Consider the following 115,343-nt stretch of genomic DNA (forward strand, 5'->3'; position numbering starts at 1 on the left):
AACTAAGTCCGTAGTTCTGGTCGTACGGTCCATTCAGCGGAAACAGAAAAAGTACTACCCCGTGAACCCCGAGCTGCGTACTATCAGGATTCCGTTCCGCACGCACTGACAGACAAACTGCAATTTATTATATTGTAGGAATCGTACATCACTGCAATCATAGAATAAACTGAAAATTACTACTTTTATAAAACATATTGCATTATCTACAAAACACGCTATAATAATAGATAAAGAAATCGTTTTCTATTAGTTCATGCGAAAAAACGATTTCCGGGAACTTCCTATTTTTTTTGGAAAGACTAGAAAACGTTTACATGAACAGAGGAGGAATTTTCTATGAGTGATTATCCAGTGATTACGATCAGCCGCCAGTATGGTGCTGGTGGCCGTGAGCTGGCCGGTATCCTGGCAGAAAAGCTTGGGCTCAAGCTTTATGATCGGCAGATCGTCCATATCGCAGCGGCCAAGCTCGGTATCGACGACCTCAGCGAGGAAGAGCTCTTGGAGATGGAGAACAATGTCAAGCCGTTGTCCATGAGCTTTATCCCGTTCCATTCCTTTGGCACGCATATGGGGGAAAGCAGTCAGGGAATGTTCTTGTCGGAGTCGGCGGCTATCCGCAAGATAGCCAAAGACGGTCCGTGTATTTTCTTGGGCCGCAGCGCTGATTATGTCCTGCGTAAAAATGATAACGTTTTCTCTATTTTCGTCTGTGCCGATGACGAGTATCGGGAGGAACGTGGCAAGACGGTCTATGGCGGCAAATCGCTCAAGGAACTTGACCGCGAGGATGCCAAGCGTGCGCGTTACTACAACTATTATACGGGGCGTACCTGGGGAGAAGGTCAGAACTATGATGTAGTTGTCAATACGAGCCATGATTCATTGGATGCTATTGCGGATGGCCTGATCACGTATATGTGTGCGGCCAAGGGGATCCAGCAATAATCAATCATCATAACGGATTTGTTTTTTGTCAGAAAAACTATCAATGGGGGGCATTTCCTTATGTCAGAGAAAAAAAGCAGTATGTGGCCACGCATTGCTTATGCCTGCGGAACCTTTGGCCATGATGTGTTCTATGCCATGCTGGGCACGTACTTCATGATTTTCGTCACGAGCAACCTGTTCCGTTCGGAGGATGCGACGCGCGATGCCTATATGATCGGTATTGTCACGACGATAATCCTCGTGCTGCGCATCGCGGAGCTCTTTATCGATCCGTTCATCGGCAACATCATCGATAAGACCAAGACGCGCTGGGGAAGATTCAAGCCATGGGTTCTCGTCGGTGCATTTGTCGCCGCTATCACGCTGGCATTGCTGTTTACGGACATGGGCGGTCTGGCTGTCACGAATCCGACGCTCTATCTTATCGTTTTCGCTATCGTCTATTTCATCATGGATGTATTCTACTCGGCCAAGGATGTCGCTATCTGGTCGATGATCCCGGCCCTGTCCTTTGACTCGCATGAGCGTGAGATCACGGCGACGATTGCCCGTATCGGTTCGGTATTCGGCGGTCAGCTCATCACGGTCATCGTCATGCCGGTTGTCCTTTATTTCTCGCTGAACCAGAATGGCGGCGCCGGCGATCCGACGGGTTGGTTGGCCTTTGCCTGCATCGGCGGCGGCATCGCAACTCTCGGTGCCATCATCCTGGGCCTGGGTACGAAGGAGCAGGAGTCGGCGCTGCGTGAGAACAAGACGGATACGTCGGCTAAGGATGTATTCAAAGTCCTGACTCAGAACGACCAGCTGCTGTGGATGGCAGTTGCTTATCTTGTCTTTGGCCTTGGCCAGAATATCGTCAACAACTTCAACCTGTACTACTTTATCTATGTTATCGGCGATGCAACGAAATTCTCGATTCTCGGTATCATCAATGTCGTCATCGGCCTGCTGGCTGTGGCGCTGTTCCCGGTGCTGACGACGATGTTCAGCCGCCGTAAGCTGTTCCTGTCCTCGATTGCCATCATGGTGGCAGCTCTGGCTATCTATTTCATGGCAGGTACGAATGTCACCATGGCCCTCATCGGCGCTGGCCTGTTTGCCCTGCCGCAGCCGCTGATCTTCCTGGTCGTCCTCATGACGATTACGGACTCGGTTGAGTATGGCCAGCTCAAGCTCGGCCATCGTGATGAGGCAGTCTGCCTCTGCGTGCGTCCGCTCATCGATAAACTTGCCGGCGCTGTCACCAGCGGCATCATCGGCATGACGGCCATCTGGGTCGGCATGACGGGCAATGCCACGGCTGCGGATATCTCGGCGCCGAATCTGCTCAAGTTCCAGCTCATCATGTTTGCGGCACCAGTCGTGCTGCTGATCCTGGCTACCTTCATCTATCGCGCTAAGGTCACGCTGACCGAAAGCGAGCATGCGCGTATCGTCGAGGAGCTCGAGGAGCGCTGGGAAGAGATTCATGTTTAAGTTTCCCCTGAGAAATCCCCAAGATTCTCATACCCTATAACCTAAGTTAAGGAAGAACCCCGAAAAGGTGTTTGCTTTTTCGGGGTTCTTTCTATATAATGAAGGCACGAAGAGAAATGAGAGGAGGATGGCTTGTGGAACGGTTGGTCATGCATGTGGATATGGATGCGTTCTTTGCGTCGGTGGAACAGAACGATCATACTGAGTATCGCGGCAAACCGCTGATTGTCGGCGGCCTTGCGGGCCGTGGCGTGGTGTCGACCTGCTCCTATGAGGCCCGTCGGTTCGGCGTCCATTCGGCGATGCCGATGGTGCGCGCCCAGCAGCTCTGCCCGCAGGGCATCTTCCTTACGGGCAATTACCAGCGCTATGCGGAGGTATCAGCGGCCATCTTTGCGATATTTGCCCGCTACTCGCCAGTCATCGAGCCGCTGTCGATCGATGAGGCTTTCCTCGACCTCACCGGCATGGAGCGCATCATGGGGACGCCGCTAAGCTATGCGAAAAAGCTCAAGGCGGAAATCAAGGCGAAGACAGGCATCGTGGCTTCGGTGGGCATCGCACCGAACAAGTTCCTGGCTAAATTGGCTTCAGACCTCGATAAGCCTGATGGCCTTGTCATCATCACCAAGGAGACCATCAGGCAGGTTCTCGACCCCTTGCCGGTGGGGCGCATCTGGGGCGTGGGCCGCAAAATGAATGCGCAGCTGGAGCAGCTGGGTATCCGCACGATCGGGGATCTCTATGGCACCGATTACGACAAGCTGTATCATCACTTCGGTGAGCATACGGCGCGTCATCTCTATGAACTGGCCCGCGGGCGGGACAATCGCAGTGTAGCGCCCCGTGAGCGGGCCAAGTCCATCGGTAAAGAGGTGACCTTCACCGAGGATCTCCAATGCGCAGAAGATGCGGAGCGCGTGCTGCTGGACCTTTCCTGCAAGGTGGGCTGGCGCCTGCGCAAGGCTGGCGAGAAAGCGCGGACAATTCAGCTCAAGCTGCGGCTCTCACAGGGATTCAAGACATATACGCGCAGCCGCACATTGCCTGAGGCAACCTGCTATGATGAGGAAATCTATCATACGGCCTGCAGCCTTTTCCGCGAGTTGCGGATCTTCCGCGGCATCCGCCTGCTCGGTGTCAGCGCCGGAGGCTTTGACGATGGTGCTGAGCTCAATCTGTTCCACGACGAGGCCAAGAAGGAGAATCTCTATGCGGCCATCGACAAGATCCGGGCGAAGTTTGGCGAAGGGGGCATTACGAAGGCCCAGCTGCTGCGGAAGGATAAACAAAAATAATTACTATAAATATGTTCTATAAGAGAGTGACAAAAATCATAAGCATTTTGGCAGTTTTTCGTGTATAATAATAGTAAGTGAAAAAATATCGACTCCGAGCGAAAATATCTAAGGCATGAGCAGATACGCTATGATATTTAGCCGGGGCCCCGGGGGAAACGCCGGGACCTTCCTGATTTGAAAAGGAGTTCTAGGCTGCATGACAGGTGGAGACTATCCTTTTCGTAGGGATAGTCTTTTTTGTTTCGGGATTTCTGGTGGATATGATAGGAGAGTAAGCCATATGAAGGAAATGAAAACCGTAGATGCTGTGGGACAGATCCTCTGCCATGATATCACGCAGATCATCAAAGGTGTGACGAAAGATGCTGTATTCCGCAAGGGGCATGTGATTACGGAGGAAGATATCCCGGTGCTGTTGTCCGTGGGCAAGGATCATATCTATGTCTGGGAAAACGATGACACCGTCCTGCATGAGAATGATGCGGCCGAAATCCTGCGGCAGCTCTGCCAGAATGAGTACATGACGGCCTCGGAGCCCAAAGAGGGCAAGATTGAGCTCACGGCAACTGTTGACGGCGTCTTCCAGGTTGACGAGTCAAGGTTTGACGATGTCAACGAGCTTGACGATGTGACGATAGCCACGCTGCCCCAGAACATGCCGGTAAAGGCGGGCCAGAAACTGGCGGGCATGCGCGTGATCCCGCTGGTCATCAAGAAGGACAAGATGGAGCAGGTCAAGAAAGTGGCTGGCGATAAGCCGCTCCTACGACTGCGCCCCTATCAGAAGGACATCAAGGTCGGCGTGGTGACGACGGGCACCGAGGTCTTCCTGGGCCGCATCGAGGACACCTTTACGCCGGTCATTGCGGGCAAGCTCAAACCCTTTGGCCTGAAGATCGACGAGCACCGCATCACCGATGATGTGACGGAGCATACCCGGGATGCTATCCGTGAGCTCGTGGATCTTGGCATGGATATGATCATCTGCACGGGGGGCATGAGCGTCGATCCCGATGACCGCACGCCAGCGGCCATCCGCGATGCTGGTGCCGATATCATCACCTACGGTGCACCGGTACTGCCGGGCGCTATGTTTCTGCTGAGTTATTTGGAGTATGAAGGCAGAACCATTCCCGTTATGGGGTTGCCGGGCTGCGTCATGTATGCGGCCCGTACGGTGTTTGACCTCATATTGCCGCGAGTCATGACTGGCGAGCGCTTGACCCGCCGTGAGATTCGTCATTTTGGTATTGGTGGTCTCTGCATGAACTGCAAGACCTGTCATTTCCCGGTTTGCGGGTTCCAACACTAAGGAGGGAGTACGATGCAGGATATTTCTCTGGAAAAAGCCATAGATATGCTGTTGGCCCAGGTTGACAGGGTCCGTGAGGCTGAGGAGGTTCCCTTGATGGAGGCCTTGGGCCGCCAGCTGGCCGAGGATTACATCGCACCTTTCGACAATCCACCCTTTGACCGGTCACCACTTGACGGCTATACCTTTGCGGCCCAGGCGACGGCTGGGGCGGATAAAGATCATCCGGCCCGCCTGACCATCATCGGCGAGGAATGCGCCGGCCAGTATTTTGACCAGTCAGTGCCTGTTGGCTCTGCGGTGCGCATCATGACGGGCGGGGCGATTCCCGCTGGCTGCGACTGTGTCGTGCGGCAGGAAGAGGTCACGGTCACTGGCGATACGCTCTGCGTGCCGTATGAACTTCATCATCATGAGAACTACTGCTTTGCTGGCGAGGATATCCGCAAGGGAACATTGCTGGCCAAGGCGGGGACGCGGCTTACGGCAGCGCATCTCGGAGCGTTTGCCAGCATGGGCTTGGCGGCGGTCAAGGTCATCCGCAAGGTGCGCGTAGCCATTGCGAGCACGGGGGACGAGCTCCTGCAGCCAGGAGACCCCTTGGCACCGGGCAAGATCTATAACAGCAACCTCTACAGCCTCAGCGGCAGATTGCGCGAGCTGGGCTTTGAACCCGAGGTGCTCGGCATCCTGCCTGACGATGTCGATGCGGCTGCTGCTGAGATTGCCAAATGGCAGGACAAGGTCGATCTGTTCCTGACGACTGGCGGTGTGTCCGTGGGCAAGAAGGATATCATGCACGGTGTTGTCGATAAGATTGGCAAGCGTCTTTTCTGGCGCGTCTGCATGAAACCAGGCGGCCCGTCGATTGCCTATACCTTTGGCAAGACGCTCGGCATTGCGCTTTCGGGCAATCCCTTTGCGGCCTATGCGACCTTTGAGCTCATCGCGCGGCCTGTGCTCGTGGAACTGAGCGGCGAACAGGATCTTGCCGTGCGACATGGGCAGGCGGTGCTTACCGATGCCTTCCCGAAGGCCAGCAAGGGGCGCCGTTTCATCCGCGCCTATCATGAGAATGGCAAGGTGCGTCTGCCCCAGCAGCATGCCTCGGGCAGCTTGTTCTCGGTGGTGGGCTGCAATGCCTTTGTCGCGATTCCGGCGGGCACCGATCCGCTGCCGGCAGGGACGAAGGTCGATATCATCTTGTTGTGAGTACAGGCGGTGTTTTCGAGTATGATCGATCAGTATCAACGCAAAATCGAATATGTGCGCATCTCGCTGACGGATCGCTGCAACCTGCGCTGCCGCTACTGCATGCCTGAGGCTGGCATCGAAAAGCTGCACCATGAGGATATCCTGACTTTTGCTGAGATCCTGCGCGTGGTGCAGGCCTTGGCAGCGCTTGGCGTGCGCAAGGTGCGGCTGACAGGCGGCGAGCCGCTGGTGCGCCGGGGGATTGTTGACCTTGTGAGGGCTATCCGCAGCGTGCCAGGCATTGAGCAGGTGGTGCTGACGACCAATGGCGTCCTGCTCGACGAGCTGGCCGGGCCGCTGGTGGCGGCGGGACTAAGCGGTGTCAATATCAGCCTTGATACGCTGCGCCCGGATGTCTTTGCCGAGATCACGCGGCGGCCGCTCTTTGAGCGGGTAGAAAAAGGCATCGAAAGCTTGCAGGCCCTGGGCCTTACGGATATCAAGTTCAACTGCGTGCCGATTGCCGGTGTCAATGAAGAAGAGATACCGGCCTTGGTGGGACTGGCACGTGACCGGGCGGTCAAGGTGAGGTTCATCGAGCTCATGCCCATTGGCTGTGCCTATGAGGTCGGCTATAAGGGCGTAGCGATGGACAGGGTACGCGCTCTTATCGAGCGCGCCTACGGGCCGCTGAAGGCCGCAGGCATAAAGGCAGGAGCCGTCAATGGCCCAGCCGTATACTATCGGCTTTCGGGCTTTAAGGGCGAGGTTGGTTTCATCGATGCGATGGAGCATAAATTCTGTGCCTCGTGCAACCGCGTGCGTTTGACGGCGGAAGGATTCTTGAAACTCTGCCTCAATGCGAAGACGGGGATCGATATCCGCAAGCTATTGCGTGATGGCATCAGTGACGACAATCTGCGTCTGGCCGTTTATCATGCGATCTATCATAAACCCGAGGAGCATTTTTTCCTCGCTAAAGATAATGACGCCCGCGACAGCCGGGCTATGGTTCAAGTAGGAGGCTAATCAATGGGAAAGATTCAGGCGCTTTGCGTCAGTGAGAAGAAGGGAACGTTGAAGGTACCAGTAGACACTGTCGTATTTGAGACAGAATGGGGCGTCGCTGGCGATGCTCATGCGGGCAAGTGGCATCGCCAGGTCAGTTTCCTGGGACTCAAGGAAATCGAGGATTTCCGCAAGCTTGGCGTTGATGTGAAGTTTGGCTCCTTTGGTGAAAATGTCGTGGCGGAAGGGTTCCGGTTCAAGGAACTGCCTGTCGGCACGCGGCTGCGCGCTGGCGAGGCTTGGTTTGAGATTACGCAGATCGGTAAGGAATGCCATAAGGGCTGTGCCATCCGCGAGCAGGTCGGTGATTGCATCATGCCCCGGGAGGGTGTCTTTGCCCGCGTCCTGCATGGCGGCCGCGTGACTGTCGGCGATGAGCTGGTGCTGGTGCCAGCTGGTGAAAAGCTGCCCCTGGATGCGGCCATCATCACGGCCAGCGACAAGGGCAGCCGCGGCGAGCGCGTCGATAAGAGCGGTCCGAAGGTCAAGGAAATGCTGGAGGCAGCTGGCTATACGGTGGCCGAAATGACTATCCTGCCCGATGAGCAGACGGCCCTGGAAGATAAGATGAAGGAGTATGCTGCCCGCGGCATCGGCCTTATCGTCACGACTGGCGGCACGGGCTTTTCGCCTCGGGATATCACGCCAGAGGCGACGCTTTCAGTCTGTGAGCGGCTGGCACCGGGAATCCCCGAGGCCATGCGGGCACTGTCGATGAAGGTCACGGCGCGGGCCATGCTGAGCCGCGCCCAGGCGGGTATCTGCCGCCGCAGCCTCATTGTCAATCTGCCGGGCAGCGCCAAAGCTGTGGAGGAGTGTTTGGGTTTCGTCCTGCCGCAGCTGCAGCATGGCATCGAGATCCTGCGCGGCGATGCAGGCGAGTGCGGACGGAAATGATATGGATATTTCAGCGATAAGCCTTCTGGTCATTGCGGGCGGTCAAAGCTCGCGGATGGGGCAGGACAAGCGCTGGCTGGAACTTGACGGGACAGCGATGCTCGAGCGCCTGCTGCGCAAAGCCCAGCGCCAGTCCTTTAGGCAGAGGTTCCTATGTGTGGAGCGCGAGACGCCGGAGCTTTTGGCTCTGGCCGGGCAGTATGATTTTATGCTGTTGGCCGATGAGCAGGCAGGCGTTGGCCCGATGGAGGGGCTGCGCTGCGGCCTTGCGGCGATGCGGACGGCCTATGGCATGGCCGTTTCCTGCGATATGCCGTTTTTTTCGTTTTCGGCGATGCAGCCTTTGTTGGATATATTGACGGACACGGCGGATTGGCAGGCGGTACTGGCTGAAGCCGGGGGACGGCGGCAGCCGCTGGCAGCCCTCTATCATCGCGACATGGCTGTGCGCTTTGCTGACTCGCTGGCTGCTGGCGAGCGCAAGCTCGGCAAGGTTATCGCTGGGGCATCTCATCAGCTGGTGCCTGTACCGCGCGTCAACTGCTTTTTCAATGCCAATACGCCTGCGGATATGAGGCTGGCCCGCGGGCGGCTGGCCAACAGCCGGCGGGAAATCCCGCTGGTCACAGTGGCAGCACCCGTGTCGAATACTGGCAAGACGACCTTTATCGAGCGGCTGATTCCGCGTCTTGGCGTTCAAGGGATACGCGTGGGTGTGGTCAAGGGCGACTGCCATGGCTACGATGTCGATGTGGAGGGCAAGGATAGCTGGCGGTTTACCCAGGCTGGTGCCGATGCAGTGGCCGTGGTGTCGCCGGATGGCTACTTCATCCAGCGCCGGACGGCCAAGCGGGCCTCGCTGCTTTCGGTGGCGGCCAAGATGGAGAGCGTAGATCTCGTGTTGATCGAAAGCCGCAGCCATGGCACAGTGCCCAAGCTGTCTCTCTGGCGCGGATTGGGAGAGCCGCTGATCGATGCAGACACTGTGGCCTTGTTTGCTGGGGAAATCCCGCAAGCAGTAAAGGATGAGCAGGTATATTGCTATGGCATCGACGATATTGCCAGGGCGGAGCAGCTGGTCAGATTCCTTATGGGGAAAGACTTCTAAGCGACTTGTCAGACTTTTTGCTGTTGCCTTATCGACGCTGGGACAAATGACACAAAAATCAATAATGATAAGATTATCTTTATTTATAACCGGCCTTTGGCCGGTTTTTTTGTCGTTTGCCAATGGACAAAAACTTTGTTACCATGGCTATGGCGATGACGGATTTCGTCTTGTTGTGATAAAAGTCGTCGCCAGAAACAAGACGAAAGGATAAACTGATGCCGGAAGTTTGATTAGGAGGCGTTTGCTATGCAGCCAAGAGATACAGAGCTTATCGATTTCCCTGTGACGCGTTACGATGCGCAGCAGGGGCAGATCGTCGAGGACCACAAGTATACGTCCATCGAGCGCTATCTGGACATCTATCTCAACGGTGTCTTGCTTACGACCTCCTTTTGCTCGCCAGGGGATCTGGAGGATCTGGTGACGGGCATGCTGGCGCAGCTGGGATATATCCGTAACGTCAGCGACATCGAGGGGCTCAGCATTGATGAGAAGGCCTTTACGGTCCATGTGGAGACCACGGCGGCTGCCCAGCAGTGGGCGGCTCATGCCGCCGAGGATCCGCGTTACTATTCGGCCCGTGAGATCCTGGACTGCGCTCCTGAGCGCATCTTTGCCCGGCCTCGGGCGGTGCAGTTCGTGGCCCAGGATATCCTGGCTTGCGCGGACAAATTGCTGTCGGAGCTGGCGGCTACCCACGAGAAGACCAATGGCGTGCACAGCGGCATCCTCTACGACCAGCGGCAGCGCCGTATCCTGGTATTCCGCGAGGATATCGGCCGTCACAACGTCTTTGACAAGCTCTATGGCTGGTCGCTGCGGCAGGGGATTGACCTTACGGATAAGATCATCATTTTCAGCGGCCGCTGTTCCTCGGAGATGATGCTGAAGCTTGGCCGTATGGGCATTGGCGCCGTGGCTGCTAAGTCGGTGCCGACCACGCTGTCGCTGCGGCTGGCAAAGAAATTGGGGATTACCTTGGTGGCGCGGATGCGTCCCGGGAGCTTCTGTATCTACACGAATCCTGAGCGGATTATCGTCGCGGATGCCCCACGGGTAGAAAAAGAGGCATAAAACGCTATATTATTTTTGCATAGAATCATAAATGTAACATATTGATTCTTTATAGTCTTATGCTATATTGAATAGTTTTTATTTATGTAACATTGTTGATTTTATAGATACAAGAAATGGTTTTAGGAGACTAAAGGAGGAAGTTTTGATGAATTTGAGCAGGCGTGACTTCTTGAAAGCCACAGGTCTCAGCGGCATCGGCCTTGCCATGGCCAGCCTGGGACTCGACATGCCGAAGGTCAAGGCTGCCGCAAAAGAATTCAAGCTCAAGGGGGCACGGGAGTTTACCTCGATCTGCCACTTCTGCGCTTGTGGTTGTGGCGTCATCGGCTACGTGAAGGACGATAAACTCATCCAGCTCGAAGGTGCTGTTGACAGCCCGATCAACCGTGGTGCTCTTTGCAGCAAGGGATTGGGCTATGGCCATATCCCAAACTCAAAGGAGCGTCCGCAAAAGCCGCTGTACCGTGCACCGGGCAGCGACCACTGGGAGGAAATCAGCTGGGAAGAGGCTATCGACAAGGCTGCTCATGCCATGAAGAATGCCCGTGAGAAAGGCTGGAAACAGACCGAAGAAATCGATGGCAAGACCTATGAGGTTCGCCGTACCGATGGTCTGGCCTTTATCGGCGGTTCCCAGATCAACAACGAGGAATGCTATCAGAATATCAAGATGGCCCGGGCCCTCGGCGTTGTCTATATCGACAACCAGACCCGCGTCTGTCACGCCAATACGCCGCCGGCTCTGGGCGCTGCCTTTGGCCGCGGAGCCATGACGAATCCCTGGGCGGATATCAAGAACACGCACCTCATCTGGATTGAGGGCTCGAACCTGGCCGAGTGTCACCCGATGGGCCTCAAGAATGTCATGGCTGCCCGTGAGAAGAACGGCTCGAAAATCGTCCATGTGGATACGCGCTTTACGCGTACGTCGAAGATTGCTGACGATTTCTTCCAGGTACGTCCGGGCACGGATATCGTCTTCATGGGCTATATCATCCATGAGATGCTGGAATCTGGCAAATTCAACAAGGAGTACGTCCTGCAGAACACCAACGGTGCCTGCCTGCTCCGCGATGACTTCAAATTTGACGATGGTCTGTTCTCAGGCTATGATCCGGAGAAAAAGGCCTATACCAATACGGAGACCTGGGGCTATGCCCTCGGTGCCGATGGCAAACCCCAGAAGGCTAATGACCTCTTTGCCCCCAATACGGTTATGTCGCGGCTCAAGGAATTCTACAGCCGCTACACCCTCGAGATGGTGGAAAACATCACGGGCATGAAGGCTGAGGATGCCAAGCGCGCCGCTTCCATCTGGATTGAAAACGACAAACCGGCCATCATCATGTATGCTCTCGGCATGACCCAGCATACGGTGGGCGTACAGAATATCCGCTGCTTTACGATCATGCAGCTCTTGAAAGGCAATGTCGGCATCCCCGGCGCAGGCATCATCGCGATGCGCGGGCAGCCAAACGTTCAGGCATCCACGGACTTTGGCATCGAGTTCAATATGCAGCCGGGCTATCTCGTCCATCCGACGCATAAGACGCCGGACCTCAAGTCCTGGACCGAGGCTTATGGTACGTTCCGCCGCAAATGGTATGTCAATATGACGAAGGCCTGGTTCGGCGAGCATGCTACGCCGGAGAATGGCTATGGCTTCGATTATGGTGCTATCCGCAACGGCAATCATCCGGATTCCATCTATGCTATCTTTGAGGATGCCTGGAAGGGCACGATGCATGCGCTTTATCTCTGCGGCCAGAACCCGCAGATGACGAATGCGAACCTCACGATGGTCCATGATGGCCTTTGCAAGATGGATTCGCTTATCGTGCAGGATATTTTCGTTAACGAGACGGCGGAGTTCTGGAACCGCCCGGGCGACAACCCGAGCGAGATCCAGACGGAAGTCATCTTCCTGCCGGCTTGCTCCTATCTTGAGCGCGAGGGCACGATCACGAACTCCATGCGCCTGATTCAGTGGCGTATGCAGGGACCGAAACCGGTGGGCGAATCCAAGCCGGATTACCTGATCAACGACATGCTTTGGAAACGCATCCGCGAACTCTACAAAGATTCCACGGAGAAAAAGGACGAGCCGATCCAATACATGTCTTGGAATTATTCCCAGGAAAACTACATCGAAGACGTCATGAAGGAAATCAGTGGCTACAACGTGGCCACGGGTGAGCTCGTCAACGGTATCGGCGAACTCAAGGACAACGGCGAGACGGCTTCGGGCATGTGGATCTATGCCGGCTATATCAGCCGTGAGGGCAACCGCACGAAACGCCGTGGCCAGGAAGATCCAGGCGATATCGGCATCTTCCCGCAGTTCGGCTGGGTATGGCCGGATAACATCCATATCCTCTACAACCGTGCCTCCTGCAACCCGGACGGCACGCCGAAGGATAAAGAGCATCCGCTGGTTTGGTGGGATGCAGCCGCTGGCAAGTGGACGGGCTACGATGTACCGGACGTTGGCAACCGCACGGCTGGCCCGGATACGCCGGACGGCCAGAAGCCGTTCCGCATGAACGGCGAAGGCATCGGCCGCCTCTTTGCTGCCACCTATAAGGACAAGAACCCCGATGGCATGACCCGCGATGCCTCCTCGACGCCAGTCGATGGCCCACTGCCGGAATTCTACGAGCCGGTCGAAAGCCCGACCCACAATGCACTGCATACGAATGAATTGGCCCAGTTCAATCCCTGTGTCAAATATCCGCGCGTTCCGGAAAAACAGCCGCTGGGCACGAAGGATAAATTCCCGTATGTGCTGACGAGTTCGGGTATTGCGGAGCACTGGTGCTCCGGTACGGTTACGCGCAACATCCCGTGGCTAAATGAGCTGGTCAAGGAACCGTTTGTCGAGATCAGCGAGCAGCTGGCCAAGAAACTCAGCATCAAAGAGGGCGACAAGGTAAAAGTAAGCTCGGCCCGTGGTGCTGTCGTGGTCAAAGCCATGGTCACGAAACGCGCGCAGCCGCTTACCGTCAACGGTGAAGAGACGCATATGGTCTGGATGCCGTACAGCTGGGGCTTCAAGGGCCTGGCAAAGGGACCTAGCACCAACTACCTGACCATCGATGCCCTCGACCCGAATACACAGGAGCAGGAATTCAAGGCCTGCCTGGTCAACATCGTGAAAGCATAATCTGTATGATATTAGGAGACTTTTATGAAAACCGCCAAGAAATCACCCATGGATGAATATCTGAAGAAACACCCTTTCCTCGCGGAAACGGCTAACTTGCAGCTTGCTATGGAGAAAATCCTTACAGGTGCAGTCTCGCCGGTTTCCTTTCCTGAAAAGGATGACATTGCAAATCTCGTCAAGGACGGCATGCCGCTTTTGCAGCAGCCGCAGCTCCAGCGTACCATGGTCAAGGTGGCCGCAGTGTCGCTGGGGGATTGTCTTGAGGCCCTCAAGGACATCGAGGCGCCGGAAATGATGAAAGCCGCCCTCAATGCTTGGCAGAGCTGGACGGCGGAAGCTGAACTCACGGAAATCCAGCAGTTCTTCGACTATCTGCTGCGGCAGGAAGATGCGGAGATCCAGAGCTTTGCTGCAGACAATAAGCTCAATGAAGCGCTGGTTCGCACGCTGGGATGGCAGCTGGTCGAAGTCTTGGTTCCCGCCGAGCTCAAAGACCCAGTTTTCTGGCAGGGAATCGGCTGGAAACGTAATTACTGCCCGGTCTGCGGGCGCCAGCCGGTTCTCGCGCAGCTGCGCAAGGAGCAGGAGGGCCGCGCCCGTGTGCTGGCCTGTGACGGCTGCCATACGGTCTGGCCTTATGCGCGCATCGGCTGTGTCTACTGCGGCAACGACGATCTCAAGGAAATGCATATCCTTGAGCCCGAGGGCGAGGCTGCTATGCGCCTCGATGTCTGTGACAAATGCCATGCTTACCTCAAGACATATAATGAGGAAGGCGAGGAAGAAGTTTATTTGCGGGATTGGGCGACAATCCATCTCGATTTTCTCGGTGAGGAGAAGAGTCTCCAGAAAAAAGGAAGCGTAATGCTCGCTAATGCGTAAAACTGTGTATTTGCGAGTATGAAAGGAGAACTATAATGGCACAAGAAATCGCTATGCTGCATGATGTGGCACGCTGCAGCGCCTGCCGTGCCTGCATGGTCGCCTGCAAGCAGTGGCACGACCTGCCGGCCGATATGTCAACGCCCTTTGAAGGACAGTATCAGTCCCATAAAGAGCTGACCCCGACGACCTGGAATCTCATCCAGATGAACGAGCGCGTGGATGCTGCGGGCAAATTCCACTGGGACTTCTTCAAGCGCCAGTGCATGCACTGCGCTGACCCGGCCTGCGCCAAGGGCTGTCCCGAGGAAGCCATCGACAAGCTGCCCAATGGTGCTGTCGTCATCGATGAAGAAAAATGCGTGGGTTGCGGCTACTGCACCCATAACTGCCCCTTTGATGTACCGAAGGTCAACAAGGAGACCAACAAGTCCACGAAGTGTGACCTCTGCTTTGACCGCATCGCGGAAGGCATGGAGCCAGCCTGCTCGAAGACCTGCACGGCTGACGCTATCCGCTTTGGTACGAAAGAAGAAATGCTCCAGCGCGCGGAAAAGCGGGTGGAAATCCTCAGACAGGAAGGCTATCCGGAGGCCAATGTCTACAACCCGCAGGGCGTAGGCGGCATCCATATGCTCTATGTACTGCCAGAGAAGCCGGCGGTCTATGGCCTGCCGGAAAATCCGCAGACGCCGGATTCCATCAACCTCTGGAAGGATGTCGTGCGTCCGCTCGGCAAGCTGGCCGGAGCTGGTGCCATCGTTGGCGTGCTGGGTATGGCAGCGCTGAAAGGCATGACCAGCAAAAAGGAGGGGAAATAAGATGCTCGTAAACAAGAAATACATCAAGCGTCATAAGATGGGCTTTGTCTATTTCCATTGGATCAATGCCATCAGCTTCTTCCTGTTATTCCTGACGGCGCTGCCGCTCTATACGGATACCTTCCGGTTCTTGTATGACATGTTCGGTGCCGCGACGCTGCAATACGCACATCGCGTTTTTGCCGTCATTTTCATTGCTAATCCGATTATCGGTCTGGTAACGGCTCATGATGGCATCCGCCGTCTGGTCAAGGAAGTCCTGAGCTTTGGCCGCGATGATATCGTCTTCAACCAGAAGTTCCCGGCTGAGCTCATCGGCAAGGAACCCGAGGGCATCCCGCCTCAGAGCTTCTACAACGGCGGCGAGAAGATGAACATCCTGCTGCAGGCTGTCATCTGGGGACTGCTTGTCATTTCAGGCGCCGTGCTCTGGTTTGGCGAAGGGCTTGTGAGTCCTGCCATCCGTACCTGGATGATTCCTCTGCACAGTATTTGCGCAGGCTTCGGTTTTGCTGCTGCTATCGGTCATATTTATCTGGCGCTGGGCGTCAATCCCGATTCGATGCAGGGCATGTGCGATGGTATGGTTAAGGCCAGCTATGCGGCCAAGCATCATGGCAAATGGATCGATGAACTCGTGGCTGAGGGCAAAGTCACGCGTGAAGAAATCAAGCAAGCTGTGAAAAATTAAAAAACACAAGGAAACAGAAAATTCTCACACAGGCGTGATAAAAGTCACACCTGTGTGAGAATTTTTTTGTTATACTGTTGGCAGGTATAACTAACGAGAGACAGGGAAAGGGAGCGTGAAGGAATTGAATCAGCAAGAGACAATTGCATATTTGATTCAACGGCTTTTGGCACGGGTATTTGCCATTGTCGTTGGTGTAGTAGTTATCGTAGGGATTAGTTTGTACCTGTTTACAAGTTATGTTGCGGTGGTGAATGATGCCGGTGTCGTGCGCGGCGGTTCCCAGCGCATTGTCAAGCAGGTGCTGGCCGGCGCTGATGCCAGCCAGACGACACAGAAGATCGAGGGGTTGCTCAAGGATCTGGGCAGCCGGGTGCATCTGGGCAGCTTCCCTGGCAAGCGCGATGCGGCGGAAACCTATTGGCAAAACGAGGTGAAGCCGGCGATTGCCGAGTATGAGCAGACGAAGAACCCGGCCCATCTGCTCGAGGTCAGTGAAACGTATTTTGGCAAAACCAATGAGATGGTCGAGGCTGCACAGACCTTGGTCGACGTGATGGCGGTACTGCTGTATGTACTGCTTGCGGGCTTCATTGCTGCGGTAGGTCTGGTACTGCGCCGTGTCTATTATACGTTCCAGGAGCGCGTCGTGAATCCGCTGGCGGCGCTGGAAGACAGTGTCAATAAGCTGGCCAATGGCCATATGACACAGAAATTCAGCTATCCGCGCCAGGATGAGATCGGTGCTCTGTATGAGCTTTTGAACAAGATGCGCACGGCCATCCTCGGCTATGTGCAGGACATCGAGAAGAACCTCAATACGATGGCCGCTGGTGATCTCGTGACGACCACCGATATGAAGTATATTGGTGACTATGAGCCGATCCAGCGCAATATCAACCATATCCGCCAGACACTTTGTGCGGAAATGGAAAGCATGGGCGATATGGCTGAGCAGGTAGCGGTAAGCTCTGGTGAAGTATCGAAGGTTTCCCAGAGCTTGGCTGAGGGCGCAATGTCGCAGAATGAAAGCGTGCAGAATCTGCAGGACAAGATTCATGCAACGATGGCGGAAAACGCCAAGGTGGAATCTTTTGTTGAGCAGGCGCGTGAGTCAAGCCGGCTGACAAATGAGAGCATAGAGATGAGCCGTAAGCAGATGGATAACGTAGTGGCTGCGATGCATGACATCAGCGCCGCTTCGGAGGAAATCCGCTCGATCCTGGGCACGCTTGACGAAATCACCGGACAGACGGCACTGCTGTCGCTCAATGCTTCGATTGAGGCCGCTCGTGCTGGCGAGGCTGGCCGTGGCTTCGCTGTGGTCGCAGAGGAGGTACGCAAGCTGGCTGAGCAGTCGGCGCTCAGCACGCAGAATATCCAGGATCTTATCAACAAGGCTTTGGCCGCTATCGACAGCGGTACGAAAGTCGTAGGTACAGCGGCCGATTCGCTGTCGGGAATCACCGAAAATACTGAGGCTGTCGATAAGGTCATCGAGCAGCTGCGTCAGCAGAGCTTAGAACAGCAGAATATGATGGAGCAGGTGAACAACCTCTCCCGCGATATCCTCGGCGTTGTCACGGACAACTCGGCGGTTTCTGAGGAGTGTGCGGCATCGAGCAATGAATTGTCGACCTTCTCGGATTCGCTCAAGGACAGTGTTGGCAAATTCCGCACAAAATAAGCGATTTATGTAGAAATATGTAAAAAAATCCCCTGCGAAAGCAGGGGATTTCGTTTTGATAGCGAATATTATAAGTTACCAATAGAAGTACCATGAAGTGATTCAAATCGTTGATTTTTCCAAGAACTGCTCAAGGAAGACAGTCAAAGTATTACGAAGAAAGGAGGAAGAACGATGATTTGCAGAAAATGTGGCAAGGTATTGGATGAGGGCGTAAGATTATGTCCCTTCTGTGCAGAACCGGCTGATGATAAGGAAGAACAGCCGGCAAGCGAAAAAGTGAAGCTCAAAGAGCTGGCAGCGGTGCCTGCGGATAAGGCACGTCTGCTTCAGGAGCTGAAGCGGCTGCGTGAGTATTTCCTGCAGAACCGCGGCAAGTATGGTGTCATGGAAGATCTCTGGCTCATGCAGATGAAATGGCAGGCGCCATCACTTATGCATTGGATGCTGGGCGGCTGCCTGGCTACCGTGGTGGTGTATATGATGCTCTATGGTGCAGGTCTTATGCCGCAGGTCGGCTGGTCGTTGTTCTTCATCCTCTGGGGAATCATTACCTGTGGCGGCTATATCCGTTCCGGGCGTGACTACGAGGCGCGCCGGCTGAAGTTCCGCCAGGATTTGCAGGTGGTGGAAAATGATGTACGCCAGTATTATAACAAGGCTGACTCCTGCTTCCTGCCGCTTGATTACTCTGATCCGCGGGTAATCGGCGAATTGATTGACGGCATCAAGGCCGGATCCATCCAATCGTTTCAAGATTATCGGATAAGCTGAAAAAGCTGTAGATGAAATGCGTGGGCATTTTATCTACAGCTTTTTTTTGCCTGATTTTACTAGGGGATATGTTGTTTGGGGAAGATATGCACACTTTCACATATTATATATTTTTATCACATAAGTGAAAATACGAGCGGAAAAATAAGGAAAAACGATGTTTTTTACGAGAAAATGATAAAAAACTATTGAAGTATACGAGGAAATAAACTAATATCATACCTGTAAACAGCTTGTAAAGTTGATAACAAATCACAAATGTGAAGGTTATCGATAGATAGCGCGCGTTATGATTTTGCTGTGGAAAGGAGAATTTGACTATGGGCTGGATGATTTTACTAGCGGCAGGAATGTGGGTGTTACAGTTGCTGCTGGGACTATGGCAGTTTGGTCGTTTCAACAAACATTTGAAGGAGCTGAGGTGTTATGGCCGGGTAGCCTGTGGCAAGGCCAAGGGTGGCTTTCGGGCCGGAGCGGTGGCGCTTATCTGCATCAATGAACAGGCAGAAATCGTGCATGCTGAAACGATGGCTGGCCGCACAGTGTTTGCTGGTTTCAAGGAATTGCCAGCCCTGAGAGGTAAAGTTCTTCCTGCAATAACTGAAGAGGATTGTGAGGGGTTAGGAAAGCAGGTGACAGCGGCGGTGCTGAACGCCCGTCAGGATTACGAGAATTATCAAGAGTTGCAGCAGGAGCAGCATGCAGAAGAAACGGCAGCTCTGGCTGAATGACCGCAGCTTTCAATACAGAGAATGAAGAGGAAAGAAGGTAAAAAATGGACACATTGATTTTTTTCGCACAAGGCTTTATCGGTATGTTCAATAAAGGTGGAGAGGTGCTCACCGGTTGGGTGACTGGAATTATCCCGACGCTTATCTGCTTATTGGTGGCGATGAACTCCATCGTTCTGTTGGTAGGGAATGAGCGCATTGAAAAGTTTGCCCATCTCTGTGCCGGCAATATTTTTAGCCGTTATATCTTACTCCCAGTCGTGGGAACGTTCTTCTTCTGCAACCCGATGACTTTGTCACTGGGGAAATTCATGCCGGAGTATTACAAGCCTTCTTATTATGCAGCTGGTTCAGCTTCCTGTCATACGCTGAACGGTTTGTTTCCTCATGTAAATCCCGGCGAGCTTTTCGTGTTCCTGGGGATTGCCAATGGTGTATCGGCGCTGGGATTGCCGACGGTAGATTTGGCTCTGCGTTACTTTCTTATCGGTATCGTGATTAACTTTCTGCGCGGCTGGGTAACCGACTTTACTACGGCGTATGTACAGAAACAGCAGGGGGTAAAACTTTCGAAGCAGGTTGTCGCAATCAAGTCTTGATGATATAGGGGGAAAATGAAATGGCAGAATATAAAACCGTAGTTGTTTCGGCTGGTTCCGGCGGCTTTGGCGGTCCGCTTACCCTTGTGCCGACAGAAACGAAAAATAAGATTGTCAACATTACTGGTGGCGTGATTTCGCCTGTATCCATCCGTTTGGGGGAAATGACGGGCTGTGAAGTTGTGGATGGCTTTAAAACGCGGGTACCTGAAGAAGAAACGCTGGCTGTGGTTATTGATTGTGGTGGCACGCTGCGTTGTGGAATCTATCCGCAGAAGCGTATTTTCACCATCAATTTGAATCCTACCGGACCGTCCGGCCCTTTGGCACAGCATATCAAACCGGATATTTACGTATCGGCAGTCAAGGTGGACAATATCGCATTCGGCGATGGTGAAGCTGCACCGGCATCCCTTGCAGAACCGATGAAGAAACCCAAGTATGATACCAGCAAAAAGATATCCCAGCAACAGGCAGAAGGCAGTTTGATGGCCAAAATCGGTCAGTTTATGGGCGGTATCGTATCCATATTCTATCAGGCTGGCCGTGATTCCATTAATACGATGATCAAGACCATTCTGCCGTTCATGGCTTTTGTATCCATGCTGATCGGTGTTATCCTGACCACGGGCATCGGCGATGTGATTGCCAATCTTTTGGCCCCATTGGCCAGTTCGCCAGTAGGCTTGGTTATCCTGTCGCTTATCTGTTCGTTCCCATTCCTCTCGCCATTCCTTGGTCCGGGCGCTGTTATTGCTCAGGTTATCGGCGTGCTCATCGGTGTGGAAATCGGCAACGGTCAAATTCCGCCGGCATTGGCATTACCTGCTCTTTTTGCCATTAACGCCCAGTGCGCCTGCGACTTCATTCCTGTAGGTTTGGGGCTGGCTGAAGCAGAGGCGGAAACGGTAGAGGTTGGCGTACCTTCCGTACTGTATTCGCGTTTCATCACGGGGCCGATTGCCGTAATCCTGGCCTGGATGGCTAGTTTTGGTCTGTATGAAGGTTAATAGGATTTGTTATCAAAGACTTATTTAAAGTAAGAAAAATTCAGGGGGTCTTACAATGAAGAAGTATTATAGCACTACGGTGCAGGAACTAGGCGTAAATGTTCATTCCTTTAAAGATGCCAAAATGCTGATTATGTTCAATGAGAACGCACCAGAGGAACTGCGTGAATATTGCATTCTCCATCGAGGCAATAAACTGGAGGACAAGGTACAGCCCGGCGATATATTCAAGCTGGGCAGTGCTGAGTACAAGATCGTCTACGCCGGCAGCGAAGTGCAGAAGAATCTTCGCGATTTGGGCCATATCACCCTGCGCTTCAATGCCAATGAAGAAGGGGAAGGCCTGGAAGGCAGTCTCTATCTGGAGGATAAACCCATCGTAGATGTGGTGCCTGGCGATGAAATTTCTATTGTAAGACCGTAAAGGATTGTAATTTAGGAGATGTTTCGTATGGCTTCATGGCTTAATTTAGAAGGTAAAACAGCAGTAGTGACGGGAGGTGCTTCCGGTATTGGCAAGGCGGTGGCACAAGCCTTCCTGGATAATGGTGCCAATGTAGTGGTCTGTGATATGAATCCGCAGGCGCCGGAATTTGATCTCCATGCGGGCAGCGGTGAAATGCTCTATGTGGTCACTAACGTCACCAATCCGGAAAATATTTCGGATATGATTCAGCAGGCTAAGAAAAAATTCGGCAAACTGGATGTGCTGGTCAATAATGCTGGCATCAACATTCCCTGCCTGCTGGTTGATCCTAAGGACCCTCATGGCAAACATGAGCTCAATGACAATGTCTATGATAAGGTCACCGGGGTCAATATCAAGGGCGTATACTTGATGGCGCAGGCTTTGGGACACGAGTTCGTGGACAACGGTAAGGGGGTGATTATCAACATGTCCTCCGAAAGCGGTCTGGAAGGTTCTGAGGGGCAGAGCATTTATGCTGCCACCAAGAATGCTGTGAATTCCTTCACGCGTTCCTGGGCCAAGGAACTGGGTAAGTACAATGTCCGCGTAGTGGGGATTGCTCCCGGCATTATGGAAGCAACGGGCCTGCGGACGCTCTCTTATGAAGAGGCATTGGCTTACACGCGTGGCATTACGGTAGATGATTTGCGCAAGGGCTACAAGAGCACCAAGACCACACCGCTGGGACGCAGCGGCAAGCTTACGGAAGTAGCCGATACGGTGATGTTCTTGGCTAGCGATCGGGCTAATTACATCCATGGTGTAACATATAACGTCGCTGGTGGTAAGACTCGCGGCTGATAGATCCATAATTCGTGAAACTGGCACATTACCCTCTGTGTGCCAGTTTTCCGCGCATAAAAGCAGGGAGGTCATTTCAATGCAGCCAGTAGAAAGACGTATTCTGGTCAAAGTGGCCAATATGTATTATGTAGAGAACTTGAAACAAAGTGAGATAGCCCAACGCATGGGAATTGATCGTACTACAGTCAGTAAATATCTAAAAAAAGCCTTGAAAGATAAAATTGTCAAGATAACAGTGGAAAGCGATTCCTTTGATGAGCTGGAAGCGGATTTGGAGCGCCGTTTTGGCTTGAAAGAGGCCTGTGTGGTGCCCAAGAGCTACGATATGCAGTTTATCAAGGAACAGATGGCCCGGGCAGGGCTGCGGCTGATTCGCCGCATTTTGAGTGACGGTAAGGTAGTGGGTATGGCTTGGGGAACAAGCATCAGTGAGCTGGCTAAGTATGCAGAACAGGAAAAAAACTCGCCGCTTGATATTGATTTCGTTCCCCTTGATGGAGGACCGGAAGCTATTGACAGCGAGTTTCATGTGAATACGATCTGTTATCAGATGGCTCGGGCTTTCAGTGGACGCAGTCATTATATCTATGCGCCAGCTATTGCCAAGACTGCGGCTATCCGTCAGGCTATTGTACAAGATGTGAACTATGAAAAGATTTCTTCCTATTGGGACAGGTTGGACATCGGTATCGTAGGCATTGGCGCTCCAGTAAAATCATCCAACCTGGTCTGGGCTGGCAGTTTTGGCCGGGAGGCCATCGAGTCGCTGGCCAAGACAGGAGCAGTAGGAGAAATATGTTCGGTGTTTTATGATATCAATGGTCGTGAGGTGACAACGCCTTTTTCTGACAGGATCATTGCGGTAGGACTGGAAAAACTGCGTCAGCTGGAGTACAGCATCGGCTTGGCCGCTTCCCGGGAGAAAGTGCCAGCGATTATGGGCGCTTTGCGCGGCCATCTTATCAACGTATTGGTCACTGATGAGGAAACGGCTAAAATTCTTTTAAACGAGTGAGGTCAGATTCCAGCCATGATGCAAAGGGCCGGCGCCATGGCCGAGATTGAGGCCGGCCGTTAGGGCTCCCGTTAGATAGTCCTTGGCTGCCTGTACGGCTTGGGGCAGGCTGTATCCCTTGGCTAAGTGCGCTGCGATGGCCGCAGACAGGGTGCAGCCAGTGCCATGCGTGTTGGGATTGTCCACGCGCCGGCCGGGCAGCCATAAGGGGCCGTCAGCTGTATAGAGCAGGTCGTCGGCATCGGTTGGGCGATGACCGCCTTTGCATAGTACGTTGCAACCATAAGCCGCCTGGAGTTTCCGGGCGGCTGTTTCCATATCTGCCTTGTTCGTGATCGAAAGTCCAGTCAGCGCTTCGGTTTCCTTAAGGTTCGGGGTTATCAGCGTCGCTAGAGGGAATAATTGTTCCTTTAAGGCGGTAATCGCATCTGCGGACAATAGACGGGCGCCGCTGGTGGCAACCATCACTGGGTCCACCACGATGTTTTTGGCTTGGCGCTGGCGGAGTCGGCCGGCAATCACAGCGATAAGGGGGGCGGAAAAGACCATGCCGGTTTTCACGGCGTCGGGGAAGATATCGCCAAAGATGCTGTCCAGCTGCGCGGACAGAAAATCTGGAGTAGAGGGGGATACACCAGCTACGCCGGTGGTGTTTTGGGCCGTCAGGGCGGTGATGGCGCTCATGCCGTAGACGCCGCAGGCCAGCATGGTTTTCAGATCAGCCTGGATACCAGCGCCGCCGCTGGCATCGCTGCCGGCAATGGTCAAGGCAGTTTTGGTGAGGAGAGCGGAAAGACGCTGGCGGAGCCGGGTGGCTGCTGCTCGTATATCCGGGGCGGCAAAGATGGCGGAGATGACCGCAGCGCCGGTCAGTGATGGCATAGAGGGGCAGGGCCTTACGTAACGCACAGGCTTTGGTGATGTTGTTCTGGCAGAGACTTAGTGACATCGATATTCCTCCTTTGGGGCAACAAAAACAGGGACTATCCATTTCGGATAGTCCCTGTGAATCTTTTTGCATACTTTCCTACGTTGGCATTATCCAACTCAGGTGCGGTCGAAGTGCATAACTTCCTCTCAGCCTGTCTGCAGGCTCCCGTGTATCGTTTTGCCTCTACTTTACGCCGCGCGGGGATTTTTGTCAAGGCAGGCTTAGCCGACGACCCAGCTGACAAAGTAGATGACCAACGGAATCGTCACGCAAGCGATGCCAACGACGTCGATGATGACGCCGGTATGGATCATCTTGGTGATGGGGATATAGCCCGATGCGTAGACGATGGCATTCGGCGGTGTCGATACCGGCAGCATGAAGCCGAGGGATGCGGAAAGGGCAATGCCGACAGAGACCGGAATCGGGCTGAGACCAGCCGATACTGCCGCGGTGATGGCCAGTGGGCCAATCATGTTCGTGGCAGCCGTATGGCTCGTGAGCTCCGAGAGCAGCAGGGCCATGACTGAGAAGATGGCCACCATGCCAATCTGGGACGGTGCGCCGCCCATGGAGCTGACGATGAGGTCGCCGACCCACTGGGACAGACCTGTCTTATACATCATACCGCCCATGGCGAGACCACCGCCGAACAGGATCAGCGTGCCCCATTCGATACCTTCCATGGCTTCCTGCCATTTGAGGGTGAACTGGCGTTTCTCGAAGTTGACCGGCAGGATGAACAGGATAAGAGCACCGGCCATAGCGGCAACGGCCTCTGGGAACAGCTTGTTGTACATCTTGAGCGTAGGATCCGTGCTGCCAAGGGCAATCGAGAGGATGCCCGGCGTTACCCAGAGGGTTACGGCAACGATAAAGCAGAACAGCGTGTTCTTCTGTGCCAGCGTCCAGCCGCCGAGCTCCGCGAGCTTGTTGCGAATGAAGGTATCCGCCCCGTCGATGCGCTCCACATCAGCGGGGAACATACGCGAGAGCACAAAGGCAGCGATGAGGAAGTAGATGACCATCGCGATAAAGCCCCAGGTCATCCATTCGAAGAAGGATACATGGATGTCACACATCTGATCGAGGAAACCGAGCATGATGAGGTTCGGCGGAGTGCCGATTGGCGTCAATACGCCGCCAATCGAGCAGGAGTATGCAGTCATAAGCATAAGTCCTGTGGCATATTTGTATTCATGCAGGTCGATCTCACGGCCATTGGCTGCGAACATTTCCTTGATGGAGGTCAACAGGCCAAGGCAGATCGGGAACATCATGGCTGCGGTAGCCGTGTTGCTGACCCAGCCTGAGCACAGGGCGGCGGCAAGGCCGACGGCCAGGAAGATGCGCTTAGGATTCGAGCCGACCCAGGAACGTGAGAGCAGCCAGTAGGCAAAACGCTTGTCGAGTCCATGGGTCATCATGGCCTTGGCGAGGATGAATCCGCCCATGAACAGGAAAATCATCGGATTCGCAAAGGCGGCAAATGCTGTCCCTACTGGTACGACGCCGGTTACGACGGCCAGTGTCGGGCCAATCAGCGATGTGACCGGGATAGGTACAGGCTCGGTGATCCACCACAGAGCAACGAGTACCATGATGGCCAGCAGTTTGTGGGCCGGTACGGTAAGTCCGGCAATCGGGGTCAGGAAGACCAAGAGTGCGAGGATAGGCCCACCGAACAGGCCGATAGTACGGCGCTTACGGTCAAAGGCCTGTTCTGCGCGTTTGACCGCGAGTGCTTCCTTACTCATCTTGTCCAAAATACATACGCCTCCTTTATGATAAGAAACGATAATTATGATTGCTATAAATTGTTATTACAATTTATTATATTTCTATCATAAATAAAATTCAGTATTTTTTCAATAGCCAAGGCTGGTGAAATTGATTCTTTTTAGGCATAGTAGAAAAATTACGATAATTATTCAGCAATAATGAAAACAATTTAGGCAACAAAAAAGAGGAAGACCGTGAAGTGGGATTGTACTTCACGGTCTTCCTGGGAAGGGATGATAAAAAATTTGAGAAATGGGAAGCAAGAAGGGTGGGATTAAAACCTTCTTGTTTAGGGACGTCAATGAGTTCGTACCCCTGGGGGATTACCAGGTATATCTCTCATCGACAAGTTCATTATAATCGGATATTATGAAAAGAGTATGTAATCTAGGTTACAAAAGGACAAAAAGTAAAAGAAAATCTTTTTCTCACGTTATTTTTAGGATGCGTATGATAGAATAAGGATAGATATTTAACAGAGATGAGGTGATTTCTTTGCGCTATACCAAGCGATGGAAACGAGGCCTGACAGCCATGGTGCTGTCGGGATTCATGATAACTGGCACGGTGCTTGCGCACCTGCCGAAGGCTGAGGCGGCTGATGCCTGGGCCGTGGCAGCCCAGGCACTAGGTGTGCTCGGGGCGTATCAGTCAAGCCTGTCGAGCATCCTGGCGCTCGGCAACAATGCCAAGGCGCAGATAGAGAGCCAGCGGCAGGATATCCAGCAGAATGGTGTCGATCCTAATGACAACGATGTGCAGGTCGTCAATCAGGTCATGCAGCAGCTGGTGTCGAAGGGCGACTATGTATTGAAGGAAAACAGCCTGCCGTTCTGCTGGACGGTCAACAACAGCAAGGATTTCAATGCGGCCTGCTACCCGACGAATTATGTGAGCGTCAACAAAGCGCTCGTGCGTGGCTTGAATCTTGAGCCCGACGAGCTTGCGGCGGTGCTTGCCCATGAGATGACCCATGGCATCGAGCAGCACAGTGCCCATAACTATGCCAAGGCCGTGGCCCAGTACTATGGCATGGCCTTCCTGAATATGGATACGGGGGTAGCGGATTGGAATAAGCTCAATGCGCTGGCCAATTATTCGATTGCCAAGAACGTGACCCTGCCCACCGAGTATGATGCCGATGCAGGCGGTTTCAACATCATGACGAGTGCCGGGTTCAATCCAGGCGGCGGTGCAGCGGCTATGGCGCGCATGGCTCGCTATTTGACCTATGAGACGCAGAATGTCCTCGAATATCAGGACCCCGACCCGAAACTCAAGGAGCAGGAAAACTATAACGACCATCCCGATACGGACAAGCGCGAGCAGAAACTGGCCCAGATGATGACCGACTATGGCTGCGGTCATGTGACAGTCAAGGACCGCAAGGATGTCTATATCGATGGGCAGGAACTCCTGAGTGTCGACTGGGATGGGGACTATGACAATACCCTCGAGAATGCCTACTTTGTCGCAGGCGCGATTGCCAAGGCTTTCCATGATAATGACTCACCGGCAGGGTGGAACTTCCGCACCGATGGCGATGGCAATGTGACCTGCCTTACAGATACGCGCATCAATCAGGCCTTGCATAGATTCCTGAGCACGGAACGCGCCGGTGCGCGGCTGCAGGAGCTGGTCACGGCGGCTTATGCCAGTGAGGCGGCAAGCGGTGCCCGTGCGAAGATGAAGGCTGCGGAGCAGGCAAGGCAGCAGCAGTTGGCGGAGCAGCGTGAGGCAGTACTGGGAGCTAAAGCCAAGGCGGTCAAGAAGATGCGGGAAAACGGTGATACATATAGTGACTATGGGCAGGCCGATAAGGCCCTGTTTCAGATGGAGCGCGTATTTGCTGCGAGAAACCCCGAAAATGAGGCCGAAAACTATGCAATCCGCGGCCGGGCAAAGGCTATATCCGGGGATTTCACAGCGGCGCTGCAGGACTCGGATAAATCTGTGGCTATGGATGGCAAGAACGTCTATAACTATCTGAACCGCGCCGATGTCTATCATATGATGGGCAATACCGAGGCTGCCTTGGCAGACCTGGCGAAGGCCAAAGATGCTGATAAGGGGAATCCCTATGGCTGGCTTATGAGTGCGCAGATTTATGAAGAGCTTGGCCAGCGGGCTGAGGCTTTGGCCAATTATCAGGAATTCTACCGTCTGCGCCCCAAAGCTTTCCGCGTGATTCCGGCAGGATATCTGCAGGATGTCAGTGCCAAGGACTATAAGACACTGCAGAAGGAAAAGGAAGACGCCAGAAAGAAATACGAACAACAATGGAATAAGGAACATAAAGACAAAAAAGCTGCGGACAAGAAATCCGCAGCCACGTCTTAAAGCGTTTCGTTTATCTCTATGACCTCCACGCCGTTGGCGCGGAGGTTTTTTATTTCGTCGCCATTGGCACCTGCGCAGGTGATAAGGGTATCGACCTTGTCGATGGTGCCCGAGAGGAAGTTGTGTTCGCGGCCAATCTTCTGGCGGGCGGCCAAAACATAGCAGCTGCCTTGGCAGCGGCGCATCATCATCTCATTGATAGCGGTCTCTGGCAGGACTGAGGTGGTGATACCGCTGGCGACGCTGATGCCGCCGACGCCGATAAAGGCCTTATCAGCATTGATTTTCGTCAGCGTCTGCAGGGCGAACTCGCCCACCAGCGACTTGCGGCGCTGGTAAATCTCACCGCCGGTCAGGATGATCGTGACCTGTGAGTCGTGGGGATAATAGATGGCATTGCTGTTGTTCGTGACGACGATGACGCGTTTGTCTTTGATATAGTCGAGCATCATAAGGGTGGTGGAGCTTGAATTCATAAAAATCGTATCGCCGTCCTCAATCAGCGAGGCGGCATACTGGGCAATGGCCTGTTTCTGTTCGGCATCGACACGGCTCTTTGGGTCGGCTGTTGGTGTATCTTCTTCCTTCAATGTGCCGGCAATGAGCTCGGCACCGCCATGGAATCGCGTGACGAGGTGCTGCTGCTCGAACATCACGAGGTCGCGGCGGATGGTCGTGGCCGATACGCCCAGCTGAGCAGCTGCTGTATCAACATCAATGGTCTTGTTTTCTTTCAATAAACGGAGCAATGTCTGCTGGCGGCGAAAGACTACGCTTTTACTATTTTTCATATAATGGAATCCTTTCAAAATGGGAGTTTTGTGGAATAGGCAAAACAGACAGTAATACAATCATATCCATATAATTTATGATTACATGAATATTATAACGAAAGGATATGGAAAAATCAAGCATCAAATAATCATATAATGAGCGTAAAATATATTACAAATGTCACATTTTGATTATTTTATGAAAAAGTGCTTGAAATGAGCATAACAATGTGCTAATATAGACGTGTCGATAGGAAATACGGCAAAACAATCATAAAGTTACGCTTAAATGATTATTTTAGGGGGATTAACATGAGTAAGATTTCCGAAATGACCCGCGAAAGCTGGATCATGAGCACCTTCCCGGAATGGGGAACCTGGTTGGTAGAGGATATCGAAAGCTACGAAGTACCGGAAGGCCAGGTCGCCATGTGGTGGCTGGGCTGCACGGGCACCTGGTTCAAGACGCCAGGTGGTGCCAACGTGACCGTGGATTTGTGGTGTGGAAACGGCAAACGTACCCACGGCGATGGCAAGATGAAAGTTGGTCATCAGATGGCTAACATGTGTGGCTGCCGCTCGATGCAGCCGAACCTGCGCAACGTACCCTTCGTCATCGACCCATTCGCGTTCAAGCAGGTCGATGCGGTGCTAGCAACCCATTACCATCAGGACCATATGTCAGCGGAGTGGGCAGCCCATGTACTGCACAGCGGCATGACGACGACGGATGAGAACGGCAAAGAGATTCCGGTTCCCTTCATCGGACCGCAGAAATCCGTGGATACCTGGGTCAAATGGGGCGTGCCGGTGGAGCGTTGCCAGGTCGTCAAACCAGGGGATGTCATCAAGATCAAGGACATCGAGATCGTCTGCCTCGATAGTTTTGATCGCACCTGCATCACGACGACGGACTCGACGGGCCCGGACCGTGAGGAACTCACTGGCAAATGCCCCACCGACATGGACGAGAAAGCAGTCAACTACCTGCTCAAGACACCGGGCGGTAACATCTACCACTCCGGTGACAGCCACTTCTCGATTTACTTTGCGAAACATGGCAAGGATTACGACATCGATGTGGCCTTCGGTTCCTTTGGCGAGAACCCGATCGGCATGCAGGACAAGATGACGTCCATCGATATCCTGCGCATGGCTGAGAACCTCCAGTGCAAGGTGGTCGTACCCATCCACTGGGATGTCTGGACGAACTTCCAGGCTGACTGCAATGAGATTGAACTCTTGTACAATTTCAAGAAGGACCGCAACGAGTACAAGTTCCATCCCTTCTTCTGGCAGGTTGGCGGCCGCTATGTCTATCCGATGGATAAGGATAAGATCTACTACCACCATCGCCGTGGCTTTGAGGATTGCTTCGAGCATCCGCAGAACATTCCATTCCGTTCCTGCCTGTAATCAGAGGGGAGAGCCAAGATGTTTAAAGAATTTGTCGAGACTAAGCACTATTCGTTCCATGAAGGCTTTGCTGACTGGCGGGACGCCGTCCGGGCAGCCTGTGCACCACTGCTGGCTGATGGCACCATCGAAAAGGAATATCCGGAAATCATCATCGAGAAGGTGGAGGAGCTTGGCCCCTACATCGTCATTGCCCCAGATATCTGCATTCCGCATGCAGAGCGCGGCCGCGGCGTCAATGGCACGGCCATGTGCTTCATGAAGACGGAAAAGCCCGTAAGCTTTGATAAGAGCGACCCGGATAAAGATGCCCGCATCTTCGTGGTATTGGCAGCTACCGATGACGAAGTCCATCTGAATAACCTGATGGCGCTGTCCGAGACGCTTTCCGATGAGGATATCGTGGCCAAGGTCTTGGCAGCCAAGACACCGGAAGACCTGTTGCAGATCGAGGCGTAAAGAGAGCTTTTAGTGAGGGGAGTCTGGGGAGGCTCCCTTAGGGGAAAAGAAACGAAAGTGGGGAAAAAGTAAGTTATGGAAATCTTGTTATCCGTTTGGGAGTTTTTCCAAAACAACATCCTGACGAAACCGGCCTTCTTCATCGGTTTTATCGTCTTTGCTGGTTACGCACTTTTAGGTAAGAAATGGTATGAGTGTCTGGCAGGCTTTATCAAAGGTACTGTCGGCTATATGATCTTGAATGTCGCATCTGGCGGACTCGTCGGCAACTTCCGTCCGGTGCTGGCAGGCCTCAAGGACAGATTCGAGCTGTCGGCTGCCGTTATCGACCCGTACTTCGGTCAGGCAGCAGCCCAGGCCTCGGTAGAGAATATCGGCCGTTCCTTCTCCATGATGATGATGGTCCTGCTGATTGCCTTTACCATGAATATCCTCTTGGTACTATTCCGTAAGTATACGAAGATCCGCACCTTGTTCATCACTGGTCATGTCATGGTACAGCAGTCCTCGACGGCATTGTGGCTCGTCCTCTTCTGCTTCCCAGGCCTTATGGACCCGCAGGTTGTCGTGATGCTCGGTATTCTCCTTGGTACTTATTGGGCTGTGGCCTCGAACCTCACCGTTGAGCCAGTGGCAAAGCTCACCGAGGGCGGCGGTTTCGCTACTGGTCATCAGCAGATGTTTGGTATCTTCCTGGTATCCAAGATTGCCAAGAAAATCGGCGATCCGAAAAAATCCCTCGAAACCCTCAAACTGCCGGGCTTCCTTTCCATCTTCAATGAGAACATGGTGGCAACCGGCGTGCTCATGACCATCTTCTTCGGTACAATCATCACGATTCTGGGCCCGGACCTCATGCATCAGATCGATAAGGGCTTTGGCAAGAATCAGAACTTCCTGTTCTATATCCTTGAGAAATCTTTGAACTTCGCTGTTTACCTGACTATCCTGCAGCTTGGTGTCCGTACCTTCGTATCGGAGCTCACGAACTCCTTCCAGGGTATCTCGGAGAAACTCCTGCCGGGTTCTGTTCCGGCCGTCGACTGCGCCGCAACGTATGGCTTTGGTCATCCGAACGCCGTAACGTTTGGCTTCCTGTTTGGTGCTTTTGGCCAGTTCCTGGCCATCATGGGGCTTATCGTTTTCAACAGCCCGATTCTCATCATCTCGGGATTCGTGCCGCTGTTCTTCGATAACGCAACCTTTGCTGTCTTTGCCAACCGTCTCGGCGGTATCCGCGCCGCAGCTATCATTCCCTTCTGCAGTGGTATCATCCAGGTATTAGGTGGTGGTTTTGCCGCTTACCACTTCACGACGGGTAACTTCGGCGGCTGGCATGGCAACTTTGACTGGGATGCTGTCTGGCCATTCATCGGCGTCATCATGGAGAACTTGCAATACGTTGGTGTGGCCGCTGTAGTCATCCTGCTGCTGGCTATCCCGCAGATCCTCTATCAGCGCAACAAGGATACCTACTTCGTCATTGCTGAGGACTTTGATAAATACAAGGAAATCCTCGCCAAGAAACAGGGCGTACCTGTGGATGAAGTCGTCATTGATTGATTGTAGAAATTCGTTTTGTGATTATAAAGGAGTGCTTCAAAATGGCTAAATTGAAAGTTATCGCTGCATGTGGTTCGGGTATGGGTTCTTCTCAGATCATCAAGATGAAACTCGAGAAGGTCTTCAAGAAACTGGGCCTTGATGCAGAAATCTATCATACGAATGTTGGTGATGCCAAATCCCAGGCCAACAACTACGATGTGGTGTTCTGCTCCGAGTCGCTGGTGGGCACCTTCACGGGAACCAAGGCTACGGTCATCGGCCTCAAGAATCTGCTGGCCGAAAAGGAAATGGAAGAGAAAATCCAGGCAAATATCGTCAATGGCTAATAGCTGAGAATCAGCAGGGCTGCTGCAAAGTGCAGCAGCCCTTTTTATGCCTTTTTTGTGACTGGGGGAAGGAAAAATGAGCAAATATCAGTTAGGGCTTTATGAAAAATCCATGCCCGGTGACCTGACCTGGGCGGAAAAATTACAGGCGGCTAAGAACGCTGGCTTTGACTATGTGGAAATGAGTATTGATGAGACCGATGCGAAACTGGCGCGGCTTGATATGACCGATGGGGAAATTGATGAAGTCCGCGCCGCCATGCGGGCAACCGGCGTGCCGTTCCGCTCCATCTGCCTGAGTGGCCATCGCAAATTCCCGCTGGGCTGCCCCGATAGGCAGAAACAGGACCGCAGCCTCGATATCATGCAGAAGGCGGTGGCCCTGGCGGCAAAGCTGGGCATCCGCACGATCCAGCTGGCTGGCTATGATGTCTACTATGAGAAAGGCACGGACAAGACGCGGGCGGATTTCCTGCAGAATCTGCGCAAGGCCGCCGACATGGCGGCGGCCGAAGGCATCCAGATGGGATTTGAGACGATGGAGACGCCGTTCATGGATACGGTGGAAAAAGCCATGAACTATGTGCGGCAGGTCGATTCGCCTTATCTCGGAGTCTATCCAGATTCAGGCAATATCACCAATGCTGCGCTGCTCTACGATGGTGATGTGGCCGCTGACCTGGAGACGGGCCGCGGCCATATCGTGGCCGTACATCTAAAGGAGACCGTACCGGGCAAATATCGCGAGATTCCCTTTGGCACCGGCCATGTGGACTTCCGGAAAATCGTCGATAAATCGTGGCAGCTTGGCGTCAGGAGATTTGTCGGCGAGTTCTGGTACGACCCGCAGACGGACTGGCGCGAAGAATTGCAGAAAGCTAACGATTTTCTGCGTTCGTATTTGGATAAGGCAGAATGAGAAAGAAGGATAATTATGTTCAATGTCAATAAAAAAGTAATCGGAGAGCTGGAGAAATGCTATTCGCTGGCCATGCTACACTATCAAGGCAAGGATCATTTCCTCTGTGCAGCCGAAAAGGTCAACAACTGCTATTTGATCAGTCTGGATGGCAAGATTGAGGAAACGGTCTGGGAAGGCCCCGGCGGCGTCATGACCATGGTACAAGTGCCGGGCACCGATGGCCAGTTCCTCGCCACGCGCAAGTTCTACTCGCCGAACGACTCCAAGGAGGCGTCGATTGTCGTGGTCACGCCGAAAGGCAAGGATGACTGGGAAGTGCGCACGCTCTGTGATTTGCCGTTCGTCCATCGCTTCGACATCCTGCAAGCTGGTGGCAAGAACTACATCCTTGCCTGCGCCCTGAAATCCGACCATGAGTACAAGGAAGACTGGCGCTTCCCGGGCAAGCTCTTTGTGGCGGAGCTGCCCGAGGACTTGTCAGTCTATAATGATGACAACCAACTCCAGCTTACGCCAATCAAGGACAATATGCTCAAGAACCATGGCTATTACCGTCATATGGAAAAAGATGGCTCCACGAGTGGCATCGTATCCTTCGATGGCGGCGTATTGCAGGTATTCCCGCCGCAGACGGCAGGGGGTGAGTGGCGCATCGAGGAGCTTATCACCGATGCGGCCAGTGATGCGGTGCTCATGGACCTCAATGGCGACGGCGAGGAAGAACTCTGTGCGATTGCGCCGTTCCATGGTGATACCGTGAATATCTATGAGAAAAAGAATGGTAAATTCGAGCTGGCCTACACCCATCCGGAGAAACTCGAATTCCTCCATGCGATTTTCGGCGGCGATATTTGCGGCAAGCCGGCCTGGATCATCGGCAACCGCAAGGGCGATCGGCTGCTACTGGCTTTTACCTATGGGAAAGATGGCTATGAGGCTCAGGAGCTTGATCGTGGCCGTGGTGCAGCGAATGTGCTACACTATGTTCATGAAGGCAAGGACATAGTCATCGGCGCGAACCGCGAGACCAATGAAATCGCGCGCTACGAGCTGACGGAATGAACGGGGAGGAAATATAATGCTCGAAGAACTCAAACAGAAAGTCTATGAAGCCAATATGCTGCTGCCAAAGCACCATTTAATTACCTTTACCTGGGGCAATGTCTCAGGCATCGACCGTGAGAAAGGCCTGTTCGTCATCAAGCCGTCAGGCGTGGAGTACGATGTGCTGAAACCTGCGGATATGGTGGTAGTTGACCTTGAAGGCAACAAGGTCGAAGGGGAGCTCAATCCCTCGTCGGATACCGAGACCCATCGCATCTTCTACAAAGAATTCCCCAATATCGGCGGCGTCGTGCATACCCATTCGCGCTGGGCGACGATCTTTGCCCAGGCAGGACAGGGGGTGCGCGCCTATGGCACGACGCAGGGTGACTATTTTTATGGCGAGATTCCGTGCACCCGTGATATGACCGAGGAAGAAATCCAGGGCGAGTACGAATACAATACGGGTGTCGTAGCGGTGGAGCGCTTCAAGAAATACGGCATCAATCCCGACTATGTACCCGCTGTCCTTGTCAAGAACCACGGCCCCTTCTGCTGGGGAACGGACTGCATGAACGCCGTCCACAATGCCGTCGTGCTCGAAGAAGTAGCCATGATGGCCTTCCACACGCAAATGCTCACCGGCGACCGCGACCCCATGCCGCAGGCCCTGCTCGACAAGCACTTCTTGCGTAAGCACGGCCCGAATGCCTACTATGGTCAGAAAAAGAAGTAAAAAAATCCTTCCCGGCGGGGAAGGATTTTTGCTTTGATGAAGATAAATCAGGTATGACATGCTGATTATATGATATACTGGTATAGCCACAGCCCTCATCAAGCTAATTTGGCAAGGGAGGGAGGTCAGCAATTTGTTCATATCTAAAATACTGCTTGAGCTGCTTGTCAGTATTATCGGGAGTATTCTCGGTACATTGATTTTGCAGATGCTGGGGCTGTAAGAAAGCACAGCCATTGTGGCACCAGCGAGGTGTGCCAATCATCACGGTACACGAAAAAGCCCTTGGGGTCATCACTCCCAAGGGCTTTTTCTATGGCCAACATATGTCCATATCTAAATACTACATTCATTGTAGCATCATCATATCTATTCGTCAATATAGCTATTTCGCAACAAATCAATAAGAAGAGTGTTTATCGTTCCATGATGGCCTCAACAGATTTTACACAGGCATTGCGGAAGCCGTTTTCTTCCAGTGCCGTGACGCCGCGGATGGTGGTGCCGGCTGGGGAGCAGACGTTATCCTTGAGTACGCCCGGGTGCTCGCCGGTGGCGAGCTGCAATTTAGCCGAGCCGAGAATCATCTGGGAAATCAGTCGATAGGCATCAGCGCGTTTCATGCCGTATTTTACCGCAGCATCGCCATAGGCCTCGATCATGAGGTCGACGAAGGCCGGGCCGCAGCCTGTGACCGTGCCGCCGATGCCCATAAGCGAGCTCGGCAGCTCCTGGACAAGCCCGACGGCGGCAAAAAGCTGCATGATTTCGGCACGCTCGTCATCGTCTAGCGAATTTGTTTCCTCAAACAATAGCACCCCCTCGCCAACCATGGCGGGGGTATTTGGCATGACGAATTGCAGGCGCGTTGCGGTCTTTAGATGCTGCTGATATTTGGCGTAATCCCAGCCGGCAGCAATCGAAATCAGCGCCTTGCCATCGAGCTTATTGCCGAGATCGGCAAGTACGGATTCGATCTGATACGGCTTGCAGGCCATGACGAGCGTATCAGCTGCGGCAGCAAGGTCAGCCAGCGTCGCGCACGGCGTGAAGCCGATGCGCGTGCTGTTCTTCTGCAGCTTCTCCTGATTCGGTGCAAAGGCAAAGACCTTCGCCTTATCGATAGCCCCTGCTTTGATAAAACCTTCAGCCAGCGCCTGTGCCATATTGCCCATGCCGATAAAACCGAGTTTATTCATCGCGATAACCTCCTATATATAGCTGGTTGTTTTACTGTACGATACAATAGTTACAATTATATCATAAACAAACCGTTTTAGGTAAAGAAAATAGGCATTTCGATGTTCATGCAATCGAAATGCCTATTTTTTGTCTGTGTTTTTCTCGGCCACAGTATCATATGAAGTTTTCGCTACCCCAGCACCGGATTCAAGCTCCACATCCAGTGCCATATGCGCTGCGTAATGTTGCTGCATATGTTTCGATAGCTTATAGAAACTCTGCAGCATCTGCCGGGCAAGCGGTGGCAGTGTCATCTCGCTGGTTTGTTTCGCTTTGTGACCAACCAGGGCATCAAGCGTTATGCCATAGAAATCGGCCAGCTTCGTCAGCGTCTCGATATCCGGTGACCGCTTGCTTGCCTCGTAATTTGCATAAGTAGAACGGCTGACGCCAATCGCATCGGCAACCTGCTGCTGCTTCAAATCGTGCAATTCGCGCCATTCCAGCAAATGTTTATTGATAACCATCACGTCCTTATCAGAAATCTACATATATTATAAGGAAACTTTCCGATAAAACATGATTTTGTGCCGTATTGAATTATGAAATATTGACTTGCTTCACAATGAAACATATAATAGAAGTTGCAATACGAGACATAGTGCGAATATGAAGTAAATAAAATGAAACAAAAGGAGCGACGCAAGTATATGGAAAACGAAGAGAGCATCGACCTGGGCAGACTCATGCAGATCATGCTGGAGCGGAGGAAGGTAGTAGGCGGCATTATTGCCGGCTGCACCATTGTCGCCATGGGAGCAGCGTTGATGATGCCGAAGCAGTACGAATCGACGACCCTTGTGCAGACTAGAAGCGCGGGGAAAGACATCGGTGGAGCTGCAGCGATGGCAGCTGCTATGGGCATCAATATTGGTGTAAGCAGCAGTTCCGCTGCATCGCCGCTTAGTTATATCGAGCTTATGAAATCGCGTCGTGTTATAGAGCCAATTATTGATCAGATGGACTGGCCAAATGAGAAAGCTAAGCCGGAGGCCAGGGGGTTTGCGAAAGGGCATCTCAAAATCGAGAATACCAAGCAGACAAATCTCATCACGGTAACGGCTACAGGCCGCACGCCGGAAGAAGCGCAGATGATCTCGCAGGGAGTGGTGGATAACTTCCTTAAGATGCAGACTGAGAACAGTCAGCAGACGCAGAGTCTGCTCGTAACGTTCCTCAATGAACGAGTTGAGAATGCGAAAAAAGAAGCTGATGCGGCTGATCAGAAACTAGCACAGTTCTCGAAAGAACATAAGATTTACAGCCCGGATGATCAGGCCAAAGCAGCCATCGAGCAGCTGGCTGCGTTTGATAAGGCTATCAGTGAAATGCAAGTACAGAAAAAATCAGCACAGGCACAGAATGAGGTGGCTACGCAGAAGCTTAGGGAACAAAAATCGGGATCGCGTAACTACAACATTAACGATAACCCAACGGTTCAGGAAATTCGAAAGCAGATTGTTGAAAAAGAGGTTGAGCTTGTTGGGTTGCAGCAGAAAATGACGGATAAACATCCGGATGTAGCAGCTGTGCAGAATCAGCTCAAAGACCTTCATAGTTTATTGGCTGAGGAAGTAAACGCGGTAGTAGAATCTAATGCGGCCAGTCTCAATACAGCTCAGATGGAAATGCTGAAAAGTCAGGCGGTAGCGCAGGCAGAAGAAAGTGCTGCCAGTGCCAGTGAAACAGCTATCAAGGCTAAGAAAAGCGAGAAAGAGCAGGAACTTGGGCAACTGCCTGATGACATGATGAACTTTCTACAGCTCAAAAGTGATTCGGAAATCAAGCAGAAAATCTATTTGAGTCTTGTACAGCAGTGTGAGCAGGACAAGATTCAGGAAGCCATGGAATCCATGGACATCCAGATTATCGATGCAGCAAATCTCCCCGATGAAGATAAACCAGCCGCACCGCGCAAGAAACTCATCGCTGCTATCGGCTTTGTAATCGGCTGCCTGATCAGCTTTGGCTATGGTTTAGTCCAGTATAAACGAGAAGAGGCGTAAAAGGAGCGGTTTACTTGCGAACACGCAGATTCCCTAAATCACGTAAGTTAATACTGTTTTTAGGCGATATGATATTGATTTCTGTTGCGTATATCTTGGCGACAAGTATTGTCCTGAACCGTGAAATCATATTTGCCAATATCTATCTGTATTCGGGGATGCTTCCTGTCATTATGGTTATCAGTGGTTTATTGCTGAATATCAATGGCCTCTATTCTATTGCCAGGAAACGATTTGCGGAGATTATCCTCAGCACCGTCGTGGCTACGCTATGTACCTTTATTCTGGTAATGGCATTGAGCTTCTTTTTCTATGAATCTGCGTATTCTCGTGGTGTGATAGCCGTGAGCTCTATCTTGCAGATTGCTTTGCTGACAGTATGGCGTTATATGGGCTGGCGATTAGAGCAAAAACTTCATAGCTGCCGTACGGTGATGCTTATAGGAAGTCCTGGGGAATGTGATCATGTATACAATCGGCTGCGGTTACAGCCGCAGCTCCAGCTGAAACTGAAATATATTTGTACAGATATGGAACAAAGTGATTGGCGTAAAGCGGCCGAAAAGATAGATGTCATCATCCTTTGCCCGGAAATGCGGCATCGCTACAAAGTAGCAGTTATAAATTATTGTCATAAAGCTGGCAAAACAGTGCTGCTGGTTCCCAATACATATGAGATCTTTTGTACAGGTGCGGTGCTGGATAAGATTGATGATATCCCCGTATTCCGCGCTCCGAGCCTTTACCCCAGTTTGGAAGTTCGTACATTGAAACGACTGCTGGATATTGTAGTGGCAGGTATTGGTTTTGCTTGTGCGTTGCCCTTTATGGTTCTCACGGCGATAGCGATAAAAATATTCGATCCAGGGCCAATCCTTTATAGTCAGATCCGAACGGGCAAGAATGGCAAGAAATTCCGAGTATATAAATTTCGCACGATGCGGGTAGATGCCGAAAAGTATACCGGCCCGATGCTGGCGCAGGAAAATGATCCAAGAATTACCAAGCTGGGGAATTTTCTCAGAACGGTAAGACTTGACGAACTGCCCCAGATTTGGAATGTGGTCATTGGTGATATGAGCATAGTAGGGCCTAGGCCGGAACGGCCATTTTTTGTGGAAAAGTTTGTACAGGAAACACCGGAATATGCATATCGACATAATGTAAAACCTGGCATAACTGGTATGGCACAGGTCTATGGTAAATACAACACCACGGCTTTTGACAAATTAGTCTATGACCTCATGTATATCGAAAAATGCGGGATGCTCACAGATTTGGCTATCATTATCCAGACGGTAAAGGTGTTATTTACGAAGAGTGCGACTGAAGGTACAGGTAGCGTGCAAAAGCCATTAGATGTTGATAAGTATGATATTGGTAAAGATGTTTTTGGAGATTTTTAAGTGAAAAAGGTTCTATTCATTGCTACTGTTGTAAAAACTCATATAAATGAATTTCATTTGCCATATATAAATAAATTTAAATCTTTAGGATGGCAAGTGGATGTGGCGGCTCACAATGATTTTACACCTAAGGATGACTTGAACATTCCTGGTTGTGATAAGTATTACGATATTAATTTTACCAGGACTCCATTATCATGGCAAAATATCGTTGCGTATAAACAACTAAAAAAAATTATTGATGTAGAGAAGTATAATCTTATCATTTGCAATACACCAGTAGGCGGTGCGATGGGACGTATGGCCGGGCGAAATGTATCGATAAGCAAAATTGTATATATATGTCATGGATTTCACTTTTTTCAGGGGAATAAATGGTATAGGAATATAGTGTATCGTGGTGTGGAATGGCTTTTGGCGCGATACACGGATTGTTTATTGACGGTCAATCATGAAGATTATGAAGCGGCAAAGCGGTTTCCTTTGAGAATACCCGGTAATGTTCATCGGATAAATAGTATTGGCTGTGATTTGCACAGATTTGATTTGCCGCCTTGCACTAAGCATATTATGCGGAAAAAACTTGGTATATCCATGGATGCTTTTGTGGTTATAACAGTAGCGGAATTGAATCGAAACAAAAATCAGCACACAGCTATAGAGGCTTTCTATAAGGCTGCTATCCCGAACAGTGTTTATATACTGTGTGGTAGCGGTAACAGTGAACAGGAATTAAAAGAGCAGGTACGGGCCCTGGGTATGGAAAATATAGTACTGTTCTTGGGGTATAGACAAGATGTTCCAGAACTTTTAAATATGGCGGATTGTTTTTTGTTCACATCTCGTCGAGAGGGATTGCCTATGGCTACGGTAGAGGCGATGAGCGTTGGATTGCCGGTTCTTGTTTCGGATATTAGAGGACCTAAAGATTGCATGGTCGTCGAAAAATCTGGATATAGATTTCAGCCCTTGGACGCTGATGGTTTTGCTGCTGGTTTGCGCAAGATATATAACATGACAGATACGCAAAAAAATACAATGCGAAAATTCAATATTTCTCATAGCAAGAAGTTTGCTATTGAGGATATTGTTGATAATGTCTTTGATATTTACAGAAGGTCAGGTTTTTAATGTGAATAAAAAGAAACAACCTTTGATTTCAGTAGTTATGGGAACATACAATCCACGAGAACAATATATAAAAGCAGCTGTTAAGTCGGTGTTGGCACAAACATTTACTGATTTTGAATTCATTATTTGTAATGATGGATCTGAGGCTGAGTACAGCAATATATTGTCCGCTGTAGAAAGTATGGATAACCGTATAAGAATGATTCATAATTCCCATAATTTAGGGTTGGCGGCCACTTTGAATCGTTGCTTGGAAGTAGCATGTGGACAATTTATAGCGAGAATGGATGACGATGATATATGCTTACCAAACCGATTCCGCGATCAGCTGGATTTTTTGAATAATAACAAAGAGTATATGTTCGTAGGAAGTTGTATTGACTATATAGATGATAACAGTAACGTATGGGGGCATAGAACAGTGCCTGCATTTCCTCAAAGAGAAGATTTTTTGTATAACAGTCCTTATGTTCACCCAACGATGATGTTCCGTCGCGAAGTATTTGCAAATGGAGATTTTTACAGTACACAAAAAATCGCTTTGCGTACAGAAGACTACGAATTATGGATGAGATTATATGGCCATGGAAAGTATGGTGCCAATATTTCGAAAGTGTTGTTGCAATACCGAGAAGGAGAAATGGGATATGCCAAAAGGAAAAGATTATACAGACTACATGAAATGATGGTAAGAATTATCGGGTTTTATGAAATGGGAGTCATATCCAAAGGGGCTCTATATATTCTTAAGCCTCTATTATTTTGCATTTTGCCAAGTTTTATTATAAGAAAATGGAGAAAACGGAGCTGTTGGACATGAAAATAGCGATTCTGTATATTGCGTTGGGGAAATATGATGTTTTTTGGAAAGATTTTTATTTATCGGCAGAGATGCATTTTATTAAAAGTATAAAAAAAGATTATTACATTTTTACAGATGCACAACATATATATAAAGAAGATGCTGATAATGTTAAAAAGATACCTCAAGAAAACTTGGGATGGCCTGGAAATACTTTGTTTCGATTCAATATTTTTTTAAATATGGAATCTGAATTGGAGAAATATGATTATATTTTCTTTTTTAATGCAAATTATATTTTCGTCAAGGATATAGATGTGGATTTTTTGCCTATAAACAAATTGCTAGTAGTGCAACATCCGGGTTATTATAATAAAAGAGTAAATAAATATCCATATGAAAAAAATCCTAATAGCTTAGCTTATGTGTCTAATAAGGAAAAAAAGACATATGTACAAGGATGTTTGGAAGGAGGTAGTAAGAAAGAATTTATAAATTTGATAAGAGATTTAGCTGGGAATATAAAGAATGATTATAGTAATGGCATTATTGCTAAATGGCATGATGAGTCGCATTTAAATAAATATATATGTAGTCATGAATATAAATTAATGCACCCGGGATATGCTTATCCTGAAGGTTGGGAAATACCATATCCGATGGAGATAATGACAAGAGATAAGAGAAAGATTGCAAGTTATGATGTGTTGCGTGGTACAAATAGTAAAGGTGGAAAAGCTATTTTAAAAAAAATAAAAATAAGATTAATTGATATAATGGAGCACTTTTAAGTGATTATAGTTAGATTTATGGGTGGCTTGGGTAACCAAATGTTTCAATATGCTTTTGGTTTGGCCGTTGAACAAAGAGGTATAGATGTTAAATATGATATTTCATGGATGAAATACCATTCAAAAAAAATGGAAATACAAGATGTTTTTTGCCTAGATTTGTCGGGTAAAATTGCTACTATAGATGAATGTAATGAGCTAGGATATACAAGATATGATGTATATGGAAGATTGCGCCAGATATTTAATGCTAAGAAAAGTTTTATTTATCAAAGAAAAGCGATAGATTCTATTCTATTTGATGAAAGCTTGATGTATAAGGATAATACATATTTTGCAGGATATTTCCAATGTGAACAATATTTTTTATCAATTAAAGAACAAGTAAAAAATGTATTTAAATTTAATGATAGTTACGTGGGTGATGAAGTAAATAATAGAGAATTGATAAAAAAAATTGTAACTTCTGAATCGATTGCTTTACATATCCGCCGCGGAGATTATTTGAATAATAATATTTATGATGCATTGGATGATGATTATTATACAAGAGCTATAAATAAAATGCATAGAATATATTCAAAGCCAATGTTTATTATTTTTTCGAATGATATTCCTTATTGTAAAGATAAGTATGATGATATTAATGCTGAATTCGTAGATTGGAATACAGGTAGATTTAGCTGGGTAGATATGTATCTTATGACACTATGTAAAGGTGTTGTGATACCTAATAGTACATTTAGTTGGTGGGGGGCTTGGTTAAATAATAATGATGTAAAAACAGTTATTGCGCCACGTCAATGGTTTAGAAATATTCGATCTGGAGATATAATTCCTGATTCTTGGATTAGATTGTAGGAGTATTGTATATGCCACCTTTTTCATTATTGTTTACAATAATTGTAATCTTTATTTTTATAAAAAAAGATACGTTACATAAAAAATATATAAATTTAGTTTCCGTGGAAATAATATTGGAAATGACTTATTTTCAGGGATATTATTTGAAATATTTTTGGGGGGAAGATGGTGGAAAAAGTTGTTCGGTTATATGTTCGTATATTCTATTAATTTTTTCAATATATATCTTATTTGTCCAAAGAAAAAAGATGCCGGAAAGACTGTTTTTGGCGGGGGGCACATATTTGATAATTGTTATATTAGGAATAGTTGTTCAATATATGTTTCCTTATGATGGATTGATATTGCCTAAAAATTCGACTTGGGATGAGTATGTAGGAGGAGATGTAGGACTAATCAAGTATTCGTTTAGCATTGAAAATTATATTGTTCCATTATGGGGAACAATTCGTTGGTTGTTTATTGTGTTAGCATTTAAGGTGATTTGTACTAAGGATGATCTAATATATGTGCTTGGAAAAGTTTATTGGTTCAGTTTGGCGATAGTATGTTGGGGAATATTTGAATTTGTGCTAAAAAATATTATCCATTTTGAGAATTTGCCATATGATATGGTGAAATTTTTCTTTGGCGAAGTTGACCAAACTGTGGATTATGTGCTAGAACGTAATGATTTGGTATCGCTCCAAGGGGCAACAAGAGAGCCGTCACATTTTGTCTTATCTTTATTAAATTTGTTTTTTGTTAGATTAGTAATATATCGATACAATAGTTTAAAGAATAATTTAAATATAGGTAGAGAGTTGTTATATTTTATACTAGTGTTTATATTGATGTATTTTTCACAAGGATTTACATCGATATGGTGTATTAGTATTGCACTTATTATGTGGTATTTATCTGGAGTACAACATAATAATACGATTAAATCATATATAAAAGGTGGATTTAAATTACTGTTAATAGTAGCACTTGGATGGTGGTTGGTAAGTATTCTAGTGGAATCTGACAATTATTATGGAATTAGGCTGGGAGCTGCTATAAGTATATTAGATTCATTGATGAATGGAGAGGGGGTTTCTGTGCTGGGGACAACTGGGGGGATGTCAACATTTTCAAGATTAACAAGTGTTTTTGTTTGTTTTCGAATATTTTGGGATAATTGTATTTGGGGATTAGGAATCGGTGCACAAACAGCGCATGCTATTACAGCTACTTTGTTATCTAATATAGGAATTGTTGGTATGATATCATGGATTGTATTGTTAAATACAAACGGTCTTGTAAAGCGTAAATATGATTTAAAAACTTTTTTGTTTTATTTGATAATAGGGGGACTGGTTACTGGTATGGGAAATAGTCCATTATATAGATTGTTTTTTGTGTTTCTTTTGGAGGCAACAAGTTTATATTATGAGGAGATAAAATGAAAGTATTACAGGTGTCTTGTAATGACCTTTCGAATGGTGGCGTTCAAAATGTTTTTATGAATATTATCGCTAATATGCCAGATTGTGATTTCGATTTGGTAGTTTTTGGTGATGGTGATGATTATTATAAAGACGAATTTTTAAAATTTGGTGGACGTATTTTTGCATTCCCAATATATCAAGGGAATAACAAGTATATAGCACAATTAGACAGAATACTTTGGATTTTTAGATTACCGTTATTTATCTTTTGTATAAATCGTAAATATGGCAACTATGATGTTATCCATTGTCATAATTATTTTGAAAGTTTTCTTTGTAATTTTGGGGCTTATTTGTCAGGTATAAATGTAAGAATATCTCATTGTCATAATAGTGCAGATCCTTCGGAAACCAAATGTTATAAATTATATACAAGTGTTTTGAGGATGATATTTAAAAGATATACAAATGTTAAAATTGGCTGCTCGTCAAAAGCAAATGAATATTTATATGGAGATGATAATGATGTATTGGTGATTAATAATTTTATAAAAGTCAATACGTGGTTACAGGAAAAGAGAAAATATAAAACACCTGATGGAAAATATTTATTTGTGCACATAGGAAGGTTTTGTTATCAAAAAAATCAACTATTTATGTTAGAAGTTTTTAAAGAGATTTCTTTGAGAGAACCAGATGCAAGATTAGCTATTATGGGATATGGTAATGATGAAAAAAAATTACGCTCATATGTTGAAGAAAATATGTTGAGTAATTTGGTTACCTTTTATCCACATGATTACAATAAGTATCAATTGTTAGCAGAGAGCAATTATATGATTTTCCCCTCGATTTCGGAAGGCTTTGGTATTGCTTTATTAGAAGCACAGATAATGGATTGTTTATGTTTTGTTTCAGATGCGATTCCAGAAAATACTGACATGGGGTTAGAGGTAAGGATATCATTAGAGAAAACAACAAAACAATGGGCGGAAATTATTTTAAAGTGTATTAAAGATAGATGCTCATATTGTGCTGATGAGAAAAAGATAAACAAATTTGATATGAGAAATATTATGAAAAAATATCGTCTTATATATAAAAATATTAACGAAAGGAGTTAGTATGGGACCGAAAATTAGTATAATTACAGTTTCATTTAATGCGGTAAATACAATTGAACAAACAATTACAAGTGTGCTCAATCAAACATATAATAATTATGAATACATAATAATAGATGGGGAATCTACAGATGGTACAGTTGACATTATAAAAAAATATGAGGACAAAATAACGTGTTGGATTAGTGAACAGGATAATGGTATTTATGATGCGATGAATAAGGGGATTGCACATGCAAATGGTGATTATATTCAGATTATTGGTGCTGATGACTGTTTTTGTAATGATGAATCGTTGACATCTATAGTTTCCCAGTTGAGTAATGATATTGATATATTAAGTGCATGTGAGTATGTGATAGTAGACGGAAATAGACAATTCAAATACAGTAATGCTTTTGCTAAAAATAAAGATAATTATAGAGGCGGTATGGTGCCGCATGCAGCAATGCTCGTAAAAAAATCTATATACAATAAATATAAATTTGATGAGAGTTATAAAATAGTTGCTGATTATAAATTTTTTTTACAGTGCTATTATGATGACGATATAAAAATAAAATTTGTTAGTGACTATATAGTTTTTTTTGATGGTAGTGGTGTATCTTCTGACTCAGTTGCCTGTAGACAGGAGGATGAACGCGTTTATAGAGAATTAAAATTATCTTTTAATAAAAAAACGAAACCTAAAAAATATAAACAGCTTATAAGGTCATTATTTATGAATATTGGTATTTATAAATATATCTATAATCAATATTTAAATTTTTTTGTTTATGAAAAACATAGGTGCGATAATAAGATTTGTCGTTGGTGTAGGAGGTAAAATGTTAGAATTAATAAATAGGAAAATAAAGTTCATTATATTTTTGTTGTTGACAAATTCTTCGACGGCATTTTGTTATCTTATACCTCCGATAAATGATATTTTTTATTCTATTGTACGATTTGTCGGTTACGAAGCTTTGGTATGTTCTTGGTGCATATTTGTGGTTTTGTTTGCTAGCTTTGTGGAAAAAAGATATAAAAAGATAGCACGGATGTTTCTGTATCTGCTGATGTTATGCAGTTTTGTTCTGTTTTTGGTCGATATTGTCCTTTTAGTTAAGTTTAATTCCATATTTGATCAAGCAAAAATAGAAATAGTATTGGGGACAAGTCCTAGCACTGTACGTGAATTTCTAGAGCTGTATTTATTAGATGTTCGGACTTTAATATATTTAATAATATTATGTGGCATAGCGTATAAAGTTATAAAAGTGAAAAGGGCTGATAATATACATGCTGGTTTGTCATATCTGCTGCTTGCTTTGGGAGCTGTTGGGGCAGTAGTGTTCTTTTTTAATGTTTATCGAACTGGATTGTTTGGTTTATTAGAGAAGAATATTTATAGAGGATTACTGATAAATCGTGTTTGCATGGATACATATGCTGCTATTGATTCTTTGGGGGATGAAGAGCGTATAACATTATCTTTTGATAATAGTGAAGAAAAGATAACAGAGAATGATAGTGACGACTTGAATGTGATTTTTGTCTTAGGCGAATCCGTGGACAGAAATAAGATGTCGGCATATGGTTATCATCTGAATAATACTCCATTTTTGTCAAGTTGGGTACATGATAATGAGGCGTATCTATTTAGAGATACAATAGCCCCAGCTAATTATACTACTAAGGCGATGGAATTGATATTTACATTTACAGATAAAAATGATCAAGGTAAATGGTATGATAATGCAAATATAATAGATGTTGCTAAAAAAGCTGGATTTCATACCGCTTGGATATCAAATCAAAGTCCTGTGGGAAAATATGGCAATACCGATAGAATACTGGCTAATCGTTGTGATTATTATGATTTTACAAGTGTTGAAGGTGGTGGGACAGGTTCCTTGACAAGACCGCTTGATGAGGAAGTATTGTCGTTATTAGATAAGGCAAAGTCTAGTGATAGTAATAAGAATTTTTATATTATTCATCTTGAAGGATCACATGAAGTGTTCTCTATGCGCTATCCTGCAGAATTCAATGTTTTTAATGAAAATGACGAAGGAACTGATAATGTAAAGTGGAATAAGTCACGAGCTGAATATGCAAATAGTGTGTTATATACAGATTATGTTCTTAATGAAATCATTAAGCGTTTTAAAAACGACAATGCGGTTGTAATTTATATTTCTGATCATGGCAATGATGTGTATGATGATGGAAGAAATTTTGTTGGGCATAGTGGTGAGAATGAAAGAAGTCCACATATGGTTGAAGTACCAATGTTTATTTGGGGATCGCAAAAGTATTGGTCAACACATCAATCCATGCGCGATTCAATCATTGCGGCTGTGAATAAACCATTTATGACGGATGATATGATATATTTGTTCGAAGATATCATGCAGATAAAATCTTCGTCGTATAAGCCTGAGCACAGTGTCGTAAATTCTCTCTTTGTGCCTAAAAGAAGAATTTACGGTGGTATTGATTATATTAAGAATGATTGATTATGTCGTTTGGTTATCGTAGAGTTTTTTGTAACTATACTTTTGATTTTGTTTACTGTCTATATCTAAGATGAATATGGATAAAGTTTATTAAAACTTAATACATACATGGTTGCAACATTGATTCTTTAAAAGCAAAAGTAAAGGAAAGGTTGTTTTGAGAAAGATAAATGATAGAGCTGGATTTGAAAACTCGGTACAAAGAAGTGTTAATGTAAAGAAGAATGTTCTTTATTCTGTCGTATTGAAGGCAGCTGGTATTGCTTTGTCTTTTTTTACTTTGCCGTTAACATTGCATTATTTAAATGCTGTAGAATACGGCGTTTGGATAACACTCTTTTCTATTATGAATTGGATAAATATGCTGGATGTGGGGATTGGATTAGGTCTGCGAAACAAACTAGCAGAAGCTGTAGCTATGCATGATAATGATTCTGCTAGGATATATATATCGACTGGCTTCTTTTCTATTTTGGGAATAGGTTCATTATTATTACTATTTATAGTCGTTTCGGTTCGGTGTATAGATATGCAAATCGTTTTCAATACATCGGATATTGATCCTAATGAATTGAGTTTGGCGATTTTGTCAACAGGGGTATTTGTTGTTATATCATTTGTGTTAAGTATAATTAATCAGATTTATTATGCGTATCAAAAAGCGGCTATACCAGGACTGATTAGTGTTGTAAATGGTGCACTGCTATTATTGATAATATATATATTAACATTTCAAGAAAAACATTCTTTGGTATGTTTTGTTTATGGGTTTGGATTTTCAATATTGTTGTCCAAAATTATATTTATTATAGCTTTTTTTTACAAGCATATAGATATGATTCCTTCCTTTAGCCACTTGCACTTATGTCGATTAAAAGAAATTACTAACCTTGGATTAAAATTTTTTATTATCCAACTTTGTTGTATTGTAGGGTTCGGCTTTAGTAATATTTTGATAACACAATTGTTAGGACCGGAATATGTACGAACTTATGATGTAATATTTAAAATTTTTAATTTTTCAGTAATGGTACAAAATTTAATTTTAACACCACTCTGGTCGGCATATACAGAAGCATACGCTAAAGGTGATTATAAATGGATTAAACGAGCATTTTTAAAAACTTGTCATATATCAGTACTTATTGTGTTTGTAATGTTATTCGTAGCTTTGTTTTTAGATGATGTATTATATGTTTGGCTTTCGATGAAATTCGTATATGATAAATGGCTGATAATAGGGATGATCGTTTATCATACACTATCATTATTTGCAGGCAATTATTGCATGATATTGAATGGCATTGGCAGATTGAATATACAGATGATAGCTTGGATTATTGCTGCTTTATTAATTATACCTTTAGCTTATGTTTTTACGATTATACTAATGATGAATATTGAAGGGATAATATGGTCATTAAGTATTTCAATGCTAATATTACTGTGCGCATTATCTTATGATGTTACTATGTTGTTTAGGAAATGGTAATTTAATATTTAAATATTTGAGCTTAAGCGTGAGGTATTTTGAGATGAATGTTGATATGGGAATTGTCCTTACAGGGACAATAAAACCTAATTCGAATTTTGTAGCAGTTAAAAGCGTTAGTGAAAGAAGGAAACAATATTTAGAAGCTATAAAATATTATTGCAAGTTTTGCCCTGTATGGTTTTTGGAGAATTCAGAATATGATATAGAAAGCGATAATGATTTTAAAAAAATAGATGGGTTAATCATTGTGAAATGCCCTGTCTCCAAGGCGTATGATAAAGGGAAAGGATATCAAGAGTTTGAAATGTTGGATAAATTCTTTTCGAGGACGGATATTCCGGAAATTATTATTAAGGTAACAGGTCGTTATATTATAGATGATTTTTCTCGAATAGTGCGTGATAGCCTTGAGATGGACGAAGCTTCTGTGTTAATTGATTTACACAAGAAATATAATTATGCAGATACTTATTTATTGACGTTTAAAACTTCATATTATAGAAAAAATCTAATGGGATTGTTCAAAAGAGTAAATGATAGTATTGGCATTTATGTTGAACATATTTATTATGAATACTTTATAAAACATAAAGAGGATTGTCGTTTGTATAAAAACGAATGCGATGTTTGCGGTGTAAGTGGGTCGTCAGGTGAAATATATGAACATAGAGTATGGTGGAAAAAAATTTTAAAATCATGTATACGAATATGCTTGGTTATCAAAGGAACAAAAACATTGCCTTGGTAATATTCGGTTATTGATATCTTTTTGGGGAAATCTATTGTTTTTATTTATATAGCGGAGCTTTTGATGTAGGAGGAAATTTAAAGTTATGAAAAAAGCATTGATTACCGGTGTTACCGGTCAGGATGGTTCTTATTTAGCGGAGTTATTGCTGGAAAAAGATTATGAGGTGCATGGCATAATTCGCCGTTCTTCGGTGGATTATCGTGAACGTATTGCGCATTTAGAAGGAAAGCCGAATTTTCATTTGCATTATGGAGATATGGGCGACTCTATGGGACTGATGGCTGTCATCAGTTCGGTACGTCCTGACGAAATTTATAATTTGGCAGCCCAGAGTCATGTGCAGGTTTCTTTTGATGCTCCGGAATTTACGGCAGATGTGGATGCTACAGGTGTATTACGCATCCTAGAAGCCGTTCGCCTTTGCGGACTCAAGGATACCTGCCGAATTTATCAGGCGTCTACGTCAGAGCTTTATGGCAAGGTTGAGGAGGTTCCGCAGAATGAGAATACGCCGTTCCATCCATATTCTCCGTACGCTGTGGCCAAGCAGTATGGTTTTTGGATTACGAAGGAGTATCGCGAGGCCTATGATATGTTCTGCTGCTCGGGGATTCTGTTCAACCATGAGTCGGAACGCCGCGGCGAAACTTTTGTTACGCGCAAGATTACGCTCGCAGCTGCCCGCATTGCGCAGGGTAAGCAGGAGAAATTGTATCTCGGTAATCTCGACAGTCTGCGTGACTGGGGCTATGCCAAAGATTATGTCGAGTGCATGTGGCTGATTCTGCAGCATGATAAGCCGGAAGATTTTGTTATTGCCACAGGTGTACAGCATTCAGTACGCGAGTTCTGTAAGCTGGCTTTCCATCATGCGGGCATTGAGCTGGAGTTTACTGGCGAAGGTATGGATGAGAAGGGCATTGATAAGGCTACAGGTAAGGTTGTAGTCGAGGTAAGTCCGGATTTCTATCGTCCTACTGATGTAGTAAATCTTTGGGGTGACCCGACAAAGGCAAAGAAAGAACTTGGGTGGAATCCAACGAAGACTACCTTTGAGCAGTTGGTAGAAATCATGGTCAAGCACGACATGGAAAAAGTTGCAGCTGAGCGACTGACGGAACATGTAAATTTAGCGGAATTTTTGGAAAAGGGCATTATAAAATGACGAGTCAATTCTGACTCGTCATGCATAGGGTTATTCATTTGCCCAATCTTCAAGAGTTAATCCTTCTACTCGTTTAAACTCACGTGTGTTATTGGTTACTAATGTCATGTTCAATGCTTTTGCATGTGCGGCTATCTGTGTATCAAGTGGGCCAATAGGTGTACCATTTAATTCCAATGTGGCTCGTACTCTGCCATATTCATATGCAGCAAGTTCGTCGAAGGGCATGATGTTTATGGCAGATAGGAATAAAGTGAGTGCCAAGCGGTTTCTGGCTTTGGCCTGACTTTTTTCCACACCGTGGCAAAGCTCGGCATAGGTAATAGAGGATATGCAGATTTCTGATGGTTTGTGGGCTTGTAATCGAGCTAAAACCTTTTCGGGACGTTTTTTGATAGCGAATATGCAGATGTTAGTGTCAAGCATATACATTATAGTGCATCCCTTTCCTGTGTCTGGGGGATATCGCGACCGTCAGCCATGAAATCATCACTAAACAGATCCAGGCTGGTCAGTAACATATTCCAGCTGTCCTCTTGAGACTTAGGGAAGAGCATCAGTACATCACCGACTTTGTGTGTGAGGACTTCACTCTCGTTGAAGCGGTACTCTTTAGGCAGGCGAACGGCCTGACTTCTTCCATTTTTGAAAATTTTTGCTGTGAGCATAATCATCACCTCTTTTTAAAGAAGTATATATCAAAGTATATATCAAGTCAAATCAATTATATTTATGATTGGAAGTGATTCTTTGCATATAGTGTTATTATCTGGTGGTTCCGGCAAGCGATTGTGGCCACTATCCAATGACATTCGCTCGAAACAGTTTATCCCGTTGTTTCCACAGGTGGATGGTTCATATCTATCTATGGCGCAACGGGTATTTCGGCAGATTCGCAAAGTAGATCGAACAGCTGACATCACTGTGGCTACGTCAAAATCGCAGGTGTCAACATTGAAAAATCAGTTGGGAGATCGTGTGGATATTTCCGTGGAGCCATGCCGTCGGGATACGTTTCCTGCTATTGTACTGGTCAGTGCCTATCTTCATGATGTGAAGGGTGTAGGGACAGATGAGGCGGTAGCCGTTTGCCCTGTTGATCCTTATGTGTCCACGGATTATTATCTTGCCGTTCAGCACTTAACGGAATTAGCGGCTAGAGGAACTGCTGACTTGATGTTGATGGGCATTGAGCCGACTTATCCCAGTGAGAAGTATGGCTATATCATGCCGGCTTCAAAAGATGAAATAAGTAAGGTCGATTCCTTCAAGGAGAAGCCGACGGCAGCTAAGGCTGCTGAGTATATCGAAAAGGGTGCCTTGTGGAATAGTGGTGTTTTTGCTTATCGGCTTGGCTATGTGCTAGAAAAGGCGCATGAGCTGTTGGATTTCAAAGGCTACGAAGACTTATATGAGAACTACGGCAATCTGACGAAAATCAGTTTTGACTATGCTGTGGTGGAGAAGGAGCGGAGCATTAGCGTGCTCCGCTATGCTGGGGAATGGAAAGACCTGGGCACTTGGAATACCTTAACGGAAATCATGCATGAGCCGTTTATTGGCGATGTGACCATGGATGATAGCTGCTTGGATACTCATGTGGTCAATGAAATGGATGTGCCGATCCTCGTGATGGGGGCCAAGAATCTTGTGGTGGCTGCTAGCCCTGAGGGGATATTGGTGGCGGATAAAGAGGCATCGAGTCATATCAAGCCCTATGTGGAAAATCTCACCCAGCAGGTAATGTTCGCGGAGAAATCCTGGGGCAGTTTCCAGATCATTGATGTGGAGGAAGACAGCCTGACCATCAAGGTGACACTGAATGCGGGCCACGGCATGAATTATCATAGCCATGCGCATCGGCAGGAGATATGGAATGTCGTCAGTGGTGAGGGGACGGTCTTGCTGGATGGGCAGGAGCGTGTGGTTAAGGCTGGCGATATCGTAGAGCTGCCAGCGGGGTGCAAGCACAAGGTTACAGCGCAGAGCCGTATGACTATTATGGAAGTCCAGTTGGGCGAGGCTATCTCCAAGGCAGATAAAATCAAGTGGGAATAAAGAGGCGTATCATAATGATGGAAAAAAATGCAAAAATTTATGTAGCTGGTCACAGAGGTATGGTAGGCTCGGCTATTGTCCGGGAGCTTGAGCGGCAGGGGTATACGAATATCATTACCCGTACACATAAGGAACTGGATTTGATCGATCAGGTGGCTGTGAATGTGTTCTTTGCGCAGGAAAAACCGGAGTATGTGTTCCTGGCAGCAGCCAAGGTTGGCGGTATCGTAGCCAATAGCGAGGCGTTAGCTGATTTCATGTATGACAACATGATGCTGGAGATGAACGTGATTCATGCAGCTTGGAAAAATGGCTGCAAGAAATTGGAATTCTTAGGCTCCAGCTGCATTTATCCGCGCATGGCACCACAGCCGATGAAGGAATCGTGCCTGCTGACGTCGGAGCTGGAGAAAACAAATGAGGCCTATGCACTGGCCAAGATTTCCGGGCTTAAATACTGTGAGTTTTTGAATAAGCAGTATGGTACAGACTATATTTCTGTTATGCCGACGAATCTTTATGGGCCCAATGATAACTATCATCCTACCCACAGTCATGTACTACCTGCACTTATTCGGCGCTTTCATGAAGCGAAAGAACAGGGGCTTGCGAAGGTAGCATGTTGGGGAGATGGCTCGCCTTTGCGTGAATTTCTTTATGTAGATGATTTGGCTAATCTCTGCGTGTTCCTGATGAATAATTATAGCGGCAACGAAACCGTTAACGCGGGAACAGGTAAGGAACTTTCCATCAAGGAGTTGACTGAGCTGGTGGCAGAGGTTATCGGATACGAAGGTGAAATTGTTTGGGATACCAGCAAGCCAAACGGCACGCCCCGCAAGCTCCTCGATGTGTCTAAAGCTGAGAAATTAGGTTGGACGTATAAGACAAAGTTAAAAGATGGCATTAAGCTGGCTTATGAAGATTTCTTAAACAATCCCATGCGGGCTGAGCGTTAAGGAGTTGATGGCGTGGAAGTAAAAAAACGCGATGCCTATTTGGATATTGTCAAGGGCATAGCTATCATCGCAGTAGTAGTTGGACACTGCATTCAGTTTGGTAGCGGAGCCGAATTCATGCAAGGCGATTTTTTTTATAATGATGTGTTTCGTTTTATTTATAGTTGGCATATGCCTTTGTTTATGCTGGTAAGTGGTTATCTTTTCAGCTTTAGCGTAAGACGCCATGATTGGCGAGCACTTATAATCAGCCGTTTTAAACAATTGGTCTTGCCTATGCTGTCATGGGCTATATTGATAACAATCGTTTTATGTACACTCGGGGGGGGGCAAAGGTACATTTGCCCATGATTTAACCAGACATTTCTTTAATGATATTTGGTTCTTGTGGGCAATATTCTACAATTCGCTGTTAGTCTTGATGATAAGAAAGCTGTTAGCAGATAATATTTTAGCTTATGTAGGGCTTTATATGCTGACATTCGTAGTTCCGGACAGTTTCAATGCAGCGCTCTATAAGTTTATGTATCCATTTTTTGTGAGCTCATATTTGTATGGAGCTGGCAAACTGTCTAGGGTTAAAAGATTCTTTTCCAGAAATAAATTGCAGGTTTTATTGCTGACCATTATTGTTTATGCGGGGCTTTTTTCTATGTATGGCTATTATGCCTACATATACACATCCGGCTATGCAGTCGTGGGGCTTAGGTCGCATATAGTTACAGAATGGAAGTTTTGGAATGATATTTACAGGATGTTGATTGGCTTTGCTGGGGCTTTAATGTTTTTGCTGTTGTTGCGTCTGATCTATGACAACAGTCGCATGATATTAGACAGGGGATGGTCCTTGCTGCAGAATATTGGTATTGCGTCGTTAGCTATTTATATTATATCTGGCTATATTTACGGATATATACTACCAAAGCTTTGCAGAGATTTTGAGTTGAATTATGCAATGACAATTCTGGAATCAGTTTTAGTTTTGTCGGCTTGCTATGTCGGTTTTGTAATAATTCGCAAACAAAAAATTGCGAATAGATTTTTGTTCGGTGGCAGATAAAAATATATTTGACATAATAAAGGATTTTGATTTATGAGTTATTGCACAGAGGCCTTTGGAGCCTATGATATCCGGGGGATTTACCCCAAAACGATAAATGAAGATATTGCCTATCGCATTGGCAGATTCTTCCCCAGCTTGTTTGGAGCAAAGAAGGTTGTGGTAGGGAATGATATCCGTTTGTCCGGGTCGGCTTTGAAGGAAGCTTTGGTCAGAGGGCTGATAGAATCCGGTTGTGATGTCTTGGATATCGGTCAGTGTGGTACGGAGATGATTTATTTCGCCACGGCGCATCTGAAACTGGACGGCGGTGTCATGATTACTGCCAGTCACAATCCCAAGGAATACAACGGCATGAAGTTTGTGCGACAGGAGGCTCGCCCGATTTCTGGGGATACTGGTCTGCGGGATTTGGAAAAGCTGGTGGCTGATGGTGAGCTGCCAGCTGCGGCAGAAACAGCAGGTAAAGTGGAGATGGTGGATATTGCCGAAGCGTATGTAAAGCATATCCTTTCCTATGTAGATGTATCTCAGTTAAAGCCGCTGAAAGTGGTAGTCAATGCCGGCAATGGTGCGGCAGGGCCAATCCTGGATGTGATGGAGAAATATCTGCCATTTGAATTGGTAAAGGTTCATCATCAGCCGGATGGTAACTTCCCCAATGGCGTACCCAATCCGCTGCTACCCGAAAATCGTGAGACTACAGCCAAAGCTGTGCGAGAGTCTGGCGCTGATGCTGGTGTTGCCTGGGATGGAGACTTTGACCGCTGCTTCCTGTTTGATGAGCAGGGGAACTTTATCGAGGGCTACTATATGGTAGGTTTCCTTGCCACAGCGTTCTTGCAGAAGAATCCTGGGGAGAAAATCATCTATGATCCGCGGCTTACATGGAATACGGAGGAGCTGGTGGAAGAAAACGGTGGCATTCCAGTAATATCCAAGAGTGGTCATGCATTTATCAAGGAAAAGATGCGGGCAGAGAATGCCATCTACGGCGGTGAGATGAGTGCTCATCATTATTTCCGTGACTTTTCCTATTGCGACAGCGGCATGATTCCCTGGCTGCTGGTTCTGGAGCTGCTCTCAAGATCCGGTAAAATGTTGTCTGAGCTGATGAAGGAACGTATGGAACGCTATCCATGCTCTGGAGAAATCAATAGCAAGGTTAAAGACGCATATGAAGTTTTAGCTCGGATTGAGGTGGAGTATGGGAGCAAGGGGCAGATCACGAAGATTGATGGTCTATCTGTAGCCTTTGATGATTGGCGATTTAATTTACGTAAGTCTAATACCGAACCTGTGATTCGCCTCAACGTTGAGTCTAGGCATGATGATAATCTGATGAGGAAAAAGACCAAAGAATTGCTGGAGAAGATTCGTATGTAGAAATAGGGGGCTATGTAATGAAGGTTCTGGTAACAGGGGGCGCAGGTTTTATTGGTTCACATTTAGTGCGCCAGCTCTTGCAATCTGCTCATCAAGTATTTGTGTTGGATAATGTCAGTTCTGGGGCATGGCAACATTTGCCACAAGGAAAAGATACTTGTGTTTGTTGGCAAATGGATATCCGGGATGCATTAGCAAAGGAAAAGATTCAGCAGGAAAAATTTGATGTCATTGTGCATTTAGCTGCTCAGACCATGGTAGATGCTTCGATAAAAGATCCCGTTTATGATGCATCAGAGAATATCATGGGAACGCTCAATGTTTTAGAGGCAGCACGTCAGTGTGGGGCTCGAGTGATTTTTGCTTCGACAGCAGCTGCCTATGGCGATGTGGTAGAGTCTGATTTACCACTACTGGAGACGCATGAACTTTTGCCACAGTCTTTTTATGGACTGACAAAGGTTGGGGTTGAGAAATATTTAGCGCTATATCATGAGCATTATGGCCTGGATTATGTTGTTTTCCGCTTTGCGAATGTATATGGTGAGCGGCAGGGCGATAGCGGCGAAGGTGGCGTTATCAGCATATTTGCTAAGCGCATCGCAGCGGGGCAGGATATTACCATTTATGGTGACGGTACACAGACGCGTGATTTTGTGTATGCAGGTGATATTGCTCGCGGTATCTGCAAGGCGATGACGACGGAAAATGTGAATGCTGTATATAACCTTAGCACGCAGACGGAGACTAGTTTGTTGGAGCTGGTAAAAACATTGAGCGAGGTTTCGGGATGCGAAATCACGACCAAATTCGACTCACCGCGTGAAGGAGATATATACCGATCGATGCTTTCTAATCAGAAGGCAAAGACAGGTTTAGGTTGGGCGCCGCAAGTTTCCTTAAAAGAAGGTTTGCAGCGGACAATTGAATATTTTTGTGGAAATTGACATTCACTGAAGATAAGAGGGAGTTGTGAGGTGATTGAATGTTTATAGTCAAGAAGAACTCTGAGATGATGAATAAGACGTTTCGCTTGCCTGTCGATTTGTTGGAACGGCTCACTGAGGTGGCGAAGGCGCAGGAGGTGTCGGTCAATAATCTTGTGCAACAGTGCTGTGAGTATGCGTTAGGCGAGATGGCAGAGGCTAAAAGACCGGTGAAGAGATAACGAAGGAAGCGGCGTCAAGTGATGAAGTTCAGCAGAGTGAATTAAAGATGAGCCTGACCATCGATATCGTGGTCAGGCTCGTTTTAGCTATTGATAACATTGGGGGAGTTATTGCTTACGTTATTTAGCGCTTACAGTTATTCTGTGATTGGGATGTTGTTTTCTTTGGCGAAGGCGATAATACGTTCTTTAGACCAATCAACGGCATCGATGATTTCGATTAATGGTTTATGTTTTAGGAGCATGCGTTTTACGATGGTCATTTCCATGTTGCGTTCGCCTTCAGCACGCCCTTCGTTTAAGACCTCATTCATGATTTCGCACATTTTGCTCACTCCTTTGTCGTTGGTTTTGTAGAATTTTACTCGTTGCGCTAATTCAGGATAATACATGTCATCTGCATTGGTGCAGTGAAAATCATGCATTAAACGGCCGAGTGCATCGTCGGCTTGATGTGCTGCGTTTACGTAGATGATATCGGCATTGTCATGGAAGGTGGAATTGTTCATTTCCTCGATTTTACGCCGGATGTGGTAGATTGGTTGGTTTCCTTGTAGCACATCATGTTCTGTGATGAATATGACGCAGGTTTTTGGTAGATCCTTCCAATTGGTGCTTTTTTGCACTTCCATGGCATCGAGCAGGCTGCTGTTGTAGCGGGCTCGGAGCGGAACAGCACCAGCATCACTGCGCTGGACTTCAAAGTCATACGCGGTTCCCTGTGAGTCTTTAGCAAAAACGTCGAAACGAACCTCGCGCCCATATAGGTTGGGAACTGTGTTTTGCGTAACCATTTCCATGATTTGCAAATCGTCACGTCCTTGTATAATGCGCAGGAGCAATTCCATTCCTTGTGGGTATCCATCGAAGCAACTGTTGAAAAAGGTATCGTCTAATAACTTGAATCTTTTGATTCGCGCCAGGTTTCTTTGCCGGCGCAGTTCCTCTTGCGTTGCCGTTTGAGCCACCTTCCTTCTTCAATTATAAAAAAATGTAAGATGTGGTGCAAGTGATTTACTTTACAAACAAATGTTTCCGCATATATTATATCACAATAGGAACGTAGATTCTATATAGGATAAAGTATACAATAAGAATGATGGCATTAAATTTGAACAAGATGCCTTAGAACTAATTGAGAAAATAAAATGCCGAGGTAGTATTGCCCCGGCATTTTTATAACGAAAAGATATGGTTATTCTGTAATTGTGATGTTGTTTTCTTTGGCGAAGGCGATGACACGTTCCCTAGACCAATCGACGGCATCAATGATTTCTATTAATGGTTTATGCTTTAGGAGCATGCGTTTTACGATGGTCATTTCCATGTTGCGTTCGCCTTCAGCACGCCCTTCGTTTAAGACCTCATTCATGATTTCGCACATTTTGCTCACTCCTTTGTCGTTGGTTTTGTAGAATTTTACTCGTTGCGCTAATTCAGGATAATACATGTCATCTGCATTGGTGCAGTGAAAATCATGCATTAAACGGCCGAGTGCATCGTCGGCTTGATGTGGTGCAACTGCTTACGAAAGGTCTTGATACATGTAATTTTTTGAGGTATAATCCATACAAAACCTCAAAAAATACAGTTTTTGAGGTTTTGTATGAGCCGATGTTTTAGTTTAGCAGGTAAGCATATGTATGAATCGTTATATAAAATCTATTACAAGAGAAATACGGAGTGGCAGGGGGAGTATGAGCGTCGGATTAATAGTGTTGAGGCTCAGGTTCTGCCCTTGACGGTGTCGCAATATGGACATTCTGAGGAGTATCGGGCTTTTTTTTGTTATACGAAGGACACTGCAATTTTGCAAGAGAGAATTCGTCAGGAGTTTTCTGAGTGTCAGAAGCTGATCTATAGGCTGCCTCACTCCGCGATAGCTTTTTTCTTGCGAGCAAGTATTGTCGATGAAGTGAAGTCTACAAACGATATCGAAGGGGTACATAGCACGCGTAGGGAAATCCGCCAGGCGTTGAGTATGACTGCTGATGAACGGAAGAGCCAGCGGATGGGGACGATGGTAGACACATATCTACGCCTTTTAGCGCGGGAGGAGATTTCTTTTGCGGAGAGTCGGGATGTTCGTGTCTTATATGACGCGTTCCTGGCAGATGAGATACGGGCAGAGGACGAGGATAATCTTCCAGATGGCGAGATTTTTCGCCGCAATAGTGTGGATATCGTGTCTGCGTCGCAAAAGGTCGTTCATCGTGGCTTGTATCCAGAGGCCGAGATTATCGCTAGCATGGACCAGTCGCTTGCAATCCTTAGCGATGAGACGATACCTGTTTTTTATCGGGTGGCGTTGTTTCATTACTTTTTTGGCTACATCCATCCGTTCTATGATGGCAATGGCCGTTTGTCGCGGTTCATTACGGCGTATTATCTGACAAGGGAATTGGATCCTGTGGTGGCCTTGCAGTTATCCGTCTTGATAAAGCGTAATCGAAAGAAATACTATGAGTTGTTTTCTGTGACTGATGCGTCTATAAATTGTGGCGATATGACACCGTTTATTATCGGGATACTGGAGTTTATTGCGCAGACGGTATCGTATACGAGAGCTGTATTGGAAGAGAAAGAGCGTTTGTATTTAAAAGGCCTTGAAAAGATACAGGATATTGCGGGAGCGAATAAGAAAGTATTTGTATTTTATGACTTGTTGCTGCAGGCGGCCTGCTTTTCGGATTGCGGGGCGACTATGCAGGATATCCGCAAGTTTACCGGTAAGTCGGAGAATACGGTATATGCGTATTTGGATAAGATACCAGCAGATATGTTATTTGTGGATAAAAAATATCGCCCCTATCATTATCGATTGGATTTGGGGGAGAATGGCTGTGAGTAATAAAAATAGGGCTGACGTTTTGGTGTCAGCCCTATTGGCATTGGTGGTAATATTTATTTTTCGAGCAGCAGACCAACGCGTTTCTTGGCTTTTGTCAGTGTCTTGCGGGCGATATAGGTGGCGCGCTCGGCACCTTCGCGCATCTTTTCTTCGAGGTACGGGCGGTTGTTCATGAGCTCGGCGTATCTTTCGCGGATTGGTTTGAGCTCATCGGCTACGCACTGGCCGACGACGGCTTTGAAGTCGCCATAGCCTTTGCCGTCGAATTCGGCTTCGATTTCGTCCATGGTCTTGCCCGTGATGGCCGAGTAGATGGTCATGAGGTTGCTGACGCCTGGCTTATCTTCGCGGAAGCAGACCTTGGCTTCGCTGTCGGTGACAGCGCTCTTGAATTTCTTGAGGATGGTTTTTTCGTCGTCGAGGATCGAGATGGTAGCCTTCGGATTGGTGTCGGATTTGCTCATCTTGCTCGTTGGATCCTGCAGGCTCATGACGCGGGCGCCGGCTTTCGGGAAGTAGCCCTCAGGCAGCTTGAAGATTTCGCCATAGGTGTGGTTGAAGCGCGTAGCGATGTCGCGCGTGAACTCCAGATGCTGGGTCTGGTCGGCACCGACTGGCACATAGTCGGCCTGGTAGAGCAGGATGTCGCCAGCCATCAGGGCCGGATAGGTGAAGAGGCCGGCGTTGATGTTGTCGGGGTGTTTCGAGGATTTATCCTTGAACTGCGTCATGCGCGACAGCTCGCCGAACTGCGAGACGCAGTTCATGAGCCAGCCCATCTCGGCATGGCATTTGTTGTGGCTCTGGACGAAGACGAGGCTCTTGTCCGGGTCGATGCCGCAGGCCAGCAGCAGCGCGAATGCCTGCAGGGTCTGCTGGCGGCGCTTGGCCGGATCGATGTGGACAGTCAGCGAGTGAAGGTCAGCGATGAAGTAGTAGCACTGGTATTCTTCCTGCATCTTGCCCCAGTTGCGGACAGCACCGAGGTAGTTGCCCAGTGTGAATTCGCCGGTGGGCTGGATGCCCGATAAGATGATCTTCTTGGTTTCCTGAGTCTGTTCCATGTAGTTCCACTCCTATTCTAGCGCCGGAGCACTGAAAAAGTCCCCGGCAGTCAAAACTGCCAGGGACGAAATCTTTCGCGGTGCCACCCTGATTCATGGCAACTTTGCCATGCGCTTGATGGAGCACAACCATGCTCCTGACTACTTACGTGAGCCATACGTCGCAGCCTACTAGGCAGATTTGAAGTGCCTTTCAGTGCGCCCTCAGCGACCCATTTGCCCGCTCGTTTTTGATCCGGCTCCCAGCTTTCCGGACTCTCTGTGCAAGCGTGACGGACGTTATCCTCGCCTCAACGGTTTACATATCGTATTAAATATAGCACTATCCTGGGATATCTGTCAAGGATTGGCCAAAAAGGAAGGTGAAATATCTATACAGATGTGCTACACTAGAGGAAATGAATTTACATATTATCTGAAGGAGAGAAGGATATGCACCGTTTAACCGCAAAGCTCATCATCTATCGCAAGATCGGCAAGGACAGCATCCTGTTCCAGCTGGCTGATATCTGCCGCCAGTTCCAGAGTGGCAGTTATGATGCTGAGGAGCTGTCGGGGAAAGTACTGAACGAGGTTGCGCGCTTGCTGGATGTGGCCACGCGCTATGGCTTCAATGGCAATCTCTGGCATAACTATCTGGCGTTCCTGCTGGCGACGACGGAGACGCCCTTTACGCTGGTCTGTGAGAAGAAAGGCGCCAGCGACGGCAGTGTGCAGAAATTCGCGCGCAGCGATTTCGAGGTGTTCCGCAAGCTGCTCGACTATGATTTCGGTCCGCTGGAGCAGGCGCTGGGACTGGATTGCTTCAGCGTCATCGAGAACTATCAAGCCGTGGAAAAGAAGGAGCAGATCTACAACAAGAGCGTCAGCGACAAGGTGCGTGAGCTTAGCGATACCATTGAGCAGGCCAAGGACGGTGCGGATATGTATCGCATGGTCACGGATTTCTATGGCCGCTATGGTGTGGGCATGTTTGGCCTCAACAAGGCATTTCGCGTATCGCCGAATATCGAGGTCACAGGGCAGTTGTTGGAGTCCATCACGACGACGGGTGATATGCGCCTTGATGATCTCGTCGGCTATGAGAGCCAGAAGAAACGGCTCCAGGACAATACGGAGGCCTTCGTCGCTGGCCGCAAGGCCAATAACGTCCTGCTCTATGGCGATGCCGGTACGGGCAAATCCACGAGCATCAAGGCCATCCTCAACCAGTACTACGATCAGGGCCTGCGCATGATCGAGGTCTATAAGCATGAATTCAAATATCTGCAGCGCATCATCGCGCAGATCAAGAATCGCAACTATAAGTTCATCATCTATATGGATGATTTGTCCTTCGAGGAATTCGAGATCGAGTATAAATATCTCAAGGCAGTCATCGAGGGTGGCCTTGAGGTAAAGCCTGACAATGTGCTGATTTATGCGACCAGCAATCGCCGTCACTTGATTCGCGAGACCTGGAACGACCGGCCGGATTCGGTGGACCCCGATATGCATCAGACCGATACGGTGCAGGAAAAACTCTCGCTGTCGGCGCGTTTTGGCCTGTCCATCGGCTATTTCAGCCCGAGCCGTCAGGAGTACTACGATATCATCAAGACCTTGGCCCGCCGTCATCCCGAGATTACGCTCAGCGACGAGGAGCTCAAGGCTGGTGCAGTCAAATGGGAAATGTCGCATAGCGGCGTATCGGGCCGCATTGCGCAGCAGTATATCAATTCTTTGCTGAGCGGCAAATGATTATAGCTGCCCCTTTCGGGGGCAGCTTTATCTTATATAATTGTCGGAAAACAAAAAATAATTGCATTATTGAGATAAATGATGTATAATCATAGTACAAAATGCTAGCAAAGTTAAGAGACAGGTATTGGAATGACATCCAGGAGGGAGATGAAAAAAATGAGGAAGTATTGGAAACAGCTGATTATGGCTGCGGCGCTGAGTGTCGGGCTAGGCTTGGGGATGAGCAGCCAGGCAGAGGCAGCTGTAGTGCAGCCGATGGATTCGTTTGCAGCTACGCTGACGACGGGACAGGTACAGACGCTTAGCGTCATGGAGCTGGACAAGATCCAGACGCAGGATCTGCTCACGTGGGAGCAGCGTAAGCGCATCGAGCGTGAGCGTGAGCGTCGTCGTTGGGAGGCAAGGGAGCGTGAGCGCCGTCGTCGGGAGGCAATGAGACGTCGTCATCGCCGTCCGCCACCGCCGCCACCGCCACGTCGTCATCGCCGCTATGCTGCCGAGATTGGCACGGTAAGTCCGGTAGTTGAGATGCCGACTCAGGTCACGGTAGGATGATCATCAGCATATGAATAGGAAGAAGGCCGCGGGTCCGTTGGGACTCGCGGCCTTCCTGTCTATCAGAATTCGTAAGGTTTGCTTACCTTGTGATAGGTGGTATGCAGCAGCTCATGCGCTTTGTCGCTGAGCGGTTCGCCGAGGAATTCCTTGTAGAGTGTCTGGATTTCTGGGTTGTCATGGGACTTGCGCAGTGGCAGGTTGCGGTCAATCTCGTAAAGTGCCTCTATGCGTTTCTTGCGGATGGCATTGGTTGTGCCGATGGGCTGGCCGCCGCCGCCGATGCAGCCGCCAGGGCAGGCCATGATCTCGATGAAGTCATAGGGGCTCGTGCCCTTCTTGACCTGTTCCATGATGCGGCGGGCATTGCGCAGCGTATGGGCAACGCAGATGCGGATCTCGCGGCCGTTGATGTCGATGGTGCATTCCTTGATGCCCTCGAAACCGCGGACTTCGCTGAACTCTAGCCTTTCAAGTGTCTTGCCCGTGAGTTTTTCGTAGACTGTGCGCAGGGCAGCTTCCATGACGCCGCCAGTAGCACCGAAGATTGCACCGGCACCAGTGGCGAGGCCCAGCGGACTGTCGAACTCGCTCTCCGGCAGTTGGCGCAGCCGCAGGCCGACGTATTTGATGAGCTTGATGAGCTCGCGGGTGGTCAGCACGATATCGACATCTGGCCTGCCGTCACGGCCCATTTCGGGGCGTGCGGCCTCGAACTTCTTGGCCGTACAGGGCATGACCGATACGGTGACGATATCCTTGACGTCGATGCCGGACTTTTCGGCATAGTATGTCTTGGCGATGGCACCGAACATGCTCATCGGCGACTTGGCCGAGGAAAGATGGCTGATGCAGTCGGGGAAGTGTTTTTCCATATAGTTGACCCAGCCCGGGCTGCAGGAGGTCATCATCGGCAGGGTGCCGCCATTTTGCAGGCGCTCGAGGAACTCGGCGCCCTCCTCCATGATGGTGAGGTCAGCACCGAAGTTGGTGTCAAATACCTTGTCGAAGCCGAGCAGCTTGAGGGCCGTGACCATCTGCCCCGTAACGATGGCACCAGGTTCGAGGCCGAAGGCATCGCCAAGGGCAACGCGGACGGAGGGGGCAATCTGCACGATGACGTGCTTTTCGGGATCCTGCAGGGCATCGAGTACCTTGGTGGTGTCGTCCTTTTCGACGATAGCACCTGTTGGGCAGACAAGACTGCACTGGCCGCAGAGGATACAGTCTGTATCTTCCATCGGCTTGTTGAAGGCCGTCGTGACGACGATGTCGCTGGAGCGGCCTGCGTAGGTCAGGGCCGCGATGCCCTGTACGTCCTTGCAGGCGCGGATACAGCGGCCGCAGCGGATGCACTTGGCCGGATCGCGCACGATGGACGGATTGGTCTCGATGCGCGGCTCTTCCTTGACGACGCTGGGCAGCGGCGACTCGAGGATGTTGAAACGGCTGCAGAGACGCTGCAGGTCACAGTTCTGGTTGCGCGGGCAGCTCAGGCAGTCCTTGTGATGGTTGGCGAGCATGAGCTGCAGGATGGAGACCTGTGTATCGCGGACGATCTGCGTGTCCGTATGGACTTCCATGCCTTCCCAGACCTCCGTCGAGCAGGCGGCGAGCAGACGGCGCTTGCCGACGACCTCCACCGAGCAGAGGCGGCAGTGGGCTTTGATTCGCTGGTCCTCGTGGTAGCAGAGATGCGGGATATCGATGCCGAGGGTCTCGGCGGCCTGCATGATTTTGGTACCCTGGGGTACCTCGATGGGAATATTGTTGATGGTCAGATGAACCATCGGGATTTCATTCTGGTTGTTTTCAGCGGCCATCAATCTTCACCTCCGACGTCAAATACTTCCGGGAATGCCAGCATAGCTGACTGCAATGTGTTCTGGGCCGTTTCGCCAAGACCGCAGAGGGACGACATGCTCATGACGCGGGCAATGGTGGCCATGATGCGGATGTCTTCCTGTGTCGCCGTGTGATTGGCAATCTTGTCGAGGATGATCTTGATGTGCAGATTGCCTTCGCGGCAAGGCGTGCACTGGCCACAGCTTTCCTCAGAGAAGAATTCCTGATTCATGCGCAAGAAGTCGATGACGCTCGTGCGCTTGTCGATGACCAGCATGCCGCCAGAGCCGACCATGACGCCAGCGGCGCGCAGGTCGTCATAGGTGTAGGGCGTGTCGAGGATGGAGGCATCGGCCACCTTGCCTGAGGCCCCGCCGAACTGGATGAGCTGGATTTCGCGGTCATGCTGCATGCCGCCAGCGAGGTTGTAGATGATCTCGCGGATGGTCGTGCCGAACGGGATCTCGAACACGCCGGGATTGTTGACATTGCCAGCAACGGAAATCATCTTGGTGCCAATCGATTCGTCCGAGCCACAGGAGGCATAGAAGCCTTCCGTGTCCATGAGCAGATGCGGGACGATCGATAGGCTTTCGACGTTGTTGAGACAGGTCGGGCGGGCGAACAGGCCGCTGACCTTGATGAAAGGCGGTTTCATGCGCGGGCGGCCAGCCTTGCCCTCGATGGAGCGGATCAGTGCCGTACCCTCGCCGCAGACATAGGCGCCGCCGCCAGAGTAGAGGTGCAGGTTGAAGTTGAATCCTTTGCCGAGAATGTTCTCGCCCAGGAAGCCGTAGTTCTTGGCCTGCCGGATGGCATTGAGGAGCAGCGGCCGCAGGCAGGCGTACTCGGCACGCATATAGATGTAGCCATCGGTAGCACCGCAGACGTAGCCAGCGATGACTAAGGCCTCGATGAGATTGAAGGGGTCGTTCTGGATGAGTTCCCGATCCTTGAAGGTCGTGGTCTCGCCTTCGTCGGCGTTGCAGACGACGACCTTGTTCTCGCCACGGACGGCACGGGCCTGATGCCATTTGCGGCCGAGCGGATACTCGGCACCGCCGCGGCCACGCACCTTGACCTCGCTGATCATATCGCAGATCTTCTCGGGATCCATGTTGACAGCCTTGCGCAGGGCCTCGAAGCCGCCAATCTGCATATAGGAACCGATGGATGATGTATCGTACTGGCCAAAATTCTTGGTCAGGAACCTGATTGTCTTGCTCATACTCTTTCCTCCCAGCTTAGGTAAGCGAACGCAGCAGGGCCTCGATTTTTTCCTGCGAGTCGAGATGATCGTAGATCTGGCCGTTGATGCGTACCGAGGGCGCGCGGTCGCAGGCACCGTAGCAGGTCGTGGTCTCCAGCGTGAAGCGGCCATCGTAGGTCGTCTCGCCTATCTTGATGTCGAGCAGGCGTTCAAGCGTCTCTAAAAGCCGCTTGGTGTCAATGACATTGACGCGGCAGGCAGGCGAGCTGCAGACCTGAATCGGGTATTTGGCCCGTGGCTTGGAGGAGAGCTCACTGTAGAAATTCAGGCAGTCGAATACATTGGTGACTGGCAAGTCGAGCCGGTCAGCCAGATAATAGGCGACGGGCTCAGGGACGTAGTGGCGTTCGTTCAGTTCCTGCACCTCGAGCAGGATACCGACAATCTGCGTGGGATCGTTGTCATGCGATTCGAGCACCAGATCAATCTTGGCCTGCAGCTCAGCAGAGAGCGGATACTCTTTGGTCTGTGCGGTCAGCATAGATAAACCTCCTAAAATTTTACTACATACATAACAATTATATTATATAATAAATGTGTTTATATGCACAGTGTTTGCAGAAAAAAACAACACGCTAGAAAACGTCCAAGCCCGATTTAGTGGGCGAAAATTGGTTTTCCCCAAGATATAGTATACAACTTTACAATTATGTGTTATAATGTAGTTGCCATCAAGGGAGCATGTAAATATACTTCATACCAAAACTATGGGGGGATTATTTATGGCTATCAAGAACATTGAAATGGACCGTCGTGACAGCGCGAGTTATCGCAAAATCTTGAAACGAGGAGGTTTCCTTTCTGCAAGTTACTTGTCTGTCAATGGCTTTGACGTCAACCGGCTGCGCAAACTGGCGCTGGCAGGAGAACTTGACGCAGTACGCTGCGCTATTGGCAACTCGATCCGCTGGTATTACCGGGAACGGCAGGCGGAGAATGCGCACCTTCGTGGCTTGGCATAATCATATGTCATAGTTGTATTGTTTTTGTTTGCAGGTTAAGAATCGGCACTGCCGGTTCTATTTTTTTCGCCTTTTTACAGGGGAATCGCGTATAATCGTAGTATATACTAATAGTAACAGAAAAGGGAGAAATATATGATAAAGTTGTTTTGGTTCGTGTTCATTGGCGCGCTGGTGCTGGTATTTCTCGTGATACCGGGGGCAATCATCTGGCGGCGGGCGATGAAACTGCCTGTCGATACTGAGCGGCGCCGGTTCCTGAAACGGGCAGCTGCCTATCCTGTAGGTCTCGTGGCTGCCAGCACCTATGGCAGTCAGTATGAGCGCCGTCATACGGTCGACAACCGCTATACGCTGAAGTCTGCTGCGGGCGGTTTCCCCGAGGGCTTCCGGTTAGCGCAGATCAGCGATGTGCATCTTGGCCGCTTTTTTGACAACGAGGATTTACGGCAGCTGCTCACGCATATTGCCGCTGATGGCCCCGATATGCTGGTGATTACGGGCGATCTCTTTGATGATGAAACGCTCAACCCGGCGGCCGCACGACTGCTCGATGAGTATGTCGATGCATTTCCCGACGGCATCTGGTTTTGCCTGGGCAACCATGAGCATTTCCGTGGCGTGGAGAAAATAAAGGAAGACTTGGCGAAGACGCGCGTCCATGCCCTCTACAATGAGGCGGTCAAGGTGCCAGGGCGTGACTTCTGGCTGGCAGGTGCCGACTACCCGATGATCCGGGAGGAGAAGAAGTTCCAGCAGCTGAAGGCAAAGTATACGGCCGAGGCACTGTCACAGGTGCCAGCTGAGGAGCGTCCGCGCACGATCCTGCTTGCGCATCACCCCGAGTTTATCGACGATGGGGCGGCGGCAGGGGTGCTGCTGACATTGACTGGTCATACGCATGGCTGCCAGTTTGGCGTGCTCGGCATGCCGCTGTTTCCCGTGTTCAAGTACAACCGTGGGCTCGTGGAGAAAGGGAAAAGCTTTGGGTATGTGCACAGCGGCAACGGCAGCTGGTTCCCGTGCCGCATTGGCTGCTCGCCGGAAGTTGCATACTTTACGATAAATTAAATTACAGTTTGTCTGTTAGTGCGAGATTACAATAAGCGTGATACAGCTCAGCTTGGGTGAGGGTGGGTGCACTTTTTCTCCGCTTCGCTAAATGACCCGCGCTGGTGTATAAGTACGTATTTAGTTACATGCGCCGGGCAGGCCGGCGGCGCGCCAATACATCTTGACGTTCTAGTTTATACTTACCGCGTGCCATCCCTCACTGCGTTCGGGCAGTCGCTCCGTCTACGAAGAAAGTGTACCCACCCTCGCCCTCCGTTATGTTGGGATAATCCTGCTCTGTTCCGGCGATAGGCCACGGATTACATCGATGTGCTTGTTACGGGAGAAACGATTCGTACAATCTCAGACTTCCGTTGCCAAAGGGGCGAACGGGGTAGTGCTTCTTTCTGTCTGGAGCGACTGTCCTGCGCAGCAGGACTGGGCCGTAAGCGCATAACCTAGAAAGAACTATGTACGTCGCGACCTGGTGACGGGAGCAGGTAACTAAGTCCGTAGAACTGGTCGTACGGTCCATTCAGCGGAAACAGAAAAAGTACTACCCCGTGAACCCCGAGCTGCGTACTATCGGGATTCCAGTCCGCACGAACTAACAGACAAACTGTAATATTTTGGAATCTTGGAAGGTGGATATAGATGGCTGAAATATGGAAAGCGCGGCTGGATGAAATCCAACAGATGCTTGCGCGCGGACGGACGAGTATGGCGCGGCAGGCATTGGAGGATTTGCGTGAGGAGGGAATCGTACCGGCAGATGAGATGTGGCGCGTCCATGAGCTTTACGGTGCGGTATTCCATGACCTTGCCGATGCTGAGGGCGCGGCGGCGGCCTATAACAACGCTGCACAGGCCGATAAATACCTGCGCAGCCAGCGTGAGCATTTCTCGAATTACCTGTTTGCCCTGCATTATCTGCCGGGCATCCCTGCTGATGACCTGTTTGCTCAGCATCAGGTCTACCAGGGACTGTACCGCGATACGGAGCCACTGCCGCCGCGGGAGGGTATAACGCACGCGCGGCTGCGTATTGGCTTTCTGGCACCGGATTTCCGTGATTCCTCGTCGGCAAGGTTCTATGGATGCCTGCTTACAGGGCTGGATGCGCGTCGCTTTGCTGTCTATGCCTATGCACTGCAGGACAGTGAGGATGACTTCACGCGCCATCTGCAGGCGACGGGGCTCACATACCGTTGCCTGGCCGGGCAGAGCCTGCGGCAGCAGGCTGAGACAATCCGCTGGGATGAGATCGATGTGCTGATGGATCTTGGCGGTCATTCGGCAGGTGGCATGGGCCTCATGGTGCTGGCTCAGCGGCCGGCGCCGGTGCAGATCTGCGGCATCGGCTGGTTCGATACCACGGGCCTGCCTGCCGTCGATGCGTTCCTGACCGATGCGGAGATGGACCCTGTCGGCACGGACTACCGCTTTACCGAGCAGCTGCTGCGCCTGCCGAGCGGTTTCTGCTTTACGCCAACACCTGCCATGCGCCGATTGACGCGGCAAGTGCGCCAGCGGGATGGCATCGTCTTTGGCTGCTATCAGAACGTCATGAAGATCAACCGTCAGGTCATGGATGCTTGGCGTCATATCCTGGACAATCTTCCGGACAGCCGCCTTATCGTGCAGGATACGACACGGCTGCCGGAGCGGCGGGCGGTGCTGTGCAAGCGGCTGGAGAATGCTGGCCTGCCGATGGAGCGCGTCGAGGTGCGGCTGGGCAGTGACCGTTATCTTGAGGATTATCAGCAGCTTGACATCATGCTCGACACCTTCCCGTATCCGGGCGGCGCGGCGACGGCCACGGCGCTCTATATGAGTGTGCCGGTCATCGCCCTGCGCGGCGACCACCATAGCGCACGGCTCAGTGCGAGCATACTGGCGGCTGCTGGCCATGCGGAGTGGATCGCAGATGATGCAGACGAATACATCAAGCTGGCCTTGCAGCTGGCTGTAGACCGCGAGGCACTGGAAACACAGCAGCTTGGCCTGCGCGCCGAGCTCGAGCGTTCGCCATTGCTGGATGTACAGGCGTATTGCGCCGCGTTTTCAGAGGCCATCTTGGCTAGGGGAGGAAATTTCCTTGAATCATGATCTGATTGATTATCTCGCGGGGGGGCCTGAGCCGAGACGCTGGCTGGTCCTTGAAAGCCCGCAGTACCTCGTCCGCTTGCGGGCTCTCTATCCGCAGGCAGCTATAACGGCGGTCACGCGGTATGAGGAGATTGCAGAGCTTGAAGAGTTTGCGGGGCTTGGCATCGACTGGCATATCCTGGACTATCGGCAGCAGCGGCTGCCTTTTGCCGAGGAGAGCTTTGACTTCATTATCGCTGAGCCTGTGCTGACCGAGTCTTGGGAGCTGTATGATACGCTGATGGACATCAGCCGCAAGCTCACCGACGTCGGCACGCTCTATACCGCGTATCTGAACATCCGTTATCACGGCGTGCTCGCGCAGCTGCGTGAGGGAATCTTTCCAGTGCGTGATGATCATCTCTATGCCAAGACGGAGATTGTCCGCATCCTTGATGATGCGTTGTTCAAGGAAATCGGTTTCCTGCCGGGGCTGCAGGATGATGATCTGGCGGCGGGGGAATCCTGGGAGGCACAGGGATTTGCAAATTTCAGCCATGACCTTAGCACGGCGCAGTGGCTCGTTGAGGCGAAACGCAGCACAGCCAGTGTCGCCAATCTCAAGGGCCTCTATGACCGGGACACGCGCAAAGAGCTCGCGCGGCTGCTCCATCGCATCGAGTATGATATCGACACGCAAAAGAACCTCGCGGAGCTAAGGAAGCTCTGCGAGGCGCAGATGATATTTGACGAGTATCTCGAGGACTTCGTCCGCGAGACCTGCGTGCATCAGGACAAGGTGCTGGGCTTAGTGCGTACTGCCCAATAAGATCAAGCGGATACCGAGCGCGAACATCGCCAGTGACAGCAGTCCAAGGATTACCTTGGACTTTGTTTTTTGTGAGATCTTCGCGCCAATCTGGGCACCGATGGCTGCACCGATGGCGATGCAGATGGCTGGCAGCCAGATGATGTGGTTGAGCAGGAAGTGGGAGACCACACCGAAGGCCGAGGAGCAGGCCAGGACGAAATGCGAGGTGGCCGTGGCGACATGGACCGGGAAGCCCAGCAGATAGATCATCAGCGGCACGTGGATGACGCCGCCGCCGATGCCGAAGATGCTCGAGATAAAGCCGACGCCGAAACTCGAGACGATGCCGATCCACTGGCTGAACTGGAACCCCTCAGGAATCTCATGGATGTCTGCGGGTGGCCTATGGGTCGTATTCCAGAACATGATGCAGGCCATGCAGAGCATGAACAGGCCGTAGTAGAAGTCGAGCTGCGGCGCGCTGAAGGAGTTGACGATATACGAGCCCATGAAGGCGCCAGGCAGCGTGGCAGCCGCGAACGGTATCGCCGCATGGAAGAAGACGCGTTTCTGCCGGATATAGGCGAGGGTACCCGATGCGGCATTGGCGAGCACGATGACCAGCGAGGTGCCCGTGATCTGGGCTGCCGTATGGAAATACGGATAGATGCCGCCATCGGACAGGAAGAAGATGAAGACCGGCACGCAGATAAGGCCGCCGCCGATGCCCACGAGGGTGCCGAAGACGCCGACGAACAGGCCGAGCAGCAGGAATAAGATGATAGCCATAAAACAATCCTTTCGTGAATAATTTCTCAAGCTCATTATAGCACAGCTTTTGTCTGCATAGGGAAGAAAAATAGTTCAAATCTGTCTGAAAAATCTCGACAATTGCGACGAATTGTGGTAAGATGAATAAGAAATAATAGTCATAGTTTTCAGTTATCTTTGCACCAGAGGAGGATCGAGATGAAAAAGTTTATGGATGAAAACGTTCTGCTCCAGACCGAAACAGCACAGTGGCTCTATCATGAGCATGCCGCTAAGATGCCAATCATTGACTATCGCTGCCACCTGAGCGCGGCGGAGATCGCCAGCGATAGCAGCTATCGCAATATCACGCGGCTGCTGCTGGGCAGTGACGATGCCAAATGGCGCTTGATGCGTGCTGGCGGCATCGAGGAAAAATATATCACCGGTGATGCCAGTGACTATGAGAAATTCCAGAAATTCGCCGAAGTCCTGCCCAAGGCCGTCGGCAATCCGATCTTCCTGCGCACGCAGCTTGAGCTCAAGCGGTTCTTTGACTGCGATACGCTGCTTAGTGGCGAGACGGCTCCTGAGATCTGGACGCTCTGCAACGAGAAACTGCAGCAGCCGGATTTCACGATTCGCGGCCTGCTGCAAAAGGCTGGTGTCGAGAGCATCGATACGCTGGCTGACCCTGCCGATGACCTCAAATGGTTCCGCAAGACTTTGGATGATGAGACCTGCAAGACGCTGGTTCATCCGATTTTCTGTCCCGACAAGGTGCTCCATATCGAGTCACCCGAGTGGGAAAACTACATGAAGTATGAGCTCGGTACCTCTGCAGACATCGATATCAGCACGATGCAGGATATCCGCGATGCATTGCGCAAGCGCATGGATTACTTCGAGACGCTGGGCTGCCGCACGGCTGACCATACCCTTGATATGATGGATTTCTGCCTGGCCGAGGAATTTGAGCTTGATGATATCGTGGGACGCACGATAAACGGCAAGGCCAGACGGCAGACACAGACTGTCCGCGCGCAGTTCCAGACGGCTATCATGGTGTTCCTGGCAACGGAGTACGCGCGCCGCGGCTGGGTCATGCAGCTTGAGTACGCAGTGCTGCGCGACAATAACAGCCGTCTGTTAAATAGCGCTGGCCCGGCCAAAGGCGGCGACTGCCTGACTAGTGGCTGCTGCGGGGCAAAGCTTGCCCAGTTCCTCGATGCCCTTGACAAGGATTCGCTGCTGCCCAAGACCATCATCAGCTCGCGCAATCCTGCTGACGGGCCGATGATTGCTTCGGTCATCGGAGCCTTCCAGGGAAGTGAGGCAGCTGGCAAGCTGCAGCTCGGTGCCTCATGGAACTTCCAGGGGGACAAGGCTGGCATCAAGGCGCAGCTGGCCAATACCGCAGGACTGTCACTTCTGGGCAATGCGGTCAATATGGCCAGCAATGCCCGCAGTGTGCTTTCGTGCTCGCGGCATGAATATTACCGCCGCATCCTCTGCAACTTCATCGGCCGTCTCGTCGAGAATGGCGAGTATCCGGATGACAGGGAGCTGCTCGGCAAGCTCGTTGAAGACATCTGTTATAACAATGCGAAAAAATATTTTGGCTGAGCGCACAGGCGGCTATGCTATAATATAGTCATGATAACGCAGAGAAACGAGGGACAAGCACATGCCAAGAAAAAAAAGCAACGGCGTCGAGAGCAACGAGAAGGCCTTGAAATTCCAGGAGTTCCTGATTGAGAACAGCATCGATGTATTCAGCACCGAGTCGGTGGAGGATGACTACTCCACGGTCATCTTCCGCTCGCGCATCGAGGCCAAGGGACAGATCCTGCCCATGGCCATCCTGATCGACACGAGCATCTTCACGGTCATCCGCACCCAGATCATCACGGGCATCCCTGAGGACAAGCGCAGCAATCTCAAGGAGTATCTGAACGATCTCAACACCCAGTACAAGATATTCAAATACTACCTGCGCGATGAGGGTACGGTCTATCTTGACATCTGCCTGCCCTTCGTCGATGAGACCTTCGACAGCAAGATGATCCAGCTGATGCTCAGCGTACTTGTCCAGCACCTTGAGGCTGTCTACGAAGACATCATGGCACATATCTGGCATAAGTAAGAACCATAGCCTTCCCCTCTGGGGAAGGCATTTTGTTCGTGTTTTTTCGCAAATCGATTTAAGTTTTTCTCATTTTTATCCGATTATATAGATGTAAGCAATTTGCGGACAATATAGCAAGGATGGCAGAGAGCATTCGGCAGAACACTCTCATTTGTGTACGTTACACGGAGGACAAAGTCATGGGAATGGTCATCAAGAACAATATGGCGGCACAACAGATATTGGGTGAGCTTAATAGGAATAGCAATAAATTGGGCAAGAGTCTGAAAAAGGTATCATCGGGGATGAAAATCAATAGTGCAGCTGATGATGCTTCTGGATATGCTATTTCGGAACGTATGCGTGTGCAGGTGCGTGGATTGGATCAGGATATCAACAACACGCAGAGTGCACGTAGCATGATGCGTACGGCTGAAGGGGCTATCAGTTCAACGGTGGATATTCTGCGGACATTGAAACAGAAGGCCATCGATGCTGCAAATGATACGAATACGGATGCAGACAGAGCCACTATTCAAAAAGAAGTCGATCAATCAATAGATCAGATCGACGATAATGCGAATGTGACATTCAATGGTAAAATCCTGTTTGATGGTGCGGCAGATCATGCGGACACGACGGAACAGACGATTATCAAGGCTTTGAACAGTGAATGGATTGACAGCAGTCTACAGCTTATCAAGGATACTTATGGCTTGTCCTTTGAGGAAGACGATACGACTGTCAATGAAATTACGGTGAAGTTTGCCAATGATGATGATAATACCTTGGCGTATGTCAGGAATAAGTCGCGGGGCGGCAAGGCTACGGAACTGGAGCTGGTAATAAATCTGAAGTTCTACGAATCGTTGAATCGCGACGATCCCAACGGCAGTACGACAGCAGCAGGAGCTGGTTATCTGGACCGTACGTTGGCCCATGAGTTCACACATGCACTGATGGCAGCGAATATTGATAATTTCAATAACTTGCCGCTGTATATAAAAGAAGGTGCAGCTGAATTCACACATGGTATCGACGATGAGCGCAGAGTTGAACTCAGAGCCTTAACCAAGGATACATTAGCAAATAAGATTGACAACTCGGTATTGAATAGTACACAGGATTCATCCAACGATCCATATAATGTTGGTTATACGTTCCTGCATTACATCAATGCGCAAGGAGGTCGTAATGGTGCCATGCAGCGCTTTATGACTGTGCTGAACGAGAATGGCGCTGGAGCTTTGGATGATGCTATTGCTGCAGCGACATTGGGGAAATTCACGAGCGTTGCCGCAGCTAAGGAGCGTTTGCTGTCTGATATCGATGCTGCAGGTTCTATGGATGCATTTTTCAAGAACTATTGTGATATCGATTTGGATCGTACAGGGGAAAAAGATGATACTGGTGCAGTCACAGGCTCGAAGACCTGGGGCGGTGATACGGAAACAGCTGTGACAATCGTTCCTGAGGGGATGTCGACGAAATATTGGTATTATCCGGATAGCAGCACTTCGCGGATAAATGGACTGACAGTCAATTGGCCGGGCTTTTCACGTCCAGATTCGGGGTTCCGTTTCCAGGTGGGGACGAAAGCCAATCAGGTCATCAAGGCATCGTTTTCGGATGTCCATGCTGAAGCATTAGGACTGAAGAGCAAGGAAGGCAAGACAGTCAGTATACAGACAAGAGCTGATGCAAAAAGGGCATTGCGGACTTTCGACAAAGCCATTGATAAGGCACTTAACCAGCAGACGACAATCGGTGCTTTGCAGAGTCGCTTGGAATATACGGAAAGCAACCTTACAACAGCCAGTGAGAATGTCCAATCAAGCGAATCGACCATTCGGGATGCGAATATGGCCAAGGAAATGACGGAATATACGAAGAATAATGTCTTGATGCAGGCATCACAGTCGATGCTGGCGCAGGCCAATCAGAGCAGCTCAGCCGTATTGAGTCTGCTTCAGTAAGGAGGCAGTAAAGCCTTAAACGGATTACATGGAGGTAACGGATATGACGATGTCAGTATTGAATAGCGCCTCAGTAGCATTGACACTGGGAAACTTGAATAAGGTAATCACAGAATCGGGGAAAAAGCAGAAGACATTGTCGACTGGGGAGAAAATCAATACTGCTGGTGACAGTGCCGCAGAATATGCGATTTCGGAGCGTATGCAGGCGCAGATCAAGAGCCTGGATCAGGATGTACAGAATACGAAAACAGGTGCGTCGATGCTCGGGGTAGCAGCTGGTGGTGTGGAGAGTATCCTCAATGAATTGCGCAGTATGAAAGCTATGGCAATCAATGCGGCTAGTGATCATAATACTGATATGGATCGGGTGACAATCCAGAAGGAATTCGATCAGCGTAAGGCAGATATCGAAGATATCGCCTCATCGATAAACTACAACGGGAAACGGCTGCTTGATGGTACCTATGCGCATTATCATAAGTATTTGGACGAAGACGATGATGGTGCGACAGGGGTGCGTGGAGCAACATCAGTAACCCCGCTGGATGATGGCCCCACAGGTACACCGACTGTCATTGCCAGCGGTGATTACACCATCAGTGCCGGTGGTGTCTACCAGCTTGCTGATGGGTATACGGGGACAGTGAGTATCAGTGCAGAGGCTGCGGCAAGTGGTGTGCGGTTTACCCAGCAGACGGCAGCAATGGCTTTGAACAACGTCACGATTAATGTTTCTGGTGATAATGCTAAGCTTTGGATTGAGAATTTGAATATCACCAATACAGAAGGAAATGTAATCCAATTCACTGGTGAGAATAATCAGCTTACCTTGCTGGGGAGCAGTACGCTGACGAACAAAGGTAACGCAGCGAAAAAAGCCGTGGTAAATATGGGGAAGGGGCTTACCGTGAATGGTAATGGCTCCACGCTTACGGTCAATAATTCGGCAAATGGCAAAGGTGCTGGTATAGGCACGGATGCGGGACAAAGATCCTCGGGAAATCTGATTATCAGGAATGCCAATATCAATACAAACATGTTTGATGGCGCGGGCATAGGTTCTGGTGGTTCTGGTGGTTCCGTTGGCAATATTGAAGTAGATAATTCAACGATTCATTTAAATGGGCACTATTTTGCCGGTATTGGTGCAGGTTCGAACAATGCAAGCTGCGGCGATATCTTGGTCAAGAATTCAACCATCAAAGATATTGATAATACTACCCTGCATCTTACCAATCATATGGGCAGTATCGATACTGGGATTGGTTCGGGGTATTCGGGGTCGCGAGCAGGGAATATCACAGTAGACAGCTCGGTTGTTGAAATCCGCAATAGTGACAGTGCTTGCATTGGTTCCGGTGATGGTGGCAGTACCTGTAAGAATATTACAATCACAAATACGGATTATACAGGCTATAGTGAACATGGTGCGGGTATTGGTTCAGGGCGTAATGGTTCGAGTGCCCAAAATATCTACATCAAGAATGCGTCCAAGATTGTACATGAATCCCCGGAGGGCGCGGCAATCGGTTCAGGACTTAGCGGTAGTGTGGAGCATATCTATATCTCGAAGTCGTCGCTGCGCTTGCTGGATGCATCGAAGGCCTTCCAAGCGGATGATCATGAGGTACCAGGAATTGGACATGGTGAGGGTGGAACGGCAGGTGACTCGGGAGGAACCAGCTCGATGCCGGATGATGGTGAGTCTTTATATCGGCTGGGGACACCGCTGATTATCCATACGGGGACCAAGGCCAATCAGAATATACGTTGTTGGATAGAAGATCTGCGCACAGAGGCATTAGGTATTCGTGATATGAAACTTACGACGCAGGCAAGTGCGCAGCGGTTGCTGGGAGATGTGAAGGATAAAAATTCGACGGGGCCTATCGATGCTGCGATAGAAAAGGTACTGGGAGAGGCAACGCAGATTGGTGCTTACATGAGCCGTCTGGACTATACGGCGGCTAACCTTATCGTTTCTAGCGAGAATGTGCAGAATTCGGAGAGTGTCATCCGTGATGCCAACATGGCTAAGGAGATGACAGATTATACGAGGGACAATATCCTGACCCAGTCGGCGCAGGCGATGTTGTCGCAAGCTAATAAATCCGCAGGGCAAGTCCTGCAATTGTTGCAGTGAGGGTAAATACCGTCAGAGAGCTTTCTTTGGCGGTATTTTTGTTATATTAAATTTTGGCAAGGAGACTTAAGAAAAAAAAAATTTGTACGATATAATAGTTAGATAACTAGAGATGCCTTTGTTGCGGATAGCAGAGGCATTGTAGCAATAAGGGGAAACAAGGAGGTTTGCTATCATGACAATGGTAGTCAAGAATAATATGCCGGCCAAGAATACGCTGAATCAGCTCGATAAGAATGATAAGGCGCTGGCAAAAAGCCTGAAAAAAGTTGCTTCAGGGATGAAAGTCAATAGTGCAGCGGATGATGCCTCGGGGTACGCCATCTCCGAAAAGATGCGCGTACAGATTAATGGTCTGGAGCAGGATGATGCGAATACGCAGAATGGCAAGAGTTTGCTGACGGTTGCTCAGGGGGCTATAGATAGCACGGTGGAAATCCTGAAGACACTGAAAGAGAAAGCAATCAGTGCAGCTAATGATACGAATACGGATTCAGATCGCGCCAACATCCAGAAGGAACTCGATCAGTCCATCGACCAGCTTACGGATAATGCCAATGTCACGTTCAATGGCAAGACGTTGCTTGATGGTTCAAAGAATAATAGTGTTATCGAGGGTGGTACGTATACGCATCTGACCAATCAGAGCTTGTCGCCAGAGACGACGGGTGATACGTCGATTTTGGAATTGGTTACCCGTAACAATGAGTCGTTGGGCATCCAGAGCTCGGATACCTTGACGATTTCCTGGGTGCAGAATGGTGAGACGCATACGAAGACAATCAATCCACTGGCATATTTTGAACGAGAGTTAAATCCGAATTTTTACTCAGGAAGTGGCCTTCCTCGATATATTGATGTAAAGAAAGGTTATACGTTAAAGAAAATTCTGGAAGAAACGGAAGGTCGTATTCAGCTGGCCAGTGTGGATGCAAATATTGGTGCAAATCAGTTCGGCAATACCGTGAAGACGGCAGATGGACAGAATGCGATAACCATCAAGTCGTCGACGCCGGGCGTAGCAGGCCAGATCGCTGGTTTTACCATTGGCATCACCGATAAGGATGGCAACCAGCGCAAGTTCGCAAATAACGCCTTGGACGCCTTTGATGAGTCAATACGGGCGCAGAACGAATCGGAAGACAATGCGCTGGTGTTCCAGATTGGTACGAAGGCCAACCAAGCGGTCAAGGTCGGTATGACGGATATGCGGCCGGCTGCCTTGGGGCTTACCTCGACCGATACGCCGGTCAAGACTTTGAGCGTGAGCAATCAGGATGATGCCAATGCGGCCATCAATGTCCTGGATCATGCGGTACAGAAGGCGCTGGATCAGCAGACGCAGCTTGGCGCGATTGCGAGCCGTATGGACTATACGGCAGCCAACCTGACCACAGCCAGAGAGAATACACAAGCCTCTGAGTCGGTAATCCGTGATGCCAATATGGCTCAGGAAATGACGGCCTATACGAAGAATAATATCCTGACGCAGTCTGCACAGGCAATGCTGGCGCAGGCAAATCAGAATTCCAGCCAAGTGTTGAGCCTTTTACAGTAAAGAATCTTTAATCTCTCCCCTCGTTTGAGGGGAGAGTTTTATAATGATTGCGGCAAGGCTGGGATTTGCCGTATAATAGATACTAGAAGGAATCATGGGATAGGTTATGCCAAGGAGTTGGATGATTATGACGGCGAGAGCAAGACAGGAAAAAATAACCCTGCAAATCAGTATCGCATTGGCGGCTGGTATGTTTTCGATATTGCCGGTTTCTTATGGTGCGCCAGTGAAGGATCATGTTGCCGTAGGTGGTGCACAGATAAGTGTGGCCGGTACAACGACAAATATCACAAGTACGACAAAGAATAACGTCATTGAATGGCGCGATTTTTCCGTGGCTCAGGGCGAAACGGTACAATTCGACAATGGCGTCGTGGGTAGCAACGCCAATAACTATCTGAATATTGTAACCGGTGGGACAACTTCCTATATTGATGGTGCAATCAAGGGTGGCAATGAAGTTTATTTAATCAACCCCAATGGTGTGATTATGGGGCAAAATGCCACGGTCAATGTAGGGGCTTTTTACGCATCCACTAAGGCTTCGGTGGATTATTCGCAGGTCACAGCGGAAAGTGGCTCTTTGGCAGACAAGGTAATTACCTCGGGCACAGCGACCAATGATATCATCAATATGGGGACGATACAGGCTGATAAGGTGCAGGTTGAGGGCAATAATGTAACGTTCCTGAATACGGCTAACGTAGTACAGGCCAGTGGTGCGGCGCTTACCGACGGCTCCCAGGTAACAATAAAGGCTGCTGGGGATGTCTGGCTTGGGCATGAGGTAGCGACGACTTTGGCCGCAGATTCCTTGGCTGCGGATGATGCCAGCTATCAGTATCAGGTCAAGAATCTTGAGGAAACGGCAAATGTTAATCCTTATTATGCCAAGGTAATCCGCACGCAGAGTCAGCTGAACGAAATTGATGATACTGCTGAGCTGCGTAATGGCATCTATATGCTAGGACAGGATATCCCGTTGACTGGTACGCATACGCCTATCGGTCAATCAAATGCACCATTTTCGGGGCATTTCAATGGAAATTTCTTTAAGATCAGTAATTTGACTATTCCACATACTGCTCCTGTGGAATCTGCAGGATTATTTGGATATACCGATGGTGCCGCGATTGAGAATGTTGGGGTAGAGATATCGGCGATGTATGGGCGCCCATATGCAGGGGGGCTGGTTGGCATTGCAAAAGATACGACATTAAGAAATGTATATGCAACTGGAGGAATGATAGCCTCATTTGATCCCGTCGGAACGGGTATAGCCGATGAAGGTATAAGATTTTGTAATGGTGGTATTATTGGAAGGGCTGTTGGTACAATTACTGTTGATGGAGCCTATAATATGGCCACTATATATAATGGCTCGGGAATTATTGGATCCATTGCCGATGGTGCTAATGTAGCCATTACAAATTCTTATAATGCAGGCACTATAAATAATGATTCTGAAAATAATCTAACGTATTATGGTCTTTATAATGGTGATATGACAAAGCTGGTAGCTACAATTGGTGGAGGCTCAGCAACAACTGAATCGATTAGTGATAGTAAGACTGGCTACACAGTTAGTGTAAGTAATTGTTATGATAATGGTCGGTATATAAAATCTGACGCGAACATAGCTGCGCCTGGGACGGTGGGGCCCAACGGGGCTGGAACAAATTCCTATGTTATTACTGGATGGAGCGATGCTGATAAGAAAGACAAGTCAAAATATGCTTTTTTGAATGGCAGTGATGCTACGGATATTTGGCGTATTTATGATGGTCATTCTACGCCATTATTGCGTTCTTTTTTAAAGGCAAATGGTCACGGCACGATTGCGGTGGACTTTAATTATGGACTTTATAATGAGTCTGTGGGTGGCACGTCTGTGGCTACGAAATCCGGGGACTCGCTAAATGGTGTCGTATATAATGGCTATTACATTGGCATTGATAGTATCAAGGATAGTTCCCGATACGATAAAACTAAAATTGGCAAGACTGATGAACGGCAGCGTAATGCTGGTACGCTTGACCGGTTGTTTTATAGTACAGGGCAGGATGGCTATGATTTAGCTTCAACGTCACTGATCATCAAAAAACGCAATTTGGCACCCAATAGCGGTACGTTTTCAGCCGATAAGGTATATGATGGCAACGTGAGCGCGAATGCGGCTTTGCAGGCTGCATTGCTGGGAACATCCATCGATGTCAGCACTAGTGATTCGGATACCGGACTGGTCAGCACGGATGTAGGCAAGGTAGCCTTGAATACGAATGCCTTCTCCGCAGCTTATCGCAATGCTGACAATTCGGCTGATAATGCGGATGTCGGTAATGATAAGCCAATCAATATCAGCATTACAGACGCTGCGAATTTGTTGCAGGCAGGTGCGGATGGAAATGAGTCTGCGAACTATACCCTCGATACGAGTGGATTGACTAATGGGGTGCGGGGCAATATTACCCCGCGAAAAGTATATGTCAAACTGGAGCAAGCGACAGGTATCGATAAAACCTATGATGGTTCAACCGATATTGTCAATCCGGATAATTCTGCAGCGTATTCGCCAGAGAATAACGTCGTAATCGATACCTCGGCTGGACGTGAAAACAATCAGTTCCTTGGAACGGGGACTTATCTGCAGCGTGGCGCAGCAAGTTATGATAAAAAAAATGCTGGTGCACGTACGGTTAGCTATGCGGTCGGTTTGACCGATGCGGCAAAGAGCAGCTATGATTCCAGCAAGTATAATTATCAGCTTATCGGCATCGCTGCGAATGGACAGGAATATGATTTGGCGTCAGCAGGGAATAAGCTCCAGGCAACGGGAACGATAAAGAAACGCGATATTCCACTGGATAACATCGTATTCCATCATGCAGATGGCACGTCGACCGCAAATGGAGGGATAGCTTCCAAGGCATATGATGGGAATGCTGCTTACGGCGTCAGCGGTATGGACTTTACGGCTGGTCAGGTGCCAGATGGGCAGGAGCAGACGATTCATACAGGGATTATCGCTGATGATGCGGCGGCCTTTACGGGCTTTTCGGTTGCACCGACGGCAACTTTCCGCAATGCGACAGATACGGATGACGCGTCAAGTGTAGCGGATGCGAAGAAAATCAGATACACGATAACCCTGGCGGGAAATAACGATGCAGCTACCCTGGCAAACTATACGCTAGGGGAAAGTGAAATCACCAATGGTCAGGTAACGGTCACGCGAACGGGTGAAATCACGAAACGTGTCATCAATGTTGTCGTTGGAACGCCTAATGGTATTACCAAGACATATGATGGCACGGCTGCCGTGGTGGATGCCAATAATGCAGGCTATTTGACCTTTGGGGGTGACTATGTCCGCTACGCCGATGGTACGACTGCGGATCATCAGCTCGTTGACGATGGGACGAAGTTTGCTATTTCGGCAGTCTATGATGATGTGAATGTCAAACGTGATTCGACAACTGGAGCTGTGCTGGAGAACGGACATAATGTAACCTACACCGTAGCAATTGTGCCTGATACTGGTGCTGCAGCTGACAACTCGGCGAACTATGCGTTGAATCCAGTGACGAATGCTGCGGCAACGGTTGCACAGACTAGCAATGAAACGACAATCAACAATGTAACGGGCACCATCAATCCGGCGGGAGTGCAGGTAGTCTTTGCATCGGCAGATAAGTATTATGATGGAACGTCATATCTGCTGGATGCGCAGGGGAATTCGCTGACCAATACGGATAATGGGACACTGGTAAATCCCAGCTATATGGGTATACATCGCAAGGCTGGAGCAAACCAGGATGATGATGTCAAAATAAGCTTTGCCTCGCGGGAGGATGCAAGATATGCAAGTGCGAATGTTGCGCGCGAGAACAATACGGTTGTTGCACAGGATATTACCTACAAAGTCAGCTTGAGCGGAAATGACAGCAAGAATTATTATATTGCCGATAGTAGTTGGCAGCCAATCAGCATCGGGGAAGATGGCAAGGTAGAATTGACAGGCAGTGGCAAGATTGTACCTAAGATTCTCGGGGATGATGATATTGCCATTGGTTTCGGTGAAATAAGCAAGATTTATGACATGACCCCGGATGTTGATCAGGCAGCGGGATATATCAATACGTTTACGATTGGCGGTGTGGTGCTGAAGGATGCCACGCAGAACAATCTTGATGCGTATTGTTCTGCGATTGGCGCAGAATTCCAGAAGAATAATGGCGAACGAACCAGCAGTATCGATGCGACTAAGGCTGAATACACGATTACGCTGAATGATGCGGCACTTTCTAATTTTGACCTTGGTCAAGTAACCTTCTATGATTCGTCAACCAACGCTTTGACGGCAACAGCAGGTGATGCTCATATTACCCCGAAGGAAGTCACGGTCGTATTCAATGCGCCAACGCAAACTTTGACGAAGGATTATGATGGAACAGAAACTGTGCGTGCAGCCGATGGCAGTGTATATAATGTCGGGACTGATATGCTGGATGTGACAGGAATCTATGCTGATGATGCTAATGCTGCCTATATGGATCGTAGTGCAATCAATGCGCATTACGATGGGAAGGATGTTGCCTATGATTCGTCGAATCAAGTGACGGAAAAGAATGTCTACTATGATGTTGTGCTGGACGGAACGAGTGCGAAGAATTATAAGCTGGTTTATGGTACATCCTCGTCGACGGTAGGTGCGGCTCAGCCAAAACTTACAGTAACGGGTAAGGGAATCATCCGGCCCAAGGAGATCACGGCTGATTTCAATTTTGCTGAGGCGGCAGAAGACGATAATTTCAATAAAGTTGCTGGCGATACGACAGCCAATAAAGTGTATGATGGTCACACCAATGTCAAAACGATTTCGAGCAAAGTGATTGAAGGTGTCAATGGCGAAACAATCCAGTTGCATGACGACGATATTTCTGGCACGTATGGTTCTATGGCAACGGGTACCTTTGTAGAAAATGGCGATGTGAATTGGAGCTCCAATACGGCACTTACTGAGGCAGCAAGGACTGGCTATAAGGCGGTGAAGTATACAGGGCTCCAGAATGCCTTGGTACATGCAACAGGAACTAATGGCTCATCAACAGGGACGTTCTCGGCGAAGAACTATACGATTGCTGATACGGTGTATTTTGATGAGGCAAAGCAGAAAGGCAAGATTCGCCGTTTGGCGTTGACCGAAGGCGATATCGAGGCGGATTGGACGGATGAGTCAATCACGAAGGTATATGATGGTACCCCTACGGTCATCAATCCGGAGAGGTATTTTTCAATCTATACGGAGGTGACAGGGGAAAAGGTTGATTTGGGGTATAATCTTGAGAAAGCGGTCTACAATGACAATCAAGTGGATGTTGTTGCTGCTAAAGGGGTTACGTATACCATAAAAGGTCTTCAGGATCAGGCGTTCAAGAATTTTTCAATGTATGGTATCACAAGTGATGACTATCATATGACGGTAAATTCGGCAGATAAAAACAAGTTCGGAAGTATTACGCCGCGCGTGCTCAAGCTCGATTTCACGCAAGATACGGGCTTGGATAAGGTCTATGATGGTACCACGGCTGTGGCGGATGCTGCTAATGTGTATGAATTCGTTGTCGATGAAGATGGAACGAAACATGATCTTGTATCAGGTGATGGTGTAACGCTTATGGTTACCTCTGAGTATGGGGACAAAAATGCTAATGCCGATACCACAGAGGCTGCTCAGGCAGGTAATGGCAAGGTAATCAAGCATACTGTTGCAGTAAATGGGGATGATAAAGGCAACTATACTATCGAGGCTCTTGATGCTGATGGTAGAGTAATACATGAGGATACGACAACGTATGAGGGTGCAGGCGATATCATCAAGCGCAAGGTATATGTGGATTTCCAGGAAGGAAAGGGCATTGGTCTTAATAAGCAGTATGATAGCACCGATAATGTTGATGAGGCTTATAAGCAGCTCGATAGATTCAAGTTGGCAGCTAATGGACAGGATACTGGCGCTCTTACGGATGATGCTAGTATCATTCGATTGGGGAATTCTATCAGTGCTGCGTATCGGTCAGGGAACGTCAAGCGCGATAACCAAGGAAAGGTGACAACTCAGGATGTCGTATATTCAAGTTTCCAGCTGGAAGGATCCGATAAAGACAATTATTATCTTGCAACACAAGAGTTGACAGGCAAAGGAACTATCAAACCGATTACGGTTGGTGTATCCGTGAATAATGGCCCTGTCAAGGAATATGATGGCACAACTGCAGTGGAGGATGCCTATAAGACTGCTTCGAATATCACTGTTGATACTTCTGCATTGATTGGTAGTGATACCATCAATGTGGGGGTAGTGGACGCAAGTTATGCGGATAAGAATGCCGGCAGCGGTACAAAGGGCTATACATACCAGCTGAGCTGGGATAATGGCAACTATGAGCTGGGGGCAAAACCGACAGACGCAGGGGAAACCCTAACGACGGCAGGCCTTTCCGCTGAGCTTAACGGTACCAATGGTACGATTACACCGCGAATACTGACTGTGAAATCACTGGCTGATGCTGAGAAAGAATATGATGGTACGACAGCCGTGAAAAATGCTGCTGTCAATGTAGCATTCCATGAGCAGATTGTCCGCGGTGATGACATCGGTCTTACGGCATCAGCAACGTATGATGATGCGAATGCTGGTGTCAGCGAAGATACGGATGGACTCATCCAGCATACGGTCAATTATAAGTTGCAACTAGCTAATGGAAATTATCAGTTGGCAGCAACTGAGGTGCAGGGCAAGGGTACCATCCGTCGCAAAGGGCTTGAGGTTGTAGCCGAACCTGCAACTGTTGATGCTGGCGATCCAATGCCGGCTTTCTATGGGACGGTAAATGGCCTTTTAGCGAATGATACTGGTTTGTCAGATAAGTTCCAGTTCAAAACGGATGGACTAGTCACTACGGATACACCTGGTGAGTATGCAGTTTATGGCTGGTATAAGGGGCTGTTGTCAGGGAAACTAGGGCAGAATTATACTTTTGCACAGGCGGCAGCCAATGAGAAGGCCTTTACGGTACAGATGACAGATCCAGGCAGGGAATATAGAGATACAGTCAATCCGCATGGTCAGTTTACGTCAGATCATAAGGCCTATCAGCAGGCTGCATTAGATCCGGCTGCAGCTGGTGAGTTCAACAGCACCGGCAAGGCGGCGCTTGAATATCGTGACAGTAATGGAACGGTGCTTGGTTTTACGACTATCAGCAGCGGTGATGTTTATGAGACAGGTCCTAGTGCTGCTGGGCTGCCGAAGGCAATAGCTGGCGCAGGTGGTACTGAAGATTCTGGAAATGCAGGTGGTGCAAGTAATCCTGGTGCTGCAGCCGAGAATGGCAGTGAGTCTGTTGCTGGCGACGATGGCACGAATAGCGGCCTTGAGGCCGTAGCCAGTGTAGAGAATGGTGGTAAGAACAAGCTGTCACGCATCGGTATCACAGGCGATGATGTGGTCAACATGGAAAATGTTGATGCTGGCAATGTAGCGCAGATTGAAGTCGATGGTGATGGCAGTATCGTAAACTTGGAGATTGTTCCACTGGCAACAGCGTCAGCGGATAAAGATGCACAGGCAGAAATCAAGTCTGCTGGCTAAGAAAGAAGGATAGTAAGATATGCAGAATCCGTGGAAGAAACGAATTACAGCAGGAGTAACAGCTGTTTCGTTACTCAGTGTTATGAGTGGAACGGCAATGGCAGCATCGTCGCTGGCAAAGCCAGGGCAGGATGTTGAGGCACAGCTGCCGAAACCGGCAGCTGCTGTCGAGGACTTGAATCCAGAAGGCAATAAAGGGAAAGCTGAGGTGGAGTTCACGATTGTGAACTTCCGCCTTGAAGCACCGGATCTTTATCTGGATAAGAAAGAGCTTACTCGTATCCTGCAGGAAGGCATGGGCGATAATAAGACGATGACGCAGCTCAATGTAACGCTCAATTCCCTGACGCGTTATTGCCGTCAACATGGTTATCCTGCAGCAGCAGCCTATGTTCCGCCACAGAAGAGCACGGATGGCATGATTACTATCAAGGTTATACCTGGCCGTTATGGTGAAATCAAGTTCGACAATCAGACCAAGATGAAGAAAAGTGTCATACAGGGATTTGTCAATGGGCTGAAACCGGGCGATGTCATTCGCACGAAGAATCTCGAGACGGCTTTGTATACGCTTTCAGATATCAGTGGTACGCGGGCTGTAGGTGTACTGAGTCCTGGCAAGGATCTTGGTACGAGTGATTTGACCGTACGGTTGGAAAAAGGCAAGGGCGCCAATACGATTCTTTATGTTGAAAACTATGGCAGCCAGAATACAGGCCGTTATCGTTATGGACTGCAGCATAATATTTACGATGTTGGCGGTACAGGCGGTAAGCTTGCAGTGGGGACTATGGTTTCTAATGGTGGCTTGCATAATTATTATGCCAATTATGAGGCGCTGATTGGTCATGGAGGCACGACACTTGGTTTCGGCTATAGCCGTATGGACTATGAAGTTGGAGGAATCCTCAAAAACTTGGAGGCAAATGGTGTGGCTACCACCCTCAGCTTGTTTGGAAGCAGGCCAGTCTATCATTATACAGGCAGAGGGCTGAACTTCTCCTACGGTTATGATTATCGTAAGCTTGAAGATAATATCGATAAATTCAACCGAAAGGGTAAAAAGCATTCTCATAGTGTCCGGGCAGGTGTTGATGGCTTTGTACGTGGTGATGGATATACAGTCAACTACGATGCTAAGGTGATTACTGGTACGGTGGGGATGGATTCTGATGATTCTCGTACGCTGGATCTGAGTGCTAATACAGCAGGACGCTATACGAAATTAGAGGCTAAGGCAACAGCAGTAAAGTCCCTGGGGCATCGGGCTGATGTACTTGTTAAAGCAAGTGGTCAGTTGGCTAGCCGTAATCTGGATGGCTCTGAGGAATTATATCTTGGTGGAGCCAATGGTGTGCGTGCATATCCGCAAGGCGAAGGATCGGGAGATGTTGGCATCATGGGAACTGTCGAGACCCGTTTTTATACAAATGTACCGGGATTGGTATTCAGTACCTATTTCGATATGGGACATGTTCAGTATAGGAAGGATGGCGGTTTGGAACGTCTGGGAAGCGTTGCAGCGCCAGGAGTGTATTCATCAGGCATGACGCTTAAAGGCTGGGGGGTAGGTCTCTCGTATACGAAGCCGAACGACTGGTTTGCACGGCTTGATTATGCACGGCGTATCGGTGGTGATCCGAATATCACAGAGGCGGCTAAAGCCAAGGGCCGCATGTGGTTCATGTTGGGCAAGATATGGTAAAATAATGGATCGGCAGGCAGGATTAAATATACTGCCTGCCGAATTTATATAATAAATGCAATCGTATGCGATTGGAATCTGATGATAGGAGTGACAGAAGATGGCAGGAAAAATCAAGAATTGCCCGATGTGTGGCAAACTGTTTGCAGATAACGGCACGCGTGTATGCATGGACTGCTATGATAAGATCAAGGCCAAAGAGGCAGAGGTAGTGAACTTCGTGCGCGACAATCCGGGTTCGAAGATTCCCGAGATCGTTGAGGCAACGGGAGCTCCGGAGGGCATGATCAAGAAGATGATCCGCGAGGGACGTTTCGAGCAGGTCGGTGTCAAGATGAGCTATCCGTGTGAGAAATGCGGGGCACCAATCATTTCGGGCAAGATCTGCCAGAGTTGCCAGGAGGAAGTGCACAAGGAGCTGCAGAAGAAAGCATCGGCTCTTACCGCTGCCAAGCAGGCCGCAAAACAGCAGGCTGGGCGCGGCCACGGTATGTATTCGAAAAACACGATGGATTGAAACAAATACGCAATAGATAGAAAAACAGAGCATTTGTAAGAGATTGTGTCATAATCGTTTATAATGGCTGAAAAGCAGGAGTTAAGTCTCCTGCTTTTTTTTACGATACTTTTACCAGAAGACAGAGTAAGAGCCTAATCAGGGTCCTATAAAGTCAAAAAACAATGACAGGTGGTGAACCAGATGATAATCAATGGCAATATTCAGGCTGTGACCGGTGCGTACAATGTGAGCTCGGCGTCCGGCACGAAACGGGCTGCGGCTATGCGTGAGGCGCATGAGAGTGATGCGGTCGTGTTCTCGAATGAGGCACAGAGCTTCAGCAGCATGCTGCAGAAACTCAAGAGCATGGACGACAGCCGCGAGCAGAAGGTAGCAGCCCTGCGCCAGCAGGTAGCGGATGGCAGCTATCAGGTAGATGCGCAGAAATTGGCAGGCAGCCTGCTCGATACGCGTTACTGAGACGAATACGATTCCTGATGATGGAGGCAGTCTATGTGGCAGGATTTGGCAGCAACACTCAATGAACTGAACAAAATCTATCGGCAGCTTGTCGAACTTGGCAAGCAGAAACGGTCTGCACTTGTAACTATCGATATGAAGACGCTGGAACGGCTGCTAAAGGATGAAGATGATTTGACGAAGAAGATCAAAGAACTTGAGCAGCAGCGGCAAAAGGCACTGATAAATCTAGCGGTGAAAAATCGTGCAATCAAGAAGGATTCGAAACTTACTGACTTGCTGCAGTATGCGCCGAATGCGCAGCTGAGGCAGATTTTGGAGCAGCTCCATGGCGAGTTGTCGCAGAATACGGCGGCAGCCAAGGAACTTAGCGAAGGCAATAGCCTGCTTATCCGTGGGGCAATGCAGGCTGTTGCCTATCATCTGAATCGCATTGGCGGAACGACGGTTGAGCCGACCTATGGTCAGGGCGGTGGTGAGGTCGTCAGCCATCGGCAAAACTACGAATTTGACGCCTGACACTTGCTGCAAGATTGGAGGGCGTCAAAATTTTGATAAGGGTGGGGAGATCTATGGATGAGGCTGTAAAATTGTTGCGGGCCCAGATGATGCTCAGCATGGAGTGCCTGGAAGGATTGCAGGCGGTAAAGAAAGCCTTGCGGGATAATAGCAATGGTGCTGGCGTATCAGATGCAGTACAGGCTCTGGAAGCTCCCCTGACAAAACTCGGGCAGATTGTGGGGCTGGTTGATAAGTTCCTGCAAAGGGTAGGAAAGAAAAGGATGACAGCCTATGCAGTCGGCATGCCGGACTCTGTGGAAAGGGATGCGGTCATGCGGCTGTTAGCAAGAGTCCAGGGATTGGAGAATGAGATGCAGAAGGAACTGGCATCGACTAAGGTGCTGCTGAAGCACAGCAAGGAGTTTGCGGATTTTCACATCAATGTGATGACCCAGACGGCGGCGAGTGATACTTATGCACCGCCAGGAGCTGCTACGGTAGAGAACCGCCGCGGCGTCAAGATGTTCGATGCGAATGTCTGATTCCTTTTGCAGTTTGATCAGTAAGGAAATGAAAGATAAGGTGAGATATCATGCGTTCAACATTTGCCGGACTCAATACGATGGTCCGTGGTGTATTCTCCAATCAGCTCTCGCTGGATACGGTAGGTCATAATATCACGAATGCCTCGACGGAAGGCTATAGCCGTCAGAAAGTGAACCTGGCAGCCACCAGAGGACAGGAAATTGGCTCGCTTTATGGCACTGTTCTTGTAGGTACTGGTGTTGACTCGATGTCCATCGAGCGTGCCCGCAATGTCTATGCGGATAAACAGTATTGGCAGGAAACCTCGACGCAGCAGTATTATCAGACTACGCAGGTCAATTACGACAAGATCGAGGCGATTTTCGATGATTCGGACAAGACGGGTATCCGTCATGCGCTCGATGAGTTCTATGCCGCCTGGCATGATCTGTCGACCAATGCGTCGACGGCCAGCACGCGCGTGGCAGTTATCGAGAAGGGCAATATCCTGGCGGATAAGCTCAAGACCTCGGGTGAGCAGCTGCAGTCGCAGATAAATTCGCAGTATGATGATATGATTTCTACGGTCAGTAAGGTAAATCAGACGACGGAAAAAATCGTGCTGCTGAATCAGAATATCATGATGCAGGAGGCGACTGGCGGGTCAGCCAACGATTTACGCGACCAGCGTGATTTGCTTGTCGACGAGTTGTCGAAATATATGAATCTGAATGTCTATGAAGATGACAAAGGTATGTACTCTGTGGTATCCAATGGTATCACGCTGGTTGGTGGTATTGCCCGTTTGACGTTGGAGATGTCAGATCCCATCAACAATGCGGACTATGGAATCAATGACTATACTATCAACATCAAGGAGTCGGGGATTGCATTTATCCCGCAGAATGGTGCCTTGCGTGCTCAGCAGGATACGATTGCTGAGGACAAGGCATATCTTGACAAGGTCGCTAATATGGCAGGGTTCCTGCTCACGACGTTCAATAACATGCATCAGCAGGGGGCTGGCATCGGCGATACGAATGAGCTTAAAACGTTTAAAACGGATGCAGATGGCAAATTATTGAATATTGATGATACTGATTATATGGGGCCTGCCTATGGACTGAATTTCTATGGTGATACCAACACGGTTTATGAGTGGGATACGACGAATAACTGTGTCAAAGCTACGAATTACCAAGCTGGTACGGTCATAAGGTCAATCGATTCGGTAACGTCGGATACGTCGCCGATAAATATCGTTATCACGGGAAGCGTGGAGACAACAGAGGACCTTAAGGGAATCAATATTATCAAGGCCTTGACAGTCAACAGCCAGATCTCGGCAACGAGTGGTCAGGATTTGATTGCGGCACGTACCTTGAGTGTTGAACAAGATACAGCTGATGATGGTAGTGGTGCTTTACTGACTACATACAGTGTTGTCCCGAATGGTACGAAGGATGGTACGAATGCAGTCAATTTGTCGGCGCTTATCAATATGAGCGATTCGGAAGCGCAGAAGTATAATACGGCGACAATTATCAATAATGGTACGTCGGTATCGACGACTGCTCGGGCAACGAATAATGATTCGCTCAATGCCTATTATATCGCCGCGATGTCGCAGCTGGGCAGCGATGCGGAGTCCATCAAGGACAAGGAAAGTGCTCAGGAAGATTTGATTACGCAGATTGTTAACTGGCGTTCGTCGACGTCGGGGGTGGACTGGAATGAGGAACTCACGAATATGATTACGTTCCAGAAGGGCTATAGTGCCTGCTCGCGCTGCCTGACGACGATGGATGAGATGCTTGACCGTCTTATCAATAGCACGGGTACAGTTGGCCGGTAATCTTTGAACTAACGAGGTGAAATGAAATGTCTATTCGCGTAAGCAGCAATCAGATGGTCTATGGCTATCAGAAACAGCTCAATGATGCCAACTATCGGCAGACAAAGCTGCTCGAACAGGGAGATGGCAGTAAGCTGCATCGTCCGTCCGATGATTCTGTAGACTATTCCAAATATCTCCGCTATACGGTATCGGAGAACGAGAACACCCAATATCAGGAAAATGTCAATACGGCAATTTCCTGGATGAAGACTTCCGATGCCGCGCTGGTCAATATGACCGACATCCAGACTACATTCAAGGAAAAGACTGTAGCAGCAGCTAATAGTACGAACAATGTAAACGATATGGCTGCTATTGGCAAGGAAATGATGGCTGAGATTCAGGAGCTGGTATCGCTGGGCAATACCATGCAGGGAGACAGCTATGTATTCGGTGGCCAGACGGACCTGACAAAGCCATTCAGCATGTCGACAGAAGAGGTCGATCGTGGCTTGGCCAAAACACTTGATGAAAATCAGTCCGCATTTTTCAGTGGTACTGGTGCTGTTGATGACACTGGCAGCATGAAACAGATGCTTACACTCAAGGGCGACGATGGCAATACGTATTATCTCAATACGAAGAATGGCTATGTCTATACTAAGGAATTTGTGGAAAATGGTTATAAGGACATACTGGCCAGTGAATCGCGGACACAGGTTAAGGAAGGGGATCAAGCAGGGGCGCTTTCTGACTGGGGATCTGGATCTGTATCGAAGTATTTTACCAATACTGGTAAGATAAAGCCAGATGGTTCATCGTATAGTCAAATCATATCGGTAAATGGTACGGATGTTGTACTAAGCTTTACGACTGTCAAACAACAGATTGTCACATATAATGGCGATGATAAGCAGATTTCCATGGTCAAGAAAAATGGCACGACTGAGCCAGTAGCAGATACCATAAATGTCACGGGGCCGCAGATATTTGGTACGGATATCTTTGACGACGAGAACTCGGGCAATAAAGCCTCTGGGTCGGCAATGCTGAATCAGATGCTTACGGTTTATGCGCAGGTTGAAGGCTGTAAGCATGAGTGGCTTTCCAAAGATGGACAGACGGTTACCGATGCTGCTCATGCTACGACGGTCAATGCGCAGACACAGCTCGGTGCTCGCCAGCAGCTCTATGAGTCGGTCAATACGATGCTCAGCAATCAGAATGAGCTTATCACCAGCGACATCACGAATGTCAGCTCGACGGATGTGGCAAAACTCGCTGTGCAGCTGATGCAGGAGCAGACCATTTACAACCTAAGCTTGTCGCTTGGTGGCAGGATTTTGCCGCAGTCGCTCGCGGATTACCTGCGATAAAGATAGCTTAACGGCGGAAAACATAGTATAATAAAGGTAAGATAAAGGATTAGCAGGATTTTCCTAGGGAAAGGGTGAAATAATCTATGCTGCGGTTAAATATGCGGATAACGCAACCTATGATTGGTATGCGCACGCAGCTAGGAAAGCTGGAAGCCCATTCAACACCGGCAAAACTGCATAGTGAGAATCGGCAGGCTCGGTCCAATGCCCATTGGACGCAGCCATCCGTCGAGATCAACCAGTATCCAAGCCGTCATTCCTATGGCTTTACGAATCATACGGATTTTGCCAAGGAGCATGGACAGCAGGGATTCAGCGACCTCAAGCAGACGACGTCCCGTTGGACGTCTGAGGCGTGGGATAATATCGAGAACGGTGGCAAGACGGGCCGGCAGCCGGTCAAGCAACGGTATGATAGCAAGCTGCAGCAGGAAATCAGCAAGCAGCGTCATATCGTGGCCAATCTCATCCCTGACCCGGAAATCCACTTCACGCCGGTACAGGCCGAAGGGAATGTAGATCCTGGGGATGTGACGGTCAAGATTGACACGGAGGCCTTTGCGCAGACGCATTTCACGCCGGGCAAGGTCGAGACGTACCTGCAGCAGAAACCGGATGTCAGACGCTGGGTGACCGAGGGCAAATACGATATCTACGCATGACAGATGACGAAGCATGCGGATTTGGAGGCGTAACGAATGAAAAAGGTCAACACATTACGGTTTGGCGAAATCGAAGTCGAAGAAGAAAAAGTAGTACATTTCGAAGATGGAATCCCAGCCTTTGAAGATGAGCATGAGTTTCTCATCATCCCTTATGATGACGAGAGCCCTTACGTGTTCCTGCAGTCGATCACGACGCCGGATTTGGCGTTCCTCATGACGATGCCATTCGTATTCTTTCCGGAGTATGAGTTCGAGCTTGATGATGACAGTCAGAATAAGCTTGGCATCAAAACCCAGGAGGACATGCTGATTTACACGCTCTTGACGATTCCTGGTGGCAAGGTAGCAGATATGACGGCCAATCTCATGGCACCCGTTGTCCTGAATCAGAATACGATGCAGGCACGTCAGATCGTGCTGGACAAGAGCCGCTACACGACCAAGCATAGATTGTTTCCGGAACATAAGGAGGAAAACAAATAATGCTCGTACTTACCCGCAAACCCCGTCAACAGATTATGATTGGTGACAACATCGTCATCAACGTCGTCGAAGTGCAGGGAGACAATGTCCGCATCGCTATTGATGCGCCGCGCGAGGTAAAAATCTATCGCGGCGAAATCTATCGGGCGATCCAGGAAGAAAACCAAAAGGCTGCAGCTCCGGCTCCACAGGATTTGGATCTCAGTGCTGCTTTGCCCCATAAAGGACAAGAATAAGGTTAGGGAAAACTTGATTCATTCTACGGAGGGATAACAATGATAGGTAAAGTTCAGGATATGGTGGCTTCCGCTATTGTCGTAGGTGCAGCTGAGAAGGCCAGTGCCAACAAGACGGCGGACAGCACGCAAAAGATCAATGCCGAAGTGGCGACGGCCAAGGCTTCGGATATGGAGTCGGTCAAGGAGCAGGTAAAGAAGAGCGATGACGCTCAGGAATCCAATAACCAGAAACAGCAAAAAGAAGACGAGCAGAAGATGGATGAGAACTCCGTCAGCTATATGACGAAGGAGCTCAACGAGCTGATGCGCAGGATTGATGCCGATCTCGAATTCCAGTATCATAAGGAAGTCAATACGATGTCGGTCAAGATGTTGGACAAGAAGACTGGTGAGGTGCTCAAGGAAGTGCCGCCAGAGGAAATGATCAAGCACATGATAAAAGCCAAGGATTGGCTCGGTGCATTCCTGGACAAGAATGCCTAAGTAGGAGGTGTAGGGAATGAGTGTAAAGGGAATATACGGTTTATCGGGTTCGGGCATAGACGTTGATTCGATGGTCAAGGTTGGTATGTTGTCTAAACAGAATGAATATGACCGTATGTATAAAAAAGAGGTCAAGAATGAGTGGATGAAGGAAGCTTATGCCAATGTGTATTCAGAGCTTTCAACGTTCACGAATTCGACGATGTCGAATTATAAGATGTCGTATACGACCAATCCGATGAGCGCGACCAGCACATCGAGTACAGTGGCAACGGCAACGGCGAATGCAGATGCGGCATCCATGGCCCATACGGTTGAAGTATCTTCAGTAGCTAGCAATGCATATCTGCTGACGAAAGATACCGTGCATCGTAATAATGAGTCGGCACAGAAGAGCATCTATCTCAAGGATGTTATCTTTACCAAGGAGCAGATAGCAGATATTTCCAGCCGCATCGGTAAAACAGGTGAAGGATCTATCAAAGGATCAGATATCGCTGTAAGCTTCGATATTGCGGATGGCGTTGGTTCAGATCATACGTCAAAGACAGTGTCGTTTACTTATGACGATATTTTCTCTAGCAATGAGACGCTTAACGATCTTGTTTCGAAGATAAACAATGCCGGGGTAAACCTCAAAGCGTCGTATGATTCGACGAATGATGCGTTCTCCATCTATCAAAAGGACAGCGGTAAGGATAATCAGATCATCTTATCGGTACCGAGCATAGCAGGTTCGGATGCTGACAAGAATGCTGCGACGCTGCTCAATAATCTGGAGCTCCAGAAGGTCATCAATACGACGACAGAGAAGGGGGTTACCAGTACGCGCGAAGATTTGGGCACTTTTGCCGAGAATGCATCCAGCAATGGTGTATTGACTAGCACGAGCTCTTTGGGGGCAACTGCTGATGAGGCAAAAGCTGTTGCACTGTATACGTTGACTGGTGCCAATAGTGCTGCAGATGTTACGAGCAATATAGAGTTTACGCTTGGCAATGGCACGAAATCTGCAACTTTTTCGTACTCGAAGGATGATCTCAAGGCTGGCAAGACTGTCAATGATCTGCTGACGGATATCAATGCCAAAGCGGATACGACAGGGGTAACGGCTTCTATCAGCGACGATGGCAGACTGGTGCTTACCAGCTCAGATAATACCACCGAGGTAACGCTTACGCAGAGTAAATCCAGTTCCAGCACGGTTAAGACAGCTTCCAATGCGTTCATTGATAAGCTTATGGGTTCTACGTCCACGCTCAACGCGCAGGGCAAAGATGCCGCAGTCAAGATTGACGGTAAGGATTACACGTCTTCGTCAAGCAAGATTACGGTGGCGAACGTTACCTATTCGTTGGCAGCTGCTGGCAGTGCAACGGTATCGGTAGCTCAGGATACCGATAAACTCATAGAAAATGTCAAGCAGTTCGTATCGGACTACAATAAGATGATTGACTCGCTGAACTCGAAATATAATGAAACGCAGTATAGCGATTACAGTGTCTTGACCAAGTCGCAGGAAAATGCGATGACGCAGGAACAGATCGACAAATGGAACGAGAAGGCTAAATCGGGCCTGCTCTATCATGATAAGACAATCCGCAGCATCGTCTCGGCGATGCGTGAGGCAATCTATACGCCGGTAAAATCGGTCGACAGCAGCTACAATACGATGATGTCCATCGGTATTGAGTCCTCGACAGATCAAGGCCATCTCCGTCTTGATGAGGATAAACTCAAAAAGGCATTGGCGGCTGACCCGGATTGCGTCCGTCAGATTTTCGCGAACAGTGGCGATGTCACGACGACAAAGAATGGCAAGACGACGACTACGACGGATTATAACCAGGAAGGTGTCGTCAATCGTATCTACGACAAGCTGAATGAGGCCATGAAGAAAATGAAGACTTATTCTGGTACGTCCAGTGAGTCTGATGATGGCAGTACGTTAGGCAATCTTATCAAGGAATTGCAGACGAAGATGTCGAATTTCAAGACTATGATGGCTGCCTATGAGAAGGCTTTGTACAGCAAATACGATGCCATGGAGACCTCGATTTCACGGCTGAGCTCGCAGTATAATTTCATTTCCGGCAGTTGATGGGCAAGTGGCCTGCGTGCTGTTGGGGATAGGGGGTTTTTAAATGGTAAACAATGCAGCTGAGGCGTATAAAAGACAGCAGATTCTGACGGCGACGCCAGAGGCTTTGACGCTTATGCTTTACAATGGCTGCCTGAAGTTTATGAATGAAGGCAAGGATGCCATTGAGGCGAAGCAGTGGGAGCAGGCGAATACGTCACTTCAGAAAGCGGAGAATATCATCTCAGAGTTCCGTATCACGCTGAATATGGAATACGATATCAGCAAACAGTTGATGCCGCTCTACAACTATACCTATGACCGTCTGGTCGAAGGTAATATGAAGAGCGATCCTGCTTTGGTGCAGGAAGCTATCGATATCATCAAGGAGCTGCGTGATGCCTGGGCGCAGGCTATGAAGAAGGCCCGTCAGGATAACGGAACGAAAAACGCACAGGGTGATAGCTATGTCGGCTGATACTCCATTAGAACAGGCGAAAGCAAACTGGGAGTTATACTACACGCTCTCGGAGGAGCTTTTGAAGTTCATAAATAAGCAGGATATTGATGAGTTCATCGAGCTGGTCAATCAGCGCGAGGAACTAGTGAAGCGCATGAAAGCCCTGCCGGAGACTGAAACCTATCGGCAGACAGCAGAGTGTCAGGCCTTGATTGAGAAAATCAAGCCGAATGATATGCAGATTATCTACAAGGCTAAGTCCTGGCTCAATAAGTCAAAGCGTCAGAATGCTACAGTCCATGCGTATGACCTGCAGTCCATCAATACCGTAGGCAACATCCTTAATCGCAAATATTAAGTAAAAAAAATAAAAAATCTCAAAAAAACACTTAAGGAATCCCGAAAATGTCCGATATATATGGTGTAAGATGGAACATAAGAAATCTTACTAGGGATAACGGTAATATGTAAGCTGCTAAGGAAAGCAGTGACGGTCAGCTAGCAGCCGCCAATACTTACGGATCAGCTTACTATTATATATGCTAATAACGGGCATGGATGTTCCGTTAAAAAAATAATCAAATGTATTATCAGGGAGGAATATTATCATGGGTATGGTAGTAAAAAACAACATGTCGGCTATTTCGACGCTGAACACTCTGAACAAGAACTCGAATGCACTGACCAAGAGCCTGCAGAAAGTATCTTCGGGTATGAAGATCAACTCCGCAGCAGATGACGCTTCGGGCTATGCTATTTCCGAGCGTATGCGCGTTCAGATCCGTGGTCTCGACCAGGCTAACGCAAATACGCAGAGCGGCAACAGCATGATGAAGGTTGCTGAGGGTGCTGTTTCGAGCACTGTCGACATCCTGAAGACGCTCAAAGAGAAAGTCATCAACGCAGCCAACGATACGAATACGGACAGCGACCGTCAGACGATTCAGAAAGAGCTCGACCAGAGCATCGACCAGATTGACGACAACGCTAACGTAACGTTCAACGGCAAGTATCTCGTTGATGGTTCCCACAACAACAAAGTTACGGCTACGAAGACGGCTCTGACCAATGAGAGCATGTCCTCGACTACGGCTTCTGCTTCGAAACTGACGGCTCTTAAGAACCGCAATGGTGAGGACCTCAACATCCACTCCACGGACAATGTAACGGTTTCGTATGTTCAGCAGGGCAAGACCTACACGACGACCTTCCAGGTTGGCAGCAACACGCTGTCTCAGGTTATTGCTAGTGTTTCTTCGGCTAAGAACGGCCAGGAAGTTGGTAAGGCTGTATTGACGCTTTCGAGCACTACGGCTTATATCGGCCAGAGCTCGTCGACGAACAGTGTCTACACGGCTGATAACGGCAACGCTATCACGCTGACGGCTGCTACGGCTGGTACGATTGGTCAGGTTTCCGGCTTCTCGATCAGCATCACGGACAACACGGGTGCTATCAACAAGTCCGCAAACGCTGTTCTCGATAACTTCAGCGAGTCCATTCGTGCACAGAATGATTCGGAAGACAACGCTCTCGTCTTGCAGGTCGGCACGAAAGCTAACCAGGCTATCAAAGTCGGTCTGACGGATATGCGCTCTAACGCACTCGGCCTCAAGGGTACGGACGGCCAGACGCTGAACGTCTCCACGCAGGCAAAAGCTAACGCTGCAATCAACGTTCTTGACAACGCTCTGCAGAAAGCTCTTGATCAGCAGACGACGATCGGTTCTGTCGAGTCCCGCCTCGAGTACACGAGCAGCAACTTGACGACGGCTTCCGAGAATGTCCAGAGCTCCGAGTCCACGATCCGCGATGCCAACATGGCAAAAGAGATGACGGAATACACGAAGAACAACGTTCTTATGCAGGCCGCTCAGTCCATGCTCGCACAGGCAAACCAGAGCAGCAGCTCGGTTCTCAGCCTGCTCCAGTAATAGGAGTTCCGGTAACGGACTTAACTACCAAGTTACTCAAAACCCTCTCCTTCGGGAGAGGGTTTTTTGTGTGTGCTGACGAACTAGTATAATAGGATTGGCGGCAAAGAAGAGAGGGACGTGCACGATGAAATTGGCGGCTTGTTATATGGTGAAAAATGAAGAGAAAAATCTGGCCCGGTCACTGGGCTCGATTGCAGGTGTCGTCGATGATATTGTGGTGGTAGACACGGGCTCGACGGATAAAACAAAAGCGATTGCAGCTGGTTTTGGCGCCAGGATATATGATTTCCCCTGGCAGGAAGATTTTTCAGCTCCGCGTAACTTTGCTATCGAGCAGACTGATGCAGACTGGATCTTATTCCTCGATGCGGATGAATTTTTCGCTGCTAAGCCGGCCATCAAGGAGTTCCTGTCCAGCCAGCAAAAACTCCCGGATGCGTATATGGTAATGCGCCGTAATCAGGAGGATGGCCAGGATAAGGACGCAGGCCTAGGGACGGATTGGTGCTGCCGTTTGTTTCGCCGGGCGCGTGAGCTACGCTATCAGGGCATCATCCATGAGCAGCTTACCCGGGCGGATGGAGGCATATGTATTGCGAATCTGCCGAAAGAAATTTATCTATGGCATACAGGGTACCAGCATGGCTTGATCGAGGAAAAATTGCGGCGCAATCTCAAGCTTCTGGAGAAGGACAGCAGGGAAAAGGGAGAGACGCCGCATCACTGGCTGCATATGATTGACTGTTATTTTGGGCTTGGTGATTATCAGCGAGCCTATCAGTATGCGCTGAAGGTCCGGCAGTCTGAGCTTGAAATCTTCAATAATGAAGCGCATCTATATCATATGCTGATCGAGTCCATGCGGCAGCTCAAGCTGCCTGCTCAGGATATGCTGCCATATGCCGAAGAAGCCTTGCAGAAATATCCGACGATGCCAGAGTTCCATGGCGAGAAGGGCATGATACTCTGCGCCCTGGGAGAGCTGAAGGAGGCAAGGCAGGAGTTAGAGACGGCGATTGTTTGCTATCAGCATCCGGAAAGATGGCCGGCGCAGACGGGCTACTTTACGAAAAAGTCAGCGGCGGTGGTTCGTGCACGGCTGGAAGAGTTATACCAACTGGAACAAGAACAGGAGAGTAAGGTGGAGCAGTCAAGGATAACGGCATGTTATATCGTGCGCAATGAGGCGGATAATCTGGCCCGTTCGTTGGCCAGCATCAAAGGCCAGTATGATGACCTCATCGTGGTCGATACTGGCTCGACGGATACTACAAAGGCTGTAGCACAGGAATACCAAGCTAGGCTCTATGATTTTACGTGGCAGGACGACTTTGCGGTGGCGCGTAACTATGCATTGGATCAGGTAAAGACCGAATGGGTACTGTTCCTCGATGCAGATGAATATTTACGGCCGGATTCGCCAAGCAACCTGCATGATTTGGTAGCACGGGCGGGAAACTATGAGGTCTTGCTGCTGGCTATGCAGAATATCGAGCCGACAAGCGACGAGGTACTCATGGAGTTTTGGGCACCGCGCTGCTATCGCTATCGGCAGGAGCGCCGTTATGTGGGAGCTATCCATGAGGAGTTGCGCGATAATGGTGCTGTAATCGAGTCTGTCGTTCGTGTGGCACCAGAAGAAATCATGCTGATCCATACCGGCTATGCGGCAGCTGTATCAAAGGAGAAGGCTACGCGGAATCTGCTGCTTCTGCATAAAGCCATGGAACAAGAGGCAGAACCGCAAAGGCTTTATCGTTACCTGGCCGAAGCTTATGATGGGATAGGCGACCAGAAGTCAGCCGAGGCATGGGCCCTGCGCGATGTGGCGCAGGGCCGGCAGCCTGTGGTTTATGCCAGTGCCTCGTATCGCTTGCTGCTGCGGTATTACGCTCAGTCCGAGCAGCAGGAAAATCGCTATATCCTGGCAGCAAATGCAGTCAGGGAGTTTCCTGAGGTCCCAGAATTCCATGCGGAGCTGGCGGAATGTTTGGCAAGTATGGAAAAATGGGCTGAGGCAGAACAGCAGGCTGATCTAGCTGAAAGAACATATGTGAATCGCACAGGGGCTGAACCTGTGATGTTTACTGACGAGATGTTAGACACGTTGCGACAGCGCAGGAAAACATGGCAAGAAAATATCAGCATCGGTAATGATGAGGTGCTGTCTGTATTGCGGAGAGCACAGCAGGAAAAATCAGGACAGTATCCGCAGAAATTATTGACTGCATTAGCCGATAATGTTCCGCAGCTAACCAGAGCGTTGCTGGCGTTGGAACGGGAGCAAACATCAGCAGTGCAGGCATTGCTGGGGCGCGGCGAGAAATTACTGCCAGCTGCGATGGCGCAGGTATGGGCGGCTTATCGTGGTTTGCAGGGGGTGTTGCCGTCTGCCGACGGATATGGTTTGATGCTGAAGGAGGCTTTAGTCTATGGTGATGAAAGCCAGCGGCAGCGTTTCCTGCAGCTATCGCTGCAGATGACGACGGCCGAGGTCTATCAAGCTGCTGAGGCCGCTTTCCAGGAAGAGTTATGGGAAGAGGCTTTCCGCATGTATGAGACAATCCCTGCGGATGCACCCGAGGTGACGGCAGAATTTTGGCATCATGCGGGTATCTGTCTGTATCATCTTAGGGAATCAGCAGCAGCAATCGAATGTTTACAGCGGGCACAGGCGCTGGGCTGCAGGAATCGGTCAATCCCCGCATATATCCAGTGGAGTCAGGAGCTAAGCCATGATTAAGATATCTGCATGTGTTATTGTGAAGAATGAAGAGAAGAATATGCCGGCATGGTTGCATTGTGTGCAGAACATTGCCGATGAGTGCATTGTCGTCGATACAGGCTCGACCGATGCGACAGTCCGTCTGGCCAAGGAGGCAGGGGCCAGGGTCTATGAGCTCACCTGGCAGGATGATTTTTCCTATGCCAAAAACTATGCGTTGGACAAGGCAACGGGGGACTGGATCATATTCCTTGATGCGGATGAATTTTTCCCCGATGAGGAATTCGGCTTAGTACGGGAACTTATCAGCAAATATCATGGACGCAAAGAGGTAGCAGGTATCTTTACGCAGCGCATTGAGGTCGATGTGGATAATGATTATGAAGCATTGGGCAGTTCGCGACAAATCCGCATTTTCCGCAATTCGCCGTTTATCCGCTATGTGGGCAAGATTCATGAAACGTTGCAGAACACGGGAAAAAGAAAGCAGACCATGATGTATGATAATACCCTGCATATCTATCATACGGGTTACTCACAGAAATTGATTCAGTCTAAAGTCGATAGGAATCTGGAACAATTGCTGGCCGAACGCAAAAGACGCGGCCCAGAGCCAATGGATGCTTATTATCTGGCAGACTGCTACTATGCCAAGGGGATGTATCATGAGGCGCTGCAGTATGCGGACGAGGCAATCAAGTCACCAATAGAGGCAGGCGGACTTATGAACCGGCCCTATGCGATACGAGAACAGAGCCTGATCTATCTGGAAGCTGATGAGCAGGACATCGTGCAGGCGATGGAGCAGGGGCAGGAGGCATTTCCGACATTGGCAGAATTTGCTTTACTGCTGGCAGCGTATTATTGGGATAAACAGGATTATCTATTGGCAGAGCGTTACAATCGGCAGGGCTTAGAATGCTATCAGCACAACAAAGAGCGTAATACGCTGGATTACCGGATTACGGATCATGCAGAAACTTTGCTGCCGAATGCCTGGTGGCGAGCTGGGGAATTATACCGTTGGCGCGGGCAGGAGGATAAGGCCGGTACTGCATATCGCAAGGGGCTAGCTTTGCAGCCGCAGCATGAAAAACTGCGACGCTCGCTGGAAAAGCTGTCAGGGGCAAAACGAGCGCTGCCGGACTGCAAGGAGGCAGAAAAGATGATAAGGCGAGTATCTATATTATATAGGTGGGCAGCTGCCGAGCGGCAGGGAATCGAGGCAATCTATCCTGGTGCATTGGCACAGCTTTTACCAGAGGTGCAATCATGAGTTTGTTATCGGCATGTGTCATTGTCCGGAATGAGGCAGAGAATATCCGGCAGTGGCTGGAGAACATGAAAAAGATAGCGGATGAGCTTATCGTGGTGGATACAGGCTCTACCGATGATACCGTGGCCATTGCGCAGCAGCACGGGGCCAGGGTCTATTCGTTTGCCTGGCAGGATGACTTTTCGGCGGCTAAAAACTATGCGTTGGAGCAGGCACATGGGCGTTGGATCGCTTTTCTCGATGCCGACGAATATTTTACGGAAGAGTCCTTAGGCAAAGTGCAGCTTGTGCTGCGGCAGGCTGATCGCAAGGCGGCTTTGGTTGGCCTGTTTTGCCGGATTGTCAATATCGATTGCGATACGGGGGAGGATCTGCAGAGCACGTTCTATCAGGTGCGCTTGTTTCGTAACAGCAGGTATCTGCGTTTTGCGGGGAAAATTCACGAAAAGATACAGTATAGTGGGACGGGGCAGAAGTCGCTGGAGAAGACGGATGATTTGACCATCCTGCATACTGGCTATTCGCGCGCCATCATCCGGCAGAAGATCGAGCGCAATCTGAAGCTGCTCGAACAAAAGGCAGCGCGCGGTGAGAAGGAGGATGTGGATGATTATTATCTTGCGGAGTGCTATCTTGGTCTGCAGGACTATGCGCAGACCAGGAAATATGCCTGGCAGGCAATCCAGAATCAGGTGCATATTGTTGGCATGGAGATGCGGCCATATGAGCTCTATATCCAGGCATTGATATCCTTGCAGGTTCCTTTGCCAGAGCTGACAGCAGCCTTGCAGCAGGCTATCGAAACCTACCCGGAGGCGGCAGAGTTTCATTTCCTGTTGGGGCTGGCCAGATTCCAGCAACAGGAGGAGCAAGCTGCTGCGCTGGAGTTTCAGCGTGGACGTGAACTTATGGCTTTGGCTGAGGGCAAAATGCAGAATGGAACATTGTCGGAGCATGCTGAGTCGCTGCTGCCAGATGTCTGTCGTGCAGAGCAGCAGATTGCGGAGCGGCGCAAGTCACACTTGCTACAGACGGATGATCTGCCGGTGGACTCGCTGCGTCAGCGCATCTATGCAGCCTTGCAAGCCCACGAGTATCCGCAGGCAGATGCGGTCATTCGTGAACTGCAGGCCATTCGGCCGGAGGAGGCAGGGGAGTTGCAAGTCAGTCTGGACATTGAGCAGCATGATCTTGACAAGGCTGAGCAGGATTGGCAGTCTCTGCAGAAGTTGTCCCCATCGGGCTGGGGCACCCAATTCCTGCAGGCAAGATTGTTGTTTGCCAAGGGGGAGACCGTACGGACTGCGGCTTTGCTACAGGAGATGCTGAAACAGGCTGGCTGGCCGGCAGCTTATTTAGAAAAATTATATAATCTTTTGGGCCAGTGTGCGCGTTTCCTCGGCAATAGTGCCCTAAGTACAGAAGCCTATCGGTTGGCAGCAGCGCAGACCAGTGACCTCTCTTTGGCGGCGCTGGAATACAGCAATTATCTTTTTAATTTGCATTATCTGCCCGTAGAGGATGTCAGGTCACTGCGGGAGGCAGCGGCTGCTTATCAGCAGTTTTTCGAGGGACTCGCGCAGCTCCCAACGCGTAAGTTAGGGAACCTGCGTGATGGACGTTTGCGGATTGGCTATATTTCGCCGGATTTCCGTGAGCATGTTGTCCTGTCGTTTGCCTGGAATATGATAACGGGGCTGGATAAGAAACGTTTTGCAGTCTATGCCTATGCCTGCAATCCAGAGGATGATATGAGCCGTCAATTAGCCAGCCGGGTAGATGGCTGGCGTAATCTTATGGCGTTGCCGTTAGATAAAGCAGCCCGCGTAATCTACGAAGATGAACTGGATATCCTGGTCGACCTTTCTGGCCATACGAAGCGGAATTGTCTGCCGATACTGGCTTATAAGCCGGCACCAATCCAGATTTCTGGTATCGGCTATTTTGCCTCAACGGGTCTGGGGGCAATTGATTATGTACTGGGAGATGCGTATCTGGATCCTGAGGGGGCTGAGCAGGAGTTCACGGAACAGCTCATCCGGCTGCCGCACAGTCATTTCAGCTATTTGCCGCTGCATAAGGCACCGGCTGTAGCGGCAGCGCCATGCAGCCGTAAGGGCTATATCACGTTTGGCTGTTTCAATAATTTCACGAAAGTAAATGATGAGGTGCTCAAAGTATGGGCGGAAATCTTGCGCCAAGTGCCACAGTGTCATCTGATGCTGAAGGCAGCGGTATTCGATCAGGAAGACAGCCGAGAGTATGTCATACAACGCTTGCAGGCAGCTGGGCTGCCTTTGGAGCGCTTAGAATTGCGCGGCCTAACGAAAAATTACTTGCAAGAATACAGTGAGGTAGATATTGCCTTGGATACGTTTCCCTATCCGGGAGGCGGGACAACCTGTGATGCGCTTTATATGGGCATCCCGGTAGTCACATTGATTGGCAATACCCATGGTGGACGTTTTGGCTACTCTTTGCTGCAAAATATAGACTTAGGCGATCTATGTGCGGCGACGCAGGCGGAGTATGTCCAAAAGGCAGTCTCTCTAGCCGCAGATAAGGAATTAGTACAGCAGCTGCGCCAGATGATACGCCCGTTGCTGCAGAAATCCGTCGTCATGGATGCCAAGCTGTATTGTGAGGAATTAGGTGATGCCTATGAGACGGTATATGTCCAGGCTATCAGCGATAAGGAAGCGCGTAAGGATATGCTCGGTATGGCTATCGATGCGGGAAATCTGTCCCTGGCAGAAAAAATCAAGGGCATGCTGATGGCTGCTGGTGAGGATGATGCCTATGTGCTGCTATTAGCAGCATATTTGGCGGAAAAGCAAGATCGCTTGTCTGAGGCGCTGGCCTTGGCCGAAAAAAGCCTGTCGCTGGGAACGCTGAACCGTTCGCAAGGCGGAATGGTCCATCATCTGCAGGGAAATATTGCCCGCAAGCAGGGCAAGAGGGCTTTGGCAGCGACTGAATATCTGGCATCGAGCAAGAACAAGGATATTGCCAACGGGAAGCTGGCGGATTATAGCAATTATTTGTTAAATCTCCAGTTCCAGGAAATATCAGCTGAGGAGCTTTTGCGTGTATCAAGAGGCTATGATGGTCTGACGATGCCGCTGCCGAAAATGAAACACAATGTAAATCGTCATTTGCATGAAAAACTCCGTGTGGGCTATATATCCCCGGATTTCTGCCGTCATATTGTTGCTTGTTTTAGTCAGGTATTTTTCAAGGGGCATGATAAATACCGCTTGGAAGTATATGGGTATGCCAATTGCCGGGAGGATGATGTCACGGCGAAATTGGCAGCTGATGCCGACCATTGGCGCAATATATATGGGCTGGATCCTGTAGCGGCAGCAAGGATGATCTATGAGGATGAGATTGATGTGCTGGTGGATTTATCCGGACATACGGGCAATAATTGCCTGCCAATCTTGGCCTGCCGGCCGGCACCTGTCCAAATCAGCGGTATTGGCTACTTTGCAACGACTGGTCTTGCAGCAGTAGATTATTTCATCACTGATACCTATGCATCGCCACAGGGAGAAGAGCGTTATTATACGGAAAAACTTTTATGCCTGCAGCATAGTCATCTTTGTTATCAGCCACTGCGAGAATCATCTATGCCAGCATATCCAGCTGCTTGTGCAAGCCAGAAAATCATCACTTTTGGCAGCATGAACCAGTTTGATAAGCTGTCGGATGAACTCTTGACGGTATGGGCAGAAATCTTGCGACAGGTACCGTCGTCGCGGCTTTTCCTGAAGGCCGGACTGTTTGATGATGCTAAGCGCACAGAAGCCGCTTTACAGCGTCTAGAGAAACTGGGACTGCTGCGGGAGCGGATCATCACCGAAGGCTATACCGAAGATTATCTGGAAAGCTATCGTCAGATTGATATTGCGCTGGATTCCTGGCCGTATCCTGGCGGGGGCACAACTTGTGATGCCCTCTATATGGGAGTTCCTGTTGTGACGCGGCGGGGAAAAAATCATCATCAGCGTTTTGGCTGGAGTTTACTGGCCAACTGCGGCCTGGAGTTTTTGGCTGCTGATGATTGGGATGGCTATATACGGTGTGCGGTCGAATTGGCCCGTGATCCGTCCAAGATAGCTGAGCTGCATCGGACAATCCGCAGAAAACTGCAGGAATCTGCCGTGATGAATGCGGGTATCTATCAGAATGACTGGGAGAATGCCTGTCTGGCAGTCTTTGCCCATTGGCGCAATCAGCAAGGAAAAGCTGCAGTAATATGGCTGGATAAGATGCGGGCGCAGTGCAAGGCTGCTGAGCAAGCTGAAGACTGGCCGGTGATTTTCCGCCTGGCAGGCGCAGCAGGAGATCCGGCTCTTTATGAGGGGCGAGAGATATATCTGTCGGCAATGGCTGCTTATCAGTTGGAGGAATACCGCCGGGCCGAATTCTGGGCGCGGCAGGGGATTGTCCGGCAGGTGCCTGAGCTGGGACAATGTATGAATATCTGGATGAACAGTCTGCAGATGCTTGGGGAGCTGCAGCAGGCACTGGCAATCTGCCAGCAGGAGCTGGAGAAAGATATTTCCTATAGCTATCGCAAAAGTTATCTGCTTTCAGCAGCGAGCATTTGCTATCAGTTGGGGCTGCCAGAGAAATGGCGATATTATCAGCAGTCGTATGAGCAGGAACGAGATTTATGGGAGAAGTGTGATTCTTATGGCTCGTGGCTCTATTGCTATAATAGTCAAGAGACAGGCGAAGAGGAGCTATTGGCCGCACATAAGGCGTTCAATGACCTATTGGCAGGGATAAAGCCCTATGTGCATACGAAAGCTCGGCATCAGCATAAAAAACTGCGCATTGGCTACATTTCGCCGGATTTCCGTCAGCATGTGATGTATCATTTTGTCATTCCCTTTTTGGGGGCGTATGATCAGGCGAAATATGAGGTATATGCTTACAACTTGGCAGAAAGCCCGGATGCCTATACGGACATGCTCAGAAGACTGCCGGATCATTGGTGGGATGTCCAAGGCAAAAAGCTGGAGGATATTGCCCGCTGCATCTATGACGATGAGATCGATATCCTGGTCGACCTGGCTGGCCATACCAAGGGCAGTGGATTACCAGTACTTGCCTGGAAACCAGCTCCGATACAGATATCCGGGCTGGGCTATATGGCGACGACGGGGCTGAAAACGGTGGATTACTTCCTGACGGATCCATGGCTCGATCCTGAAGGGGTCAATGAGCGCTATTTTACGGAAAATCTGCTACGGTTGCCTACCCACCTGTGCTTTGTGCCAGAGGGGAATATTCCCGAATCGGCCGGGGCACCATGTAAGGAGCGTGGCTGGCTGCTGTTTGGTGTATTCAACCAGTATCTGAAGTATACTGATGAAATGATTCGCAACTGGCAGGAAATCCTGCGGCAGGTCCCTGATTCAAAGCTGCTGTTGAAGTCGCAGGTATTTTTCAGTCCTTGGACGGTAGAGCAGGCATATAAGCGGCTGGTTGGATTAGGTGTCGACATGGATCGCGTCATTTTTGAACCGGCGACAAGGGAGTATCATCAGCGCTATCTCGATGTGGACATAGCCTTGGATACGTATCCTTACCCTGGGGGAGGAACGACCTGTGACTCGCTTTATATGGGCGTACCGGTCATATCGCGCTACAGCACGCGCCATAGCAGTCGTTTCAGCTACAGCATCTTACAGAATGTCGGTTTGGGAGAGCTGGCAGTAACGACAAACGAAGAATATGTGGCGCGAGCTGTTGGCTTGGCAAACGACCGGGAATTGCTCGATATCCTGCACAAGAATCTGCGGACAATGATGCGCAATTCACCGATGATGGATATGCAAGGATATATGCAGGTGGTGGAAGGCTGGTATCAGAAGATTTGGAAGGATTTTCGGCAGTCATGAAGAATAATATAACAGTATAGAAACTAGATGGCAGGGGAGGCTGTGAACATGGGAAAAGCAAATCGGCGCATAAAGAAGAGACAACAAGAAAAGATACAAACGCAGCAACGTGAGATAAATGTAGACAATGAAGAGCGTATTCGTCAGCAGATGGCTGCTGAGCAATATGAAAAAGTCATTGAGACGTTGGCTGATCTGGTCAAGGGCAATGATATCAAACCGGAGTTTATCTATGATGGCGCATATGCGTATTTCATGGTAGGGGATTATGAGCGGGCGGCTGTCTGGATAGACAACACCTTGCACTTTGCGCCCACGCATATTCCGGCGCGCTTGTTACTGGCCAGATTATGTACCTTACAGGATCGTGCCAGTGATGGACTTGCTGTCTATGAATTCCTGCTCACGAATTGGAAAGAAAATCTGACAGCGCAGCAGCTAGAGGAGATTGAGGAGCAGACCGAGTATTATGCGCGTAATGAAGCGCAGATGCTGTGTCAGCAGTATCCCCAGCTGGCTAAACTGGTGCAGGCAGAGCCTGTAAAGCAGACTGAACCGGAAACTGTCGTACAGGCAGAGGAGATGCCTGTAAAACAGGAGCAAGAGCGGCCGGTTGATATGTTGCGGCAGCTCAAGGCTAAGATTGCTTCGGCAACCGGGGCACCAGTGCCTGAGCCAGAGAAAGAAAAAACAGCTGTTACAGAAACAGTGGAGAACAAAAAAGCGACAGTGTCTGATATACAGGAAATCCTGCAGAAACCAATAGCAATCAAGGAAAAGATTCATTTGCTGCAGACTTTGGCCGGTGGCTGCTATATGCAGGCGGATCTGGCCACAACGGCAGAATATTTGAAGGCGGCGCTGCAGCTTGATCCTGGGGAGGAGACTGTATTGCGCAACCTGGCACTGGTCATTGCGGAACAGGGAGATAAAGATAAGGCTTTGCAGTATGTGGCGAATATGGCCCATATGGATTTCCTGCTCCTGCGTGCAATCCGTGAACGCTGATGAAGGCGGTCAGTGTTATCCTGACAGTGGCAGAAAACTCAAGATATGCAAATCAATGCCTGCAGATGCTGCAGGCATTTTTGCCTAAGGGGCAGTTTGAGGTCATTACGGCTGCGCGCAGTCAGGAAAAAGAAGAAAAGGAAAATCTGTCAGCTGCCTGGAATCGGGCGGTACAGCAAGCAGAGGGAGAATATTTATTTTTCCTGCATGATGATGTCGTCTTATGCAGACGTACATTTTCACGGCTTTATCATGCGCTGCAGGCACAGGCTGGCAAGGGCTTGGTGTTCCCCATGTCCAATCGCAGTCATTATCCCGAAAACCAGGTATATCCTGATCCGTATGAGGATTTCCAGCAGTTGTTGCAGTATGCAGAGACGGTTGAACAAGGTTTTTCTGGTGGTGAGCGGCTGCTGGCAGAGGATGCGTGTTTTTTCTTGACAAAGGAGACCTATCAGTCGATAGGCCGATTTGCCGAAGAGTTTTCCAGTGGCAAGTGTGTGCTGGCAGATTATTCCCTGCGGCTGCGTGACGCAGGAATGCCGGTCACATGCGTGGCAGCGTATATCCACCATGAGCCGGGCGGTGCTGAATTAGATGGATATGGGGAAAAGGCTGATCATCATTGGTTTGAATTCAAGTGGGGCTTGCCGCTCTGGGAACCGCACTGTCTGTGGGCAGAGGCCATCCAAAAGGCGAAATGGCAGGGCCGCCGTACGATACAGAGCGTCGTTGCCGAATACCATCAAAAATTGCCATTGGTCAGTGTGATGATCCCTACTTACAATCGGCCACAGTTGTTTGAACAGACTTTGTGCAGTGTCCTTAGACAACGCTATCCGGCTTTGGAAATCTTGATTTGTGATAATAGTACAGATCAGCGGACAGAGAAGTTGATGGAAAAGTATGCTCATGATCCGCGTGTCCGCTATTACCGGAATGCGCAGGCAAAGACAAAAGCAGAGAATTTCCAGCCCTTTGAGTATCTGGCACGTGGAGAATATCTGCAGTGGCTGATGGATGATGACATACTGGCCGATGATAAGATCTGGCAGATGGCAGCCATCCTTATGACCAAACCGCAGGTTACACTCTGTGCATCCCGCCGGGGTGTTATTGATGAAACGGGGAAAGAGTTGGGGCAATTGTCGCAGGAATTGGACATTCGCAGTATGTATGCACTCTATGATGGAAACGCTATTGGCCATGCTGTATTGACAAGTGGTAATAATTTTATTGGCGAACCCTCGTCGGTGCTTTTCCGCCGGTGGGATCTTGCCCATCATTATTGGCGGGCTGAGGCAGCAGGCTATGCAGTGATTTCTGATGTAGCAATGTATATGGAGCTCATGGAGAAAGGCGATTGCGTGATTTTTCGCGATGTGCTCAGCTGGTATCGGCGCCACTCTGGGCAGGAGGGACAGCAGATTGATGTACTGCTGCAATCGTGTGTAGAGTGGGTGCGGTTATTGCAAAGCTACTATCAGCGGAAAGTCTTTGTGACAACGAAGAAAGCATACCGGGAAACGCTCGCCTATTGGCAGCAGGATTGGGAGCGACGTTTTACGCCGCATCTGGCTGCGGCTGGTGATGACATGAAGAAACAGTATCTGGCATTGCAACAGGAAATAAAAGCTATTCTAGGGGAATGAAGGGAGCTTGGGCTATGAAAAAAATCGCCGTAGTATCGATGGTAAAGAATGAAGCAGATTTGATTGAGAGTTTTGTCCGTCATTCCTTGACGTTTGCTGATGTGATAATCCTTGCTGATCATAGCAGTTCGGACAAGACAATGGAAATATTGAAGTGCCTGCAGCAAGAGGGATTGCCAGTGGTGGTAAGATCCCTTTATCAGGTTGAGCTGGCGCATCAGGAAGTCATGAATGCTCTGCTGCAGGAGGCGATTGATGACTATGGGGCGGATATTATCCTGCCGATGGATGCCGATGAGTTCCTCGTTAATACGGAAAATCAGTTGTCATGCCGTGAGATTTTGCAGCAGCTTGATACAAAGCTCTTGTATAAACTGGAGTG

Annotated in this window: 97 protein-coding genes and 2 riboswitches (1 of these 99 running past the window's edge); of the genes, 83 read left to right on the top strand and 14 right to left on the bottom strand. The window is 49.0% G+C overall.

Features of this window, described 5'->3' with window-relative positions; all coding sequences use genetic code 11:
- Positions 1-339 precede the first annotated feature (339 nt).
- The 21 genes from BM322_RS05255 to BM322_RS05355 all read left to right on the top strand — a co-directional run bounded on the left by BM322_RS05255 (position 340) and on the right by BM322_RS05355 (position 23,042).
- Positions 340-951 carry an AAA family ATPase gene (locus tag BM322_RS05255; RefSeq protein ID WP_075428866.1) on the top strand — a complete coding sequence of 204 codons (612 nt, stop codon included), beginning with the start codon at positions 340-342 and terminating at the stop codon, positions 949-951.
- 60 nt (positions 952-1,011) lie between these two features.
- A complete protein-coding gene (locus tag BM322_RS05260) occupies positions 1,012-2,433 on the top strand; it encodes a glycoside-pentoside-hexuronide (GPH):cation symporter (RefSeq protein ID WP_075428867.1) in 1,422 nt (473 codons plus the stop codon).
- A gap of 134 nt (positions 2,434-2,567) precedes the next feature.
- Positions 2,568-3,731 (top strand): DNA polymerase IV, encoded by a 1,164-nt coding sequence (locus tag BM322_RS05265; protein WP_075428868.1) that lies wholly within the window; start codon positions 2,568-2,570, stop codon positions 3,729-3,731.
- A gap of 80 nt (positions 3,732-3,811) precedes the next feature.
- Positions 3,812-3,935: riboswitch (molybdenum cofactor riboswitch) on the top strand.
- A 79-nt stretch (positions 3,936-4,014) separates the two neighbouring features.
- Positions 4,015-5,046, top strand: coding sequence for a molybdopterin-binding protein (locus BM322_RS05270; RefSeq protein ID WP_075428869.1), 1,032 nt, complete (start codon positions 4,015-4,017; stop codon positions 5,044-5,046).
- Positions 5,047-5,058: 12 nt separating this feature from the next.
- On the top strand, positions 5,059-6,258 hold the full coding sequence (locus BM322_RS05275; RefSeq protein ID WP_075428870.1) for a molybdopterin molybdotransferase MoeA: 1,200 nt from the start codon (positions 5,059-5,061) through the stop codon (positions 6,256-6,258).
- 21 nt (positions 6,259-6,279) lie between these two features.
- Positions 6,280-7,269 carry a GTP 3',8-cyclase MoaA gene (gene moaA, locus BM322_RS05280; RefSeq protein WP_075428871.1) on the top strand — a complete coding sequence of 330 codons (990 nt, stop codon included), beginning with the start codon at positions 6,280-6,282 and terminating at the stop codon, positions 7,267-7,269.
- A gap of 3 nt (positions 7,270-7,272) precedes the next feature.
- A complete protein-coding gene (locus tag BM322_RS05285) occupies positions 7,273-8,205 on the top strand; it encodes an MOSC domain-containing protein (RefSeq protein WP_075428872.1) in 933 nt (310 codons plus the stop codon).
- A gap of 1 nt (position 8,206) precedes the next feature.
- The gene (gene mobB, locus BM322_RS05290; RefSeq protein WP_075428873.1) at positions 8,207-9,313 is read left to right on the top strand and encodes a molybdopterin-guanine dinucleotide biosynthesis protein B; all 1,107 of its coding nucleotides are present in this window, start codon (positions 8,207-8,209) and stop codon (positions 9,311-9,313) included.
- 249 nt (positions 9,314-9,562) lie between these two features.
- Entirely contained in the window at positions 9,563-10,390 is an 828-nt protein-coding gene (gene fdhD / locus BM322_RS05295) for a formate dehydrogenase accessory sulfurtransferase FdhD (protein ID WP_075428874.1), read from the top strand.
- Between the two features lie 148 nt (positions 10,391-10,538).
- Positions 10,539-13,556, top strand: coding sequence for a formate dehydrogenase-N subunit alpha (fdnG, locus tag BM322_RS05300; protein WP_075428875.1), 3,018 nt, complete (start codon positions 10,539-10,541; stop codon positions 13,554-13,556).
- A 24-nt stretch (positions 13,557-13,580) separates the two neighbouring features.
- Positions 13,581-14,441: a formate dehydrogenase accessory protein FdhE gene (locus BM322_RS05305; protein WP_075428876.1), complete on the top strand. Its 861-nt coding sequence runs from the start codon at positions 13,581-13,583 to the stop codon at positions 14,439-14,441.
- A 35-nt stretch (positions 14,442-14,476) separates the two neighbouring features.
- Positions 14,477-15,262 (top strand): 4Fe-4S dicluster domain-containing protein, encoded by a 786-nt coding sequence (locus tag BM322_RS05310; RefSeq protein WP_075428877.1) that lies wholly within the window; start codon positions 14,477-14,479, stop codon positions 15,260-15,262.
- Position 15,263: 1 nt separating this feature from the next.
- Complete coding sequence (locus BM322_RS05315; RefSeq protein ID WP_075428878.1) at positions 15,264-15,953, top strand: formate dehydrogenase subunit gamma; 690 nt, start codon at positions 15,264-15,266, stop codon at positions 15,951-15,953.
- A 151-nt stretch (positions 15,954-16,104) separates the two neighbouring features.
- Positions 16,105-17,640: a methyl-accepting chemotaxis protein gene (locus BM322_RS05320; RefSeq protein WP_318254541.1), complete on the top strand. Its 1,536-nt coding sequence runs from the start codon at positions 16,105-16,107 to the stop codon at positions 17,638-17,640.
- A gap of 174 nt (positions 17,641-17,814) precedes the next feature.
- Complete coding sequence (locus tag BM322_RS05325; RefSeq protein ID WP_075428879.1) at positions 17,815-18,414, top strand: hypothetical protein; 600 nt, start codon at positions 17,815-17,817, stop codon at positions 18,412-18,414.
- Between the two features lie 320 nt (positions 18,415-18,734).
- Entirely contained in the window at positions 18,735-19,145 is a 411-nt protein-coding gene (locus BM322_RS05330; RefSeq protein ID WP_075428880.1) for a transcriptional regulator GutM, read from the top strand.
- Between the two features lie 44 nt (positions 19,146-19,189).
- Complete coding sequence (locus BM322_RS05335) at positions 19,190-19,744, top strand: PTS glucitol/sorbitol transporter subunit IIC (RefSeq protein WP_028129868.1); 555 nt, start codon at positions 19,190-19,192, stop codon at positions 19,742-19,744.
- Between the two features lie 20 nt (positions 19,745-19,764).
- The gene (locus tag BM322_RS05340; RefSeq protein ID WP_075428881.1) at positions 19,765-20,754 is read left to right on the top strand and encodes a PTS glucitol/sorbitol transporter subunit IIB; all 990 of its coding nucleotides are present in this window, start codon (positions 19,765-19,767) and stop codon (positions 20,752-20,754) included.
- A 55-nt stretch (positions 20,755-20,809) separates the two neighbouring features.
- A complete protein-coding gene (locus tag BM322_RS05345; RefSeq protein WP_075428882.1) occupies positions 20,810-21,178 on the top strand; it encodes a PTS glucitol/sorbitol transporter subunit IIA in 369 nt (122 codons plus the stop codon).
- Between the two features lie 27 nt (positions 21,179-21,205).
- Complete coding sequence (locus BM322_RS05350) at positions 21,206-22,024, top strand: SDR family oxidoreductase (protein ID WP_075428883.1); 819 nt, start codon at positions 21,206-21,208, stop codon at positions 22,022-22,024.
- A 79-nt stretch (positions 22,025-22,103) separates the two neighbouring features.
- On the top strand, positions 22,104-23,042 hold the full coding sequence (locus BM322_RS05355; RefSeq protein WP_075428884.1) for a sugar-binding transcriptional regulator: 939 nt from the start codon (positions 22,104-22,106) through the stop codon (positions 23,040-23,042).
- On the opposite strand, the gene thiD is transcribed toward BM322_RS05355, so the two are convergent.
- Both thiD and BM322_RS05365 read right to left on the bottom strand, forming a co-directional pair.
- Positions 23,031-23,924 (bottom strand): bifunctional hydroxymethylpyrimidine kinase/phosphomethylpyrimidine kinase, encoded by an 894-nt coding sequence (gene thiD / locus BM322_RS05360; RefSeq protein ID WP_082334388.1) that lies wholly within the window; start codon positions 23,922-23,924, stop codon positions 23,031-23,033. The two genes, BM322_RS05355 and thiD, sit on opposite strands and share 12 nt — an antisense overlap.
- A 124-nt stretch (positions 23,925-24,048) precedes the next feature.
- Positions 24,049-24,152, bottom strand: a riboswitch (TPP riboswitch).
- A 42-nt stretch (positions 24,153-24,194) separates the two neighbouring features.
- Complete coding sequence (locus tag BM322_RS05365) at positions 24,195-25,730, bottom strand: DASS family sodium-coupled anion symporter (RefSeq protein ID WP_177220829.1); 1,536 nt, start codon at positions 25,728-25,730, stop codon at positions 24,195-24,197.
- Between the two features lie 520 nt (positions 25,731-26,250).
- Here BM322_RS05365 and BM322_RS05370 point away from each other — a divergent pair.
- Positions 26,251-28,095, top strand: a complete 1,845-nt coding sequence (locus BM322_RS05370) for a M48 family metalloprotease (RefSeq protein WP_318254542.1) — start codon at positions 26,251-26,253, stop codon at positions 28,093-28,095.
- On the opposite strand, the gene BM322_RS05375 is transcribed toward BM322_RS05370, so the two are convergent.
- Complete coding sequence (locus BM322_RS05375) at positions 28,092-28,886, bottom strand: DeoR/GlpR family DNA-binding transcription regulator (RefSeq protein WP_075428887.1); 795 nt, start codon at positions 28,884-28,886, stop codon at positions 28,092-28,094. The two genes, BM322_RS05370 and BM322_RS05375, sit on opposite strands and share 4 nt — an antisense overlap.
- A 294-nt stretch (positions 28,887-29,180) precedes the next feature.
- Between BM322_RS05375 and ulaG the strand changes: the two genes are divergently transcribed.
- The 7 genes from ulaG (at position 29,181) to BM322_RS05410 (ending at position 35,337) form a co-directional block, all read left to right on the top strand.
- Positions 29,181-30,284: an L-ascorbate 6-phosphate lactonase gene (gene ulaG, locus BM322_RS05380; RefSeq protein ID WP_075428888.1), complete on the top strand. Its 1,104-nt coding sequence runs from the start codon at positions 29,181-29,183 to the stop codon at positions 30,282-30,284.
- Between the two features lie 18 nt (positions 30,285-30,302).
- Positions 30,303-30,743, top strand: a complete 441-nt coding sequence (locus tag BM322_RS05385) for a PTS sugar transporter subunit IIA (protein WP_075428889.1) — start codon at positions 30,303-30,305, stop codon at positions 30,741-30,743.
- A 75-nt stretch (positions 30,744-30,818) separates the two neighbouring features.
- Positions 30,819-32,306: a PTS ascorbate transporter subunit IIC gene (locus BM322_RS05390; protein WP_075428890.1), complete on the top strand. Its 1,488-nt coding sequence runs from the start codon at positions 30,819-30,821 to the stop codon at positions 32,304-32,306.
- 41 nt (positions 32,307-32,347) lie between these two features.
- A complete protein-coding gene (locus BM322_RS05395) occupies positions 32,348-32,635 on the top strand; it encodes a PTS sugar transporter subunit IIB (protein ID WP_033171328.1) in 288 nt (95 codons plus the stop codon).
- A gap of 76 nt (positions 32,636-32,711) precedes the next feature.
- Positions 32,712-33,554 (top strand): L-ribulose-5-phosphate 3-epimerase, encoded by an 843-nt coding sequence (locus BM322_RS05400; RefSeq protein ID WP_075428891.1) that lies wholly within the window; start codon positions 32,712-32,714, stop codon positions 33,552-33,554.
- Positions 33,555-33,569: 15 nt separating this feature from the next.
- On the top strand, positions 33,570-34,619 hold the full coding sequence (locus BM322_RS05405; RefSeq protein ID WP_075428892.1) for a hypothetical protein: 1,050 nt from the start codon (positions 33,570-33,572) through the stop codon (positions 34,617-34,619).
- A gap of 16 nt (positions 34,620-34,635) precedes the next feature.
- A complete protein-coding gene (locus BM322_RS05410) occupies positions 34,636-35,337 on the top strand; it encodes an L-ribulose-5-phosphate 4-epimerase (RefSeq protein ID WP_075428893.1) in 702 nt (233 codons plus the stop codon).
- 416 nt (positions 35,338-35,753) lie between these two features.
- On the opposite strand, the gene proC is transcribed toward BM322_RS05410, so the two are convergent.
- A complete protein-coding gene (gene proC / locus BM322_RS05415; protein WP_082334389.1) occupies positions 35,754-36,536 on the bottom strand; it encodes a pyrroline-5-carboxylate reductase in 783 nt (260 codons plus the stop codon).
- A 123-nt stretch (positions 36,537-36,659) separates the two neighbouring features.
- A complete protein-coding gene (locus BM322_RS05420) occupies positions 36,660-37,046 on the bottom strand; it encodes a helix-turn-helix domain-containing protein (protein ID WP_075428895.1) in 387 nt (128 codons plus the stop codon).
- A gap of 183 nt (positions 37,047-37,229) precedes the next feature.
- Between BM322_RS05420 and BM322_RS05425 the strand changes: the two genes are divergently transcribed.
- The 13 genes from BM322_RS05425 to gmd all read left to right on the top strand — a co-directional run bounded on the left by BM322_RS05425 (position 37,230) and on the right by gmd (position 52,027).
- The gene (locus BM322_RS05425; protein WP_075429010.1) at positions 37,230-38,585 is read left to right on the top strand and encodes a GumC family protein; all 1,356 of its coding nucleotides are present in this window, start codon (positions 37,230-37,232) and stop codon (positions 38,583-38,585) included.
- Between the two features lie 14 nt (positions 38,586-38,599).
- Positions 38,600-39,991 carry a sugar transferase gene (locus BM322_RS05430; RefSeq protein WP_218154608.1) on the top strand — a complete coding sequence of 464 codons (1,392 nt, stop codon included), beginning with the start codon at positions 38,600-38,602 and terminating at the stop codon, positions 39,989-39,991.
- Positions 39,992-41,122, top strand: a complete 1,131-nt coding sequence (locus BM322_RS05435; RefSeq protein WP_075428896.1) for a glycosyltransferase — start codon at positions 39,992-39,994, stop codon at positions 41,120-41,122.
- Position 41,123: 1 nt separating this feature from the next.
- Positions 41,124-41,942, top strand: coding sequence for a glycosyltransferase family 2 protein (locus tag BM322_RS05440; protein ID WP_177220823.1), 819 nt, complete (start codon positions 41,124-41,126; stop codon positions 41,940-41,942).
- Entirely contained in the window at positions 41,939-42,715 is a 777-nt protein-coding gene (locus tag BM322_RS05445) for a family 6 glucosyltransferase (protein ID WP_075429012.1), read from the top strand. Before BM322_RS05440 ends, BM322_RS05445 begins: the two co-directional genes overlap by 4 nt.
- On the top strand, positions 42,716-43,576 hold the full coding sequence (locus BM322_RS05450) for an alpha-1,2-fucosyltransferase (protein ID WP_075428898.1): 861 nt from the start codon (positions 42,716-42,718) through the stop codon (positions 43,574-43,576).
- A gap of 11 nt (positions 43,577-43,587) precedes the next feature.
- Positions 43,588-45,009 (top strand): hypothetical protein, encoded by a 1,422-nt coding sequence (locus BM322_RS05455; RefSeq protein WP_075428899.1) that lies wholly within the window; start codon positions 43,588-43,590, stop codon positions 45,007-45,009.
- Positions 45,006-46,115, top strand: coding sequence for a glycosyltransferase (locus tag BM322_RS05460; RefSeq protein ID WP_075428900.1), 1,110 nt, complete (start codon positions 45,006-45,008; stop codon positions 46,113-46,115). The genes BM322_RS05455 and BM322_RS05460 overlap by 4 nt, the downstream gene beginning before the upstream one ends.
- 1 nt (position 46,116) lies before the next feature.
- Entirely contained in the window at positions 46,117-46,941 is an 825-nt protein-coding gene (locus BM322_RS05465; RefSeq protein ID WP_075428901.1) for a glycosyltransferase family 2 protein, read from the top strand.
- Position 46,942: 1 nt separating this feature from the next.
- The gene (locus tag BM322_RS05470) at positions 46,943-48,616 is read left to right on the top strand and encodes a phosphoethanolamine transferase (RefSeq protein ID WP_075428902.1); all 1,674 of its coding nucleotides are present in this window, start codon (positions 46,943-46,945) and stop codon (positions 48,614-48,616) included.
- Between the two features lie 157 nt (positions 48,617-48,773).
- The gene (locus BM322_RS05475; RefSeq protein WP_075428903.1) at positions 48,774-50,108 is read left to right on the top strand and encodes a lipopolysaccharide biosynthesis protein; all 1,335 of its coding nucleotides are present in this window, start codon (positions 48,774-48,776) and stop codon (positions 50,106-50,108) included.
- Between the two features lie 43 nt (positions 50,109-50,151).
- The gene (locus BM322_RS05480) at positions 50,152-50,859 is read left to right on the top strand and encodes a hypothetical protein (protein ID WP_075428904.1); all 708 of its coding nucleotides are present in this window, start codon (positions 50,152-50,154) and stop codon (positions 50,857-50,859) included.
- A gap of 85 nt (positions 50,860-50,944) precedes the next feature.
- Positions 50,945-52,027 (top strand): GDP-mannose 4,6-dehydratase, encoded by a 1,083-nt coding sequence (gene gmd, locus BM322_RS05485; protein ID WP_075428905.1) that lies wholly within the window; start codon positions 50,945-50,947, stop codon positions 52,025-52,027.
- A 30-nt stretch (positions 52,028-52,057) separates the two neighbouring features.
- On the opposite strand, the gene BM322_RS05490 is transcribed toward gmd, so the two are convergent.
- Both BM322_RS05490 and BM322_RS05495 read right to left on the bottom strand, forming a co-directional pair.
- Complete coding sequence (locus tag BM322_RS05490) at positions 52,058-52,459, bottom strand: type II toxin-antitoxin system VapC family toxin (protein WP_318254544.1); 402 nt, start codon at positions 52,457-52,459, stop codon at positions 52,058-52,060.
- Positions 52,459-52,695 carry an AbrB/MazE/SpoVT family DNA-binding domain-containing protein gene (locus tag BM322_RS05495; RefSeq protein ID WP_075428907.1) on the bottom strand — a complete coding sequence of 79 codons (237 nt, stop codon included), beginning with the start codon at positions 52,693-52,695 and terminating at the stop codon, positions 52,459-52,461. The genes BM322_RS05490 and BM322_RS05495 overlap by 1 nt, the downstream gene beginning before the upstream one ends.
- An 82-nt stretch (positions 52,696-52,777) precedes the next feature.
- Here BM322_RS05495 and BM322_RS05500 point away from each other — a divergent pair, with 82 nt between their 5' ends.
- The 7 genes from BM322_RS05500 (at position 52,778) to BM322_RS05530 (ending at position 58,658) form a co-directional block, all read left to right on the top strand.
- Positions 52,778-54,085, top strand: coding sequence for a sugar phosphate nucleotidyltransferase (locus tag BM322_RS05500; RefSeq protein WP_075428908.1), 1,308 nt, complete (start codon positions 52,778-52,780; stop codon positions 54,083-54,085).
- 14 nt (positions 54,086-54,099) lie between these two features.
- Positions 54,100-55,044: a GDP-L-fucose synthase gene (locus BM322_RS05505; protein WP_075428909.1), complete on the top strand. Its 945-nt coding sequence runs from the start codon at positions 54,100-54,102 to the stop codon at positions 55,042-55,044.
- A gap of 12 nt (positions 55,045-55,056) precedes the next feature.
- A complete protein-coding gene (locus tag BM322_RS05510) occupies positions 55,057-55,395 on the top strand; it encodes an acyltransferase family protein (RefSeq protein ID WP_075428910.1) in 339 nt (112 codons plus the stop codon).
- A 70-nt stretch (positions 55,396-55,465) separates the two neighbouring features.
- Positions 55,466-56,104 carry a hypothetical protein gene (locus BM322_RS05515; protein ID WP_143102189.1) on the top strand — a complete coding sequence of 213 codons (639 nt, stop codon included), beginning with the start codon at positions 55,466-55,468 and terminating at the stop codon, positions 56,102-56,104.
- 33 nt (positions 56,105-56,137) lie between these two features.
- On the top strand, positions 56,138-57,490 hold the full coding sequence (locus BM322_RS05520; protein ID WP_075428912.1) for a phosphomannomutase: 1,353 nt from the start codon (positions 56,138-56,140) through the stop codon (positions 57,488-57,490).
- 17 nt (positions 57,491-57,507) lie between these two features.
- Positions 57,508-58,437, top strand: coding sequence for a GDP-mannose 4,6-dehydratase (locus BM322_RS05525; RefSeq protein WP_075428913.1), 930 nt, complete (start codon positions 57,508-57,510; stop codon positions 58,435-58,437).
- A gap of 38 nt (positions 58,438-58,475) precedes the next feature.
- A complete protein-coding gene (locus BM322_RS05530) occupies positions 58,476-58,658 on the top strand; it encodes a ribbon-helix-helix domain-containing protein (protein ID WP_075428914.1) in 183 nt (60 codons plus the stop codon).
- Positions 58,659-58,795: 137 nt separating this feature from the next.
- Here the strand turns inward: BM322_RS05530 and BM322_RS05535 are convergent, their stop codons facing one another.
- Both BM322_RS05535 and BM322_RS05540 read right to left on the bottom strand, forming a co-directional pair.
- Positions 58,796-59,626: a PD-(D/E)XK nuclease family transposase gene (locus tag BM322_RS05535; RefSeq protein ID WP_075428915.1), complete on the bottom strand. Its 831-nt coding sequence runs from the start codon at positions 59,624-59,626 to the stop codon at positions 58,796-58,798.
- Between the two features lie 227 nt (positions 59,627-59,853).
- The gene (locus BM322_RS05540; RefSeq protein WP_075428916.1) at positions 59,854-60,042 is read right to left on the bottom strand and encodes a hypothetical protein; all 189 of its coding nucleotides are present in this window, start codon (positions 60,040-60,042) and stop codon (positions 59,854-59,856) included.
- Between the two features lie 255 nt (positions 60,043-60,297).
- Between BM322_RS05540 and BM322_RS05545 the strand changes: the two genes are divergently transcribed.
- The gene (locus BM322_RS05545; protein ID WP_075428917.1) at positions 60,298-61,509 is read left to right on the top strand and encodes a Fic family protein; all 1,212 of its coding nucleotides are present in this window, start codon (positions 60,298-60,300) and stop codon (positions 61,507-61,509) included.
- A gap of 53 nt (positions 61,510-61,562) precedes the next feature.
- On the opposite strand, the gene trpS is transcribed toward BM322_RS05545, so the two are convergent.
- Positions 61,563-62,573 (bottom strand): tryptophan--tRNA ligase, encoded by a 1,011-nt coding sequence (gene trpS / locus BM322_RS05550; protein ID WP_075428918.1) that lies wholly within the window; start codon positions 62,571-62,573, stop codon positions 61,563-61,565.
- A gap of 432 nt (positions 62,574-63,005) precedes the next feature.
- Between trpS and BM322_RS05555 the strand changes: the two genes are divergently transcribed.
- Positions 63,006-64,313: an ATP-binding protein gene (locus tag BM322_RS05555; RefSeq protein ID WP_075428919.1), complete on the top strand. Its 1,308-nt coding sequence runs from the start codon at positions 63,006-63,008 to the stop codon at positions 64,311-64,313.
- A gap of 159 nt (positions 64,314-64,472) precedes the next feature.
- Positions 64,473-64,871 carry a hypothetical protein gene (locus BM322_RS05560; RefSeq protein ID WP_075428920.1) on the top strand — a complete coding sequence of 133 codons (399 nt, stop codon included), beginning with the start codon at positions 64,473-64,475 and terminating at the stop codon, positions 64,869-64,871.
- 62 nt (positions 64,872-64,933) lie between these two features.
- Here BM322_RS05560 and BM322_RS05565 read toward each other — a convergent pair whose 3' ends face one another.
- Genes BM322_RS05565 through BM322_RS05575 form a run of 3 tightly spaced genes read right to left on the bottom strand, consistent with a single transcriptional unit; the run spans position 64,934 to position 68,467 of the window.
- Positions 64,934-66,694 (bottom strand): NADH-dependent [FeFe] hydrogenase, group A6, encoded by a 1,761-nt coding sequence (locus BM322_RS05565; protein ID WP_082334392.1) that lies wholly within the window; start codon positions 66,692-66,694, stop codon positions 64,934-64,936.
- Positions 66,694-67,944, bottom strand: a complete 1,251-nt coding sequence (locus BM322_RS05570) for an NADH-quinone oxidoreductase subunit F (RefSeq protein WP_075428921.1) — start codon at positions 67,942-67,944, stop codon at positions 66,694-66,696. The genes BM322_RS05565 and BM322_RS05570 overlap by 1 nt, the downstream gene beginning before the upstream one ends.
- Before the next feature lie 16 nt (positions 67,945-67,960).
- Positions 67,961-68,467, bottom strand: a complete 507-nt coding sequence (locus BM322_RS05575; protein WP_075428922.1) for an NAD(P)H-dependent oxidoreductase subunit E — start codon at positions 68,465-68,467, stop codon at positions 67,961-67,963.
- A 241-nt stretch (positions 68,468-68,708) separates the two neighbouring features.
- Between BM322_RS05575 and BM322_RS05580 the strand changes: the two genes are divergently transcribed.
- The 4 genes from BM322_RS05580 (at position 68,709) to BM322_RS05595 (ending at position 72,918) form a co-directional block, all read left to right on the top strand.
- A complete protein-coding gene (locus BM322_RS05580) occupies positions 68,709-68,948 on the top strand; it encodes a hypothetical protein (protein ID WP_033171335.1) in 240 nt (79 codons plus the stop codon).
- 135 nt (positions 68,949-69,083) lie between these two features.
- The gene (locus BM322_RS05585) at positions 69,084-70,019 is read left to right on the top strand and encodes a metallophosphoesterase (protein ID WP_075428923.1); all 936 of its coding nucleotides are present in this window, start codon (positions 69,084-69,086) and stop codon (positions 70,017-70,019) included.
- A gap of 636 nt (positions 70,020-70,655) precedes the next feature.
- On the top strand, positions 70,656-72,110 hold the full coding sequence (locus BM322_RS05590; protein WP_075428924.1) for a hypothetical protein: 1,455 nt from the start codon (positions 70,656-70,658) through the stop codon (positions 72,108-72,110).
- Positions 72,100-72,918 carry a class I SAM-dependent methyltransferase gene (locus BM322_RS05595; RefSeq protein ID WP_075428925.1) on the top strand — a complete coding sequence of 273 codons (819 nt, stop codon included), beginning with the start codon at positions 72,100-72,102 and terminating at the stop codon, positions 72,916-72,918. Before BM322_RS05590 ends, BM322_RS05595 begins: the two co-directional genes overlap by 11 nt.
- Here BM322_RS05595 and BM322_RS05600 read toward each other — a convergent pair.
- Complete coding sequence (locus tag BM322_RS05600; protein ID WP_075428926.1) at positions 72,898-73,689, bottom strand: sulfite exporter TauE/SafE family protein; 792 nt, start codon at positions 73,687-73,689, stop codon at positions 72,898-72,900. The two genes, BM322_RS05595 and BM322_RS05600, sit on opposite strands and share 21 nt — an antisense overlap.
- A gap of 180 nt (positions 73,690-73,869) precedes the next feature.
- Between BM322_RS05600 and uxaC the strand changes: the two genes are divergently transcribed.
- From uxaC to BM322_RS05740, 27 genes are all read left to right on the top strand, one after another.
- On the top strand, positions 73,870-75,276 hold the full coding sequence (uxaC, locus tag BM322_RS05605) for a glucuronate isomerase (RefSeq protein ID WP_075428927.1): 1,407 nt from the start codon (positions 73,870-73,872) through the stop codon (positions 75,274-75,276).
- 61 nt (positions 75,277-75,337) lie between these two features.
- Positions 75,338-75,796: a YbjN domain-containing protein gene (locus BM322_RS05610; protein WP_075428928.1), complete on the top strand. Its 459-nt coding sequence runs from the start codon at positions 75,338-75,340 to the stop codon at positions 75,794-75,796.
- Positions 75,797-75,978: 182 nt separating this feature from the next.
- Positions 75,979-77,754 (top strand): flagellinolysin, encoded by a 1,776-nt coding sequence (locus tag BM322_RS13555; RefSeq protein ID WP_075428929.1) that lies wholly within the window; start codon positions 75,979-75,981, stop codon positions 77,752-77,754.
- A 43-nt stretch (positions 77,755-77,797) separates the two neighbouring features.
- Positions 77,798-79,900 carry a flagellin gene (locus tag BM322_RS05620; protein ID WP_177220824.1) on the top strand — a complete coding sequence of 701 codons (2,103 nt, stop codon included), beginning with the start codon at positions 77,798-77,800 and terminating at the stop codon, positions 79,898-79,900.
- A 175-nt stretch (positions 79,901-80,075) separates the two neighbouring features.
- Entirely contained in the window at positions 80,076-81,458 is a 1,383-nt protein-coding gene (locus tag BM322_RS05625; protein ID WP_075428931.1) for a flagellin, read from the top strand.
- 127 nt (positions 81,459-81,585) lie between these two features.
- The gene (locus tag BM322_RS05630) at positions 81,586-89,112 is read left to right on the top strand and encodes a YDG domain-containing protein (protein ID WP_075428932.1); all 7,527 of its coding nucleotides are present in this window, start codon (positions 81,586-81,588) and stop codon (positions 89,110-89,112) included.
- Positions 89,113-89,131: 19 nt separating this feature from the next.
- Positions 89,132-90,817, top strand: a complete 1,686-nt coding sequence (locus tag BM322_RS05635) for a ShlB/FhaC/HecB family hemolysin secretion/activation protein (protein WP_075428933.1) — start codon at positions 89,132-89,134, stop codon at positions 90,815-90,817.
- A 100-nt stretch (positions 90,818-90,917) separates the two neighbouring features.
- Positions 90,918-91,334 carry a flagellar protein gene (locus BM322_RS05640; RefSeq protein WP_075428934.1) on the top strand — a complete coding sequence of 139 codons (417 nt, stop codon included), beginning with the start codon at positions 90,918-90,920 and terminating at the stop codon, positions 91,332-91,334.
- Between the two features lie 183 nt (positions 91,335-91,517).
- Positions 91,518-91,796: a flagellar biosynthesis anti-sigma factor FlgM gene (gene flgM, locus BM322_RS05645; RefSeq protein ID WP_075428935.1), complete on the top strand. Its 279-nt coding sequence runs from the start codon at positions 91,518-91,520 to the stop codon at positions 91,794-91,796.
- A 33-nt stretch (positions 91,797-91,829) separates the two neighbouring features.
- A complete protein-coding gene (locus BM322_RS05650) occupies positions 91,830-92,315 on the top strand; it encodes a flagellar protein FlgN (protein WP_075428936.1) in 486 nt (161 codons plus the stop codon).
- Positions 92,316-92,368: 53 nt separating this feature from the next.
- Entirely contained in the window at positions 92,369-92,839 is a 471-nt protein-coding gene (locus BM322_RS05655) for a hypothetical protein (RefSeq protein WP_075428937.1), read from the top strand.
- Between the two features lie 50 nt (positions 92,840-92,889).
- Entirely contained in the window at positions 92,890-94,677 is a 1,788-nt protein-coding gene (flgK, locus tag BM322_RS05660) for a flagellar hook-associated protein FlgK (RefSeq protein WP_075428938.1), read from the top strand.
- Positions 94,678-94,703: 26 nt separating this feature from the next.
- Positions 94,704-96,035 (top strand): flagellar hook-associated protein FlgL, encoded by a 1,332-nt coding sequence (gene flgL / locus BM322_RS05665; protein ID WP_075428939.1) that lies wholly within the window; start codon positions 94,704-94,706, stop codon positions 96,033-96,035.
- Positions 96,036-96,136: 101 nt separating this feature from the next.
- The gene (locus BM322_RS05670; RefSeq protein ID WP_082334402.1) at positions 96,137-96,700 is read left to right on the top strand and encodes a DUF6470 family protein; all 564 of its coding nucleotides are present in this window, start codon (positions 96,137-96,139) and stop codon (positions 96,698-96,700) included.
- A 36-nt stretch (positions 96,701-96,736) separates the two neighbouring features.
- On the top strand, positions 96,737-97,186 hold the full coding sequence (gene fliW, locus BM322_RS05675) for a flagellar assembly protein FliW (RefSeq protein ID WP_075428941.1): 450 nt from the start codon (positions 96,737-96,739) through the stop codon (positions 97,184-97,186).
- Positions 97,186-97,422 (top strand): carbon storage regulator CsrA, encoded by a 237-nt coding sequence (csrA, locus tag BM322_RS05680; protein ID WP_075428942.1) that lies wholly within the window; start codon positions 97,186-97,188, stop codon positions 97,420-97,422. The genes fliW and csrA overlap by 1 nt, the downstream gene beginning before the upstream one ends.
- Positions 97,423-97,461: 39 nt before the next feature.
- The gene (locus BM322_RS05685; RefSeq protein ID WP_075428943.1) at positions 97,462-97,908 is read left to right on the top strand and encodes a flagellar protein FlaG; all 447 of its coding nucleotides are present in this window, start codon (positions 97,462-97,464) and stop codon (positions 97,906-97,908) included.
- Positions 97,909-97,924: 16 nt separating this feature from the next.
- Positions 97,925-100,009: a flagellar filament capping protein FliD gene (gene fliD / locus BM322_RS05690; RefSeq protein ID WP_075428944.1), complete on the top strand. Its 2,085-nt coding sequence runs from the start codon at positions 97,925-97,927 to the stop codon at positions 100,007-100,009.
- 43 nt (positions 100,010-100,052) lie between these two features.
- Positions 100,053-100,466, top strand: a complete 414-nt coding sequence (gene fliS, locus BM322_RS05695) for a flagellar export chaperone FliS (protein ID WP_075428945.1) — start codon at positions 100,053-100,055, stop codon at positions 100,464-100,466.
- Positions 100,456-100,806 (top strand): flagellar protein FliT, encoded by a 351-nt coding sequence (locus tag BM322_RS05700; protein WP_075428946.1) that lies wholly within the window; start codon positions 100,456-100,458, stop codon positions 100,804-100,806. The genes fliS and BM322_RS05700 overlap by 11 nt, the downstream gene beginning before the upstream one ends.
- A gap of 250 nt (positions 100,807-101,056) precedes the next feature.
- Positions 101,057-102,382, top strand: coding sequence for a flagellin (locus tag BM322_RS05705; protein WP_075428947.1), 1,326 nt, complete (start codon positions 101,057-101,059; stop codon positions 102,380-102,382).
- Between the two features lie 148 nt (positions 102,383-102,530).
- Positions 102,531-105,128, top strand: a complete 2,598-nt coding sequence (locus tag BM322_RS05710) for a glycosyltransferase family 2 protein (RefSeq protein ID WP_177220825.1) — start codon at positions 102,531-102,533, stop codon at positions 105,126-105,128.
- Complete coding sequence (locus tag BM322_RS05715; RefSeq protein ID WP_075428949.1) at positions 105,121-106,386, top strand: glycosyltransferase; 1,266 nt, start codon at positions 105,121-105,123, stop codon at positions 106,384-106,386. Before BM322_RS05710 ends, BM322_RS05715 begins: the two co-directional genes overlap by 8 nt.
- Complete coding sequence (locus tag BM322_RS05725) at positions 106,383-112,301, top strand: glycosyltransferase (protein WP_082334394.1); 5,919 nt, start codon at positions 106,383-106,385, stop codon at positions 112,299-112,301. Before BM322_RS05715 ends, BM322_RS05725 begins: the two co-directional genes overlap by 4 nt.
- A 48-nt stretch (positions 112,302-112,349) precedes the next feature.
- Complete coding sequence (locus BM322_RS05730) at positions 112,350-113,309, top strand: hypothetical protein (protein WP_075428950.1); 960 nt, start codon at positions 112,350-112,352, stop codon at positions 113,307-113,309.
- On the top strand, positions 113,309-114,961 hold the full coding sequence (locus tag BM322_RS05735; protein ID WP_075428951.1) for a glycosyltransferase: 1,653 nt from the start codon (positions 113,309-113,311) through the stop codon (positions 114,959-114,961). The genes BM322_RS05730 and BM322_RS05735 overlap by 1 nt, the downstream gene beginning before the upstream one ends.
- Before the next feature lie 14 nt (positions 114,962-114,975).
- Positions 114,976-115,343, top strand: partial view of a glycosyltransferase family 2 protein gene (locus tag BM322_RS05740; RefSeq protein ID WP_075428952.1) — the 5' end (the start) only. It continues 1,393 nt past the right edge of the window; only the first 368 of its 1,761 coding nucleotides appear in the window; its start codon is at positions 114,976-114,978; the stop codon falls past the right edge of the window.

The organism is Selenomonas sp. GACV-9 (assembly GCA_900116485.1).
Taxonomy (GTDB): Bacteria; Bacillota; Negativicutes; order Selenomonadales; family Selenomonadaceae; genus Selenomonas_A; species Selenomonas_A ruminantium_G.

Bases quoted from the DNA above. Each gene is read 5' to 3' on its own strand.
- BM322_RS05560 (WP_075428920.1), top strand. From the start codon at position 64,473: ATGAGGAAGTATTGGAAACAGCTGATTATGGCTGCGGCGCTGAGTGTC.
- BM322_RS05470 (WP_075428902.1), top strand. From the start codon at position 46,943: ATGTTAGAATTAATAAATAGGAAAATAAAGTTCATTATATTTTTGTTG.
- fdnG (WP_075428875.1), top strand. From the start codon at position 10,539: ATGAATTTGAGCAGGCGTGACTTCTTGAAAGCCACAGGTCTCAGCGGC.
- thiD (WP_082334388.1), bottom strand. From the start codon at position 23,924: ATGCCATCACTGACCGGCGCTGCGGTCATCTCCGCCATCTTTGCCGCC.
- BM322_RS05465 (WP_075428901.1), top strand. From the start codon at position 46,117: ATGGGACCGAAAATTAGTATAATTACAGTTTCATTTAATGCGGTAAAT.
- trpS (WP_075428918.1), bottom strand. From the start codon at position 62,573: ATGGAACAGACTCAGGAAACCAAGAAGATCATCTTATCGGGCATCCAG.
- BM322_RS05420 (WP_075428895.1), bottom strand. From the start codon at position 37,046: ATGGTTATCAATAAACATTTGCTGGAATGGCGCGAATTGCACGATTTG.
- BM322_RS05555 (WP_075428919.1), top strand. From the start codon at position 63,006: ATGCACCGTTTAACCGCAAAGCTCATCATCTATCGCAAGATCGGCAAG.
- BM322_RS05730 (WP_075428950.1), top strand. From the start codon at position 112,350: ATGGGAAAAGCAAATCGGCGCATAAAGAAGAGACAACAAGAAAAGATA.
- BM322_RS05355 (WP_075428884.1), top strand. From the start codon at position 22,104: ATGCAGCCAGTAGAAAGACGTATTCTGGTCAAAGTGGCCAATATGTAT.
- BM322_RS05620 (WP_177220824.1), top strand. From the start codon at position 77,798: ATGACGATGTCAGTATTGAATAGCGCCTCAGTAGCATTGACACTGGGA.
- flgL (WP_075428939.1), top strand. From the start codon at position 94,704: ATGTCTATTCGCGTAAGCAGCAATCAGATGGTCTATGGCTATCAGAAA.
- BM322_RS05610 (WP_075428928.1), top strand. From the start codon at position 75,338: ATGCCAAGAAAAAAAAGCAACGGCGTCGAGAGCAACGAGAAGGCCTTG.
- BM322_RS05600 (WP_075428926.1), bottom strand. From the start codon at position 73,689: ATGGCTATCATCTTATTCCTGCTGCTCGGCCTGTTCGTCGGCGTCTTC.
- BM322_RS05330 (WP_075428880.1), top strand. From the start codon at position 18,735: ATGGGCTGGATGATTTTACTAGCGGCAGGAATGTGGGTGTTACAGTTG.
- BM322_RS05325 (WP_075428879.1), top strand. From the start codon at position 17,815: ATGATTTGCAGAAAATGTGGCAAGGTATTGGATGAGGGCGTAAGATTA.
- BM322_RS05410 (WP_075428893.1), top strand. From the start codon at position 34,636: ATGCTCGAAGAACTCAAACAGAAAGTCTATGAAGCCAATATGCTGCTG.
- BM322_RS05445 (WP_075429012.1), top strand. From the start codon at position 41,939: ATGAAAATAGCGATTCTGTATATTGCGTTGGGGAAATATGATGTTTTT.
- BM322_RS05715 (WP_075428949.1), top strand. From the start codon at position 105,121: ATGATTAAGATATCTGCATGTGTTATTGTGAAGAATGAAGAGAAGAAT.
- BM322_RS05335 (WP_028129868.1), top strand. From the start codon at position 19,190: ATGGACACATTGATTTTTTTCGCACAAGGCTTTATCGGTATGTTCAAT.
- BM322_RS05525 (WP_075428913.1), top strand. From the start codon at position 57,508: ATGAAGGTTCTGGTAACAGGGGGCGCAGGTTTTATTGGTTCACATTTA.
- BM322_RS05705 (WP_075428947.1), top strand. From the start codon at position 101,057: ATGGGTATGGTAGTAAAAAACAACATGTCGGCTATTTCGACGCTGAAC.
- BM322_RS13555 (WP_075428929.1), top strand. From the start codon at position 75,979: ATGGGAATGGTCATCAAGAACAATATGGCGGCACAACAGATATTGGGT.
- BM322_RS05565 (WP_082334392.1), bottom strand. From the start codon at position 66,694: ATGGCCGCTGAAAACAACCAGAATGAAATCCCGATGGTTCATCTGACC.
- BM322_RS05585 (WP_075428923.1), top strand. From the start codon at position 69,084: ATGATAAAGTTGTTTTGGTTCGTGTTCATTGGCGCGCTGGTGCTGGTA.
- BM322_RS05270 (WP_075428869.1), top strand. From the start codon at position 4,015: ATGAAGGAAATGAAAACCGTAGATGCTGTGGGACAGATCCTCTGCCAT.
- BM322_RS05425 (WP_075429010.1), top strand. From the start codon at position 37,230: ATGGAAAACGAAGAGAGCATCGACCTGGGCAGACTCATGCAGATCATG.
- BM322_RS05575 (WP_075428922.1), bottom strand. From the start codon at position 68,467: ATGCTGACCGCACAGACCAAAGAGTATCCGCTCTCTGCTGAGCTGCAG.
- BM322_RS05405 (WP_075428892.1), top strand. From the start codon at position 33,570: ATGTTCAATGTCAATAAAAAAGTAATCGGAGAGCTGGAGAAATGCTAT.
- BM322_RS05505 (WP_075428909.1), top strand. From the start codon at position 54,100: ATGATGGAAAAAAATGCAAAAATTTATGTAGCTGGTCACAGAGGTATG.
- BM322_RS05390 (WP_075428890.1), top strand. From the start codon at position 30,819: ATGGAAATCTTGTTATCCGTTTGGGAGTTTTTCCAAAACAACATCCTG.
- BM322_RS05545 (WP_075428917.1), top strand. From the start codon at position 60,298: ATGTATGAATCGTTATATAAAATCTATTACAAGAGAAATACGGAGTGG.
- mobB (WP_075428873.1), top strand. From the start codon at position 8,207: ATGGATATTTCAGCGATAAGCCTTCTGGTCATTGCGGGCGGTCAAAGC.
- BM322_RS05580 (WP_033171335.1), top strand. From the start codon at position 68,709: ATGGCTATCAAGAACATTGAAATGGACCGTCGTGACAGCGCGAGTTAT.
- proC (WP_082334389.1), bottom strand. From the start codon at position 36,536: ATGAATAAACTCGGTTTTATCGGCATGGGCAATATGGCACAGGCGCTG.
- BM322_RS05385 (WP_075428889.1), top strand. From the start codon at position 30,303: ATGTTTAAAGAATTTGTCGAGACTAAGCACTATTCGTTCCATGAAGGC.
- BM322_RS05735 (WP_075428951.1), top strand. From the start codon at position 113,309: ATGAAGGCGGTCAGTGTTATCCTGACAGTGGCAGAAAACTCAAGATAT.
- BM322_RS05570 (WP_075428921.1), bottom strand. From the start codon at position 67,944: ATGAGCAAGACAATCAGGTTCCTGACCAAGAATTTTGGCCAGTACGAT.
- BM322_RS05540 (WP_075428916.1), bottom strand. From the start codon at position 60,042: ATGTGCGAAATCATGAATGAGGTCTTAAACGAAGGGCGTGCTGAAGGC.
- BM322_RS05460 (WP_075428900.1), top strand. From the start codon at position 45,006: ATGAAAGTATTACAGGTGTCTTGTAATGACCTTTCGAATGGTGGCGTT.
- BM322_RS05650 (WP_075428936.1), top strand. From the start codon at position 91,830: ATGTGGCAGGATTTGGCAGCAACACTCAATGAACTGAACAAAATCTAT.
- fliW (WP_075428941.1), top strand. From the start codon at position 96,737: ATGAAAAAGGTCAACACATTACGGTTTGGCGAAATCGAAGTCGAAGAA.
- fdhD (WP_075428874.1), top strand. From the start codon at position 9,563: ATGCAGCCAAGAGATACAGAGCTTATCGATTTCCCTGTGACGCGTTAC.
- BM322_RS05710 (WP_177220825.1), top strand. From the start codon at position 102,531: ATGGTGAAAAATGAAGAGAAAAATCTGGCCCGGTCACTGGGCTCGATT.
- BM322_RS05625 (WP_075428931.1), top strand. From the start codon at position 80,076: ATGACAATGGTAGTCAAGAATAATATGCCGGCCAAGAATACGCTGAAT.
- BM322_RS05375 (WP_075428887.1), bottom strand. From the start codon at position 28,886: ATGAAAAATAGTAAAAGCGTAGTCTTTCGCCGCCAGCAGACATTGCTC.
- BM322_RS05480 (WP_075428904.1), top strand. From the start codon at position 50,152: ATGAATGTTGATATGGGAATTGTCCTTACAGGGACAATAAAACCTAAT.
- BM322_RS05395 (WP_033171328.1), top strand. From the start codon at position 32,348: ATGGCTAAATTGAAAGTTATCGCTGCATGTGGTTCGGGTATGGGTTCT.
- BM322_RS05490 (WP_318254544.1), bottom strand. From the start codon at position 52,459: ATGTATATGCTTGACACTAACATCTGCATATTCGCTATCAAAAAACGT.
- BM322_RS05285 (WP_075428872.1), top strand. From the start codon at position 7,273: ATGGGAAAGATTCAGGCGCTTTGCGTCAGTGAGAAGAAGGGAACGTTG.
- BM322_RS05670 (WP_082334402.1), top strand. From the start codon at position 96,137: ATGCGGATAACGCAACCTATGATTGGTATGCGCACGCAGCTAGGAAAG.
- BM322_RS05700 (WP_075428946.1), top strand. From the start codon at position 100,456: ATGTCGGCTGATACTCCATTAGAACAGGCGAAAGCAAACTGGGAGTTA.
- BM322_RS05495 (WP_075428907.1), bottom strand. From the start codon at position 52,695: ATGCTCACAGCAAAAATTTTCAAAAATGGAAGAAGTCAGGCCGTTCGC.
- BM322_RS05340 (WP_075428881.1), top strand. From the start codon at position 19,765: ATGGCAGAATATAAAACCGTAGTTGTTTCGGCTGGTTCCGGCGGCTTT.
- BM322_RS05345 (WP_075428882.1), top strand. From the start codon at position 20,810: ATGAAGAAGTATTATAGCACTACGGTGCAGGAACTAGGCGTAAATGTT.
- BM322_RS05640 (WP_075428934.1), top strand. From the start codon at position 90,918: ATGGCAGGAAAAATCAAGAATTGCCCGATGTGTGGCAAACTGTTTGCA.
- BM322_RS05515 (WP_143102189.1), top strand. From the start codon at position 55,466: ATGATAAGAAAGCTGTTAGCAGATAATATTTTAGCTTATGTAGGGCTT.
- BM322_RS05590 (WP_075428924.1), top strand. From the start codon at position 70,656: ATGGCTGAAATATGGAAAGCGCGGCTGGATGAAATCCAACAGATGCTT.
- BM322_RS05350 (WP_075428883.1), top strand. From the start codon at position 21,206: ATGGCTTCATGGCTTAATTTAGAAGGTAAAACAGCAGTAGTGACGGGA.
- csrA (WP_075428942.1), top strand. From the start codon at position 97,186: ATGCTCGTACTTACCCGCAAACCCCGTCAACAGATTATGATTGGTGAC.
- moaA (WP_075428871.1), top strand. From the start codon at position 6,280: ATGATCGATCAGTATCAACGCAAAATCGAATATGTGCGCATCTCGCTG.
- BM322_RS05655 (WP_075428937.1), top strand. From the start codon at position 92,369: ATGGATGAGGCTGTAAAATTGTTGCGGGCCCAGATGATGCTCAGCATG.
- BM322_RS05520 (WP_075428912.1), top strand. From the start codon at position 56,138: ATGAGTTATTGCACAGAGGCCTTTGGAGCCTATGATATCCGGGGGATT.
- BM322_RS05260 (WP_075428867.1), top strand. From the start codon at position 1,012: ATGTCAGAGAAAAAAAGCAGTATGTGGCCACGCATTGCTTATGCCTGC.
- flgK (WP_075428938.1), top strand. From the start codon at position 92,890: ATGCGTTCAACATTTGCCGGACTCAATACGATGGTCCGTGGTGTATTC.
- BM322_RS05455 (WP_075428899.1), top strand. From the start codon at position 43,588: ATGCCACCTTTTTCATTATTGTTTACAATAATTGTAATCTTTATTTTT.
- flgM (WP_075428935.1), top strand. From the start codon at position 91,518: ATGATAATCAATGGCAATATTCAGGCTGTGACCGGTGCGTACAATGTG.
- fliS (WP_075428945.1), top strand. From the start codon at position 100,053: ATGGTAAACAATGCAGCTGAGGCGTATAAAAGACAGCAGATTCTGACG.
- gmd (WP_075428905.1), top strand. From the start codon at position 50,945: ATGAAAAAAGCATTGATTACCGGTGTTACCGGTCAGGATGGTTCTTAT.
- BM322_RS05725 (WP_082334394.1), top strand. From the start codon at position 106,383: ATGAGTTTGTTATCGGCATGTGTCATTGTCCGGAATGAGGCAGAGAAT.
- ulaG (WP_075428888.1), top strand. From the start codon at position 29,181: ATGAGTAAGATTTCCGAAATGACCCGCGAAAGCTGGATCATGAGCACC.
- BM322_RS05530 (WP_075428914.1), top strand. From the start codon at position 58,476: ATGTTTATAGTCAAGAAGAACTCTGAGATGATGAATAAGACGTTTCGC.
- BM322_RS05310 (WP_075428877.1), top strand. From the start codon at position 14,477: ATGGCACAAGAAATCGCTATGCTGCATGATGTGGCACGCTGCAGCGCC.
- BM322_RS05685 (WP_075428943.1), top strand. From the start codon at position 97,462: ATGATAGGTAAAGTTCAGGATATGGTGGCTTCCGCTATTGTCGTAGGT.
- BM322_RS05365 (WP_177220829.1), bottom strand. From the start codon at position 25,730: ATGAGTAAGGAAGCACTCGCGGTCAAACGCGCAGAACAGGCCTTTGAC.
- BM322_RS05305 (WP_075428876.1), top strand. From the start codon at position 13,581: ATGAAAACCGCCAAGAAATCACCCATGGATGAATATCTGAAGAAACAC.
- BM322_RS05315 (WP_075428878.1), top strand. From the start codon at position 15,264: ATGCTCGTAAACAAGAAATACATCAAGCGTCATAAGATGGGCTTTGTC.
- fliD (WP_075428944.1), top strand. From the start codon at position 97,925: ATGAGTGTAAAGGGAATATACGGTTTATCGGGTTCGGGCATAGACGTT.
- BM322_RS05400 (WP_075428891.1), top strand. From the start codon at position 32,712: ATGAGCAAATATCAGTTAGGGCTTTATGAAAAATCCATGCCCGGTGAC.
- BM322_RS05275 (WP_075428870.1), top strand. From the start codon at position 5,059: ATGCAGGATATTTCTCTGGAAAAAGCCATAGATATGCTGTTGGCCCAG.
- BM322_RS05635 (WP_075428933.1), top strand. From the start codon at position 89,132: ATGCAGAATCCGTGGAAGAAACGAATTACAGCAGGAGTAACAGCTGTT.
- uxaC (WP_075428927.1), top strand. From the start codon at position 73,870: ATGAAAAAGTTTATGGATGAAAACGTTCTGCTCCAGACCGAAACAGCA.
- BM322_RS05630 (WP_075428932.1), top strand. From the start codon at position 81,586: ATGACGGCGAGAGCAAGACAGGAAAAAATAACCCTGCAAATCAGTATC.
- BM322_RS05255 (WP_075428866.1), top strand. From the start codon at position 340: ATGAGTGATTATCCAGTGATTACGATCAGCCGCCAGTATGGTGCTGGT.